General features: G+C 59.1%; 107 protein-coding genes and 1 tRNA gene (1 of these 108 only partly in view). 55 read left to right on the top strand and 53 right to left on the bottom strand.

Annotated elements, in window-relative coordinates:
• The 3 genes from hemA to ispG form a co-directional block, all read left to right on the top strand.
• Positions 1–868, top strand: the 3' portion of a protein-coding gene (gene hemA, locus BM174_RS04390; RefSeq protein ID WP_093922598.1) for a 5-aminolevulinate synthase. Its footprint begins 356 nt before the window's first position; only the last 868 of its 1,224 coding nucleotides appear in the window; the start codon falls outside the window, past its left edge; its stop codon occupies positions 866–868.
• Positions 869–989: 121 nt separating this feature from the next.
• Complete coding sequence (locus BM174_RS04385; protein ID WP_093922597.1) at positions 990–2,264, top strand: helix-turn-helix domain-containing protein; 1,275 nt, start codon at positions 990–992, stop codon at positions 2,262–2,264.
• A 70-nt stretch (positions 2,265–2,334) separates the two neighbouring features.
• On the top strand, positions 2,335–3,462 hold the full coding sequence (ispG, locus tag BM174_RS04380; protein ID WP_093922596.1) for a flavodoxin-dependent (E)-4-hydroxy-3-methylbut-2-enyl-diphosphate synthase: 1,128 nt from the start codon (positions 2,335–2,337) through the stop codon (positions 3,460–3,462).
• Between the two features lie 6 nt (positions 3,463–3,468).
• On the opposite strand, the gene BM174_RS04375 is transcribed toward ispG, so the two are convergent.
• The gene (locus BM174_RS04375; protein WP_093922595.1) at positions 3,469–3,960 is read right to left on the bottom strand and encodes a hypothetical protein; all 492 of its coding nucleotides are present in this window, start codon (positions 3,958–3,960) and stop codon (positions 3,469–3,471) included.
• 1 nt (position 3,961) lies between these two features.
• Positions 3,962–4,705 carry a DsbA family protein gene (locus tag BM174_RS04370; protein ID WP_093922594.1) on the bottom strand — a complete coding sequence of 248 codons (744 nt, stop codon included), beginning with the start codon at positions 4,703–4,705 and terminating at the stop codon, positions 3,962–3,964.
• Between the two features lie 84 nt (positions 4,706–4,789).
• Here BM174_RS04370 and BM174_RS04365 point away from each other — a divergent pair, with 84 nt between their 5' ends.
• The 5 genes from BM174_RS04365 (at position 4,790) to BM174_RS04345 (ending at position 12,603) form a co-directional block, all read left to right on the top strand.
• Positions 4,790–5,932 (top strand): pyridoxal phosphate-dependent aminotransferase, encoded by a 1,143-nt coding sequence (locus tag BM174_RS04365; protein ID WP_093922593.1) that lies wholly within the window; start codon positions 4,790–4,792, stop codon positions 5,930–5,932.
• Positions 5,933–5,976: 44 nt separating this feature from the next.
• The gene (locus BM174_RS04360) at positions 5,977–7,203 is read left to right on the top strand and encodes an N-acetylmuramoyl-L-alanine amidase (protein ID WP_093922636.1); all 1,227 of its coding nucleotides are present in this window, start codon (positions 5,977–5,979) and stop codon (positions 7,201–7,203) included.
• A 130-nt stretch (positions 7,204–7,333) separates the two neighbouring features.
• Positions 7,334–9,889, top strand: coding sequence for a penicillin-binding protein 1A (locus tag BM174_RS04355; protein ID WP_093922635.1), 2,556 nt, complete (start codon positions 7,334–7,336; stop codon positions 9,887–9,889).
• 100 nt (positions 9,890–9,989) lie between these two features.
• Positions 9,990–11,114, top strand: a complete 1,125-nt coding sequence (prfB, locus tag BM174_RS04350; RefSeq protein WP_093922592.1) for a peptide chain release factor 2 — start codon at positions 9,990–9,992, stop codon at positions 11,112–11,114.
• 79 nt (positions 11,115–11,193) lie between these two features.
• Entirely contained in the window at positions 11,194–12,603 is a 1,410-nt protein-coding gene (locus BM174_RS04345) for an amidase (protein ID WP_093922591.1), read from the top strand.
• Here BM174_RS04345 and BM174_RS04340 read toward each other — a convergent pair.
• The 3 genes from BM174_RS04340 to BM174_RS04330 all read right to left on the bottom strand — a co-directional run bounded on the left by BM174_RS04340 (position 12,596) and on the right by BM174_RS04330 (position 14,883).
• Positions 12,596–12,838 carry a hypothetical protein gene (locus BM174_RS04340; protein ID WP_177209410.1) on the bottom strand — a complete coding sequence of 81 codons (243 nt, stop codon included), beginning with the start codon at positions 12,836–12,838 and terminating at the stop codon, positions 12,596–12,598. The genes BM174_RS04345 and BM174_RS04340 overlap by 8 nt on opposite strands.
• A complete protein-coding gene (locus BM174_RS04335) occupies positions 12,835–13,995 on the bottom strand; it encodes an aromatic ring-hydroxylating oxygenase subunit alpha (protein WP_093922590.1) in 1,161 nt (386 codons plus the stop codon). The genes BM174_RS04340 and BM174_RS04335 overlap by 4 nt, the downstream gene beginning before the upstream one ends.
• Positions 13,996–14,091: 96 nt before the next feature.
• The gene (locus BM174_RS04330; protein WP_093922589.1) at positions 14,092–14,883 is read right to left on the bottom strand and encodes a helix-turn-helix domain-containing protein; all 792 of its coding nucleotides are present in this window, start codon (positions 14,881–14,883) and stop codon (positions 14,092–14,094) included.
• A 239-nt stretch (positions 14,884–15,122) separates the two neighbouring features.
• Between BM174_RS04330 and BM174_RS04325 the strand changes: the two genes are divergently transcribed.
• On the top strand, positions 15,123–15,479 hold the full coding sequence (locus BM174_RS04325) for a hypothetical protein (protein WP_093922588.1): 357 nt from the start codon (positions 15,123–15,125) through the stop codon (positions 15,477–15,479).
• 58 nt (positions 15,480–15,537) lie between these two features.
• On the opposite strand, the gene ilvN is transcribed toward BM174_RS04325, so the two are convergent.
• The 4 genes from ilvN to BM174_RS04305 form a co-directional block, all read right to left on the bottom strand.
• Positions 15,538–16,098: an acetolactate synthase small subunit gene (gene ilvN, locus BM174_RS04320; RefSeq protein ID WP_093922587.1), complete on the bottom strand. Its 561-nt coding sequence runs from the start codon at positions 16,096–16,098 to the stop codon at positions 15,538–15,540.
• A gap of 69 nt (positions 16,099–16,167) precedes the next feature.
• Positions 16,168–17,919: an acetolactate synthase 3 large subunit gene (locus BM174_RS04315; protein ID WP_093922586.1), complete on the bottom strand. Its 1,752-nt coding sequence runs from the start codon at positions 17,917–17,919 to the stop codon at positions 16,168–16,170.
• A 366-nt stretch (positions 17,920–18,285) separates the two neighbouring features.
• Positions 18,286–18,936, bottom strand: a complete 651-nt coding sequence (locus BM174_RS04310; protein ID WP_093922585.1) for a response regulator transcription factor — start codon at positions 18,934–18,936, stop codon at positions 18,286–18,288.
• Positions 18,933–20,357, bottom strand: a complete 1,425-nt coding sequence (locus BM174_RS04305; protein ID WP_093922633.1) for a cache domain-containing protein — start codon at positions 20,355–20,357, stop codon at positions 18,933–18,935. Before BM174_RS04305 ends, BM174_RS04310 begins: the two co-directional genes overlap by 4 nt.
• Positions 20,358–20,597: 240 nt before the next feature.
• On the opposite strand from BM174_RS04305, the gene BM174_RS04300 reads away from it, so the two are divergent.
• The 3 genes from BM174_RS04300 to BM174_RS04290 all read left to right on the top strand — a co-directional run bounded on the left by BM174_RS04300 (position 20,598) and on the right by BM174_RS04290 (position 25,158).
• Positions 20,598–21,686 carry a TRAP transporter substrate-binding protein gene (locus tag BM174_RS04300; RefSeq protein WP_093922584.1) on the top strand — a complete coding sequence of 363 codons (1,089 nt, stop codon included), beginning with the start codon at positions 20,598–20,600 and terminating at the stop codon, positions 21,684–21,686.
• Between the two features lie 130 nt (positions 21,687–21,816).
• Positions 21,817–22,785 carry a TRAP transporter small permease subunit gene (locus BM174_RS04295; RefSeq protein WP_093922583.1) on the top strand — a complete coding sequence of 323 codons (969 nt, stop codon included), beginning with the start codon at positions 21,817–21,819 and terminating at the stop codon, positions 22,783–22,785.
• An 18-nt stretch (positions 22,786–22,803) separates the two neighbouring features.
• On the top strand, positions 22,804–25,158 hold the full coding sequence (locus BM174_RS04290) for a TRAP transporter large permease subunit (protein ID WP_093922582.1): 2,355 nt from the start codon (positions 22,804–22,806) through the stop codon (positions 25,156–25,158).
• 172 nt (positions 25,159–25,330) lie between these two features.
• Here the strand turns inward: BM174_RS04290 and BM174_RS04285 are convergent, their stop codons facing one another.
• The 3 genes from BM174_RS04285 to BM174_RS04275 all read right to left on the bottom strand — a co-directional run bounded on the left by BM174_RS04285 (position 25,331) and on the right by BM174_RS04275 (position 27,140).
• Positions 25,331–26,152: an arginyltransferase gene (locus BM174_RS04285; protein ID WP_093922581.1), complete on the bottom strand. Its 822-nt coding sequence runs from the start codon at positions 26,150–26,152 to the stop codon at positions 25,331–25,333.
• 77 nt (positions 26,153–26,229) lie between these two features.
• A complete protein-coding gene (locus BM174_RS04280) occupies positions 26,230–26,673 on the bottom strand; it encodes an RDD family protein (protein ID WP_093922580.1) in 444 nt (147 codons plus the stop codon).
• A gap of 62 nt (positions 26,674–26,735) precedes the next feature.
• The gene (locus tag BM174_RS04275) at positions 26,736–27,140 is read right to left on the bottom strand and encodes a DUF2852 domain-containing protein (RefSeq protein ID WP_093922579.1); all 405 of its coding nucleotides are present in this window, start codon (positions 27,138–27,140) and stop codon (positions 26,736–26,738) included.
• Positions 27,141–27,534: 394 nt separating this feature from the next.
• On the opposite strand from BM174_RS04275, the gene glnE reads away from it, so the two are divergent.
• From glnE to BM174_RS04250, 5 genes are all read left to right on the top strand, one after another.
• Positions 27,535–30,351: a bifunctional [glutamate--ammonia ligase]-adenylyl-L-tyrosine phosphorylase/[glutamate--ammonia-ligase] adenylyltransferase gene (gene glnE / locus BM174_RS04270; protein WP_093922632.1), complete on the top strand. Its 2,817-nt coding sequence runs from the start codon at positions 27,535–27,537 to the stop codon at positions 30,349–30,351.
• Positions 30,348–30,620 (top strand): hypothetical protein, encoded by a 273-nt coding sequence (locus tag BM174_RS04265; protein ID WP_093922578.1) that lies wholly within the window; start codon positions 30,348–30,350, stop codon positions 30,618–30,620. The genes glnE and BM174_RS04265 overlap by 4 nt, the downstream gene beginning before the upstream one ends.
• Positions 30,621–30,813: 193 nt before the next feature.
• Positions 30,814–31,479, top strand: coding sequence for a DUF6778 family protein (locus tag BM174_RS04260; RefSeq protein ID WP_245766263.1), 666 nt, complete (start codon positions 30,814–30,816; stop codon positions 31,477–31,479).
• Between the two features lie 37 nt (positions 31,480–31,516).
• Entirely contained in the window at positions 31,517–32,728 is a 1,212-nt protein-coding gene (locus tag BM174_RS04255) for an RSP_2647 family RNA methyltransferase (RefSeq protein ID WP_093922577.1), read from the top strand.
• Between the two features lie 4 nt (positions 32,729–32,732).
• On the top strand, positions 32,733–33,287 hold the full coding sequence (locus BM174_RS04250; RefSeq protein ID WP_093922576.1) for an RSP_2648 family PIN domain-containing protein: 555 nt from the start codon (positions 32,733–32,735) through the stop codon (positions 33,285–33,287).
• Between the two features lie 10 nt (positions 33,288–33,297).
• On the opposite strand, the gene BM174_RS04245 is transcribed toward BM174_RS04250, so the two are convergent.
• The 5 genes from BM174_RS04245 to BM174_RS04225 all read right to left on the bottom strand — a co-directional run bounded on the left by BM174_RS04245 (position 33,298) and on the right by BM174_RS04225 (position 38,013).
• Complete coding sequence (locus BM174_RS04245; protein ID WP_093922575.1) at positions 33,298–33,981, bottom strand: M48 family metalloprotease; 684 nt, start codon at positions 33,979–33,981, stop codon at positions 33,298–33,300.
• Between the two features lie 81 nt (positions 33,982–34,062).
• Positions 34,063–35,250, bottom strand: a complete 1,188-nt coding sequence (locus BM174_RS04240; protein ID WP_093922574.1) for a vWA domain-containing protein — start codon at positions 35,248–35,250, stop codon at positions 34,063–34,065.
• 4 nt (positions 35,251–35,254) lie between these two features.
• Positions 35,255–35,428, bottom strand: a complete 174-nt coding sequence (locus tag BM174_RS04235) for an apolipoprotein acyltransferase (RefSeq protein ID WP_093922573.1) — start codon at positions 35,426–35,428, stop codon at positions 35,255–35,257.
• A gap of 15 nt (positions 35,429–35,443) precedes the next feature.
• Complete coding sequence (locus BM174_RS04230; protein ID WP_093922572.1) at positions 35,444–36,799, bottom strand: DUF2927 domain-containing protein; 1,356 nt, start codon at positions 36,797–36,799, stop codon at positions 35,444–35,446.
• 374 nt (positions 36,800–37,173) lie between these two features.
• On the bottom strand, positions 37,174–38,013 hold the full coding sequence (locus tag BM174_RS04225) for an AAA family ATPase (RefSeq protein WP_093922571.1): 840 nt from the start codon (positions 38,011–38,013) through the stop codon (positions 37,174–37,176).
• Between the two features lie 137 nt (positions 38,014–38,150).
• On the opposite strand from BM174_RS04225, the gene dksA reads away from it, so the two are divergent.
• On the top strand, positions 38,151–38,606 hold the full coding sequence (gene dksA / locus BM174_RS04220; protein ID WP_093922570.1) for an RNA polymerase-binding protein DksA: 456 nt from the start codon (positions 38,151–38,153) through the stop codon (positions 38,604–38,606).
• A gap of 75 nt (positions 38,607–38,681) precedes the next feature.
• Positions 38,682–39,845, top strand: a complete 1,164-nt coding sequence (locus tag BM174_RS04215) for an FAD-dependent oxidoreductase (RefSeq protein WP_093922569.1) — start codon at positions 38,682–38,684, stop codon at positions 39,843–39,845.
• Between the two features lie 30 nt (positions 39,846–39,875).
• Here BM174_RS04215 and BM174_RS04210 read toward each other — a convergent pair whose 3' ends face one another.
• Together BM174_RS04210 and rocF are read right to left on the bottom strand one after the other, a co-directional pair.
• Positions 39,876–40,946: an ornithine cyclodeaminase gene (locus tag BM174_RS04210; protein ID WP_093922568.1), complete on the bottom strand. Its 1,071-nt coding sequence runs from the start codon at positions 40,944–40,946 to the stop codon at positions 39,876–39,878.
• An 11-nt stretch (positions 40,947–40,957) separates the two neighbouring features.
• Positions 40,958–41,878, bottom strand: coding sequence for an arginase (gene rocF / locus BM174_RS04205; protein ID WP_093922567.1), 921 nt, complete (start codon positions 41,876–41,878; stop codon positions 40,958–40,960).
• Positions 41,879–41,985: 107 nt separating this feature from the next.
• On the opposite strand from rocF, the gene BM174_RS04200 reads away from it, so the two are divergent.
• Complete coding sequence (locus BM174_RS04200) at positions 41,986–42,411, top strand: Lrp/AsnC family transcriptional regulator (protein WP_093922566.1); 426 nt, start codon at positions 41,986–41,988, stop codon at positions 42,409–42,411.
• A gap of 4 nt (positions 42,412–42,415) precedes the next feature.
• Here BM174_RS04200 and BM174_RS04195 read toward each other — a convergent pair whose 3' ends face one another.
• Together BM174_RS04195 and BM174_RS04190 are read right to left on the bottom strand one after the other, a co-directional pair.
• Positions 42,416–42,880: a disulfide bond formation protein B gene (locus BM174_RS04195; RefSeq protein ID WP_093922565.1), complete on the bottom strand. Its 465-nt coding sequence runs from the start codon at positions 42,878–42,880 to the stop codon at positions 42,416–42,418.
• The gene (locus BM174_RS04190) at positions 42,877–43,455 is read right to left on the bottom strand and encodes a YqaA family protein (RefSeq protein ID WP_093922564.1); all 579 of its coding nucleotides are present in this window, start codon (positions 43,453–43,455) and stop codon (positions 42,877–42,879) included. The genes BM174_RS04195 and BM174_RS04190 overlap by 4 nt, the downstream gene beginning before the upstream one ends.
• Positions 43,456–43,585: 130 nt before the next feature.
• On the opposite strand from BM174_RS04190, the gene BM174_RS04185 reads away from it, so the two are divergent.
• From BM174_RS04185 to BM174_RS21330, 4 genes are all read left to right on the top strand, one after another.
• Positions 43,586–43,669: transfer RNA gene (locus BM174_RS04185), tRNA-Leu, on the top strand.
• A 1,018-nt stretch (positions 43,670–44,687) separates the two neighbouring features.
• On the top strand, positions 44,688–47,588 hold the full coding sequence (locus tag BM174_RS04180) for a Hint domain-containing protein (RefSeq protein WP_093922563.1): 2,901 nt from the start codon (positions 44,688–44,690) through the stop codon (positions 47,586–47,588).
• A gap of 290 nt (positions 47,589–47,878) precedes the next feature.
• Complete coding sequence (locus BM174_RS21335; RefSeq protein WP_245766262.1) at positions 47,879–48,253, top strand: calcium-binding protein; 375 nt, start codon at positions 47,879–47,881, stop codon at positions 48,251–48,253.
• Positions 48,254–48,313: 60 nt separating this feature from the next.
• Positions 48,314–48,946: a Hint domain-containing protein gene (locus BM174_RS21330; protein ID WP_245766261.1), complete on the top strand. Its 633-nt coding sequence runs from the start codon at positions 48,314–48,316 to the stop codon at positions 48,944–48,946.
• A 67-nt stretch (positions 48,947–49,013) separates the two neighbouring features.
• Here the strand turns inward: BM174_RS21330 and BM174_RS04170 are convergent, their stop codons facing one another.
• On the bottom strand, positions 49,014–49,628 hold the full coding sequence (locus BM174_RS04170) for a nucleotidyltransferase family protein (RefSeq protein WP_093922562.1): 615 nt from the start codon (positions 49,626–49,628) through the stop codon (positions 49,014–49,016).
• A gap of 47 nt (positions 49,629–49,675) precedes the next feature.
• On the bottom strand, positions 49,676–52,093 hold the full coding sequence (locus tag BM174_RS04165; protein ID WP_093922561.1) for a GcvT family protein: 2,418 nt from the start codon (positions 52,091–52,093) through the stop codon (positions 49,676–49,678).
• A gap of 177 nt (positions 52,094–52,270) precedes the next feature.
• Here BM174_RS04165 and BM174_RS04160 point away from each other — a divergent pair, with 177 nt between their 5' ends.
• Positions 52,271–53,587, top strand: a complete 1,317-nt coding sequence (locus BM174_RS04160) for a DUF2254 domain-containing protein (RefSeq protein WP_093922560.1) — start codon at positions 52,271–52,273, stop codon at positions 53,585–53,587.
• A 187-nt stretch (positions 53,588–53,774) separates the two neighbouring features.
• Positions 53,775–56,198 (top strand): GcvT family protein, encoded by a 2,424-nt coding sequence (locus BM174_RS04155; RefSeq protein WP_093922559.1) that lies wholly within the window; start codon positions 53,775–53,777, stop codon positions 56,196–56,198.
• Between the two features lie 89 nt (positions 56,199–56,287).
• Here the strand turns inward: BM174_RS04155 and BM174_RS04150 are convergent, their stop codons facing one another.
• Positions 56,288–57,595: an HlyC/CorC family transporter gene (locus BM174_RS04150; protein ID WP_093922630.1), complete on the bottom strand. Its 1,308-nt coding sequence runs from the start codon at positions 57,593–57,595 to the stop codon at positions 56,288–56,290.
• Between the two features lie 76 nt (positions 57,596–57,671).
• Between BM174_RS04150 and BM174_RS04145 the strand changes: the two genes are divergently transcribed.
• A complete protein-coding gene (locus tag BM174_RS04145) occupies positions 57,672–58,490 on the top strand; it encodes a metallophosphoesterase family protein (protein WP_093922558.1) in 819 nt (272 codons plus the stop codon).
• Here the strand turns inward: BM174_RS04145 and BM174_RS04140 are convergent.
• The 3 genes from BM174_RS04140 to BM174_RS21010 are packed head-to-tail and all read right to left on the bottom strand — an operon-like array spanning position 58,427 to position 61,133.
• Positions 58,427–59,401 (bottom strand): site-specific tyrosine recombinase XerD, encoded by a 975-nt coding sequence (locus BM174_RS04140; RefSeq protein WP_093922557.1) that lies wholly within the window; start codon positions 59,399–59,401, stop codon positions 58,427–58,429. The two genes, BM174_RS04145 and BM174_RS04140, sit on opposite strands and share 64 nt — an antisense overlap.
• Positions 59,402–59,404: 3 nt before the next feature.
• Positions 59,405–60,979, bottom strand: a complete 1,575-nt coding sequence (locus BM174_RS04135) for a hypothetical protein (RefSeq protein WP_245766260.1) — start codon at positions 60,977–60,979, stop codon at positions 59,405–59,407.
• A 4-nt stretch (positions 60,980–60,983) separates the two neighbouring features.
• Positions 60,984–61,133 carry a hypothetical protein gene (locus BM174_RS21010; RefSeq protein ID WP_177209409.1) on the bottom strand — a complete coding sequence of 50 codons (150 nt, stop codon included), beginning with the start codon at positions 61,131–61,133 and terminating at the stop codon, positions 60,984–60,986.
• Positions 61,134–61,215: 82 nt separating this feature from the next.
• On the opposite strand from BM174_RS21010, the gene BM174_RS04130 reads away from it, so the two are divergent.
• Together BM174_RS04130 and aroB are read left to right on the top strand one after the other, a co-directional pair.
• Entirely contained in the window at positions 61,216–61,812 is a 597-nt protein-coding gene (locus BM174_RS04130) for a shikimate kinase (RefSeq protein ID WP_093922556.1), read from the top strand.
• Positions 61,805–62,917: a 3-dehydroquinate synthase gene (aroB, locus tag BM174_RS04125; RefSeq protein WP_093922555.1), complete on the top strand. Its 1,113-nt coding sequence runs from the start codon at positions 61,805–61,807 to the stop codon at positions 62,915–62,917. The genes BM174_RS04130 and aroB overlap by 8 nt, the downstream gene beginning before the upstream one ends.
• Before the next feature lie 62 nt (positions 62,918–62,979).
• Here aroB and BM174_RS04120 read toward each other — a convergent pair whose 3' ends face one another.
• From BM174_RS04120 to BM174_RS04110, 3 genes are all read right to left on the bottom strand, one after another.
• Complete coding sequence (locus BM174_RS04120; RefSeq protein WP_093922554.1) at positions 62,980–63,465, bottom strand: hypothetical protein; 486 nt, start codon at positions 63,463–63,465, stop codon at positions 62,980–62,982.
• 193 nt (positions 63,466–63,658) lie between these two features.
• Positions 63,659–64,069, bottom strand: a complete 411-nt coding sequence (locus BM174_RS04115; RefSeq protein WP_093922553.1) for an ACT domain-containing protein — start codon at positions 64,067–64,069, stop codon at positions 63,659–63,661.
• 163 nt (positions 64,070–64,232) lie between these two features.
• A complete protein-coding gene (locus BM174_RS04110) occupies positions 64,233–64,574 on the bottom strand; it encodes an MDR/zinc-dependent alcohol dehydrogenase-like family protein (RefSeq protein ID WP_143092419.1) in 342 nt (113 codons plus the stop codon).
• A 242-nt stretch (positions 64,575–64,816) separates the two neighbouring features.
• Here BM174_RS04110 and BM174_RS04105 point away from each other — a divergent pair, with 242 nt between their 5' ends.
• Positions 64,817–66,016 carry a Hint domain-containing protein gene (locus BM174_RS04105; RefSeq protein ID WP_093922551.1) on the top strand — a complete coding sequence of 400 codons (1,200 nt, stop codon included), beginning with the start codon at positions 64,817–64,819 and terminating at the stop codon, positions 66,014–66,016.
• 276 nt (positions 66,017–66,292) lie between these two features.
• Here BM174_RS04105 and ssb read toward each other — a convergent pair whose 3' ends face one another.
• Positions 66,293–66,808, bottom strand: coding sequence for a single-stranded DNA-binding protein (gene ssb / locus BM174_RS04100; RefSeq protein ID WP_093922550.1), 516 nt, complete (start codon positions 66,806–66,808; stop codon positions 66,293–66,295).
• A gap of 224 nt (positions 66,809–67,032) precedes the next feature.
• On the opposite strand from ssb, the gene BM174_RS04095 reads away from it, so the two are divergent.
• A complete protein-coding gene (locus BM174_RS04095; RefSeq protein WP_093922549.1) occupies positions 67,033–67,632 on the top strand; it encodes a lytic transglycosylase domain-containing protein in 600 nt (199 codons plus the stop codon).
• Positions 67,633–67,877: 245 nt separating this feature from the next.
• Here BM174_RS04095 and BM174_RS04090 read toward each other — a convergent pair whose 3' ends face one another.
• The 5 genes from BM174_RS04090 to miaA all read right to left on the bottom strand — a co-directional run bounded on the left by BM174_RS04090 (position 67,878) and on the right by miaA (position 74,718).
• Positions 67,878–69,965, bottom strand: coding sequence for an ABC transporter ATP-binding protein (locus tag BM174_RS04090; protein WP_093922548.1), 2,088 nt, complete (start codon positions 69,963–69,965; stop codon positions 67,878–67,880).
• 114 nt (positions 69,966–70,079) lie between these two features.
• A complete protein-coding gene (locus BM174_RS04085) occupies positions 70,080–71,546 on the bottom strand; it encodes an ABC transporter permease (RefSeq protein ID WP_177209408.1) in 1,467 nt (488 codons plus the stop codon).
• A 12-nt stretch (positions 71,547–71,558) separates the two neighbouring features.
• On the bottom strand, positions 71,559–72,644 hold the full coding sequence (locus tag BM174_RS04080) for an ABC transporter permease (protein WP_093922547.1): 1,086 nt from the start codon (positions 72,642–72,644) through the stop codon (positions 71,559–71,561).
• A 324-nt stretch (positions 72,645–72,968) separates the two neighbouring features.
• Positions 72,969–73,757: a helix-turn-helix domain-containing protein gene (locus BM174_RS04075; RefSeq protein ID WP_093922546.1), complete on the bottom strand. Its 789-nt coding sequence runs from the start codon at positions 73,755–73,757 to the stop codon at positions 72,969–72,971.
• Positions 73,758–73,833: 76 nt separating this feature from the next.
• Positions 73,834–74,718 (bottom strand): tRNA (adenosine(37)-N6)-dimethylallyltransferase MiaA, encoded by an 885-nt coding sequence (gene miaA / locus BM174_RS04070; RefSeq protein WP_093922545.1) that lies wholly within the window; start codon positions 74,716–74,718, stop codon positions 73,834–73,836.
• An 85-nt stretch (positions 74,719–74,803) separates the two neighbouring features.
• Between miaA and pyrH the strand changes: the two genes are divergently transcribed.
• From pyrH to lpxB, 13 genes are all read left to right on the top strand, one after another.
• Positions 74,804–75,532 carry a UMP kinase gene (gene pyrH, locus BM174_RS04065; RefSeq protein ID WP_093922544.1) on the top strand — a complete coding sequence of 243 codons (729 nt, stop codon included), beginning with the start codon at positions 74,804–74,806 and terminating at the stop codon, positions 75,530–75,532.
• A gap of 161 nt (positions 75,533–75,693) precedes the next feature.
• Positions 75,694–76,260: a ribosome recycling factor gene (frr, locus tag BM174_RS04060; RefSeq protein ID WP_093922543.1), complete on the top strand. Its 567-nt coding sequence runs from the start codon at positions 75,694–75,696 to the stop codon at positions 76,258–76,260.
• Between the two features lie 95 nt (positions 76,261–76,355).
• Positions 76,356–77,096 carry a polyprenyl diphosphate synthase gene (uppS, locus tag BM174_RS04055; RefSeq protein WP_093922542.1) on the top strand — a complete coding sequence of 247 codons (741 nt, stop codon included), beginning with the start codon at positions 76,356–76,358 and terminating at the stop codon, positions 77,094–77,096.
• Between the two features lie 13 nt (positions 77,097–77,109).
• Entirely contained in the window at positions 77,110–77,904 is a 795-nt protein-coding gene (locus BM174_RS04050; RefSeq protein ID WP_093922541.1) for a phosphatidate cytidylyltransferase, read from the top strand.
• A gap of 4 nt (positions 77,905–77,908) precedes the next feature.
• Complete coding sequence (gene dxr, locus BM174_RS04045) at positions 77,909–79,087, top strand: 1-deoxy-D-xylulose-5-phosphate reductoisomerase (RefSeq protein WP_093922540.1); 1,179 nt, start codon at positions 77,909–77,911, stop codon at positions 79,085–79,087.
• A 4-nt stretch (positions 79,088–79,091) separates the two neighbouring features.
• A complete protein-coding gene (gene rseP / locus BM174_RS04040) occupies positions 79,092–80,444 on the top strand; it encodes an RIP metalloprotease RseP (RefSeq protein ID WP_093922539.1) in 1,353 nt (450 codons plus the stop codon).
• 154 nt (positions 80,445–80,598) lie between these two features.
• Positions 80,599–80,724 carry a hypothetical protein gene (locus BM174_RS21555; RefSeq protein WP_273456225.1) on the top strand — a complete coding sequence of 42 codons (126 nt, stop codon included), beginning with the start codon at positions 80,599–80,601 and terminating at the stop codon, positions 80,722–80,724.
• A 175-nt stretch (positions 80,725–80,899) separates the two neighbouring features.
• A complete protein-coding gene (gene bamA, locus BM174_RS04035) occupies positions 80,900–83,284 on the top strand; it encodes an outer membrane protein assembly factor BamA (RefSeq protein ID WP_093922538.1) in 2,385 nt (794 codons plus the stop codon).
• 4 nt (positions 83,285–83,288) lie between these two features.
• Positions 83,289–83,885, top strand: a complete 597-nt coding sequence (locus tag BM174_RS04030; RefSeq protein ID WP_245766259.1) for an OmpH/Skp family outer membrane protein — start codon at positions 83,289–83,291, stop codon at positions 83,883–83,885.
• A 62-nt stretch (positions 83,886–83,947) separates the two neighbouring features.
• Positions 83,948–84,409 carry a 3-hydroxyacyl-ACP dehydratase FabZ gene (gene fabZ / locus BM174_RS04025; protein ID WP_093922537.1) on the top strand — a complete coding sequence of 154 codons (462 nt, stop codon included), beginning with the start codon at positions 83,948–83,950 and terminating at the stop codon, positions 84,407–84,409.
• A complete protein-coding gene (gene lpxA, locus BM174_RS04020) occupies positions 84,406–85,188 on the top strand; it encodes an acyl-ACP--UDP-N-acetylglucosamine O-acyltransferase (protein WP_093922536.1) in 783 nt (260 codons plus the stop codon). The genes fabZ and lpxA overlap by 4 nt, the downstream gene beginning before the upstream one ends.
• Positions 85,185–85,979 carry an LpxI family protein gene (locus BM174_RS04015; protein WP_093922535.1) on the top strand — a complete coding sequence of 265 codons (795 nt, stop codon included), beginning with the start codon at positions 85,185–85,187 and terminating at the stop codon, positions 85,977–85,979. The genes lpxA and BM174_RS04015 overlap by 4 nt, the downstream gene beginning before the upstream one ends.
• Positions 85,976–87,121, top strand: a complete 1,146-nt coding sequence (lpxB, locus tag BM174_RS04010) for a lipid-A-disaccharide synthase (RefSeq protein ID WP_093922534.1) — start codon at positions 85,976–85,978, stop codon at positions 87,119–87,121. The genes BM174_RS04015 and lpxB overlap by 4 nt, the downstream gene beginning before the upstream one ends.
• Positions 87,122–87,202: 81 nt before the next feature.
• Here lpxB and mnmA read toward each other — a convergent pair whose 3' ends face one another.
• Positions 87,203–88,345 carry a tRNA 2-thiouridine(34) synthase MnmA gene (gene mnmA / locus BM174_RS04005; RefSeq protein ID WP_093922533.1) on the bottom strand — a complete coding sequence of 381 codons (1,143 nt, stop codon included), beginning with the start codon at positions 88,343–88,345 and terminating at the stop codon, positions 87,203–87,205.
• Between the two features lie 119 nt (positions 88,346–88,464).
• On the opposite strand from mnmA, the gene sciP reads away from it, so the two are divergent.
• The 5 genes from sciP to BM174_RS21550 all read left to right on the top strand — a co-directional run bounded on the left by sciP (position 88,465) and on the right by BM174_RS21550 (position 94,080).
• Entirely contained in the window at positions 88,465–88,743 is a 279-nt protein-coding gene (gene sciP, locus BM174_RS04000) for a CtrA inhibitor SciP (RefSeq protein ID WP_093922532.1), read from the top strand.
• A 92-nt stretch (positions 88,744–88,835) separates the two neighbouring features.
• Positions 88,836–89,543, top strand: a complete 708-nt coding sequence (ctrA, locus tag BM174_RS03995; RefSeq protein ID WP_093922531.1) for a response regulator transcription factor CtrA — start codon at positions 88,836–88,838, stop codon at positions 89,541–89,543.
• Positions 89,544–89,645: 102 nt separating this feature from the next.
• Positions 89,646–91,766, top strand: a complete 2,121-nt coding sequence (ligA, locus tag BM174_RS03990; RefSeq protein ID WP_093922530.1) for an NAD-dependent DNA ligase LigA — start codon at positions 89,646–89,648, stop codon at positions 91,764–91,766.
• On the top strand, positions 91,763–93,853 hold the full coding sequence (recG, locus tag BM174_RS03985; protein ID WP_093922529.1) for an ATP-dependent DNA helicase RecG: 2,091 nt from the start codon (positions 91,763–91,765) through the stop codon (positions 93,851–93,853). Before ligA ends, recG begins: the two co-directional genes overlap by 4 nt.
• A 98-nt stretch (positions 93,854–93,951) precedes the next feature.
• Complete coding sequence (locus BM174_RS21550; RefSeq protein WP_281244830.1) at positions 93,952–94,080, top strand: hypothetical protein; 129 nt, start codon at positions 93,952–93,954, stop codon at positions 94,078–94,080.
• Positions 94,081–94,287: 207 nt separating this feature from the next.
• Here BM174_RS21550 and BM174_RS03980 read toward each other — a convergent pair whose 3' ends face one another.
• A complete protein-coding gene (locus tag BM174_RS03980) occupies positions 94,288–94,749 on the bottom strand; it encodes an iron-sulfur cluster assembly scaffold protein (protein WP_093922528.1) in 462 nt (153 codons plus the stop codon).
• A 75-nt stretch (positions 94,750–94,824) separates the two neighbouring features.
• Here BM174_RS03980 and hisI point away from each other — a divergent pair, with 75 nt between their 5' ends.
• Positions 94,825–95,187 (top strand): phosphoribosyl-AMP cyclohydrolase, encoded by a 363-nt coding sequence (gene hisI / locus BM174_RS03975; RefSeq protein ID WP_093922527.1) that lies wholly within the window; start codon positions 94,825–94,827, stop codon positions 95,185–95,187.
• A 9-nt stretch (positions 95,188–95,196) separates the two neighbouring features.
• Here hisI and gluQRS read toward each other — a convergent pair whose 3' ends face one another.
• The 4 genes from gluQRS to BM174_RS03955 form a co-directional block, all read right to left on the bottom strand.
• The gene (gene gluQRS / locus BM174_RS03970; protein ID WP_093922526.1) at positions 95,197–96,042 is read right to left on the bottom strand and encodes a tRNA glutamyl-Q(34) synthetase GluQRS; all 846 of its coding nucleotides are present in this window, start codon (positions 96,040–96,042) and stop codon (positions 95,197–95,199) included.
• A complete protein-coding gene (locus BM174_RS03965; RefSeq protein ID WP_093922525.1) occupies positions 96,039–96,653 on the bottom strand; it encodes a class I SAM-dependent DNA methyltransferase in 615 nt (204 codons plus the stop codon). The genes gluQRS and BM174_RS03965 overlap by 4 nt, the downstream gene beginning before the upstream one ends.
• Positions 96,654–96,691: 38 nt before the next feature.
• A complete protein-coding gene (gene trmFO / locus BM174_RS03960; RefSeq protein ID WP_093922626.1) occupies positions 96,692–98,029 on the bottom strand; it encodes a methylenetetrahydrofolate--tRNA-(uracil(54)-C(5))-methyltransferase (FADH(2)-oxidizing) TrmFO in 1,338 nt (445 codons plus the stop codon).
• A gap of 596 nt (positions 98,030–98,625) precedes the next feature.
• Positions 98,626–99,411, bottom strand: coding sequence for an enoyl-CoA hydratase (locus BM174_RS03955; RefSeq protein WP_093922524.1), 786 nt, complete (start codon positions 99,409–99,411; stop codon positions 98,626–98,628).
• Between the two features lie 59 nt (positions 99,412–99,470).
• Here BM174_RS03955 and BM174_RS03950 point away from each other — a divergent pair, with 59 nt between their 5' ends.
• Positions 99,471–99,902: a PaaI family thioesterase gene (locus BM174_RS03950; RefSeq protein ID WP_093922523.1), complete on the top strand. Its 432-nt coding sequence runs from the start codon at positions 99,471–99,473 to the stop codon at positions 99,900–99,902.
• 84 nt (positions 99,903–99,986) lie between these two features.
• Here BM174_RS03950 and BM174_RS03945 read toward each other — a convergent pair whose 3' ends face one another.
• Entirely contained in the window at positions 99,987–100,217 is a 231-nt protein-coding gene (locus BM174_RS03945) for a DUF1127 domain-containing protein (protein ID WP_093922522.1), read from the bottom strand.
• 100 nt (positions 100,218–100,317) lie between these two features.
• Between BM174_RS03945 and BM174_RS03940 the strand changes: the two genes are divergently transcribed.
• The 4 genes from BM174_RS03940 to BM174_RS03925 all read left to right on the top strand — a co-directional run bounded on the left by BM174_RS03940 (position 100,318) and on the right by BM174_RS03925 (position 104,051).
• Positions 100,318–101,724 carry an aminotransferase-like domain-containing protein gene (locus BM174_RS03940; RefSeq protein ID WP_093922521.1) on the top strand — a complete coding sequence of 469 codons (1,407 nt, stop codon included), beginning with the start codon at positions 100,318–100,320 and terminating at the stop codon, positions 101,722–101,724.
• A gap of 178 nt (positions 101,725–101,902) precedes the next feature.
• Complete coding sequence (gene rplM / locus BM174_RS03935) at positions 101,903–102,364, top strand: 50S ribosomal protein L13 (RefSeq protein WP_093922520.1); 462 nt, start codon at positions 101,903–101,905, stop codon at positions 102,362–102,364.
• A gap of 2 nt (positions 102,365–102,366) precedes the next feature.
• The gene (gene rpsI, locus BM174_RS03930) at positions 102,367–102,867 is read left to right on the top strand and encodes a 30S ribosomal protein S9 (protein WP_093922519.1); all 501 of its coding nucleotides are present in this window, start codon (positions 102,367–102,369) and stop codon (positions 102,865–102,867) included.
• A 194-nt stretch (positions 102,868–103,061) separates the two neighbouring features.
• Positions 103,062–104,051 (top strand): LLM class flavin-dependent oxidoreductase, encoded by a 990-nt coding sequence (locus BM174_RS03925; RefSeq protein ID WP_093922625.1) that lies wholly within the window; start codon positions 103,062–103,064, stop codon positions 104,049–104,051.
• Position 104,052: 1 nt separating this feature from the next.
• Here BM174_RS03925 and BM174_RS03920 read toward each other — a convergent pair whose 3' ends face one another.
• From BM174_RS03920 to guaA, 10 genes are all read right to left on the bottom strand, one after another.
• Complete coding sequence (locus BM174_RS03920) at positions 104,053–104,670, bottom strand: TetR/AcrR family transcriptional regulator (protein WP_093922518.1); 618 nt, start codon at positions 104,668–104,670, stop codon at positions 104,053–104,055.
• Complete coding sequence (gene ppk2 / locus BM174_RS03915) at positions 104,663–105,532, bottom strand: polyphosphate kinase 2 (RefSeq protein ID WP_093922517.1); 870 nt, start codon at positions 105,530–105,532, stop codon at positions 104,663–104,665. The genes BM174_RS03920 and ppk2 overlap by 8 nt, the downstream gene beginning before the upstream one ends.
• A gap of 47 nt (positions 105,533–105,579) precedes the next feature.
• Positions 105,580–106,548: an alpha/beta fold hydrolase gene (locus tag BM174_RS03910; RefSeq protein WP_245766258.1), complete on the bottom strand. Its 969-nt coding sequence runs from the start codon at positions 106,546–106,548 to the stop codon at positions 105,580–105,582.
• Position 106,549: 1 nt separating this feature from the next.
• Positions 106,550–107,467, bottom strand: a complete 918-nt coding sequence (locus BM174_RS03905; RefSeq protein WP_093922516.1) for a homoserine O-succinyltransferase — start codon at positions 107,465–107,467, stop codon at positions 106,550–106,552.
• Positions 107,468–107,558: 91 nt separating this feature from the next.
• Positions 107,559–108,413 (bottom strand): ATPase, encoded by an 855-nt coding sequence (locus tag BM174_RS03900; protein WP_093922515.1) that lies wholly within the window; start codon positions 108,411–108,413, stop codon positions 107,559–107,561.
• A 20-nt stretch (positions 108,414–108,433) separates the two neighbouring features.
• Positions 108,434–109,360, bottom strand: coding sequence for a DMT family transporter (locus BM174_RS03895; protein ID WP_093922514.1), 927 nt, complete (start codon positions 109,358–109,360; stop codon positions 108,434–108,436).
• Between the two features lie 111 nt (positions 109,361–109,471).
• A complete protein-coding gene (locus BM174_RS03890; RefSeq protein ID WP_093922513.1) occupies positions 109,472–110,593 on the bottom strand; it encodes an OmpP1/FadL family transporter in 1,122 nt (373 codons plus the stop codon).
• 123 nt (positions 110,594–110,716) lie between these two features.
• Positions 110,717–111,607 carry a DMT family transporter gene (locus BM174_RS03885; protein WP_093922512.1) on the bottom strand — a complete coding sequence of 297 codons (891 nt, stop codon included), beginning with the start codon at positions 111,605–111,607 and terminating at the stop codon, positions 110,717–110,719.
• Complete coding sequence (locus BM174_RS03880) at positions 111,604–111,903, bottom strand: putative quinol monooxygenase (RefSeq protein WP_093922511.1); 300 nt, start codon at positions 111,901–111,903, stop codon at positions 111,604–111,606. Before BM174_RS03880 ends, BM174_RS03885 begins: the two co-directional genes overlap by 4 nt.
• On the bottom strand, positions 111,894–113,468 hold the full coding sequence (gene guaA, locus BM174_RS03875) for a glutamine-hydrolyzing GMP synthase (protein WP_093922510.1): 1,575 nt from the start codon (positions 113,466–113,468) through the stop codon (positions 111,894–111,896). The genes BM174_RS03880 and guaA overlap by 10 nt, the downstream gene beginning before the upstream one ends.
• Between the last annotated feature and the right edge of the window lie 24 nt (positions 113,469–113,492).

The raw sequence follows: 113,492 nt of genomic DNA, 5'->3' as shown, positions 1-113,492 counted from the left end.
CGATGCCACGCTTTCGACGCTGCCCAAGCTGTTTCCGGGGCTGATCATTTATTCCGACGCGCTGAACCATGCTAGCATGATCGAAGGTGTGCGCCGCAATGGCGGGGCCAAGCGCATTTTCCGTCATAATGATGTCGAGCACTTGCATGAGTTGTTGGCGGCGGACGATCCTGCTGCGCCTAAATTGATCGCATTTGAATCGATTTATTCGATGGATGGCGATTTTGGCCCGATCGAGGCGATCTGCGATCTGGCCGATGAATTCAACGCGTTGACCTATATCGACGAGGTACATGCGGTTGGTATGTATGGCCCGCGCGGCGCAGGTGTGGCCGAGCGTGACCGTCTGATGCACCGGCTTGATATCATCAATGGCACCCTCGCCAAAGCTTATGGCGTGATGGGGGGCTACATCGCAGCCTCGACCAAAATGTGCGATGCGATCCGCTCCTATGCGCCTGGGTTTATCTTCACCACCTCGTTGCCACCCGCCGTGGCAGCAGGGGCGGCAGCGTCGGTCAAGTTCCTGAAATCAGCCCGTGATTTGCGCAAGCAACACCAAGATCAGGCGGCGGCGCTCAAGCTGCGGCTTAAAGGGCTGGGCTTGCCGATCATTGATCACGGCAGCCATATCGTGCCGGTAATGGTTGGCAATCCGGTACATACCAAGCTGCTGTCGGACATGCTGCTTGAAGAGCACGGGATTTATGCCCAGCCGATCAACTATCCTACAGTGCCCCGCGGCACCGAGCGGCTGCGCTTCACCCCGTCGCCGGTGCACGGACCGCTGGAAACCGATGCTTTGGTCAAAGCGATGGACAGTCTCTGGTCGCATTGTGCGCTGAATCGCGCCGAATCCGTCGGTTGAAATTGATAATTTCGCAATACGCGTTGCCTTATGGTAGACTTACCGAAAGAAAAGGCTAAATCCGAATCGTGTGGGCGACCGGATGAAGGCATCAGGCAACTATTGATTACGGGGCATTGGTATGATCGGGCGTTGGTCCTCCAAGAGCGTTGAGGCGGCAGAAACCGAGCCCAAAGGGTTCGACGCCTTTGAATTGCGTCTGGGGGATGTGATGCGCGGCGAGCGTGCAACCCTCGGAAAATCCCTGCTCGATGTGCAGCGGGAGCTGCGGATCAAAGCCTCCTATATCGCAGCCATTGAAAATTGTGATCCGAATGCCTTTGATACGCCCGGCTTCATTGCGGGCTATGTGCGGTCCTATGCACGCTATCTCAACATGGATCCTGATAGGGCTTTTGCAGGTTTCTGCAAGGAATCTGGTTTTATCGTCGCGCACGGCATGTCTGCCGAAGCTTCTGTCATCAAGAAACCCAGCTTTGAAGAACGCCGCCAGAAACCGTCTGAGGCCGACCTTTTTGCCCGACCCAATACGCCGTTTATTCCAGTGGGCGATGGTTTTCTGTCGCGGATCGAACCCGGGGCCGTGGGGTCCATGGTGGTGCTGCTGGCGCTGATCGGCGCGATTGGCTTTGGCGGTTGGACTGTCCTGAAAGAAGTGCAGCGCGTGCAGGTCACGCCAGTTGACCAAACGCCTGTTGTGCTGTCTGACCTTGACCCGATTGATGGGGCGTTGGCGCCCGCTCCCGAAGCAAACAGCGACTCTGCGGCACCGCTTGCCACCGATACGCCCCGCGCTGAAGCGTTGGACCGTTTGTACCGCCCGCAAGCGCTGGATGTGCCCGTGATGACCCCGCGTGATGCAGCCATCGCCACGATTGATCCCCGCTCGAGCGGTAACTTCCCATCCTATATCGCCCCCGGCGCGATGGAGCGGGCGGTTTTTGACGGCACTCCAATTCAAACAGCCGAGAATGCTTTGACAGAAATAGCAGGCCCCGTGCCGCAGGTCGTCGAGGGTTCGGCACCGACGGTACTCATGGTTGCGGCCTATCCGTCATGGGTGCGCGTCAAGGCGGCGGATGGCACGGTAATCTACGAGACCATCATGAACAAAGGTGACGTCTGGGAAGTGCCCGCAACCGAAGAACCACCGACCCTGCGAACTGGCGAATCCGGTGCGATCTATTTTGCCATGGCCGACGGTTGCTTTGGCCCAGCAGGCGCACGTGGCAGCGTGACCTCGAACCTGCCGTTGCAGCGCGAAGCTTTGGCCGAGCGCTTCACGACTGTCGATCCGGACGCTGATACTTCGCTCAGCCGGATGTTTGCCGATCTGCGTGCGTCCAACGACATTGATGCCGCGATTTTGGCAGCGATGCCTTGCCAGACCCAGTAAGCCCCCATTGATGTTGCACCTGTGACTGACTAGGTTCCGGACACGTCCAGAACTTTGCAAAGGTGCGCCCATGTCGCTGAACCACATCCGCCCATGGCGCAACATTTATCGCCGCAAATCCCGCCAGATCATGGTAGGTAACGTGCCTGTGGGCGGCGATGCTCCAATCACCGTACAGACCATGACGAACACGCTGACAACCGACGTGCGCGGCACAATCGCACAGGTGCAGGCAGCGGCCGAAGCAGGCGCCGACATCGTGCGCATCTCGGTGCCCGATCAAGCCTCGTCGAAAGCGCTGAAAGAAATCGTCGCCGAAAGCCCTGTACCGATCGTTGCGGACATTCACTTTCACTACAAACGCGGTATCGAGGCGGCGGAGGCGGGTGCGGCCTGCCTGCGCATCAATCCGGGAAATATCGGGGACGAGGCGCGGGTGCGAGAAGTGATCAAGGCCGCGCGGGATCACAACTGCTCCATCCGGATTGGCGTAAACGCTGGATCGCTCGAGAAACACCTGCTGGAAAAATACGGTGAGCCTTGCCCCGATGCGATGGTCGAATCCGGTCTGGATCACATCAAGATCTTGCAGGACAACGATTTTCACGAATTTAAGATCAGTTGTAAGGCCTCTGACGTCTTCATGGCGGCAGCGGCCTATCAGCTTCTCGCCGACGCCACGGATGCGCCAATCCACCTTGGCATCACCGAAGCGGGCGGGTTGATGTCTGGCACGATCAAAAGCGCGATTGGCATGGGCAATCTGCTGTGGAACGGCATCGGCGACACCATCCGCGTCTCGCTATCTGCCGATCCGGTGGAAGAGGTGAAGGTCGGCTATGATATTCTCAAATCGCTGGGGCTGCGGCACCGTGGCGTCAATATCATCTCTTGTCCGTCTTGCGCGCGTCAGGGTTTCGACGTGATCAAAACAGTCGAGGCGTTGGAAAAAAGGCTGGAGCACATCAAGACCCCGATGAGCCTGTCGATCATCGGGTGCGTCGTGAACGGCCCCGGCGAGGCGTTGATGACGGACGTCGGCTTTACCGGCGGCGGGGCAGGGTCGGGCATGGTGTACCTCGCCGGCGCGCAGAGCCATAAGCTCGGCAATGACGGCATGATCGAACATATCGTAGAGCAGGTGGAACGCCGCGCCGAGGCAATTGAGGCGGAGGCTGCGAAGGAAGCTGCCGAGTAGGCAGCTTCAGTCTTCGCTCAAATAGCGGGTCAGCACCATCGCAGGCATCCAGCCGCGCAGGATCCTGTCCGACATGACGTAGAAGGGTAAATCGTCCATTTCCAGCGTCTCTGCGACTTTTGCAACAGCGGGGTCGCTGATGTCATGCAGGATGAACTCTTGCCCGGTAGTCTCTGAAATTACTTGCAATTCTTCGATTGCCCGGGCGCAGTCCTCGCAGCCTTCCCCGACAAACAGCGCAATCTTGGCGCCGCTCAACACCTGACTTTTAAGCGTGTCGAGCGTGTCCAGATCGGCCGCTGCGGCTTCGGCGTATACGCCGCCCTGATAGGGCGGCGGTGCCAGCGCTTTGCGCACAATCTCGGGCTCGTCGAGCAATAAAGCGCGCACCTCAGCCTGAAATGCGCGGCGCTCGGCCCCTGTCAGGGAAAAAATATCGGTATCGGCAGCGACAGGCGCAGCCAGCAGTACCAAACCAGCCAGCGCCAAAGACTTCATATCAGTCGCGCTTTTCCGCTACCAACGCCTGCATCTGATCGTAAGGCAAATAGCCGCGCAGCATTTCGTCGTGCATCACAAATGTCGGCGTGCCGGTGATCTGCAGCTTTTGCGCCAGCGCACGGGTCTCGGCAATTTCGCGGGTCACTTCATCGTCGTTCATCTTGGATTCGATCGCGTCGAAATCAAGCTGGTAGGTCTCTGCCAGACGGCGCAGGGCTGCGGTGGTGATGTCGCCGTTAAAGGCCATCAGCGCGTCTTTGATCTTGTCATAGCTGTCGTCGCCCGCAACGTTCTTGGTGGCAATGGCAAAGCGTGATGCCATCATTGACTGCTCGCCAAGGATTGGGAATTCTTTGACGATCATCTTGATATTACCGTCTGTTTCCAAAAGCTTGGCAACTTCGCCGTGGGATTTTTTGCAATAGCCACAGCGATAATCGAGGAATTCCACCAACACGATATCGCCGTCAGGGTTGCCACCTTCCCACGAATAGCCATCGTCGAAGATCGGTCCGGCGTTGTTGGTCACCAGATCGAAATCGGCACGCGCTTGAGCTTCGGCTTCACGGCCTTGCAGGCTTTCGACCGCTTCCATGATCACTTCGGGGTTTTCCAAAAGATAGGCCCGTACCTCGGCGCGGAACTGGGCGCGTTCGGCGTCTGTCAGCTCTGTCAGGTCCATGGCGCTGGCGGGTAGGGCCAAGGCGCAGGCAAGGGCAGGGGCAATCAGACGTGGGAACATGTTATAAACCTTTTGCTATAGCCCGAGGGTTGACGGGGGCTGCTGGACGCGGTGAAACCACATCGCAATCCTAGGAGCAAGCCCATGCGCATTTCAACCCGGTCTGCCGTCGATCCCTTTATTGTGATGGATGTCATGCAAGCCGCCGCCGCAGCCGAAGCGGCAGGCCGTCATATCATCCATATGGAGGTCGGCCAGCCTGGCACCGGTGCACCCTCGGGGGCATCCGAAGCGTTGAGTAAAGCCATGGCCGACGCGCCCCTCGGTTATACCGTGGCGCTGGGGTTGCCCGCATTGCGCGCACGGATCGCGCAGATGTACGGCGAGTGGTACGACGTTGATCTTGATCCTTCGCGGGTGGTTGTGACGTCGGGATCGTCGGGCGGTTTCATTCTGTCCTTCACAGCACTTTTTGACACTGGCGACCGCGTTGGCATTGGCGCGCCCGGCTATCCGAGTTATCGGCAAATTCTCAAAGCGCTGGCGCTCGATCCGGTCGATCTGCCCACTGCTGCGCAAAACCGCTATCAGCCTGTGCCGTCGGATTTCGCGGGCATGGACCTTGCAGGATTGCTGGTGGCGTCTCCCGCGAACCCGACCGGCACAATGCTTGATAAATCCGCGATGGGCGCGCTGATCGGTGCCTGCGCCGAGACGGACACCTCCTTTATCTCCGACGAGATCTATCACGGCATCGAGTATGAGAAGAAGGCCGTCACCGCGCTGGAAATCACTGACGACGCCTATGTGATCAACTCCTTTTCGAAGTATTTTTCGATGACCGGTTGGCGGGTCGGCTGGATGGTGGTGCCGCCCGATCATGTGCGCGTGGTCGAGCGGATCGCGCAAAACATGTTCATTTGCGCACCTCACGCCAGTCAGGTCGCCGCGTTGGCCGCGATGGACTGCGACGCCGAGTTGCAGACCAATATGGATGTCTACCGCACCAACCGCCAATTGATGCTCGAAGGCTTGCCGCAGGCAGGGTTCACCGAAATCGCACCGCCGGACGGGGCTTTTTACGTCTATGCCGATGTCTCCGCACTCACCGACGACAGCCGCAGCTTCGCCGCTGAAATCCTTGAAAAGGCAGGCGTTGCTGTGACGCCGGGCTTGGATTTTGACCCCTTGCGCGGCCACAAGACCCTGCGTTTTTCCTATGCCCGCAGCACCGCCGATATCGTCGAAGGTCTGGCGCGGCTCAAAGCCTTTATGGCCGCGCGCTGAGGTGCTAGGGTCGCGCAAAATAACAGGCGTCGGGCGGTGATATGATGCGCGGGATATTCAAGGTGATGGCGCTGGTATTGATCGGCGTCCAAGGGGCTGTGCCACTGGCGCAGGCGCAGGAATTGACCGCATTGGCGCGGGTTAATCCGGCCCAAAGCGAGATCGCCGACGGCTGGTTTGGCAAAACCTATATTACGGTGGCGCTCAGTCAGGGGGTGCCGTTTCGCGTCTTCTTGCTGGATGATCCAGCGCGGCTTATCGTCGATTTCCGCGAAGCTGACTGGTCTGCGGTCGCGGCGGAGAAACTTCTGCCGGAGGCGGGGCGGGTCGGGGCCGTGCGCTTTGGTGCGTTCCAGCCCGGCTGGTCGCGTCTGGTCGCCGATCTGACCGAGCCGATGCTGCCCAGCGAAATTGGCATGCCGGTGAACAGCAGTACCGGCGCGGCCACGCTTGAGATCACACTGGCCCCAGTGGATGCGGCAACCTTTGCTGCGCGGGCAGGCACGCCGGTTGATCCGGCATGGACCGCCGCATTGACCCAAGCCCCCAAGCCCGCAAATACCACAGCCGACCAGTTCGTCGTGGTCATTGATCCCGGTCATGGCGGCATTGATCCGGGCGCTGAAACCGATGGCATTCAAGAGAAAGCGCTGATGCTCAGCTTTGCCCGCGCATTGCAGGAGGCGCTCCGGCGCACCGGCGCGGAGGCAGTGCTGACCCGTGATGATGATATCTTTGTGGCGCTGGAAAATCGCGTCGCCATTGCGCATCAGATGAACGCGGATGTGTTCATCTCGCTTCACGCAGACAATCTGATTCAGGGCGGGGCCAAGGGGGCCACGGTCTATACTCTGTCAGACGAGGCCAGTGATTCTGCGACCGAGCATCTGGCGGCGCGGCACGATCGTTCGGACATCATCGCAGGCGCGGATTTGACCGGTTCGGATGATCAGGTGGCCGGTGTGCTGCTTGATCTGGCGCGCCAAGAGACTGAGCCACGCTCGAAAGCGCTGGCCACTGTGTTGGTCGCAGGGATGACCGCTGTTGGTGGCCCGATGAACCGGCATCCCCAGCGCAATGCAGGGTTTTCGGTGTTGAAATCGGCCGATATCCCTTCGGTTCTGGTCGAGCTTGGCTTTTTGAGTGCGCCGCGCGATCTGGCCAACCTGCGTGATCCGGTGTGGCGGGCGCTGATGGTGGGCGCAATGGCCGATGCGGTGATGAAATGGCGCGACGAGGACGCCGCGCGCAAGCCGCTGGTCTGGCAATAATTCCGCGCCACAACAGCACCTTTAATGGGCGATGTTTCGCCCCTTTGTCGCTGCGTCGTGTTTTGACGATCCGCCAAGCTTCCTGTATAGCCCACGGGTACGTGTTTTCCCTAAAGTGGCGGTGGCTTTTTTGTTCCGGTTTATCCTGTCTTTTCTGGGTGGTATCTTTACCACTCTGACCATGAGCATTGGCATGGTTGCGCTGACTTTCGGCGCACTTTTCTGGGTTTATGGCCGTGATCTGCCGAGCCACGAGAGCCTTGCGCAATATACCCCGCCGACCATCAGCCGGATTTATTCCGGCCAAGGTCGTCTGATCGATGAATTTGCGACCGAGCGGCGGCTCTTTGCCCCTGCCAATACGATTCCCGATCTGGTGAAGCAGGCGTTCATCTCTGCGGAAGACAAAAACTTTTACACCCACGAAGGCTATGACCTGCGCGGCATCGCCGCCGCCGCTGTTGATGCGGTGAAGTCGGGCGGGCGCGACGTGCGCGGTGCGTCGACGATCACACAACAGGTGATGAAGAACTTTCTGCTTTCGGGTGACCGGCGAGCTGAACGGAAGATCAAGGAAATCATCCTCGCCGCACGCATCGAAAAGGCGCTCGATAAGGAGAAAATTCTCGAACTCTATATGAACGAGATTTTCCTCGGGCAGAACTCTTACGGCGTCGCGGCGGCCAGCCAGACCTATTTTAACAAAACGCTGAGTGAATTGGCCCCGCATGAGGCGGCTTTCTTGGCCTCGCTGCCAAAAGCGCCGTCGGATTATCATCCGGTGCGCCGCAAGGACCGGCTGTTGTCGCGGCGCAATTTCGTGCTGCGCGAAATGAACGAAAACGGCTATATCACTGATGCGGCCTATGAAATCGAAGTGGCAGAGCCGCTGCGCTCGGTCCAGAACGGCGACTTCGAGAGCTTCAAGGAAGAGCTGCCCCCGCGGGATTACTTCACCGATGAAATCCGCCGCCAACTGTCGGAAAACTTCGGGGAGGGCGAGTTTTTCACCGGCGGTTTGACCGTTCGTGCCACCATCGACAACGAGATGCAGCCGGTCGCCGCCGAGGCGCTGCGCATCCAGCTTGAACAATATGACCGTGGCGTCGGGGTCTGGCGCGGCACAGGCAAGAAAATCCCGCTCGATCAGCTTGGTAGCGAAGAAAACTGGCGTGCAGCCTTGGATGCGCTGCGGGTGCCACGCGATATTACGCTGGAAAACAAGTGGTATCCCGCTGTGGTGCTGGAAGTCGGCAGCCAAGATGCGCGGATCGGCATCGAAGGTGTCGACGAAGTGGATGGCGGCCATTGGATCCCTGCGAAAGATGCGCAATGGGCCCGAAAACGGCTGGCCGATGGCAAGCTGGCCGACCGCGCGCAGGTCGCCGGCGATCTGGTCGAGCAGGGCGATGTTGTGCTGGTGCGCAAGATGACCACCGATGACGATGGTAGCTTCATTCGCTGGACCCTGCGGCAGGTGCCCGAGGTGCAGGGTGCCTTTGTTGCGATGGACGTGAACACCGGTCGGGTGATCTCGATGCAGGGGGGCTTTTCCTATCAGGACAGCGTGTTTAACCGCGCTACCCAGGCCAATCGCCAGCCAGGTTCCTCGTTCAAACCGTTCGTCTATGCCGCAGCACTGGATTCAGGCTATAGCCCCGCGACCATCGTCGTTGACGCCCCTATCGAGATTGATACGCCGCAAGGCGTCTGGCGGCCGCGCAACTCATCTAACAAATTCTACGGCCCGACGCCGCTGCGCACAGGCATTGAACAGTCGCGCAACCTGATGACCATTCGTCTGGCGCAAGAAGTCGGCATGGATGTCGTAGGCAGCTATGCCGAAAGGTTCGGTGTGTACGACGATCTGTCGCCGGTTCTGGCCAACGCTCTGGGCTCGCAGGAAACCACCCTTTACCAGATGGCCGCTGCCTATGCGATGTTTGCCAATGGCGGCGAGCGTGTGCAACCGACCCTCGTGGACCGCGTGCAGGACCGTTATGGCCGCACGGTTTATCAGCATGACGAGCGGATTTGTAATGACTGTAAGTTGGCTGACCTTGCGGCTGGTTTGGCGCCTCGGGTTATTTCAAACCGTGAGCGGGTGATGGACCCGATCACCGCATACCAGCTGACCTCGATGATGAAAGGCGTTGTCGACCGTGGCACCGCCGCTGGTGCCATTAACTTGCCGGTTCCGATTGCGGGCAAGACCGGTACAACCAACGACGCCAAAGATGTGTGGTTCATCGGCTTTTCATCCAACATCGTCGCGGGCTGCTACATCGGTTTTGACACCCCGCGCTCGCTGGGCCGCAGCGCCTATGGCGCGGGCATGTGCGGGCCGGTGTTCCAGCGCTTCATGAGCCAAGCGATCAAGAAATACGGTGGCGGCCCGTTCTCGGTGCCCGATGGCTGTGTGTTTATCAACATCGACCGTTTCACCGGCGCGCGGTTGAGCGATGGTGCCTCTGGCAAGAATGTGGTGTCGGAGTGCTTCCGCGAGGGCGAAGAGCCAATCTTTGGCATCACCTTCGATGGCGGCTTTGCCATGGGGGCGGATTTGCCGCTGGTTGAGGATGTTGCCCGCGCACCGGCACGTCAGGTCACGACATCGACCGGTCGCAAGGCCGTGGTTGGCCCCAAGGCGAGCTTTGGCACGCTCTCTTCGGGCGGGCTTTATTAATCAAACTTGGGCCGTCGGGGCGGGGCAACCGCAGCCGATGGCTTGTTGTTGCGGCGGCACTGGTTTATCTCGGTCCGGACCCATTCAAAGGCAGGCATAAATGCGCGCAGAAGCACAGAATTTCGCAGATCAAACCGGCAAGTCGCTGGAGCTGTTGGCGCAGCGGCTGGATGTTGAGACCGCAGCCTTCCGGCTGGAGGAATTTAATGCCCGCGTTGAGGACCCGACCCTGTGGGATGATCCTGAAGCCGCGCAAAAGCTGATGCGCGACCGGCAGATGCTGGTCGATGCCATCGCCACCTATGAGGGCATCAAGCAGGAGCTGGCCGACAACGTCGAGCTGATCGAGATGGGCGAGATGGAAGACGATGCCGAAGTCGTCGCCGAGGCCGAAGCCGCGCTGAAAGCACTGGCCGGAAAAGCCGCCCAGAAAGAGCTGGAAGCGCTGCTGGATGGCGAGGCCGATGGCAATGACACCTTCTTGGAAGTCAACGCAGGCGCGGGCGGCACCGAGTCTTGCGACTGGGCGTCGATGCTGGCGCGGATGTATGTCCGCTGGGCCGAGAAGAAAGGCTATAAGGTCGAGCTTCAGGCCGAGAGCGCGGGCGAAGAGGCGGGTATCAAGTCGGTCACCTACAAGATCAGCGGCACCAATGCTTACGGGTGGCTGAAGTCTGAATCCGGTGTGCACCGTTTGGTGCGGATTTCGCCGTTCGATTCTGCTGCCAAACGGCACACGTCCTTTACCTCGGTGAAGGTCTATCCGGTGGTTGATGACAATATCGAAATTGAGGTGAACCAGTCGGATATCCGCATTGATACCTACCGGTCGTCCGGTGCGGGCGGTCAGCACGTCAACACCACCGATTCCGCTGTGCGCATCACCCACCACCCCACGGGGATCGTGGTGACAAGCTCGGTCAAGTCCCAGCACCAGAACCGCGACATCGCGATGAAGGCGCTGAAAAGCCGTCTGTATCAGATGGAGCTGGATAAACGTTCGGTGCTGGTCAACGAGGCCCACGAAAGCGCGGGCGACGCTGGCTGGGGCAACCAGATCCGGTCCTACGTTTTGCAGCCTTACCAGATGGTCAAGGACCTGCGCACCAACTACGAGACCTCGGATACCAAAGGTGTGCTCGACGGGGATCTCGACGGGTTAATGGGCGCGACGCTGGCGCTTGCGGTGTCGGGCAAAAGCCGCGCCGAAGCTCAGGGCAGCTAAGCCGCAAAAGACTATGGCGAAGGTGCCGTCCTGTGACTACGCTGTTGTCAATTGATTTGGCAGCAGGGGTTTAGCCGGCATGGATATACTGGAGCAGGACGCGGTTGGCGTCTCGGCATTGCTTGAGGACCGCAAGCTTTCCGCCGAAGAGTTAATGACTGCAACGCTCGACCGAATCGAGGCGGTGAATGGCACCGTTAATGCCGTGGTCTCGCTGCGCGACCGCGACACTTTGATGACTGAGGCCCGCGCCGCCGATGCCGCCCCGCGCAAGGGTTGGCTGCATGGCATCCCGATGGCGATCAAGGACCTTGCCAATGCGGCGGGGTTGCCAACCTCGATGGGTTCGACCCTATTTGCAGGGCACCCGGCAGCGCATGATGATCTGATGGTGGCGCGGCTTCGTGCGGCGGGTGCGCTTATTATCGGCAAGACCAATACGCCCGAATTCGGCTTAGGTTCGCATACCTTCAACCCGGTGCATGGCGCGACGACCAACCCCTATGATGTCACCCGCTCGGCGGGCGGCTCCTCAGGCGGGGCGGCGGCAGCACTGGCGACGCGGATGGTCTGTGTCGCGGATGGCTCGGATATGATGGGATCACTGCGAAATCCGGCAGGCTGGAACAATGTTTACGGTATGCGCCCGACGTGGGGGCGGGTGCCTGGGGAGCCGGAGGGCGATATGTTCCTGCATCAACTCGCGACCTCTGGCCCGATGGCACGCAGCCCTAGCGACCTTGCAGCCTTGCTTGACACGATGAGCGGGCCTGACCCGCGCCAGCCACACAGCTTACCTGTGTCCAACACCCTGCCGCAGCTTTCCAATCCCTTGCCGCGCCAGCGCTTGGGGTGGCTTGGGGATTGGGGGGGGGCTCTGCCCTGCGACGAGGGGATTCTGGCGCTAAGCGAGTCTGCCCTGACCCAGATGCAAGGGCTTGGCCATCACGTCGCGCCGATTGCCGCGCCCTTCGATGCCGATCTGATGTGGCAAAGTTGGATCACCCTGCGTTCCTTCTCGGTCGCGGCGGGCTTGGGCGAGATTTATGCCGATGCCCGGCGTCGCCCCAAGCTGAAAGACACCGCCCTGTGGGAGATTGAGCGCGGTCTTGGCTTCAGCGCCATGGAGGTACACCGCGCCAGCGTGATCCGCTCGGACTGGTTCCGCACCGCTGCGAGCCTGTTTAACGAGGTGGATGTTCTTGTACTGCCCTCAGCGCAAATCTGGCCATTTGACGTGACGCAGGATTATCCCAAGGAGATTGCGGGCGTCGCGATGGATACCTATCACCGCTGGATGCAGGTGGTTATTCCGGCCTCACTGCTGGGCTTGCCTGTTGTCAATGTTCCTAGCGGTTTTGGAGCCAATGGCCTGCCCAACGGGCTGCAACTTATTGGCCCGCGGGGCAGCGATGCGCGGCTTTTGCAACTGGCGCAGGACTGGCATCAAGCGACCCGGTGGCCGCAACAACAACCGCCGGTTATCTGAGCGGCGGCGTGGGCGCGGGCAGGGGCGCCTCGCGGCCTTGGTCGATCAGACGTTGGCGCAATTGTGCGGCGGTGGGATGGCCAGCCTCCAGCGCAAAGACATGGGCGTGGGTGAGATAGAAGGCGCTGGCCTGCGCATCGGTCGCGGCATCGGCCGCCTCACGGTAGAGCGTTACCAGAGCCGCCAGATCGCCCCCCGCATGGGCCGCGAGCAACCGGGTATCCAGCGCGATCATTCGGCGGCGTCAGGCGGCCTGCGGTGCCGCTGCATCTGGGCGGCGACCCAATCGTGGAACATATGCGTCGGCCCGTCCATCACAGCCGAGAAGCGCCCGCCATCAAACTGGACCCCGTGACGCCCGCGCTGCATCCCTTCAACGACCGAAATATCTTCGGCAAAGACGCTCTTCCACTGTTCGGCATTGCGCGCGCGCAAGTCGGCATCGGTGTTTGGCTTGGCGTAGTAGAGATGCACATTTTCTACCGTTTTTTCAGTACCCTGAGGGAGCAGCACCAATACAAAGCTGTGATCGCGGTGCACGCCCAAAAGCACGTTAGGATAGACGGAAATATACTCTGCCGCCGTGTTCCACTTCTCATCAATATCGGCAAAATCGGGGAAGGTGCTGCCATTGTCATTCTTAAGCTGGCGGTAGACCCAAGTACCTTGGCCCGAGAATTTTCCAGCCTGTTCAATGTGGTAGTGATCTTCAAGCCGGGAGTAGCTGTTTAATCCCGGATGTACCCAAGGCAGATGATAGCTTTCGCAATAATTCTCGACGGCGAGCTTCCAGTTGCAGTTCACCTCTAGTTGAAAGCGGCTGTCTGCACCGCCGTGATAGAGCGGCTTGTCGAATTCGGCCCACCGCGCCAGCAGATCGGCATTGGCGACCTCGAAGGGCGGGGCGGCGTTGGAGACATTGACGAAGATCACGTCCATCCAGATAAAACTGCGGATTTCGATCAGCCCCAAAAGCGCGCGGTCAATGCCCGCATGGGTATTTTGACCCGGTCCGCCGACGTGGGGCGTGCTGACCAAAGCGCCTTCGGTCGAATAGCACCATGAATGGTAGGGGCAGCGGATTGCGCCCTCGATCTTGCGCGGCGCATCAATCAGGATCATGCCGCGATGGCGGCAGGTGTTCTGAAAGACCCGAACCTGATTTTGACGATCCCGCACGAAAAAGAGCGGCATGCCGGCAAAATCAATCGGCACCGCGTCGCCGACCTCGGGCACATCGGCGGCGACGGCCAATCCGGCCCAGTTGTCAAACAGCACCGCTTGGCGCTCCTCGGCATAGGTCTGCGGGTCAATGTAATGGGCGTTCGGCAAGCCGTTGGCGTTTTCTATGGGACGGCGAACGGTGCTCAGATCGGTTATCGGATGCTGCATGCTGGGCTCCTGATGATAGAGCAAGGCTAGCAGCTTTTGGCGAAAGTGGTTTTCTTACAACGACATTAAGTTTTTCAGCCGCGACATGGGCGGGCCTTACGCGAAAGGTTGATCCGGCTTGAGCAAACGGCGATGAAACGCAGGTAATTCGGCTGCATCGCAAAAGCCGCAGGTGCGCGCGACGGCCAGCGCCTTGGCTGCATTGCCCAGATACTCATACACCAGCCGCGTCGCGCGCTGGCCTTCCGGATCATCAGGAATTGTGCGCGTCGCATATCCGACCCAGAAATTATTCTGAAATGAGGCGACGGGGCTAAGGTAATTGAAGGAGCAGGTCATCGCGTTGTTGCGCGAGGCAATGACCGAAACACCATCATCTTGCTGGATGAATAGCCCGCGAAATTCGCGCGATGCCGTATCTGTCGGCAGGTTCTGGATTTTCATAGCCCCGACTGTTTCATAGCCCCGCAGATAGGTGCTGGCGTCGCGGCGGAAGACATAAACGATGCCAACTGTGAATACATCGACGTCGACAAAACTACGTCTTGAGAAACGATAAAAACCGCTGGGAAACTTATTTTCTGACACACCGACAACGCCGCTGCCGACGAAATTACGTAGATAGGGGTTATTGATCGGGTCCTGCTTTCCCGTGAGGCTTTCAATTGGTTCGAGCAATATTCGGGCATCAACATTGAAAAATGCACAAATACGCGCCAGTACATCAGGGCGCGGAAAGCTTTCGCTGGAAAGATAGCGGTTAAATTGGGTTCTGTTTATGCCGAGGTCACGAGAGAGCAGCGAAACCGATTCGTAATCGGTTGCCAACCGGCGCAAGTTTGCGCCCAGCATATTGCGCAATTCTGCTGGCGACCGTGATTGACCCATTGTTTCACCTTTTATCGAAACGATATGATCGTCAGTCACCGATTATCTCCCGAATGGTTGATCAAGTCCACAATGTTTTTAGGCGCGCAAGCAAATTCGGTTGTGACCTGACGCTAAATAGCGTCATTACGCTACGTAATGTGACACAAATTGCAAGCGTACGAAGCCGTTTCGGCTGTCGCTATATGCTAATTAGTTGGTACCATTGCATTTGACTGCATTTTTGAAGGTGTCCAAATATGATTGGTGTTGTCCTCTGGAGCGATCCTGTTGAAGGCAAAGCGGTCTTTTGGTGCGAGGACCAAGGTGATCTTGCCTATTACGAAGTGACAGGAGCCCATTCGTCCGAAAGCACAGTTTTTGATGCGGGCGATATGGTGGAGTTTACTATCAGCTCGCAAAGCCGGCAGCGTCTGGCGCATGACCCTACGCTGGTAATTGAGAAAGCTTGCGCTGATTTGCCTGAAACCTTGCGCAATTGTGCAGCGGGGCAACCGGTGAGCCGGACCGCGGATATCGTTTTATTCCGGCCGAGAGAAATCTGTGACGTTTCCAATTGCACCGCGCCGTGGTCACAAGAAGCGCTCCGACCCTAAGGAAAGGGACGGAGCCGCAGGGCTGCGCAACATACGGCCCATCTTCAGTTTCGAGAAATCAGTCGCCGCGCGACAGGGCTGCGACGCCTGTCCGGGCAACTTCACTCAACCCCAGCGGACGCATCAGATCCGCAAACGCGTCGATTTTTTCTGGTGCGCCAGTGATCTCGAACACAAAGCTTTCCAATGTGCTATCGACTACGTTCGCGCGGAAAATATCTGCGAGGCGCAGCGCTTCAACGCGGTGATCGCCTTTACCCGCAACCTTGAACATCGCCAACTCACGCTCGACGCTAGGGCCTTCGACCGTAAGATCGTTCACCTTGTGCACGGTCACAATCCGGCCAAGCTGGGCCTTGATCTGCTCGATCACCTGAGGCGTGCCGGAAGTCACGATGGTAATGCGGCTCAGGTGCCCGGTATGATCAACCTCGGCCACGGTAAGGCTGTCAATGTTATAGCCGCGACCGGAGAATAGCCCGATCACACGCGCCAGCACACCGGGTTCGTTTTCGACCAATACCGCGAGGGTATGCTTTTCGATGACGTCCGAAAAATTGGGCTTCAGGTTATAGGCAGAGTGCGAATTAGCGCCTTTTTTCAATTTCAGGGCGGACATATCTTAATTCCTTTTTAGTCTCGTATCGGAATCCAAAGATTCCTGACCGCTTTCTTTCTAGAAAGCGCGTTACACCAGCACCGAACCCTTGGCATCAATGACGCCTTGGGTTTCTGCATCGCCCAAGAGCATTTCGTTATGCGCCTTGCCCGAGGGGATCATCGGATAGCAGTTTTCGTGCTTCTCCACGAGGCAGTCGAAGATCACCGGACCGTCGTAATTCAGCATTTCCATGATCGCGTCGTCCAGATCATCGGGATCAGAGCAGCGAATGCCCTTGGCGCCGAAAGCCTCGGCCAATTTAACGAAGTCGGGCAGGGCTTCGGACCAGCTTTGCGAATAGCGCTCACCGTGCAGCAGCTCCTGCCACTGGCGCACCATGCCGAGCCGTTCGTTATTCATGATAAACTGCTTCACCGGCAGACCGTATTGCATGGCCGTGCCCATTTCCTGCATGTTCATCAACCACGACGCTTCGCCCGCCACGTTGATCACCAAGGCCTCGGGGTGTGCCATCTGCACACCGATCGAGGCGGGGAAGCCATAGCCCATGGTGCCCAGACCGCCAGAGGTCATCCAACGGTTCGGACCCTCAAAGTTCAGGTATTGCGCCGCCCACATCTGGTGCTGGCCGACTTCGGTGGTAATATAGCGGTCATGGTCCTTGGTCAGCGCTTCAAGCCGCTGCAAAGCGTATTGCGGCTTGATGATCTTGCCTTTTTGCTCGAATTTCAGGCAATCCACCGCGCGCCATTCGTCGATCTTTTTCCACCATTTCGCCAATCCGGCGCTTTCGGTTTTACGACCGCGCGATTTCCAGATCTTGAGCAGGTCTTCAAGCACATGGCCCACGTCACCGACAATCGGGATGTCGATGCGGATGACTTTGTTGATCGAGGACGGATCGATATCTATATGCGCTTTGATCGATTTCGGGCTGAATTCAGAGATCACGCCGGTGATGCGGTCATCAAAGCGTGCCCCGATGTTGATCATCAGGTCGCAGTCATGCATCGCCATATTGGCCTCGTATAGCCCGTGCATCCCCAGCATCCCGAGCCAGTTTTTGCCCGAAGCGGGATAGGCGCCCAAGCCCATCAACGTCGAGGTGATCGGGAAGCCTGTGGCCTCCACCAATTCGCAGAGCAATTGTGATGCCGCAGGGCCGGAGTTGATCACGCCGCCGCCAGTATAGAAGATCGGGCGTTTGGCTTTTTCGATTGCCGCTACCAGTTCGGTGATCTCTTGCAGATCGCCTTTGACCTGCGGCTGGTAATGCGAGGTCGAGGGCTTGCGCGGATGGTAGGTGCCAGTGGCAAATTGCACGTCCTTGGGGATATCCACCAGAACAGGGCCGGGCCGACCGGAGGTCGCTACGTGAAAAGCTTCGTGCAGCACTGCGCCGAGCTTGTCGGTCTCTTTGACCAGCCAGTTGTGCTTGGTGCAGGGGCGGGTGATGCCCACGGTATCGGCCTCCTGAAAGGCGTCCGAGCCGATCATGAAGGTCGGCACCTGTCCGGTCAGCACGATGATCGGGATGGAATCGAGTAAAGCATCGGTCAGGCCGGTCACGGCGTTGGTCGCACCCGGGCCGGAGGTCACCAGCGCCACACCGGGTTTGCCGGTCGAGCGCGCGTAACCTTCGGCAGCATGTACTGCGCCTTGTTCATGGCGCACCAACACGTGTTTGATGGAGTTTTGCTGAAAAATCTCGTCGTAAATCGGTAGCACCGCCCCACCAGGATAGCCGAATACAGTATCGACCCCTTGGTCGATCAAGGCTTGAACGATCATCTTCGCTCCGGTCATCTGGCGTGTCATCTGCGTGCTCCGTACAGCATATTTCGTTAGCGCATAAAAAAGCCCCCGGTTTTGACGGGGGCGCATGGGAAAGATTGTGGTTAACCGTTACCGGCCCATGCGCGTATATCCTAGAATGACGACGAGTACTGTCATGGTCAAAGGGCTCCGTTAAGCTGAGCGGACATTATGGGCAGGTTTTGGGGTCGTCAACCGGCAAATTTGGCTTATTCGTCAAAAAATGAGGGTTTTGAGTAATTATATTGCGTTTGGGTGCGGAGTATCGGCACTTAATTATAATAATCCGGTTGTTTTCGTTCTAAGATTGCTGCGATGGCCGGGGCTTGGACCCATTGACCCAAATATTTGTGCGAAGTCGTATAGTCATCATCGCCCCATGGCGCGGCCGGTGCCTTGCAATACCCCGTGCTCCAGCGCGTAACGCGTCAACCCTGCGGTGCTGGAAATGCCCAGCTTGCGTTTGATGTTCTTGCGGTGGGTCTCGACGGTGCGGACCGAGATATCCAGTGCTTGCGCCACATCCTTGTTGGAACGGCCCTGCGCGAGTTGCAGCAAAATGGTCTGCTCGCGGTCGGTCAGCGCCTCGCGGGTTTCATCTTGCTTGGGCGCGATCGAACCTTGGGTGCCCGTGCAAAGATAGCGCTCGCCGCCCATGACCACATCGATGGCATGTTTGATTTCGTCGGTCGGCACGTCTTTGAGCAGATAGCCCATCGCTCCGTGGCTCAACGCGGAGGCGATATATTCGGGATTGTCGTGCATGGTCAGGATCACCACCCGTGTGCCGGGGCGGCGCTCCAGCACGATCTCGGTGGCCGACAGCCCGCCCAGTTCAGGCATGTTGAGGTCCATCAGGATCACATCAGGCGCCAGTGTCTCCAACTGGTCAATCACCTCGCGGCCATTGCTAAGCACGCCCACGACCTCGATATCGTCATAGCTTTCAAGGATCGATTGTATCCCTTCAGCGACCATCGGATGGTCATCTGCAATCATAACTTTAATGCGTCGGCTCATTGGGCAGGTACTTTCGGGGTCTCGTTGAGGGGGCGTTCGGGCGGCAGCAGGTGGGTCAGCGGCACGGTGGCTTCGATCTGGGTCCCGCCATCGGGTACGTCGCTCAGCCGCAATTGTCCGCCAAGCTGGTCGATCCGTTCTTGCATGTTTCGCAGGCCCAAACCGGGGGACGTCTCTTTGCGCATCGCTTTGAGACCTTTGCCGTTGTCGCTGATCCGCAGGGTGGCACCACGGCGATGGCCGCGGAGATCGACCTGCACCTTGGTCGCGCCGGAGTGGCGTTCGACATTGGTCAACGCCTCTTGGGCGATCCGGTAGAGTGCGATCTTGGCGTCATTGTCCAACCGGTTGCGAAACACCACGGTGTTGAAGGTACACGATACTTTGGTGCGGTTCTCGAACTCTTCGGTCAGGTTTTTCAGGGCAGGGCCGAGACCAAGGTCATCGAGCACACCAGGGCGCAGGTCGCGGCTGATGCGGCGCACTTCAGATATTGCCTCGCCAAGCGACGCAATCCCCTTGCCCAAAGGCTCTGCCGCATTGGCATCGCCGCGCTCCAGCTTGCGCCGCGCGTTATCAAGCGCATAGCGCACGCCGACAAGGATCTGGCTGATCCCGTCATGCAACTCGCGGGCGACGCGGCCGCGCTCTTCTTCCTGGGCATCAAACACCCGCTGGGTCAGCCGCTTGAGTTTGGCATCGGCCAGCCGCCGTTCGCGCAGGTTGATGACCATGCCGGTCCCAAAAACCGACAGCAGCGCTGCGAGGGTGATCGCGCCGATATAAACAAAGGTCCGGCGCACACGCGCCTCGACATCGGCCCGTGCGGTCGCGACCGAGGCAAGGACATCATCGATAAATACGCCTGTCCCCACAGCCCACTGCCAGGACGGAAACGAGGTGACATAGGTGATCATCCGCGCCTCTTTGCCGGTGCTGGGCTTGGGCCACAGATAAGTGTGATAGCCTGCGCCATCGCGGGCAATCTGGATCAGGGTGTCGGTGATCGGCGTGCCTTCGCTGTCAGTCTCGCCGCTCCAGTTGTTGTTGATGCGGTCGGTCTGGCGCGGGCTGACCAAAGCGTTACCGTCATAATCATACACGAAAAACTGGCCTTCCTGCCCATAGATCATTGCCGCCAAAATCTGCGCCACATTGCGCTTGGCATCGGCATCATCCGGCGCGGCGGAGCCGTAGACATAGTAAAACCCGTTGCGCGCCTGCGTGACGTAGTTGTGCAGCTCGACCTTCTTGGCGTTGATAAGCTGGGTTTCTAATGTTGCGATTTCCCGCTCGGCCAAGGCGCGCGCCTGCACTGCGACCAGCACGGCAATTGCCGCAACCGCCACCACCAACGGCACCGAGGCCAGCAGCGTCAGCTTCTGGGCGTAACCGGGGGTAAGGAAGGACAAGCGGCGCATCCCCGAATCGATACGCGCATTTGGCGGCGAATCAAACCCCGTACCGCCAAGCCGATTCTGTTGCCAGACCACAAAATGCAGCATTATTTTCCCTATTTCTCCCAAATCTGGCCCCAAAACGTGCCCGTCTACGCAGTACTTGGTATTCCCCGAATCATTTTCACGGTTAGTCTGACCCAACTTGAAACGACCTGAGCGCCGCAGGGCAACTCGGGCATTCTCTCTGGGAGGAGTATCTATATGGACCGTCGTTCATTCCTGAAGACGTCTGCGCTGGGGGGCACCGCTGCAGCCGCCACGACGCTCGCAGCACCGCTTTACGCGCAGGGCAAACGCACACTTACAATGGTTACCGCATGGCCCCGCGGCTTTGCTGTCCTTGATGACGCCGCGACCTATTTCAACAACATGGTCGACGAGATGTCCGATGGCACGCTGACCATCGAGAAAAAGGCACCGGGCGAGCTTGTGGGCGCTTTCGAAGTATTCGATGCGGTTTCCTCTGGGCAGGCGGATATCTATCACGCCGCTGATTATTACTTCATCGGCCAGCACCCCGGTCTGGCGTATTTCACCGCTGTTCCGTTCGGTGGCACCGCGCAAGAGTTGACCAACTGGTACCTGCATGGCGGCGGTCATGAGCTGCACAACCAGGTCGGCGAAATCTTCAACATGAAGATGTTCCTCGCCGGTAACTCCGGTTCGCAGTCTGGTGGCTGGTTCCGCAAGGAAATCAAATCTGCCGCCGATTTCAACGGCCTCAAGTTCCGCATGCCGGGTCTGGGCGGCAAGGTGCTGGGCAAGCTCGGCGCGTCGGTTCAGAACATTCCGGGCGGCGAATTGTACCAAGCGCTGTCTTCGGGCGCGCTGGACGGCTTGGAGTGGGTTGGCCCGTTTGCCGATGAACGCGCCGGCTTCCAGGAAGTTGCAAAAATCTACTACACAGCGGGCTTCCACGAGCCAGGTTCCGGCCTGACCGCCTCGGTGAACCTTGATGTCTTCAACGAGCTGACACCAGCCCAGCAGAAGATCATCGAGTATGCATCCATGGCGACAACGCACACCGGTCTGGCCGAGACACTGGCCAACAACGGTGCCGCACTGTCACGTCTGCAGCAGCAGGGTGTGAAAACCATGCAGTTCCCCGATGACGTTTGGGATGCCTTCGGTGCTGCCTCCAAAGAGGTGATGGACGAAAACATGGATGACACGCTTTACGCCGACATCCGCAACAGCTTTGAAGAGTCGCTGAAATCCAGCGCCGAGTGGCTGTCCAAGTCCGACGCTTACTATGTCGAACAGCGCCAGCGCGTTCTTGGTCAGGGCTAGGCTCTTACGGTAAGCACGATCAGGGGCTGCGTTGCGACGCGGCCCCTGACGCACTTTAACAACAGGCGTGCAAAACGCTAACACGCGCAAAACGGAGGCTAACTCCGTGCGCTTCGAGAGGGGGACATCAATGGCCGAAGATGATGTGTGTTCGGGATTTTTCCGCGCGGCGGAGGGTGCTGACCTAAGCTGCCTTGATAAGTTCCAAGACAGTGGCATGGTGCAGTTCATTCTGGGGAACCTGCTGGAAGCGCCGTATAATCTGGTTGCCGCAGTGGTGCAGCCGGGATCGTGGCTGAACTGGTCTGACTCGCAGTCGCTGATGCGATTCATCTACTATGGCGGTTCGGTCGAGTTCTTCTTTGTCTGTCTCTTTGCGCTGATCGTACTGACCGTCGTGGGGCTCTGGCACCGCGGCATAATGTGGGCCTGCGTGCGCGGGCTGGAGTGGTTCGCCAATGGCGTCGGGCGGCTCTTTGCTTGGGCCGGTCTGCTGATGGTGCTGCAACAGATCATCATCGTCTTTATGCAGCGGATTTTCACGCGGCCTGATATCTCCTTCGGCTTCGGTATTCCCTTGCAGTTCGACATCTCTTGGTTTGCCGAAGAGTTGAAACTTTATAACGCCTTGGTCGTCTGTCTTTGCGTGTCCTACACGATGGTGCAGGGCGGGCATGTGCGGGTGGATCTGTTCTATGCGGGCGCGAAATTCCGCACCAAGCGGGTCGTCGATATGTTTGGCGCGCTGTTCTTCATGATCCCCTTTGCGGTGGTCACGTGGATGTACGGCTGGTTCTTCCTGTGGCGCCATCTGGTCACCCCGAACCCGTCGGCCTCGGACCGGCTTGATCTGCTGCTGCGCAAGGCGCGTTTGTTGAAATGGAACGTCGAAACCATCGGCTTCTCGCCCAACGGATTCAACGGCTATTTCTTGTTCAAGCTGCTGCTGAGTGCGTTCTGCATCATGGTCATTCTGCAAGCGATTGCAGTGTTTTACCGCGCGTTGTTGGAGTTCCGTGAAGGGCCCGAAAGCGAAAATAAATATCTCGACAAGGACACACTTGGCGAGGGCGAAGAAGCCTTTGAGGGCACGCATTAATCTAAGGGGCATCTTGCAATGCTATTTGGTCTGGACGGGGTCGAAATTGGCCTGATCATCGTGTTTGTCTGCCTGTTCGGCGGCATTCTCTCGGGCTTTCCGGTGGCGTTTGCCATCGGCGGCGCGGGTATCATTTCGTTCGGCATTATCGCGGCACTCGACAGTGCCGGATTGCTGATCCATCAGGCCATCGACCAGTCGAGCCAGATGTACCGCGATCTGGTCAATTCCGGCGTGAGAGCTGATACTATATCGTTGTTTAGGTATCCCGATTTGCCGCGCATGGGCGAATCCGTCTTTCCGCAGGGCTGGGAAGTCGCCCTCGACCGCAACGTCAGCTTTATCGTTAACCGGATGAACGAGCGTGTGCTGGCGGGCCAGTCGATCGAGACACTGCTGGCGGTTCTGATGTTCGTGCTGATGGGCATCACGCTGGAGCGCTCCAAGATCGCCAATGATTTGCTGACTACGATGGCGCGGGTGTTTGGCCCATTGCCGGGCGGTTTGGCCGTTTCGATTGTTGTGGTGGGCGCGTTTCTTGCGGCTTCGACCGGCATCGTGGGCGCGACCGTGGTGACAATGGGTTTGCTGGCGCTGCCAACGATGCTGCGCGCTGGATATTCGCCGGAGCTTTCAACCGGTGTGATTGCAGCCTCTGGTACCTTGGGGCAGATCATTCCGCCGTCAATCGTGATTGTTTTGCTCGGCACGCTGGCGGGCGATCTTTACTCTGCCGCGCAGGAAGCACGCGCCACTGAGGCGGGTTGTACCGATGCGCTGACCTTCTTGGGCGAGCCTGCGGTGGTTTCTGTCGGCACGCTGTTTCAGGCCGCCTTGCTGCCCGGTATTTTGTTGTCACTTCTCTATGCGCTTTACGCCTTCGGCTATGCGCTGCTGAACCCTGAGAAGGCGCCTGCGGTGCCGATGGGGCCGACCAATGCCGAACCAGTCACCCGTGGCGAGGCCTTCACATGGTTCCTCGGCGCGCCGATCCTTGTGATCGTCGGGACGATCCTTTTGGGCAATATGGGTGTAGTTGGCAGCCAGTCGACCGTGGTGTCGAGCTATTCAGATATTGGTGATGCCGCCAGCCTACGCACCAACGTCGGTGAGGAATGTCAGGCCAGCATGATCGCGCTGCACGGACAGGAGGCGTGGGACAAAGCACTTGTCGAACAGCAAACCATCAATGACGCGGGGGGATTGAACCAATCCGAAAAGCTCAGCGAAGAAGCCGTGGTTGAAAAGCGTGCGGCTCAGATATCTAGGGCTGCCCCGATTGGGACGGGCACGGCGATTATCTTGGTTCTGCTCACCTTGTTCCTGACCACGGGGCGCGGGGTTTCACCTTCGTCGGATACGCGGCCTTTGATCATCGGCGGTGTCGGGATCATTCTGGCGGTACTAGTAGATATTTTGCTGATCGGGCCGGTGACCTCATCGGGAATGATGGTCGTGCTGATGACCATCCCGTTCATCTTAATCCTTTATGGCGTCGTCTATGCGACCAAGCTCTGCTCGGGTAATGAGCTGATCCGTGTGGTGTTCCCGCCGCTGGTTCTGATCATTGCAGTGCTGGGATCGATCCTTGGCGGCATCACCAATCCGACGCCTGCAGCGGCGCTCGGGGCAGGTGGGGCGATCATGCTGGCGGCTTACCGCAAGCTGAAAGATCAGGACCGCTCGCCGCGGATCATCATCTGGTCAACGCTGGCGATTCTGATCTGTATCCTCGTCGGGGTGAACTTTGACCTGCGGATCAATCAAGACGGCGTGAGCTTAGAATCCTGGGTTGCGTTCTTTGTGGCCTATGCTGCCTATCTCTACGCGGTGTTCGGGCTGCTGTTTGCCTGCTGGATCTTGTACACCAGCGGTGTGCTGACGCCGGTGGTGCGCGAAACGGCCAAGGTGACCTCGATGGTCTTTACCATCCTGATCGGCTCACAGCTTTTGAACCTTGTGGTGATCAGCTTTGGTGGTGAGCACTACATCCAGCAGTTCCTCAAATCCTTCGACAACGAGCTGACCGTGTTCCTGATTGTGATGCTGGTGCTGTTCGTGCTGGGGTTTGTGCTCGATTTCCTGGAGATCATTTACATCGTGATCCCGATAGTCGGGCCGGTGATCTATGGCGGCACGTTTGACCCCAAGTGGGTGACGATCATGATTGCGGTGAACCTGCAGACCTCGTTCCTGACGCCGCCCTTCGGCTTTGCGTTGTTCTATCTGCGCGGGGTGGCTCCGGCGAGCGTGACAACGGCGCATATCTATCGCGGGATCGTGCCATTCGTAATGATCCAGGTCGCGGGGCTGGCAATCTTGTGGTTATTCCCGGCGATTGTGACCATCGTGCCGGACCTGATCCCGAACTGAGGGTTGGGGTGAAATGTCGATGCAGGAAGGCGCCTTTGGGCGCCTTTTTGCTGTCTAAGGGTACGCGAGGTTTGGCGTGGCGCGGCAAGGATGGGATGAGTTTATCTGGCCAATTGAAGCTGGGGGGAGAGCGATCAGTCAGCGGGCGACAGCGTAGGAAGCTGGTGCGGGATTATAGGTTTTTGCGCGCCATATCGGGGAGAGCGATATTGGCGACTTGTTCCGCGATCGGATCGGTCGACAGCGGATGATTGTCAGGTTCAAAACTCAGCGGGTCTGCAAGCTTTTGCCAAGCGCCGCCGATATAGACCTCCAGACCGGAGAACTTGGCTTTGTACCCCATCTTCTGGCTGCCAGGCACCCAGTATCCGAGGTAGACATAAGGCAGGCCAGCGGCGCGCGCGATTTCGATATGGTCGAGGATGATGTGGTTGCCCAACCCCGCCTGGGGGTGATCGGGGCTGTAGAACGAGTAGACCATGCTCACCCCGTCAGCCAGCACATCGGTCAGGCAAACGCCAACCAGATCGCGGGTGTCGGGCTCAATATATTCGATCACGCGGCTGCGGATCGGGGTTTCCTCGATCATCGCGGCAAATTCAAAGACATCCATATCCGCCATGCCGCCCTCCGCGTGGCGGCTGTCGAGGTAGCGGCGAAACAGGTCGTATTGATCTTCGGTGGCCCAAGGCGATGTGGCGCGGCGCAGCAGATCGCGATTGCGGCGCATCGTGCGCTTTTGGCTTTTTGAAGGTTTAAAGGCCGAAATGTCGATGCGGGCTGACAGGCAGGCGGCACAATCGGTGCATGACGGGCGATAAAGCACATTTTGCGAGCGCCGGAAGCCCTGCGCGGAGAGGCTATCGTTGAGTTGGGCCGCGTTATCGCCTTGCAGTGCGGTAAACAACTTCCGCTCCATCCGGCCCTCTAGATAGGGGCACGGCTGTGGTGCCGTCACATAGAATTGCGGCGTGAGAGGCAGAGTATGGCGCATCGGAATCCAGTATTACTTCCCTCGATGATAGCAACGGGCCTGCCGTGCGCCAAGGGGCGAATTGCGCGGTCTGCTGTTCAGACGGTTTGTTGCTGACGGCGGTTCAGCGGCACAGTGCCGAGGATCATATCGGTGAGCCCTTGGCGGCGTAGCGAGGTACACATCAACACGACCGATACAATTTGCAGCAAAGGCATCGCCAGCGAGACCGAATAGCCAAGCGTGTGCAGGAACGCGAGGGACAGATCAAAGGGGCGATCACGGCTGTCGCGCAGCTCCATCGCCATCAGGCGCATCCCCCATGTGGCCGAGCCATTGGTCAGCGTGATCACACGGTAGACAAAGCTCACCGTCAACATAAGAAATGGAAAGAAAAACAGCCCCGTGAAGGCCGTAAAGGGCAGGATCAGCACACACATCAGCACGATCACGACCATATCCACCACCCAAGCCAGCAGGCGTTTGGTGGGCAGGCCGTCATAAAACTGCGGTTGCTGGATCGGATCGGGTGTATGGGACATGGGTCACTTTCCTGAGGCGGTTTTCCCCCACGGCAGGGCCATGGGGGACGTGTTTGAGTATATCAGGCTTCGGTCGGGCCGTCTTCGCTGCGCTTGGCGCGGTCATTCATAAACTGGTCGAACTCGGCCTTGTCCTTGGCGTCGCGCAGACGTTTGAGGAAATCCTCGAAATTGGTCTGCTCTTCTTCAAGGCGGCGCAGGGTGTCGGCCTTATAGGCGTCAAAAGCGACGTTGCCAGTGCTGCGGGTTACGCTGCTGCGGCTGCTGCGGCGGGCACAGGATTTTGAAGAGAACATGCGATTGCTCCAGATCATATAAGCCAGAAGGGCCAGCCCGACGGGCCAGAAGAAGATAAAGCCGAGAACCATGGCGGCGATCCATGCGGGTTTGCCGCGATCATCAAGCCAGCCTTCAATGCGAGCGATCCAGCTAGGGCCTTTGCCGAGGTCGGATGTAAGAGTGGTCATGTATCAAGCCTTTCGTCAAAGTTGAGAGACCTGTCTGCGGCCTCGTCAGGTGAAAGGTCTGTATGTAAATGCCTTTCACATGACCAAGATTGTGATTGGCTGGCCGTTTCGCAAGAGGCTATGTAAATGTTTTTTACATTATTCGACTAACCGGTTGTGAAGGATGCAATTTCTGCGCATGAAAGTTTAAGCATTTCACTTGGCGGAAGGCCGAAAACATGGTGGGGCGTGCCGGCGGCGGCCCAGATTGTGGCAAATTCCATCAGTTTTGGATCAAACGGTGCGCGATAGGGCGGTCTCGCGGATATCTACCGCGACACCAGCGGCTTGCAATGCAGCGCGCACACGTTTCAGGCTCTTGCTCATGGGCGCACAGTCGCGCAAAGCTGGTGGCATGACAACTGTTTCACTTGCCGCGCGGATCACCCGCTGCCCCCGTATCTGGCGCACTGAGCGTGCGCAGGATGCGGCACCATTTACTCAAGGTATGGATGCCCAAGTTGCAAAACTGGTGGCCGGCGCGGTCTCGACCTCGCCCTATCTGATGGCGCTTCTGGAGAAGGAGGCCGATTGGCTGCAGGGCGCTGCGGATGATCCCGAAGCGGCATTGGCGGAGGTGATCGCGCAGGCGGGAGCCTTTGCGCCCGATGCTTTGGCCGACGGGTTGCGGCAGGGCAAGCGCCGCGTGGCGCTGTTGGCGGGGCTGGCTGATCTCGGCGGCGCTTGGGCGTTGGAGGAGGTCACAGGTGCTTTGAGCGATTTCGCCGATGCGGCCTGCGCGGCGGCGCTGCGGGCAGGGCTGCTGATCCAGATCAAACGCGGCAAACTGCCCGGAATGACCGAGGATGATCTGGCCGATGCGGCGGGCATGGTGGTGCTGGCGATGGGCAAGATGGGCGCGCGCGAGCTGAATTATTCCTCCGACATTGATCTGATCTGTCTCTTTGACGAGACACGTTTTGAGCGTGACGACTTTCACGACGCCCGCAGTGCCTTTATCCGCGCCACCCGCGCGATGAGCGGCACGCTCAGCGATCTGACCGCGCAGGGCTATGTATTCCGCACAGATCTGCGGCTGCGGCCCGATCCGGCTGTGACGCCTGTCTGCATGGCGATGGCGGCAGCGGAGGCCTATTACGAGAGCCTTGGCCGTACGTGGGAACGTGCGGCTTATATCAAGGCGCGACCTGCGGCGGGCGATCACAAAGCGGGGCAGGCCTTTCTGCAAACCCTGCGGCCATTCGTCTGGCGCAAGCATCTGGATTTCGCCGCCATTCAGGATGCCCATGACATGCGCCTCGCGATCCGCGAGCACAAAGGGCTGGGCGGGCCGATCACCTTGCCGGGACACAACATGAAACTGGGGCGCGGGGGTATTCGGGAGATCGAGTTTTTCACACAGACGCGCCAGTTGATCGCAGGCGGGCGCGATCCTGCTCTGAGGGTGCGCGGCACCTGTGAAGGGCTGCAACTGCTGGCCGAGGCGAACTGGGTGCCGCAGGAGGCCGCCGACAGTCTGACAGATCACTACCGCTTTCACCGGACCGTCGAGCATCGCCAGCAGATGGTGCAGGACGCGCAGACCCATGCGCTGCCCAAGTCCGACGATGGTTTTGCCCGGCTTGCCTGTATGATGGACCGCGACGTCGAGCCGCTGAAACAGGAGCTGCATGACCGGCTGAGTGCGGTGCACGAGATCACCGAAGGGTTCTTTGCCGCATCGCGTGCGCCCGCACCGGCCCCGCCGGAAATGACGCACCAGTTTGACACCGCCGTGTTGGATCGCTGGCTGACCTATCCTGCGTTGCGCAGCGAACGCGGCGCCGAGATTTTCGACCGGTTAAAGCCGGAGTTGCTGACACGTCTCGCCAAAGCGGCACGCCCTGATGAGGCGCTGCTGGCCTTTGACGGATTTCTTGCGGGCTTGCCTGCGGGCGTGCAGCTTTTCTCACTTCTCAAAGCCAACCCGCAGCTTGCCGATCTGCTTATCGATATTGTCAGCACCTCACCCGCGCTCGCCAGTCACCTGTCGCGGAATGCCAGCGTGTTTGACGCAGTGATTGGCGGCGATTTCTTTAGCGAATGGCCGGGGCAGGAAGGGTTGGGCGCGGCTCTCGGCGCCTTGCTGGATGCCGAGCCTGACTATGAGCGGCAGCTTGACGGCACCCGACGGTGGGCGCGGGAGTGGCACTTTCGCGTCGGCGTGCATCTGCTGCGCGGGTTGATTGATGCCGAAACCGCAGGCGCCCAATATGCCGATCTTGCCCGCGCGGTTCTTGGCGGCTTGTGGCCGGTGGTTGGCGCAGAGTTCGCGCAGCGGCACGGCGCGGCACCGGGGCGCGGCGCGGTGATCCTTGGCATGGGATCGCTCGGCGCGGGGCGGCTGACCGCGACCTCTGATCTGGACATGATCGTGATCTATGACCCTGACGGGGTTGAGGTCTCGGAGGGCAGGCGGCCGTTGCCAGCGCGGCTCTATTATGCACGGCTGACACAGGCAATGATCACCGCGATGACCGCGCCGATGGCGCAGGGCAAGCTTTATGACGTGGATATGCGGCTGCGGCCATCGGGCAATCAGGGGCCGGTTGCGACAAGCCTTGCGAGCTTTGCCAGCTATCAAAAGGACGAGGCTTGGGTCTGGGAGCATCTGGCGCTGACCCGTGCGCAGGCGATTGCAGGGCCGCAAGCGCTGCGCGGCGATGTCGAAGCGCTGCGCCAGACGGTCCTGACCCAACCCCGCGCACGTGCCAAAATTTTGGGTGATGTGGCGGAGATGCGCATTCGTATTGCGGCGGCCAAAGTGCCGGAGGGCATCTGGGACGCCAAAATCGGTCCGGGCCGGCTTCAGGACATTGAGCTTTTGGCACAGGCGGGCGCCTTGATCGGCGGCCAATCGGCGCGCGACATTCCGGCAGGGATTGAGGCCGCACGCGCAGCGGGATTGTTTGATGCTGCCCAAGCCGAGGCCCTTGATGCGGCTTATGCGCAAATCTGGGCGCTCCAATGTGCCGGACGGCTGCTCTCGGCTACGCCGGTGCAAAGCGAAAGCCTCGGGCGGGCCGGTGTCGCGTTTTTGTGCCGTACGCTGGGCTGCGACACGCTGGCGGCGTTGGAGGCGCAAATGGAACAGACATATATGACGGCGGCGGGCATCATCGGCCAGGCACTGACCCCGCCAGACAAAGCCGAACCGCAGGAGGCGACATGACCGAGCGCGACCCGCATGATCCCAAAGGGCTGATCCGCGAATCCTATCGCATCGAGGGGATCACCAAGGCCGAATGTCGCAGCATCTTCCTCGATTGGGCGCTGAGCCTGACGCTGGAGCAAGACACCGGTACCGCGATTGCGGCCTTGCTGGCCCAGTACGGGACTGTATTTGAAAGCCATCCGATGACCGAGGTGCTTAGCGAAGGTAGCCTCACCATGGCAGCCCCGCGGCGGCGCGGCGGTTGGCGCAGTCGCACGCGTAACTAGGCAGCACGCCACTTCTGTTAATACCCCGCCTTTGCCGCCGCATCGGCGCAATAGATGCTGCCTTTATTGGGCCCGGGTGGTCTCGGTATCGCCCCATTATCCCGCATTTTTCGTCTAAAACTCGCCTCAATTACCCTTCAAATTAGGGTTAACTGAACAGCAGGCCAGTACGAGGGCCGGAGTGAGGACCACAATGAATACTTTGAAAATCATCGCAGCTCTTGGCCTTGGCGCCCTTGTCTCCGCCTGTAGCACCGTTCCCGAAGTCGCGAGCCGGAATGCTTCGTTCGCGCAGATCACGCCGGGCTTCTCCCAATCCGCCGCACCTGTGCAGGACGTCCTTGCAAGCGACATGAAAGTGACCGCGATCAATGTCACCGTGCCGCGCAGCCTGTCGGTCTCTGAGGCCAACTCCTATTACCCGCGTGCCGATATCGTTTGGCGCGGCGATCCCATGGGCGACCGCCACAGCCAGATCCAGCAGATCTTTCAAACCGCTTTCGCCCAAGGCACCCAGCCGTTGCAGGGCAAGGTCAATGTGGTGCTGGACGTCGAAATCGTCCGCTTCCACTCGGTGACTGAAAAAACCCGCTATACTGTTGGCGGCATCCACAACATGGAATTCCTGCTGGTTGTGCGCCGTGCCGATACCGGTGAAGTGTTGATGGCACCGCGTCAGGTCGAGGCCAATCTGCCCGCCTTCGGGGGCAAACGCGCGGTGGAAGAAGACCGCCTTGGCCAGACCCAAAAGGTCCGCATTACCGGCTACTTGTCTCAGGTGATCCGTCAGGAACTGGAAAAGCAGACCGTCACGCCCGCCGCACCGCGTATAGCGCTCTTGGGTCGCACCAAAATCTGAGCTTTCCCATTTGATCGGGAACGACTAGGAGGGGCGCATGACAGCGCCCCTTTCCCCATCCGCCTCCTTGCCCACGATCCGCCTGATGCCAAAGGCGAACGCCCGCGCCATCCGGCACGGGTTTCCTTGGGTTTATGCAAACGAACTTGTGACCGACCGCCGCACGCGCGGATTGGCTCCGGGGTCCCTCGCGCGATTGGAGGATGACGCCCGCCAGCCGATGGGCATCGTCGCGGTGAACCCGAACTCCAAAATCATCGCCCGTATGCTGGACCAGAACGCCGATGCGGTGATCGACCAGTCGTGGATCGAAGCGCATATTGCCCGCGCTCTGAAACTGCGCAACCAGCTTTATGACGCGCCATTCTACCGTCTGATTCACGCCGAGGCCGATGGCCTGCCGGGTGTGATTATTGACCGTTTTGGCGATACCTGTGTTGTGCAGGCCAACGCCGCTTGGGCTGACGTGCTGATCGAGCCGCTGTGTGCGGCCTTGATGGCCGTGACCGGTGTGACGAACGTGCTGAAGAACGCAGCAGGGCGCACCCGCACACTTGAGGGTCTCGATGATGTCTCGCTGGTGCTGGCAGGCAGCAGCCCCGAGGCCGCGATTGCCGTGCCGATGAACGGCGCGACCTATATGGCCGATCTGATCGGCGGGCAGAAGACCGGCCTATTCTTTGACCAACGCCCCAACCACGCTTTTGCCGCCAATCTGTCGCGTGGCGCTCGGGCGCTGGATGTCTTCTCCCACGTTGGCGGTTTCTCCCTCGCGGCGCTGGCCAATGGTGCACAATCGGCGCTTGCGGTTGACGGGTCCGAACCTGCACTCGTGTTGGCACGTGAAGGTGCCGAAGCGGGTGGCATGGCCGACCGTTTCACCACACGTCAGGGCGATGCTTTTGACACGCTGGCCGCTTTGCGGGCCGAAGGTGCCGAATTTGACGTGGTGATTTGTGATCCACCCGCCTTTGCCCCCTCGCGCCAATCGGCCGAAGCTGGCTTGCGCGCCTATGAACGGATTGCCCGTTTGGCTGCCCCGCTGGTGGCCGAGAACGGTATTCTGGGACTGTGTTCATGCTCCCACGCGGTCGATCTGACCCAGTTCCGCACCGCATCCGTGCGCGGCATCGGGCGGGCAGGGCGGCGTGCAATGTTGCTGCACACCGGTTTTGCCGGACCCGACCATCCGCAGCTGCCACAGCTTGCCGAGAGCGGTTACCTGAAGTCGATGTTCTTCCGGCTTTAACCTCATGCGCGTGCTTCTCGACGCCTGTGTGCTCTATCCCACGGTGATGCGTGAGATGTTGCTGGGCGTCGCGGCAGCGGGCGGGTTCGAGCCGTGCTGGTCGGCGCGCATTCTTGAGGAATGGGCGCTGGCGGCGCGCAAGCTGGGGCCTGAGGGCGAAGCATATGCCCGCGGCGAGATCGCCATGCTAAGCGTCACTTTTGCCGAGGCCCCAGTGACGCCTGCGCCAGACTTGATCCAGCGGTTGTGGCTGCCCGATGAAAATGACATCCATGTTTTTGCTGCCGCCATCGCCTGTGGGGCTGATGTGATCGTCACGGCCAACGCCAAGGACTTCCCCCGCGAAGTGCTGGCCGAAGAGGGCCTGTCTCGGGCCGACCCAGACCTGTTCCTGCTGGGTCATTGGGAGGCCGACCCCGCGCGCGTCGAGACTGTTGCCGCTCGGGTTTTGGGCGAGGCGCGGCGGTTGTCGGGCGAAGACTGGCAAATGCGCGCCTTAATGAAAAAGGCCCGGCTGCCACGGCTGGGCAAGGCTTTGGCCCATTCAGCGACTATCTAAAGGGTCACGCTCATTTTTCCCAACGATGCTGGAGCCGTGTCAGCGCTGCAATACGCTCTTCCGTTTTGGGGTGGCTCAGCAGCCAGGCAGGGGCGGTGCCGTGGTTGCTCTGCGTTAGGGCTTCAAGCTTTTTAAACAGCGATATCTGCGGCGCGACACCGATGCCCGCTTTGGTCAGCAGCGCGGCGGCATAGGCATCGGCCTCATACTCGTCACTGCGCGACAGCCGCGCGGCTAGTAGGGTGGTCAGCATATTGGCGATCCAGACCCCGACAAAGGGAATGAACCTCCCCAGCACCATTGCGAGTGCGGTGCGTATCGCGTTCTGGCCAGAGAAGTCGATCATCCGCCGCCGTGAGTGGCCCAAGGCCACATGACCCAGTTCATGCGCGATCACGCTGGCCAGTTCTTCGGCGCTGACATGGCCGGACTTAAACCTGTTGTAAAACCCGCGCGTGATAAAGATGCGTCCATCAGGGGCGGCGAGGCCGTTCACCGGCTCGATCTCGTAGATATGTACTTTGATGCGCGGCAGATCGAGGGCGCGGGCCAAACGGTCGCTCATGTCCTTGAGCGCAGGGTCCATCAACGGGCTGGATTTCGCATCCAGCTCTTTCGCCGTGCGCCACGCGGAAAAGCGGTACATCGCCAGCGCATAGAGGATGGCGAGCAGAATGGGGATTACACGTATCATACTGCCAATATGGGCATCGGACGGTGGGTCACAAGCGGCAACCGCAGGACCGCGTGCTGTTGTGCAGGACAGGTGCCAAGATTAGCGCGTCAGCGCCCGCATACCTCGGCTCAGCCCTTCAAGTGTCATCGGTACCATTTGCTCGGTTCCGAAAACCTCCTGCACCATCCCGATCGACTGGGTGTAGGACCAGTATTTCTCCGGCACCGGATTGATCCACAGGTGGCTGTGCCACTGATCCCGCGCACGGGCGAGCCAGGTGGCACCGCTTTCGGCATTCCAGTGTTCGTTGGCGCCGCCGCGATAGGCAATTTCATAGGGCGACATCGAGGCATCTCCAACGAAAATGCATTTGTAATCAGAGCCGTAAGTGCGCAGCACTTCGTGAGTCGGTTGCTGGGCATCCCAGCGACGGCGATTGTCGCGCCAGACGCCTTCGTAAAGGCAGTTATGGAAATAGAAGTACTCCATATGTTTGAATTCGGCCTTCGCAGCGCTGAACAGCTCTTCGACGATCTTCACATGCGGATCCATCGAGCCGCCGACGTCGAGAAACAGCAAAACCTTGACCGCGTTGCGCCGCTCGGGGCGGGTTTTAACGTCGAGGTAGCCGTGTTCGGCAGTGGCGCGGATGGTGCCGCCGAGATCAAGCTCTTCCTGTGCGCCATCCCGTGCCCAGCGGCGCAAACGCTTTAGCGCCACCTTGATGTTGCGGGTGCCCAGTTCAACCGAATCGTCGAGGTTCTTGAACTCGCGCTTGTCCCAGACCTTGACCGCACGTTGGTGGCGGCTTTCCTTCTGGCCGATGCGCACGCCTTCGGGATTGTAGCCGTATGCGCCAAATGGCGAGGTGCCCGCGGTGCCAACCCATTTGTTGCCACCCTGATGGCGGCCTTTTTGTTCTTCGAGCCGTTTTTTCAGCGTTTCCATAAGCTTGTCAAAGCCACCCGCGGCTTCGATCTCGGCTTTTTCGGCATCACTGAGGTGTTTCTCGGCCATCTTCTCCAGCCATTCAGCGGGGATATCGACCGCTTCCATCACCTCTTCCGGGGTGATGGCCTCAAGACCCTTGAATGAGGCGGCAAAGGCCTGATCGAATTTGTCGATATTGCGCTCGTCCTTCACCATGGCGGTGCGGGCGAGGTAATAAAACGCCTCGGCATCATAGGTGGCGATGCCTGCGGCCATACCGTCCAGAAATGCCAGAAACTCACGCATCGAGACCGGCACCTTATGGGCGCGCAACTGCTGGAAGAACGGCAGGAACATCCGCTTAGCCTCCCGAGAGCATTCGGTCGATCAACACGGTGAGCAGCAGCCCGACGATCAGAAAAGCGATCCCGTAGCCTGCGGCATACTGGGCAATATCCTTGCGATTGCCGTCGCGCTTTTTGGCAGTCAGCGCGCCGATGATCGCGCCAACTATCGCCAGAACAATGACTATCATGAAACCTCGCTCGTGTTATCTTTTGAGCGGGTTCAGTGACGCAATCTCTCGCAGTTTGGCCCGCACAGCCCAGTCAGGGCCAAAGCCGTACCGCGCCCAGCCGATGCTGTCCAGCCTGACGCTGCGCGCTTCTTGCGAGCGGCTCTCAAGCTCGAGCGCTTCGGACTGCATGAGCAGGAGAGTGGTCAGCAAAGCGGCGTTTTCATGCTGGCGCGCGACCGTGATATGGGGGGCGACGATGGCCAGAGCCTGTGCGCCGTCGCCTTGGCTGATCGCATAGGCGGCCAGTTGTGCTGCGACATTGGCGCGGTGCAGGCGGGTCTCGGGCGCATTGGCATAAAAGCGGTCTGCCGCGATGTATTGAGCGCGCGCGCCTTCGGGATCGGTGCTTTGCATAACCTGCGCCATTGCATAGTGCGAAAATGCGCGGCGATTATCCTGCCAGTTTAGCGCGGTCGCGATGCGGATTGCTTCGTTCGCGGCCGCGACGCGCCCTGCATAGGAGGCCGAGCGCCCAGAGGCATTCTGGATCGCTTCACTCCACGCGCGCGGGCTGGGTTGAACGGGGCGTGACGCAACATCGCCCTGCGGATTAAGGCGCGACAAAATATCCGGCAAGTTTGCTGCCACTTCGGCGCGCGTCATACCCGACTTCAGGGCGGGGTCGTAATAGGCCCGCAGGATCAGCATATCAAAGCCGGTCAGAACGGTATGTACGTTGTCGTCGTTAAAGACGGAATCGGGCAGGCGATATAGATCGTTAAGCGGTCCGAGCGCTTGGGCAAGCTCTTCGTGCAGGCAATCGCGAATCTCTTGCGGGCTGACGTCATTCGGGACGAAAACGGCCAGCTTCTCGCGATGTCGCAGTTCGCTCCAACTGGTTTTGGAAGATCGCCGCGCGGCACGGAACTCCTCCAGCGTCGAGACATTCGGGGCCACAAAACACGCGGCTTCGGGGAGTATTTTGCGGATTTCGGTGCTGGCGACAGCATTAATCGTAATATTTGCGGCCTTGCGTGTCGTGAGTTGGATATCGACCCCGGACTCGTTGCGCAGGCGCGTCAACAGTCGGTGCAAATCGGGGCCAAGGGTTGCGGGTGGGGTGCCTGTGACACGCAGGGTGATCGGTGTTTCGAACCGGGTCAGCACCGGCAAGGCGCGGCCGCTCTCCATCTGGAACGCGAGGTCAAGGAAATCGGCGGCAATCTCGGAATTGGGACGCAAGGTCGCAGGTGGCCGCGCGGTCCCGAAAGTTTTCATCGGCGGCAGCGTGCTCTCGGCGATGACCGCGCGGGTCGGCATCTCGGACTGCGTTGCGGGCACGCAGGCGTGCAGTACCATCAAAAGGGGAAGGGCCAGACGCGCGCTCATGCCAAAGCTCCTTTGGCAACAAATAGACACGTGTGAATGCTGTGGGTCGCAAACCTGCGACGGCGCTCGAACTGTGGCGCGAATAGGGTGATCATAATAGCCTGCTGCACATTGGAGTGATTTCCATGCGGTTATCGTTCTCTATGCGGACGACAATGCGGAACAATTGAGGCAAATTAGAGGCAGGACAATTTAACCTTGGGCTAAGGCACCGTTAACTAAAGGGATTAAAATCAGGCGAAAATAAGAAACGGCGGCGCGCAATGAAACGCAGCCGCCGCAATTGGACATTCAGCCATAGTGAAGGGCCGCCGAGGCCAACCGATTCTTCCCCCATGGCGTGTGTCGCGCCACGGGATTGTCGCAAACGATGATCAGCGCTGGCTGCGTGCCATGAACGCCAGACGCTCGAACAGATGCACGTCCTGCTCGTTTTTCAGCAGGGCACCGTGCAATTTGGGTAGGGCACTGGCACCGTTCTTTTTCAGGTCGGCAGCGTCCATATCTTCGGCCAGCAACAGCTTCAGCCAATCCAGCACTTCAGAGGTGGAGGGCTTTTTCTTAAGCCCCTGCTGATCGCGGATTTCGTAGAACTGGGTCAGCGCTGTGGTGAGTAATGCTTCTTTAATGCCGGGGTGATGAACCTCGACGATCTTTTTCAGCGTCTCCATCTCCGGAAAGCGGATGTAATGGAAGAAACAGCGGCGCAAGAACGCGTCGGGCAGCTCTTTTTCGTTATTCGAGGTGATGATCACAATCGGGCGGTTGTCGGCCTTGATGGTCTCTCCGGTTTCGTAGACGAAGAATTCCATCTGATCGAGTTCCTGCAACAAATCGTTAGGGAATTCGATGTCGGCCTTGTCGATCTCGTCAATCAGCAACACGACCTTCTCACCGGCCTCAAAGGCCTCCCAGAGCTTGCCCTTGCGGATGTAGTTGCGCACGTCATGCACACGCTCTTCGCCCAACTGGCTATCGCGCAGGCGGCTCACGGCGTCATACTCGTAAAGGCCCTGTTGGGCGCGGGTGGTGGATTTGATGTTCCATTCGATCATCCGCAAACCCAGCGCCTGCGACACCTGCCGCGCCAGTTCGGTCTTGCCTGTGCCCGGTTCGCCCTTAACCAGCAGGGGGCGTTCAAGGGTAACAGCAGCATTTACGGCGATTGTCAGATCATCCGTAGCAACATAATCGGCGGTGCCTTCAAATTTCATAGTGGTTTCAACCTTCTCGGACGCGGCATTGATGCGCGCCCCTTTAACCGTAAATTGCGGGGATTGTGTAGTGACAATTCTCGGTTGCTGCGTTAGACGCTGCGGCAAGGGAGCTATCCCGGGGAGAAAAACCTCTGATGTCAGGACTGAAAACTGTCGAGGGAGACAAGATGAAGCAGGAAGTTTTCCTGCCGGACGATTATTCGCCGGCCGAGGACGAACCGTTCATGAACGACCGCCAGCTTGAGTATTTTCGCCGCAAGCTGTTGCATTGGAAGCATGAGCTGCTGGTTGGCAGTCGTGACACCATAGAGGCGCTTCAAGACGGGACACGCAATATTCCGGATGTGGCAGACCGTGCATCCGAAGAAACAGATCGCGCACTAGAGTTGCGCACTCGTGATCGGGCGCGCAAGCTGGTCAGCAAGATTGACGCGGCCCTGCGCCGGGTCGACGAAGGCGAATTCGGCTATTGTTCTGTGACCGGTGATCCGATCTCGCTCAAGCGTCTGGATGCACGCCCCATCGCTACCATGAGCTTTGAGGCGCAAGAACGCCACGAACGCCGCGAAAAAGTGCACCGGGACGATTGACCGCCCGCGCATAAAAGACAGGATAAACGCCGGGGCCATGTGCTCCGGCGTTTTAGTATCAAGGAACAGGACGGGATGGGCATTAACAACGCCATCGTGATTGGTGGTGGCATTGGCGGGCTGGCGACAGCCACGGCTTTGGCGCAGGCGGGTATTGCCGTCACATTGTTGGAAAGATCCGAAAGTTTTGAGCCCGTTGGCGCGGGCATCCAGATCAGCCCGAATGGGGCTGCGGTGTTGCGCGCACTCGGGCTGGAGCCTGCGTTACGCAGCCGCGGGGCGGTGGTCGGGCAGGCGGTGCGGCTGCAGGACTATCGCGGCGGCAAGGCCGTTGCACGGCTCGATTTAACACGGCTGGGCGCCAAACAGCGCTATTATTTCATGCACCGCGCCGATCTGGTGGCGGTTCTGCTGGCGGCGGCCAAGCGGGCCAATGTCAGCATTGAAATGGATGCAGCGGTTGCGGGCGTGCGGGCCGGTGCCTTGCAGCATGTGCAACTGGCCAATGGCGGCACCAGACGGGCCGAGCTGGTTGTGGCTGCCGATGGCATCCATTCGGTCGCCCGTCCTGCGCTGAACGGGGCGGATCAGGGCAAATTCGCAGGGCAAGTCGCATGGCGGGCAGTGATTCCCAATACTGTGGATCACCCTGATGAGGCCCGCGTAACAATGGGGCCGAACCGCCATCTGGTCAGTTATCCGATCCGCGACGGGCGTGAGATCAACCTTGTTGCCGTCGAAGAACGTGCCGATTGGGTCGCCGAAGGCTGGTCGCACGGCGATGACCCCCAAAACATGAAAGATGCTTTTGTCGAGTTCAACGGTCTACCCGGCAAGATGATCAGGGCTGTGCGTGAAACCACGCTCTGGGGGCTGCACCACCATCCGGTGGCAAAACGCTGGCATACGGGCGGCGTGGCGCTTTTGGGCGATGCCGCGCATCCAACACTGCCGTTTCTGGCGCAAGGCGCGAATATGGCGTTGGAGGATGCATGGGTTCTGGTGCATTGCCTGCGCCGCGACGGGATCAACGGGCTGGCACGCTACCAAGCGCTGCGGGCCCCACGGGTTGAGCGTGTGATCAAGGCTGCCGAAGGCAACGCATGGCGCTATCACCTGCGGCCCGGACCGCTGCGCATTGCTGCCCATACCGGCCTGCGGCTGGCCTCGAAACTGGCCCCCGGCCGGATGATTGGCGCTTATGACTGGCTGTACGGGCATGACGTGACGCAAGCCTGAGCGGGTTGCGTCACGTAAATTGCGCGGGGCTTAGCCCTTGGCGCGCTGTAACATGCCAAACAGGTCGCGCGGATCGTCAGGATCGGCCAGCAAGTCAAGCGGGTGGAACAGTCCCGTTTCAGCGATCTGGTCGCGGACATAGCGCAAAGCCGAAAAATCCTCGATCGCGAAGCCGACACTGTCAAACAGGGTGATCTGCTCGGCGCTTGTGCGGCCCTTGGCTTGACCGGTCAGAACCTGCCAGATTTCCGTGACGGGATGATCAGCGTCGAGCTGCTGGATTTCACCCTCTATCCGGGTCTGTTCGGGGAATTCGACAAAGATACCGGCACGGTGCAGGATCGCGGGGGCCAGTTCGGTCTTTCCCGGACAGTCGCCGCCGATGGCGTTGATATGCACACCGCTGCCGACCATATTGTCTGTCAGAATGGTGGCATATTGCTTGTCGGCGGTGCAGGTGGTGATGATCTGCGCGCCTTCGATCGCTTCCTCTGCGGACGCGCATTTCACGATTTTCAGCCCTTGGCCCGCTAGGTTCGCAGCACATTTTTCTGTGGCGGCAGGGTCGATGTCATAGAGCCGCACCTCGTCCACGCCGCAAATTGCTTTCATCGCGAGGCTTTGAAATTCTGACTGCGCCCCATTGCCGATCATCGCCATCACATGCGCGCCCTTGGGGGCCAGCAGCCGCGCCACAACGGCGGATGTCGCCGCCGTGCGCAGGGCGGTCAGAATGGTCATTTCCGTCAGCAAAACCGGATAGCCGTTGGCCACGTTGGCCAGAAGGCCAAAAGCAGTAACAGTCTGGAAGCCGCCCTTTGTATTGCCGGGGTGGCCATTGACGTACTTAAATCCGTAGACCTCACCGTCCGAGGTTGGCATCAGCTCGATCACACCCTTTTCAGAGTGGCTTGCTACGCGGGGCGTCTTGTCAAACAGCTCCCAACGGCGGAAGTCGGCTTCGATATACGCGGCCAAGCCGCGCAGCATCTCTTCGACGCCGATGTGATTGATCAGCTTCATCATGTGATCGACCGAAACGAAAGGCACCAATGCCTTGTCCGACGGGGCGAGGCCCGCGTTTGTCGCAGGGTTTGTCATGGTATCGTCCTTCAAAATGCACGTGTCGGACGGTCGAATACACGCCGTCCCATGGCGGAGGCCGCCAGATCAACCATCAGCGTCGCTGTGCGTCCGCGCTCGTCAAGAAACGGGTTCAGCTCGACCAGATCGAGCGAGGTCATCAAGCCGCTGTCGTGCAACATCTCCATGACCAAATGGCCTTCGCGTACCGTTGCACCGCCTGGCACCGTGGTGCCGACAGCAGGCGCGACCGACGGATCGAGGAAGTCCACATCCAGCGAAACATGCAGCATGCCATTGGCCGCGGTTACCTTATCGAGGAAGGTGCTGAGCGGGCGGGCAATGCCGGTCTCGTCAATCTCGCGCATGTCGACGTAGGTGATATCGGACCCTTGCATCGCCTCACGCTCTGCCGCGTCGACCGAGCGCAGGCCAATGATGGCGATATTCTCGTGGGGCAGGGGGTTTTCGACCGCCGGAAAGCCGTCAAAGCCGTCGCGTCCGGTGACATAGCCCAGCGGCGTGCCGTGCAGATTACCGCTGTCGGTGGTATGCGGTGTGTGAAAATCAGTATGGGCATCGAGCCAAAGCACAAATAGCGGACGGTCTTGGGTGGCGGCGTGGCGCATCGCACCCAACACCGTGCCGAGCGACAGCGCATGATCGCCGCCCATAAAGATCGGCAGACCGTCTTTAAGCGTTGCCTCGGCGGCATCAGCCAGCGCGGTCGTCCAGGCGATGGTCTCCTCCAGCCGCACGATCTTGGGGTGGTCTTTCGGGGTGAAGGGCGCAGGCGCCACATTGCCGCGATCGGTGACGGTATGGCCTAGCCCGCGCAGAGCCTCGGCCAGTCCGGCGGTGCGGTAGGCGTCAGGCCCCATCAAACAGCCCTGACGGCGTTTGCCGCTGTCCATCGGCGCGCCGACCAATATGCAATCTTGTTGTGACATCTTAGGTTCCTCTTACAAGTTGCCGCAGCATATGCCGCAGATATGGTCAACGACAATTGACCATCCTGATCAATTCGGAGAATGATTGATCGAAACGGAAGGTTAGTATGGACGAAACGGATCAGAGATTGCTGACGGCTTTGCGGCAGGATGCCCGCGCGGCCCTGTCTGATCTGGCGCTGACGCTGGGGTTGTCGCGCACGACTGTGCGGTCGCGCATTGCACGGCTGCGCGAACGCGGCGAAATCATCGGATTTACCGTGGTGACGCGTGCTGATGTGACCCGTGATCCGGTGCGCGGTTTGATGATGATCGAGATCGAGGGGCGGGGCACCGACCGGATCACCCGAATGTTGGGCAATATGGCCGAGCTTCGCGCGGTGCATTCCACCAACGGACGCTGGGACGTGATTGTCGAGATTGGCACCGACACGCTAGAGCGGTTTGACGCGGTGCTGCACCGTATCCGCGCAATCGACGGCGTGGTGGCCAGCGAAACCTCGCTGCTGCTGAAAACCAGAAAGTCGGTCTAGCGGCTCAGGCGCGGCGGGCGGCCATCACCCAGATCACCACCAGCCCTAATGAGATGATGAAGTTCCAGCCCGCCATCGACAGACCGAGGAATTGCCAGACAATCTCGTCACAGAGCACCAAGCCAGTGGGGGCGTCCATCGACAATAGATCGCTGCCGCCCATGGCGCCAAGGTCCAAGCCGCCACCCGTGCAGGAGGCCGGACCCGGCCACCAGCCCCATTCGACACCAGCGTGAAACGCACCAATCCCGCCGGTGATCGCGGCGGCCAGTGCGCCCAGCCATGCCAACGCGCGCGGTCCCCCCGCAAAAAGCACCAGCCCGATCAGGATCGCGGCAGCATGAGGCCAGCGCTGCCAAAGGCACATTTTGCACGGCAGCAGCCCGCCAATATGCTGGAAACCGTAGGCCCCCAGCAAAAGGGCCGCCGAGCCGGCCGTGGCAATCAGAACGAGCGTTTTACGGGTCATAGATACTTCACCAGAATAAAGCCGCCAAACAGCAGCACCACGACAAGAGTAAACATCAATGCTAACCGCCGTTCAATGAAGTCGCGGATCGGCGCGCCGAATTGCCACAGCAGGCCAGCGACAATGAAAAACCGCAAGCCGCGTGCCAGTATCGACGTCGCGACGAACACCCCCAGCGGCATCCCCGTCCAGCCTGACATGATGGTGATGACCTTGAAAGGGAAGGGCGTGATGCCCGCGCCCAGCACGGCCCAGAAGCCCATGTCATTGAAGCGGGTGGAGAATTCGGCCATTGCATCGGCTTTGCCGAGGCTTGCGAGAATGGGTTGTCCCAAGGTGTCAAAGGCCAGCGCACCGATCATATAGCCCAAGATCCCGCCTAGAACCGAAGCGACCAGCGCAATTGCGGCAATCAGCCATGCGCGGCGTGGAGTGGCGAGGATCATTGGAATCATCAAGATGTCAGGCGGTATTGGAAAGACCGAGCTTTCCAGAAAAGCGACAATGCCAAGCGCCCAAAGCGCGTGGCGGTGCTGGGCAAGGTTCAGCGTCCAGTCATAGAGGCGTTGGATCATGTGCAGGGCGCTCCGCGCAGGGTTTTGACTGCAACACCATGGCTTGCGGGCTGGGTCAAGTGTGGCAATTTGCGAAAGGCTGCAAAAGAGGCTTGCCCGACCCGCGCGGGCAGGCTACATCGGCCTCCGTGCCCAAGTGGCGGAATGGTAGACGCAGGGGATTCAAAATCCCCCGCCGCGAGGCGTGCCGGTTCGAGTCCGGCCTTGGGTACCAACGCATACGCGACAGGTGGAAGCACACAAGTAATTGTGGCTTCCACCGCCGCAGCTTCCCTATCGAGTAGAGAACACGGCAGACGGCGATGCTCATCCGCTGCATGCTGGGGCTGGTTTCGGCTGTAAACGGCGGCTCAGCGCTGGCTGAGAAGGTGACAATGGTGCGAATATTTGCTGAATGCTCTAGCGCCGCTGGACCGCTGGGCGACCCCGCTCAAGCTGCATGCCCGATTTGAATTTGATTCGTCGCAAATATGGCGGAAACGAGGCGGGCTCCGAACCAGTAGAGCGGGAATTTGGCGATTGGTTCCAGCTTGTAAACACGCAGTACCTGGTCATGACGAGAACAAGGCAGGCCCATCGGCGCTTTACCGCAGCCGGTTTGTTTCCATCTGGTTAACAGTAGCGCGTTTGGGCTGCGCTAGTCTTGGTCCGTTGTTGGGTCATAAATTCAATATTTATTGGAGATATGTAAGCTTTCAGCGCCAAGCCCTTGGAAACAATACTCAACCAGACCGCGAGTGAGAGGGCGTTTATCGTCCTGATCGGCGGAGGCCAATCAGGATTGCGAACACTTTTCGGACATTTTTCACTTTGTTGATCCTATACCTAAGGATATGAATGTACTTGCCCATCTGGGGGGCAAAGTCTGAAGGCCACGGGGGCGGCCACTTCTTTACGCATCGCTGCGATGTGGGAGACGTGTGTACGCTGCGCAAGTTGCAAACGTATTCGCGTAAAGGTGCGGGAGAGGTGCTCTTCTGGGCTGGATGCCGTTCGGCTGTCTCCTATTGGTCTTTGTGGTGTGTGTCGCTTCGGTCTGCCGTGCATGCGGCCCGAAGTTAACGAGTACGAATGGAGGAACTGATGAGCAGTGAATTAAGCCCGCGCAGGACGATCCGGTCCAAATGGCTCCGACTGCACTCTGATGCCTCCGCATCACCTGCCACACCGGCACCCGCTTTCAATACGGCCGCGTTGCGCGCCGCGTGCAACAACGTCTAGGAGAATTTACAATGATCAGAACACTTGATTTTAACGCATTTGCCGCTGGAACAGTTATCGATGACGAATACGCAGCAGAAGGCGTAGCCGTCTCTGCGACAGGCGGTTCCGGCCAAGCCATGATCTTTGACAGCAGCAATCCCACCGGCGGCGATGACGATCTCGCGTCCGACACTTTGGGTGGCTTGCTGATCATCTCCGAAGACGGAGACAGCGAAGACCCTGATGACAACGCAACTGGCGGCAGCATCTTCTTCGATTTTGACTACGAAGACGGTGTGCGGATGAAATCCATCACCTTCAAAGATATTGAAGAAACCGCTGGCGAAGGCACGCGGATGATCTTCTACGCGGCCGACGGCAGTGTCATCGACAACCAGTTTGTCGATCCGACAGGCGATGGCGGCGAGCGTACTGTTCAGTTGAACGTCAAAGGCGTGGCGCGCGTCGAGGTCGTTTTCCAAGGCTCCGGCGCTATCGACAACGTCACCTTTGACGACATGGGCAAGAACCCGATGGGGGGCAATGACGACCCGGTTGCTGTAGATGATGAGTTGATCACCGACGAGGATACCCGTTCTGAGCCGCTCAACGTGCTGGACAACGACAGTGATGCCAACGGCGACCCACTGATGCTGACAAGCGCCACCAGCACCGATGGTTCGGTCAGCTTCACGCCCGAAGGCGAAGTTGTTTTCACGCCCAACACAGATTTTAACGGTGCAACCACGATCACCTACACTGTGGACGACGGTAATGACGGCTCCACCACCGGCACAGTCAATGTCACGGTTAATCCGGTCAACGATGCGCCTGTGGCTGTGGATGACGAAGCTTCGACTGCCTTCGATACATCTGTCGTCGTGGACCTGATTGGCAACGATACCGACGTCGACGGCGATACGCTGTCACTGGCGTCCTTTAGCAGCCCGGATGGCACCTTGGACGATAATGGCGACGGTACAGTTACCTTTACTCCCAACGACGGCTTCTCCGGCACAGCGACAATCACCTATACCGTGTCTGACCCAGGCCTGTTGACCGATGAAGGCACTGCCACCGTCAACGTGGGCGCAGGTCCTGTCAGCCCGACACCTGATGGCTATGTTGACGGGGACGATGGCGACAACTTGATCGACATCGATTATACCGGTGATCCGAACGGCGACATGATCGACGACGGGGACTCGATTTTCCCGACCCCTGGCACCGATGATGACTATGTCCGCGCTGGCGGCGGCGATGATACCGTCCGCTCCGGTGAGGGCAGCGACACGGTTGAAGGTGGCGACGGTAACGACGACATCGATACCAGCAATGGCGATCTGGCACCTGATCTTGGCTACCCTTCGGCAACAACCGATCCGTTCGGCTATGAAGGAGATTCCAATCCTGAAAATGACCGCGATCTGGTTTATGGCGGCGCGGGCAACGATACCATCCGCACCGGCGACGACCGCGACACCATCTTTGGTGGCACCGGCGACGATGTGATCAACGCGGGCATCGACGATGACTATGTCGAAGGCAACGATGGCAACGACCGGATCGTCGGCGGCGAAGGTAACGACATGCTGCTGGGCGGCAACGGCAACGATACGATCTATGCTGGTAACGACCCCGAACTGATCCCTGATGTGGTTAATATTACTGACGAAGACACCGGCGGTTTCTCTCCAGACCGGAACCCCAACAACGGCATGGACACGGTCTATGGCGGCGCGGGTAACGACGTTATCTATGGTGCAGACGATGCTGACTTCCTGAATGGTGGGTCGGGTGACGACTACATCGACGGCGAGATCGACGATGACATCATCAACGGCAACACTGGCAATGACACGTTGCTGGGCGGTCAGGGCAACGACAGCATCTCTGGCGGGCAGGGCAACGATCTGCTTGAAGGCGGCACCGGCGATGACACCCTGCGCGGCAACCGTGACAACGACACCCTGATCGGTGGCGAGGGCAACGACAGCCTTGATGGTGGCGGCGAAGACGACATGCTCTATGGCGGCGACGGCGATGACTTCCTTATGGGCGGTCAGGGCGACGATCTGCTGGATGGGGGTGCCGGTATCGACACCATGACCGGCGGCGCAGGCCAAGATACCTTCGTCAACGTCAATGCCGGCGACCAGATCGATGGCGGCTCCGGTGAGATCGACAATGATACGCTGGATCTGCGCGGCTCGGCCCCTGAGGGCGGACGTCTTGAGGTGACTTATACCTCGGAAGACCGCGAAGACGGCTTTGTCACCTACTTTGACGAAGACAATAACGCATTCGGTGACACACTGAACTTTGTGGAAATCGAGAACGTGATCCCCTGTTTCACACCCGGAACACGGATTGCCACGCCCAAGGGCGAGCGCCGTGTCGAGGAACTGGCAGTGGGCGACCGCGTGATCACGCGCGATAACGGCATTCAGGAAATTCGCTGGGTGGGGGCCCGCGATATGACCGGTGCCGAGTTCGAGCGTGCCGCGCATCTGAAACCGGTGCTGATCCGCCAGGGCGCGCTAGGCAACGATCTGCCCGAGCGCGACATGATGGTCAGCCCCAACCACCGCGTTCTGGTGGCCAACGACAAAACAGCGCTCTACTTCGAAGAGCGTGAAGTTCTGGTCGCGGCCAAACACCTGACCGGACTGGCGGGCGTGGACATCGTGGATGTGTCGAGCACGACCTACATCCACATCATGTTCGACCGTCATGAGGTGATCCTGTCTGACGGGGCCTGGACCGAAAGCTTCCAGCCCGGTGACATGACCCTTGCCGGTATCGGGGAAGAACAGCGCAACGAAATTCTGGAACTGTTCCCAGAATTGGCGACGACGCGAGGCATCGAAGGCTATACCGCCGCGCGCCGCTCGCTGAAGAAACACGAAGCGAAATTGCTGACCAAGTAAAGCGAATCGCTCAAGGAATATGCAGCTGCCAGCCGGGGTTCGCCCCGAAGGCGCAGGAAAACGGAGCGGGAAACCGCTCCGTTTTTTTATTTAGTACCTATGTAGAGCGGTCTTTGTTTCCGTAGGGGAAACCTTTGCAGGTTAAGGTTGTACCGGGTGCAAAAAAAATTAACCAATTTAAGAGGTTTAGGCGAGAATTGGGCGCAAATTTGCCAAAAATGTGCTAGGTTTCTCGTCAGGGTTCAGCGCCAGCATGTGGCGCGTGTGTAAGGTGATTACGGGAGAGTAACGTGGCCAATATTATCGGAACATCAGGCAATGACACGCTGTCAGGCACCGCAGAAGATGACCTGATCGAAGCGGCAGCGGGCGATGATTTCATCGACGGCGGCGCGGGCAATGACAGCATTAACGGCGGCGACGGCGACGACGACATCTTTGGCGGTGCAGGGAATGACACCATCGACGGTGGCGCGGGCAATGACATCATCACGGGTGGCGCGGGCAATGATCTGTTGCGGGGCGGCGCGGGCAATGACCAGTTCTACGGCCTCAATGTTGGCGACACTGTTGATGGTGGCGAAGACGGCGACGAAGATTTCGACCGGCTGTTCCTGAACGGGTTGGTGCCTGACGGCGGCCGCTATGAGATCAAATCCAGCTAACAGTCAGCCGAAAACGGCACTATCGATATTTTCGGCGCCGATGATGCATATCTGGGCGCTGTGACCTTTAAAAACATTGAAAAGATCGACCCCTTCGATAATACGCCGCCCTGCTTTACGCTCGGTACGCTGATTGTCACGGCCAAGGGCGAATGCCGTGTCGAGGATCTTGCGGTCGGCGACCGTGTGATCACCCGCGATAATGGCATGCAGAAAATCCGCTGGATCGGAAAGCGGGATATGCACGCGGCGGAACTGGCGCGGGCCAGCCATCTGCGGCCCATCCTGATCCGCCAAGGTGCCTTGGGCAACGATCTGCCCGAGCGCGATCTGACCGTCAGCCCCAACCACCGTGTGCTGATCGCCAATGACAAGACCGCGCTTTATTTCGATGACCGCGAGGTCTTGGTCGCGGCCAAGCATCTGACGGGCATGGCAGGTGTCGAGGTTTCGGACGTGGCTGAGACGACCTACATCCACATCATGTTCGACCATCACGAGGTGATCCTGTCGGACGGGGCGTGGACCGAAAGCTTCCAGCCCGGTGACGAGAGCCTCGCCAGCATTGGCGATGCGCAAAAAGCCGAGATTTTCGAGCTGTTCCCCGAGTTGCAGTCACCCAGCGGTGTCGGCGCTTACGGTGCGGCGCGGCGGTCGCTGAAAAAGCACGAAGCGGCGCTGCTCACCAGCTAATGCGCTGCGGCGAAACGAGACCATGACCCTTCGCAGGTACCTGCGGAGGGTCTTTCGTTGTGCGGCTTCAGGTAGCGCCGCGTTCTGCACGCCATGCGGCCCAATCCTCCAGCGTATCAAGATCACGGCGGGCATGGGAGTCGGGCAGGGGCACCAGCACCACGTTGCCTTGTGCGGCCTGCACTATCTCACGGCCGCCGCCATCGCCTACAAGATCGGCAAACAGCGCAAAGAGATCGGCCTTAAAGACAATCGGATGCCCCGCTTTGCCCAAAGCGGTCGCCCCGCGCCAAATTTGCGCCGAAGTCGTAAGGTCCACTGCCGCTGCCACCTGACACAGATCCGCCGCCGTCAGGTCTGGTAAATCGGCCAGCAGTAACATCGCACAGGGCGCATCTGCCGGCAGGGCCGCAAAAGCGCGGCGCAGGCTGGCGTTCATCCCTTCGGCGGCGTCCGGTACGGGCAAGGCGGCAAAATCTAAGCCTGTCAAAGCCTCATAGCGCGGATGCGTGGGCGCAGGCAGGGCGACAATCACGGGCCCCGTGGTCACACTGCGCAGCATCATCGCTTGCCGCCGCAGCAGCGGCATCCCGTCGACCTTTTCCAACAATTTGTCGCGCCCCCGCATCCGCGAGGACTGTCCGGCGGCCAATAGAATAACGGGCATGGTGAAAGGGCTCATGGCGCGTAACTTACCCCACTGTGCGCCCGGACGAAACCGCCCTGCACCTAGCCGCGCATCCGGTCTCCCTCGGTATCAAACAAAGGTGTGGTGATCACCGTCGCAGGGCACATCTTGCCCAAAATCTCGATCTCGACCTGTAGGCCTTCGGTCGCACGGGCGCGCGGCACAAACCCCTGCGCGATAGATTTGCCCGCGAAATGCGAATAGCCCCCCGACGTGCAGAACCCGACGACCTCACCGTCCAGCCAGATCGGCTCATAGCCGTGCACATCGGCATCTTGCGCCTGCACCTCAAAGGCGACCAGCTTGCGTGCAGGCGGGGTGTCGCGCTCGGCCTCAGCCAGCTTGCGCCCGATGAAGGGGGTGTTTTTCTTGAAGCTGATGAACCTGTCCAGCCCTGTTTCTGCGGCGGTGTAGTCGGGCGAGAATTCCGACATCCATGAGCCAAAGAACTTATCCAGCCGCAGCGACATCATCGCCCGCATTCCGAAAGGCACCATGCCATGGGTCTGGCCTGCCTCCCAAAGGCTATGCCACAACGACCGTTGCATCATCGCATCGCAATAAATCTCATAGCCGAGATCGCCGGTATAGCTGACGCGCTGCACGATACAGTCGGCTTGCCCCACTATCATGCGCCGCACGTCGAGGAACTTCATCCCCCCCACATCGGTCCGCGTGCAAGCCTGTAGAACCTCGCGTGCTTTCGGCCCCGCGATCTGGAACCCCGTTCGCCGGTCCGAAATATTTTCTACCTGAACGCCGTCCTCCAAGTGATTGAGGAACCAACGATAATGGTAGGCTTGCGCACCGTAAGAGGCGGTCAGCTGAAACTCTTCCTCGCCCAAGCAGGACATGGTGAAATCACCGATCAACCGGCCCTTTTCCGACAGCATCGGCGTCAGTGACAGGCGGCCCGGTTGCGGCACCCGTCCGGCCATGATCCGGTCCAGCCAGTCACGTGCGCGCGGCCCTGTTACCAGATACTTGCCGAAGTTCTGCACCTCGTTGATGCCAACGCCATTGCGCACCGCCATCACCTCCCTCGCGGTGGCATCAAAGGCGTCCGAGCGGCGGAAGGACGGCGTTTCAAACGCCGGCTCACTCCCTGTGGCGAAGTAGTTCGCGACCTCTAGCCCGTATTGGGCGCCCCAAACGGCCCCCATGCTGCTGAAAATATCATACATCGGCGTGGTGCGATGTGGCCGCGCAGCGGGCAGTTCTTCGTTCGGATAGGAAACCGAAAAGCGTTTTTGATAGTTCTCTATCACTTTGGGCAGGGTATAGCCCGGTGTGGTCCAATTGCCGAAACGCGCCACATCCATCGCCATTACATCGCGCTCGGGTTCTCCCTCGATCATCCATTGCGCCAGCGTCAGGCCAACGCCGCCGCCTTGGCTAAAGCCCGCCATGACCCCGCAGGCCGACCAATAATTGCGCATCCCCGGCACCGGCCCGACCAGCGGGTTGCCATCGGGCGCAAAGGTAAACGGTCCGTGGATCACATTCTTGACGCCCGCGCGCTCCAGATCAGGGAAGCGTTTATAGGCAAAGGCAATGCTGTCCTCGATTTTGTCAAAGTCATCCTGCAACAAGTCCTGACCGAAACTCCACGGCGTGCCATCCACGGACCACGGGCGACATTTTTGCTCATAAAAGCCGATGCAAAGCCCGCGCCCTTCTTGCCGCAAATAGCTTTCGCCTGCAGGGTCCATCACATGCGGGTGCTCCTTGCCGTCTTTTGCCATCTCGACGATCAGCGGCACATCTTCGGTGACGATATACTGGTGCTCCATCGGGTGCAGCGGGAAATAGACCCCCGCCATCGCGCCGACCTCGCGCGCCCACAGCCCGCCGGCATTCACCACATGTTCGGCGTGAATGGTGCCTTTGTCTGTCACCACATCCCACGTCCCATCGGGCCGCTGATTGGTCTCGCGCACCATGCAATGCGTCTCGATCGTGGCACCGCCCATTTTGGCGGCACGGGCATAGGCATGGGTGGTGCCCGAAGGATCAAGGTGCCCGTCAAGCGGGTCATAAAGGCCGCCGATAATCCCTTGCAGATTGGTGACCGGCGCGATTTTCGCGATCTCTTCGGGGCCGACAATCTCGGTATCCAGCCCCATAAAGCGGTGTTTGGCGCGCTCTGCCAGCAGCATGTCAAAGCGGTCTTTGTTATCTGCCAAGGTCACCCCGCCTACATGGTGTAGGCCACAAGACATGCCGGTGATCTCCTCCAACTCTTTGTAAAGCCGGATCGTATAGCCCTGCAGCGCCGCCATATTCGTATCGCCGTTCAGCGTGTGAAACCCGCCCGCTGCGTGCCATGTGGAGCCCGAGGTCAATTCCGACCGCTCGACCAGCATGACATCTTTCCATCCCAGTTTGGTCAGGTGATACAAGACCGAAGCGCCGACGACGCCACCACCGATAATCAGGGCACGGGTTGAGGTTTGCATAGCGGTCATCCTTCGCGTTGTTTCACCGGACCCTGCCGCGCATCGCCGGTCCGATCATGTGCTTTTCCGACAAGATATGTCGAATTTCCCCTATGCGGCGGCCGACTAAATACACGCTTTCAGTCTTTTAAGCGTCTTCTCCATTGGCGGCCCCGCTGGCTACGCTAGGTTAGCGGCATGAATATTGATTCCCTGCTGCCCTCTACATTGCTCCGAAAAACCCGTGAATACACCAAGTTGCTGTGGGTGCGGGTGCTGATGATGGGCATGATGGCCTTTGTGGCGCTTGCCCTGACCCAGCTGATCGAACCCTTGGTGCCGGAGAAAGTCGCCACCCGGCTGACCGGCTCTGCGGCCGACCGGCTGCTCGACATCATCGCCAATGCGATGCTCGCGGTAACCACCTTTTCGATCACCATTATGGTCACGGTCTACCGCGCTTCGTCTACCCAATGGACCCCGCGGGTTCACCGTTTGATTATCCAGGACCGCACCACGCAAAACACGCTGGCGGTGTTCATTGGCGCCTATGTCTATGCGCTGGTGGCGATCATCATGCGCGAACTTGGCATCTACATCGACGAACGCGCGCTGGTGCTGTTTGTGATGACCGTTGTGGTGCTGGCCGTGATCGTCATCTACCTGATCCGCTGGGTGCTGCATCTGCAGACTTTCGGCAGCCTGATCGATACCACCCGCCAGATCGAGCGCACAACCCGCGAACAATTCAAAGAACGGCTCGAAAATCCTTGTCTGGGGGCCCATGCGCTGACCGGTCCGGTCCCTGAAAACGCCGAACCGATCCGCGCGGCGCAAAGCGGCTATGTTCAGCATATCTATCCCGAAGCCCTGAACGAAGCCGCCAAGGACCACGGCGTGGCTCTCTACCTGACCCGCAATATCGGCGAATTCGTGTTCATGAACGAACCGCTTCTAATGGTCGTAAAACGTGGCAGCCCGCAAAGCGACGCGCATGACAGTGTCTCGCTCGAAGACGCGGTACGCCGCAACATGCGCCTTGGCGATCTGCGCACCTTTGACCAAGATCCACGCTTCGGTCTCGTTGTCATGGGGGAGGTCGGCTCGAAAGCATTGTCGCCTGGTGTCAACGATCCGGGCACCGCGATTGACGTGATCACCCGCATCGGGCGCATCCTGTCAAACTACATCGACGAGGAACAACAAGAGCGCGAGACTAAACTCGACCGGCTATACGTGCCGCCGCTCGAGCCTGATGACCTGATCGAAGACGGCTTTGCCGCACTCGCCCGGGACGGTGTGCAGATCGTCGAAGTCCAGCAACGGCTTCAAACGGTGCTTTCCGGCTTGATGTGCCACCCCGACGCCGATCTTGCCCGCGCAGCGCGCGAGGCCGCGGAAATCCACCTGCGCCGCGCTGCCGAAGCCATCACATTCGCCCCCGACCGCGACCGCGTCCTTGCCTCCGCCCGCGCTGACGTCCGCGAGGCCGTTAACGCCCGCTATAAGACCTGAATTTTGTTTCTGGGCTAGAATATCTGTGGGGTGCGGGAGCAGCGCCGCTTGGCGATAAAATGAAACAACCCAAGCGCCCTCGCACCCCACATCGTCCCATGGCGACCAGATCTGTCGCATTCAGGCAACTGACGTGTGCGCCGCCACGCCAGATTACCTGTAACGCAACCATTCGCAGGACAGTCTCATGCGCGCCCACGCCCAAGCCGTCATCATCGGAGGCGGCGTTATCGGCTGCTCCATCCTCTACCACCTGACCAAACTGGGCTGGACCGACGTGGTGCTTCTGGAGCGCAACGAGCTTACCTCTGGCTCTACCTGGCACGCGGCGGCCAATATCCACGGGTTGCACGACAACAACAACATCACCCGCATCCAGAACTACACAATGGACCTCTATAACGCGCTGGAGGCCGAGACGGGGCAAAGCTGCGGCGTGTTCCAGCCCGGATCGCTCTACCTTGCCCAGACCGAAGCCCGCGAGCACCAGTTGCGCCTGCAGGCGGCCAAGGCAAAATACTACGGCCTCAAATTCCACGAAGTTTCGCGCAGCGAGGCCGAAGCCCTGCATCCGCTTGTCAACTACGACGGCATCCGCTGCATCATGTTTGAACCCTCCGGCGGCAACGTCGACCCCTCGGGGGTCACCAACGCTTATGCGGTCGGGGCGCGGCAGGCAGGGGCCGAGATCATCCGCTTTTGCCCTGTCACCGCGACCGAACCACAGCCCGATGGCAGCTGGATTGTGCGCACCGAGAAGGGCGATATCCATACGCAATGGGTGGTGAACGCGGCAGGGCTTTGGGGGCGGGAGGTTGCGGCGCTGGCGGGGCTGACGCTGCCCTTGCAACCGACCGAACACCAGTATTTCGTCACGGAGACTATTGCCGAAGTGGCAGCGCTTGATCGCCGCTTGCCATCGGTAGCGGACCGCGATGGCGAATATTATCTGCGCCAAGAAGGCAAAGGCCTGCTGATCGGTGCCTATGAGAAAGACATGCGGTTCTGGGCCGAGGACGGCACGCCGCTGGATTTCGCCCATGAGCTCTTCCCCGACGATCTTGACCGGATCGAGCCCAATATGATGCGTGCGATCGACCGTGTGCCAGCGGTCGGGACCGCAGGGATCAAGCGGGTGATCAATGGCCCGATGATTTGGTCGCCCGACAGCAACGTGTTGTTCGGGCCGGTGCCGGAACTGCGCAACTACTTCTGCTGCAACGGAATTATTCCGGGCTTTAGCCAATCGGGCGGTATGGGTTTGTTGGCGGCAGACTGGATCGTCACCGGCGAGACCCGCTATGACATGTTTGCATGGGACGTGGCGCGCTTTGGCGATTGGGCCGACGCTGCATTCACCAAAGCCCGGGTGCGCGACCAATATGCCAACCGCTTTAAAATCCACTTCCCCAATGAGGAACGCGCTGCGGGACGCGGGGTGCGCACCCGCCCGGCCTATGCGGCGCAAAAGGACCTGGGAGCCGTGTTCGGGTTGAACTATGGCTGGGAACATCCGCTCTATTATGGCTATCCGGTCGGATCAGTCGACGAGACAAACGGGTTCACGCGTCAGGACTGGTGGACCCAAGTCGGGGAAGAAGCGCGGATGCTGCGCGCGCGGGCAGGGATCATCGACATCTCTAACTTCGCCAAATACCGCGTCAAAGGGACAGGCGCCGAAAACTGGTTGAATGCCCTGTTCGCCAATACCATGCCGCGCATAGTGGGCCGCTCCTGCCTGACACCCCTAATCGGGGTGCGTGGTGGCATTGCGGGCGATTTCACCGTGACCCGCACCGCCGAGGATGAATTCTGGATCATCGGCTCGGGGATGGCAGAGCGCTATCACCAGCGGTTTTTCAATGCCGTGCCGCTGCCTGAGGGTACCAGTTTTGCAAGCTTGACCAAGCGTATCTGTGGTTTCAACGTCGCCGGTCCGGCGTCCCGCGAGATGTTGCAGAACCTAACCAATACTTCGCTGGCACCTGCGGATTTTCCCTTCATGCGCTCGGCGTGGATCACGGTCGCTGGCATCAAGGTGCTGGCACTGCGCGTCAGCTTTACCGGCGATCTGGGGTGGGAACTGCATTGCGAGGAACGGGATCAATTGGTGCTTTTCGAAGCGTTAATTACCGCAGGCGAGGCGGTGGGGGCAGGCCCGGTCGGGAGCCGTGCGCTGATGTCGCTGCGCATTGAAAAGGGTTATGGCTCATGGGGGCGGGAATACAGTCCGGAATATTGGCCGCAGGAGGTCGGGCTGGACCGGTTGTGCAAGATGGACAAGGACTTCCTGAATAAGACCGCGGTGATGCAGACCTTGGCGAAGCCTGCACGAGAGCAGTTGTGTATTCTAGAGCTCGATGCTGCACAAACCGACGCATCTAACGCCGATGCGACGGGGGGCGAGCCGGTGTTCTCTCAAGGGGAACCGATTGGGCGCGTGACTTCGGGGGCGTATGGGTACGGCGTTGGGCAATCGTTAGCGTTGGCATTCTTGCGCGGTGCAGAGCCGGGGCAGGAGGTTGAGGTGATGGTTCTGGGCGTCCCGCACAAAGCTGTGGTTTTGGCAGAGCCGCCGTTTGACCCCTCAGGGGCGCGGTTGCGCGGATGACATTCAAGAGTGCACAGGCATCGCAGACGCGACGCTAAGGGCTGGCCTTCCCCCAGCCTCACCCGGAATATTTCTAATCAAACAGTGGCCTAGAGGGGGCGAATTTTCAGTTGGGTAATCCGGTTGCCCTCACGGGCGAGGACTTCGAAGCGGAAACCGTGGAATGAAAAGACCTGTCCGGTGGTCGGGATCATCTGCGCTTCGTGAATAACCAGACCTGCAACGGTATTGGCTTCGTCATCGGGCAGGGACCAGTCGGTCGCGCGATTGAGGTCGCGGATGGTCATCGCGCCATCGACCACAAGGTTGCCATCTTCGGCAGGTTTAACAGGGTGATCGGCATGTGGGTCGAATTCATCGGTGATTTCGCCGACGATTTCCTCAAGGATATCTTCGAGGGTGATCAGACCCTGCAAGGTGCCATATTCATCGACCACCAATGCGAAGTGGGTGCGGCGGCGCAAAAACTGGCGCATCTGTTCGTCGAGTGTTGATGTCTCGGGCACGAAATAGGGTTTCATCGCGACGGTGGCGACGTCAAACTTTTTCAAAGCGGCGGCGTCGCCCTCGGGGCCGCCGATAAGCTTATACATGGCGCGCAGTAGGTCTTTGGCGTGGATCACGCCGATGATATTTTCGGGGTCGTCGCGGAATACCGGCAGGCGGGTATGATTGGAGCGCAGACATTGTTCGAGAATATCCGAAGGGTCTGTGGCGGCGTCGATCATCTCGATGCCCGAACGGTGGAGCATGATCTCTTCAACCGCGCGTTCACGCAGGTCCAGCGCGCCCAAGATCCGGTCGCGGTCTTCCTTCTCTACGACGCCTTCGGAGTGGCCGATTTGCAGGGCGCCGGCGATCTCTTCGCGGACCGCGAGGATGTTGATGTCGGGATCGGTGGTGATCCCGAAAAGGCTCAGGATACCACGTACCAGGAAGCGGACAGCGCCCACCAGCGGCGCGAAAACCAAGATGATGATGCCGATCGGGCGCGAGACCAGTGCGGCCGCGCGTTCGGCATTGGTTATGGCATAGGTTTTCGGCAGCACCTCGGCAAAGACCAGTACCAGCAGGGTCATCACCACGGTCGCCAATGCTACACCGGATTCGCCGAACAGCCGCGTAAACAGCGCCGTGGCCAATGCGGCAGCGAGGATGTTCACAAGGTTGTTGCCGAGCAGGACCGAGCCGATCAAGCGCTCGTTGTCTTCGGTGATCTGCAGAGCCCGCTGGGCGCCGCGCGAACCTTTATCGGCTTGGGTGCGCAGCTTGCCGCGTGACGCGGCGGTAAGCGCTGTCTCGGAGCCGGAGAAGAAACCTGACAGGATCAAGAGCAGCAGGATGATCCCGCAATTGATCCAGAACGCGCTATCGAGCAATGCCGTACCGGTTTCCATTTTTGAGACTGTCCAATCCATGTGAAGGTCCATAGGTTATGGCGGCGCGGGGCGGTTCATTCAAGGGGATGCGAGGATGAGACACCAAGATCTGGGCGAAAGAGACGGGCCAGTTTTGGTATTCGGCGGGCCCTATTCAAACTTGCAGGCCTTACAGGCTGTTTTGGATGTGGCTGCGGCGCGCGGGATTGGCGCGGGAAATCTGATCTGCACAGGCGACGTGGTCGCCTATTGCGGCGATCCGGTGCAGGTTGTGGAGGCGGTGCGGGCGTCAGGCATGACGGTGGTGGCGGGTAATTGCGAGCTGCAACTGGCACAAGGCGCACTGGATTGCGGCTGCGGTTTCGACGACGGATCGGCGTGTGATTTGCTGTCGGCAGGCTGGTTTGGTTTTGCATCGGCGCAGGTGACGCAGGACCAGCGCGACTGGATGGGACAACTGCCGCAGATCGTGACCTTTTCCCATCAGGGCAAGCGCTATGGGGTCATCCATGGCGGGGTCACTGATGTTGCGCGGTTTATCTGGCCGTCCTCACCCAAAGCGGTATTTGCCGAAGAATGGCAGGCCGCCGAGGATGTTGCTGGACCGCTGGATGCGATCATTGCGGGACATTGTGGCGTGCCGTTTATCCGCAACACGGCGCGGGGGCGCTGGATCAACGCCGGCGTGATCGGAATGCCGCCGCATGACGGGGCGCAATACACCCGCTTTGGCGTCATCGACGGGGCGGATGTGTTAATTCATAGCTTGAAATATGATGCGCAAGCGGCTGTAAATTCAATGGAAAATGCAGGTTTGGTTCAGGGGTATCATCGGGCGTTGATGACGGGTTACTGGCCGTCCGAAGATGTCTTGCCTGATGATTTACGTCTACCGCCTTTCGCCAAGGGGTGATGCTCTAGCACCAGCTCCGAAAGCCGTTCTTCGAGCACATGGGTGTAGATTTCCGTCGTTGCCACATCCGCATGTCCCAGCATCGTCTGAATCGCGCGCAGGTCGGCACCGTGGGCCAGGAGATGGGTGGCAAAGGCATGGCGCAGGGTATGTGGCGTGACCTTGGACGGCTCAACGCCGCCTTCGACAGCGAACTCCTTGATCAGCAGGTAAAACCGGTGCCGCGTGAGGTAGCCTGATGCGCCGCGCGATGCGAAAAGAAAACGCGACACGGGCAGATGTTTTTCGCGCGCGGCGGCATCTTGGGTGTCGCGCACGACCAGCCAGTCGGTCAGAGCGCGGCGGGCGGGTTTGGAAAGCGGCAACAGACGTTCCTTACCGCCCTTGCCCATGATCAACAGCAGGCGCGGATCGCCGCGCACCGCCGAGATCGGCAGGCTGACCAATTCGCTGACCCGCATTCCGGTCGCGTATAAAAGCTCCATCAGGCAGGTGTTGCGCAGCGTATCGGATCTGTTGCGCCCCGAGGCGCGAGCAGCGGCCAGAAGTCGGTCAACCTCCGCCTCGCTCAACACTTTGGGCAGGCGTTTGGTCTGGCCGGGGCCGGTGATCTGGATCGCCGGATTGTCGCTGCGCAGCCCTTCTTCGAAGGCAAAACGGTAGAGTTGCTTTATCGCCGACAGACGCCGTGCGCGGGTTGATTTTGCCAGCCCTTGGGCGTCGCAAAAGACCAGATAGGCTTCGACATCGGCGCGGGTCGCGGAGAGGAAATCGGTATTCTGGCGGGTTAGCCAGTTGTCAAAATCCTTCAGGTCGCGCCCATAGGCCAACTGGGTGTTGGTGGCGGCGCCAAGCTCGGCAGCCTGCGCTTCGAGGAAACTGGAGATCCAGTGAAATGTAGCTGTGGGCATGGGTTACCGGATCAGAATAAGGGTTTGGAGTGCAGCGCGGCGCGCGGTGTCTTCGAGGCCAAGCGCGCGCAGCGTGGAGAGAGCATCGCGCAGGGCGGGCGCATCGCCTTCGGTCGCGTCGTGCAGCAGGTCGAGGATCGAGAGGATACTTTCACCAAGGCGGCCTTCGCGGGCATGGACGAGAAGTTCGGGGCGGGCGGGCGCGTCGGAAAAAGCATCATAGACTGCTGCGGCGACCGGATCGTCGGGGCGGTGTGCAGGTGTCTCACCGCGAGCGATGGCCAGATGCAGCGCGGGCGCCTGCGTGTTCGGGTTGGCAGCGGCCTTTTCGTAAGCCGAGGACAGCAGGATCATGTCGGAAGCGACAGTGCCTGCCTGACCTGTCAGCGTATAGCCGACCAATTGTTCGGCAAAAAGCCCTGCAAAAGCAACCTCGAGTTCGGCCTCGTGCATCGCGGCCCATGCCAGCGGCAAGGTCTTGGCGACGGCTTCGACGCTATGGGTCGAGAGGGCGGTTTCAAACCGTTGCAGGGCGGCGACCCGGTCCCAAATCCCCCCAGACGCGGCGGCCTTTCGCGCAGAATAAAGCCCCAAAAGCTGGTTGTCCGGCAAGGCACCGGCGCGGGTCAGCCGTTCGGCGGCCTCAAGCTGGGATTTCCAGCCCGAAAGCTCGCGCAGGTCGGCCACGGCAAAGGCGCGCGGCAGGTTGCGGGTTGGCAGCGGCTCGCCGATGGCCTCGAACAGCCGGAAGCTTAGCGGGTCCAGCTTACGCGGCGGGCGGGGGCGCGGGCTGTCCTCATAGGCGTCGGGAAAGAGAAAACGGTCGAGCAGGTCCAATGTGTCAGTGGGCAACAGGTCCAGCGCCTGCGCCGAGCCGAAAGTCAGCGCAGCATTGTCCCAATGTCCCGCACGGGCGGCGCAAAAAATCCGGAAGGCATAGTTGCGCGTCAAATGGGCATTCTTGTCCAGCATGGCGCAGGCACGGTCCTCGGTGCCGGTCAGCAGCGACAGATCCATCCACAGATCGAAGTGGCCGGACGAGTTGGCGATACCGGCTTGTTCGATCAACGATAGCGCGGGGTCAAGTGCGCCCAATGTCATCAGCTTGCGGACCCGCGCTAAGGCCAGCGCATCTTCGCCGCCCTGCTGGGGTGCATGTGCCTCGGCAAGCAGCACAGTATAGAGCAGCGATTGCGCGGCTGGCAGGTGCAGGTCGGGCAGGGCGGCAATCATCGAAATGACGCGGCTTGCATCGCTGCCATGCCACAAATCAGCTGGTAACCCCGTGACGCTGGCTGGCACTAAACCGATCTGTCGCGGCGCGCCTTCGGTCAGCGGTGACACAGTGATGCCGGGGGGCAGCGCGTTGTTGGTCGTTGCAGGCTCGCTCGGGCGGGTCATCGCGACGGGCCGCACGCGGCCTTCTAGGGGGGCGGGCTGGGAGCCGAGCCATTCGATAACCGACAGAGGGGCTGCCAGCGTTTCAGACTGGGCATGGCTGGGTCCCGCAGGCAGGCAGGCCAGCCAAAGCCCTAAGCCAGCCGCAAATTTCGAGGGAGGGTGGGTCAGCGGGGTCACCGCTTCATTCCCCGTCAAGGGTAACGGATTGGCGGGTTTCTGTCTGTGCGGGAGAAAAATCTGCACCGAAAAAAGGACCGATATAAGCATAACCTACAAGCCCGATGAACCCGATTATCAAAAGGAAAATCAAAAGCTTGAATAATTTACCCATCTAAAACTGCCTGACTGTTTTCTAAGTGTTTTGTCCATTCTATATATGGCCTTTCCAGCAATATCACGTCATTCAACTAACAATGAGCGGATTTAAGCAAACCATGACCTCTGACGCCCCTGCACCCACGACTTATGTTTTGCACAAGACCGTCGTGATGGTTGGCATGATGGGCGCGGGAAAAACGGCAGTGGGCCGCGCGGTGTCGGCCAAGCTTGGCGTGCCGTTTCTCGATAGTGACGCCGAGATCGAGGCGGCAGCAAATGCCACGGTCCCCGAAATTTTCACCCGCGATGGCGAGGCGTTCTTCCGGCGCCGCGAAACCGAGGTGATTGCGCGGTTGCTGGTGGAGGAACCTTGCATCCTTTCGACCGGTGGTGGGGCATTTATGGCAGCGCAAAACCGCGATAATATTTCCAAACACGGGGTGTCTATCTGGCTTGATGCTGAACTGGATTTGCTCTGGAACAGGGTGCGCTACAAAGAAAGCCGCCCGTTGCTGCGCACTGCCAATCCGCGTGCCACTCTGGCGCAACTTTATCATGACCGCGTGCCCGTCTATGCGCTGGCCGATCTGGCGGTAAGCTGTGCGGCGAATTTTTCGATTGATGCGATGGCCAATCGGGTAATCGAAACCTTGTTGTCGCGCCCGGACGTGCTGGAGATAGCCGATGCGTGAGACTGTGAACGTCGCCCTGCCGGGGCGGGAATATGACGTCATCATAGGCTCGGGACTGCTGGCCGAAGCGGGGGCATACCTTGCGCCAATGCTGGCGCGGCCCCGTGTGGCGGTCGTAACCGACGAAAATGTCGCGGCGCTTCATCTTGATGCTCTGCGGGCCGGATTGGCGGCGTCGGGTATCGAGATGCAGGCCCTGATCCTGCCGGCGGGCGAAGGCACCAAGAGCTGGGCGATGCTACAACGCTGTTCAGATTTCCTGCTCGACCAAAAGGTCGAACGGCGTGATCTGGTCGTGGCGTTTGGCGGCGGTGTGATCGGCGATCTGGCGGGGTTTGCCTCGGCGATCTTACGCCGTGGCGTGGGGTTCGTTCAGATCCCTACGTCACTGTTGGCGCAGGTCGACAGCTCGGTCGGGGGCAAGACGGGGATCAACACCTCGCATGGCAAAAACCTGATCGGCGCGTTTCATCAGCCTGCGCTGGTGCTGGCAGATACCGACGTGTTGGGCACCCTGACCGCACGTGATTTTCTGGCGGGCTACGGCGAGGTCGTGAAATACGGTCTGCTGGGGGATTACGAGTACTTTAACTGGCTTGAGGCCAACGGCCCTGCGTTGGCTGCGGGCGATACTGCCGCAAGGCTGGAGGCTGTGCGCCGGGCGGTGCAGATGAAGGCCGATATCGTGGCGCGTGACGAGACCGAGCAGGGTGACCGCGCGCTGTTGAACCTTGGCCATACCTTCTGTCATGCACTAGAGGCCGCGACGGGGTATTCCGACCGCCTGCTGCACGGTGAAGGGGTGGCGATCGGCTGTGCGCTGGCGTTTCAGCTCTCTGCCAAGCTCGGCCTCTGCCCGCAAGAAGACCCCAGCCGCGTGCGCGCGCATCTCAAGACGATGGGGATGAAGACAGACCTAAAAGACATCGACGGCGCGTTGCCGAATGCCGAAGCGCTGCTCGATCTTATGGGGCAGGATAAGAAGGTTGTGGATGGTCAATTGCGGTTCATCCTTGCCCGCGGCATCGGCGATGCATTCGTGACATCTGACGTGCCCCGCACGGCGGTGTTGGCGGTTCTGCATGACGCACTGGCCGAAAGGTGAGGCGTTAAAACGGCGGGCGATTTCCATCGGTCCCGCCGTTTTACTGCAATGACGCCGCAGATTTACGCGGCTGCGCGCTTGGCGGGATCACTTTGCGAAGATGTCTCAGCAGTGTCCGAGCTTAGCAGAACCGACATGTAGGATTTGAAACCCTGCGGTGCGTTTGAAACCGGCATGATCTGATCGATCAATATACGGGCTTGTGCGGCTTCGATCCGGCGCTCTGCTGCGACGCGGGCCCGGGCTTCGTCGGCGACGCCCTGTGCAGGTGCAGGCTCCGCCAGAGCACGGTCTGCACGCGCGATGGTGTTTGAAGAAACCTGACTGGCATTGGCGGCCTGAGCCGCGCTGGATTGCTGGGTTGCGCCGCCTTGCGACGTATTGCCGGAGAAAGAGCTTTGCTCGCTCGTGTCGGCCGAAGCGGCTTCGGATTCCGTAGCGGTTGTCGCCTCTGGCTCCTGAACCGGTTGGGTGACGGGCTCTTCTGCTGCGGCTTTAGGGGGCGGGGCGGATGTTCTACCGCCGAAGATCGGGGAAATCAGGCTCATGATATTGCTTCCATTTTGATGCGTTTCTTAGATAAAACAGGGGTCTATCTATACATCAGGGCAACTTCATGGTGCCGGTAAGGCCATATCTGTGCCTAGATGTGGCGAGCCGGAAGGCGATGAGGGCCGGCAGTTGGCGCCCCCGGCATTTTTAAAATTTCGGCATTGCGTCCGCCCACGTGAACAGGCTTTGTTAACCCCCCGCGGATTGGAGAGCAGCCAAGACCTCCATCGCCTTCTGGCCCATATCCGACGGCACAAAAACATGGTCGTGATGAAAAGCCGCGATCATGTTGCAAGGTATATCGGCCTTTTCAAGGGCCGTTGATACAGCCGCAGTGAGCCCGACACCTTCTAAAGACGAATACACATTCAGCGTAATGCACCTCATCGGGTGGTCTATCTCGAAGTTTGACTTTTCAGCCACCTCAATAGGAACAAGCAGCGACATCCCTTCTTCTTCCTTGAACGACGATATTGCGCTGGATGAAAGTACCTCGAACATCGCGGGATCAGTGGTCGTGATAAACACGAAAACGCCCGGTTTCAGCGTTGGCGTCATGCCAGAGATCATGTCATGGGCTGAATGCGCGACTTCTGGCATCAGTGTTTCTCCTCGTAAATTCTCGCTGTATCTTAGCGTAAGGGTGTGTCAGCGAAACATTATAATGACGGTCTCCCCGCCGCACCGACCAGAAGGAGGGCGGTGCCTAATTCAGATTAAAAAACCGGTCATCAAAGGGAAGATGCATTTCGGGCTTGGCAGTTCAACTCAGGTCCAGGACGGTCTTGCCGATTTGGACCTTCTTACCGAAAACGTGTTGAGCAGCGCCGATCTCACGCATTGGAAAAGTCTCAGCGTCCAGCGGCGCAATATCACGGCGCTCAATCCTCCCTACAAGATGAACAACGACCTCCGGCTCCAGCACCGCTGCGAGTTGAACGGCGGCTGATCCGAGCCCACACGAAGCCCCCGTTTCAAGCACGGTTCCGCCAGCCTGCACAGCGGCGCGTGTCAGCAGGTTTTCAGCAGTGGTATAGGAGCGGAAGAACGAGGCCAGTTTGATATCGGTTAGAACACTTTTCACCGGATATTGTTGAAATCTCATTTTGAGCATAGCGCTACATACTTTGCTTAAATTGCTTGTGCTTGGCACATCAGTTTTTGCCGGGTAATTAAAGCTGCCTCATAAATTCCCCAAAGTCGTCACTCTCCCTGCTTACATATTTGTGCATTAAACCTCTTTGGCGCTGCGTATTCCCCGCGGATCGCATCAGTGACTGCGCGCGATTAGAGACACAAAATTTAGCACTCGAAATTGATTGGTGCAGAATAAGGGTAGCATGAGAAATGGCTTCAATTGAGATTGTCAGGCTTGACGAAAATCCGCACGAGTCTGTCAATGGCATCCGCGCTGATACCAGTTCGCGCGGGGTCGATCTGGAAGGCGCTACCATCACCGCGACATATGCTGATGGCTCGGTTGAAATTCTAACATGGCATGCATTGGACCCATACACCCGTGGCGGCGCGACTGGTAAAGACATTGAGATGTCGTTCGGCTTCGATTGGCATGACTTGACGACGACCAAACTGTTGTCATCGCTCGAGTTTGACCTGCAACCTGCCGGATCAGTTTTCGATACGACATTCCCGAATGATGATGATCCCGCTGGCGGCTCGACGCCCAGTTCAAAGAACGGCTTCCCCTTCAGATTGTCTCCCGAATATGAAGAGATACCTGGGGATATATTGGTGACATATTCAGGGATTGTGAACCTGACGGGGAGCCCTGCGGTCGGAGATCTCTATACGACAATGGTTCTGGATTTCTCGGCCCTCCCGGGAGGGGGCCTCCTCGGGGACCTGAAATGGAACTCCGACATTGATACGATGAGAGACGAAGGCGACTTGGTGCCGTCGGGCGTGACGTGTTTTGTCCGCGGCACGTTGATCACAACTGACCGTGGCGAAATACCTGTAGAATCTCTGGAAATAGGCGCAAAGGTGCTGACGCAGGACAATGGATTTCAAGATTTGGTTTTGACAATGAACCGGGTCGTTGAATCAAAAACACTACAAAGCAATGCAAAGCTTTACCCGATACGGATCACTGCGGGAGCTTTGGGAGCAGGGTTGCCAAAGAGAGACTTAGTGGTGTCTCGGCAGCACCGGATGGTCGCAAATTCCAGTATTATAAAAAATATGTTCGGGGCCAAAGCCGTGCTTGTCGCCGCAATACGACTAACCAAGCTGCCGGGAATCTTTATCGAAAATTCTGTTGAGAGCGTTGAATATTTTCACCTTATCTTCAAAAAGCACGAAATTATCTTTGCGGAAGGGACGCCAACTGAAAGTTTTCTCATCAACGCCCATACAATGAGAACACTTAGCTACGCCACGTGGGACGAGTTCGTGACGCTATTTCCATCGGCAGGCGGTCATGAATGTTTCGGACCACCGGCCTGCAAAATCCCGACACGGATACTGCAGAAAAAGCTGGTTCAACGTCATATCAAGCACGCGAAAAGGCTACTTTCAGCGGCGTAGTCCTGCGTCCCTGCTGATATACTGCGGCAGCGACGATCTCACTGTAGCAATTGAAGTTTTGACATATGGGGCAGGAGGGAAAAGCGCCTGTCGCCTCAATTAAGAGGGACAGGCGCTTATTATCAGATCCAGGTTGTTTTCGATATCAAGAATACCACCTGGCTACGGCACTGTTCGTGAGAGTGGATCTGCCGTTCAAGTGTTCCAAATCTGCGTAAGCTCTTAACCTACGTCATGCCAGCCGTTGGATTTTAAGAGTTGACTGGTATTTCTCGATTAAAATGGAATCTCGTCGTCGATATCGCGCGACGAGCCACCGCCGCCACCGCTGTTGTTATTATTCGACGGGCCGCTGTCATAGCCGCCATCATAACCGCCGCCGGAGGACTGGCCGCCGCCATAGTTGTCATTGTTGCCGCCGCCGCCACCAGAGCCGCCGCTTGGGCCGTCCAGCATGGTCAGTGTGCCGCCAAAGCCCTGCAGCACAACCTCGGTGCTGTACTGGTCCTTGCCCTCTTGGTTCTGCCACTTGCGCGTCTGCAACTGGCCTTCGATGTAAACCTTGCTGCCTTTCTTGAGGTATTGCTCGGCGATGCGAACAAGGCCCTCCTGAAAAATCGCAACCGAATGCCATTCGGTCTTTTCGCGGCGCTCGCCGGTGTTGCGGTCTTTCCAGGTTTCAGAAGTCGCGATGCGCAGGTTGCACACCTTGCCGCCATTCTGAAAGCTGCGCACTTCAGGGTCGCGCCCCAGATTGCCGATTAGGATCACTTTGTTGACTGAGCCGGCCATGTCGCCCCCTTGGTTGGTCTAAATATGTCAGCGCGAATCCGCGCAGGTTGGTTCGAGCCCTTATATCGGGGTTAATCTCAGGTTTCCACGACCTCTGTCACATCCCTAGCCAAGTTTTGCAGCACGCAGTCTGACCTGCCCGAATGCCCACCCGATCAAGGGATGGCAGGAATGGTTAATTTTGTTATAACGCTGCAAGCGAAACGGACGGAGGCGTCAGATCGATGCAGAAAACCACAGTCGCAGGAGCGATGGCCGCTGGGCTTGCTTTGCTGGTTGGCACATCGGCATCCGCTGATCTGTTCTCCTCCAAAAAACGCACAGCGATGTTTGCCTCGCAGACCAAAGTGCTCGATAGTCGCGCGTCAAAGCAGTACTCCGCGTCGGTCCGGCTGCAGCCGCCGAAGGTGGTCACCCCAACCCGCTGGGACGAGCAGACGCCTGAATATCGCGGCAAGTATCGCGGCGTCTATCTTGAGCTTGCCCGTGAAGCCGCCAATCGTCACGGCATCCCTGCCGATTTATTTTTGCGCCTGATCCAGCAGGAAAGTGGCTGGAACGCAGGCGCCAAATCCCACAGGGGTGCGATGGGGCTGACCCAGTTGATGCCTGGTACCGCGCGCGGTCTGGGTGTGGATGCCTATGACCCGACACAAAATATCGAAGGCGGGGCACGGTACCTCAAGCAACAATACCGCGCATTCGGAAGTTGGCGGCTGGCACTGGCGGCCTATAATGCTGGTCCAGGTGCGGTAAAGAAGTACGGCGGCGTGCCACCCTATGCCGAAACACGTAATTATGTGAAAGTTATTACGGGCAGCTAACTCCCTGCATTTACTATTAAATTATAGCAGATCATCTCCGCTAGGCGGCGGGTCCCTTCAAAACTGGGCCCGCAAGTCGCGTAGTATGGAACATAACGTCCTGATACGGTGTTCTATTGTGAACGCCGGCAACGACATTCACCAATATGCCGGTTCAAGTTTCAACCTGTCGTGACGTCCCGCATGCTAGGTTGAAAGCAGGCGCGAACCGCTCCCCCGGTTCGCGCCTTATTCTATTGCACAGGCTATTCTGCGGCGACGACTTCGATCACCGGCTCCATCTCGTCAAACTTCTCCTGACTGAGATGGCATTTCACCTGATGCCCCTCGGCCAGAAACCGCAGCGGCGGCACGACTGTCTCGCACAGATCACCCGGCACCTGCGACTTCCAGCGGCACCGCGTCTGGAACGGGCATCCCGGCGGTGGATTCATCGCCGAAGGTACATCGCCTTCCAATACGATATGTTTTTTCTTCACTTTGGTGTCGGCAATCGGCACCGCCGACAGCAACGCTTCGGTATAAGGGTGATAGGGCGGGGCAAAGACCTGATCGGTCGTACCAAGCTCCACCACATGGCCTAGATACATCACCATAACGCGGTCGCTGAGATAGCGCACAATCGACAGATCGTGGCTGATAAACAGCAGGGTTGTCTTCTGCTCGCGCTGGATTTCCATCAGCAGATCGGTCACTGCGGCCTGAACCGATACATCAAGCGCTGATACCGGCTCATCGGCGACCACAATCCGCGCATCCCCCGCAAAGGCACGCGCGATGCCGACCCGTTGCTTTTGCCCGCCTGACAGCTGTCTCGGCATGCGGGTTGCAAATTCGCGCGGCAGTTTCACCAGATCCAGCAGTTCCAGCATTCGCTGCCGCCGCTCGGCCTCGTTCTTGCCGATTTTGAAGATCTCCAAAGCCCGAATAATCTGCCGCCCTACAGTCATTGACGGGTTAAGCGTGTCAAAGGGGTTCTGGAACACCATCTGGATATCCGCAACGTTCTGCGTTGTCCGCCGCTCGATCGGCACATCGCCGATGTTCTTGCCATCAAGCAAGACCTGACCCTCGGTCGCAGTCTCAAGCCCCATCAACACCTTGGCAAAGGTCGATTTTCCGCAGCCGGATTCGCCGACTATCGCCAGCGTTTCACTTTCACGCGCCTCAAAGGTCAGCTCTTCGTTGGCCTTGACCACTTTGGTGTTGCCGCCGCCAAACATCGCATTGGCCGCGACCTGGTAATACTTCTTGAGCTTGTCCATCCGCAGGATCACATCCCCGACGGCACCTTTTGACTTCACATCCGCCAAAATCGGCGGGGCTTTCCAGTCGATCTCGTCATAGCGGATGCACCGCGTATGGTGCCGGTCATCACCGCGCACATGCTCCATCGGGATCGGCGCCGCGTCACAACGTCCGGCTTGGAAATAGTCGCAACGCGGCCCAAAGTTACAGCCCTTGGGCCGTTCGTGGGGCAGGGGGAAGTTCCCCGGAATGGCAATCAGCGGTCGGGTATTCTTATCCGCTCCCGGCAGCGGGATCGACCGGAACAGCGCTTGTGTATAGGGGTGCTGCATCTCGTCGAACACATCCTCGATGGAGCCGCGCTCTACCGCCTCGCCGGAATACATCACGCAAATCCGGTCACATGTCTCCAATACCAACCCGAGGTTATGGCTGATGAACAGCATCGAGGTGCCGTATTTCTTTCCCAGATCCTTGACCAGCTCGACCACGGCGGCCTCCACGGTCACATCCAGCGCCGTGGTTGGTTCGTCCAAAATCAACAGCGACGGCTCCGACATCAATGCCATCGCAATGACAATACGCTGCTGTTGCCCACCTGAAAGCTGATGCGGATAAGCTTTCAAAATCCGCTCGGGGTCGGGCAGCTTCACGTCCGTCACCACCTGCAACGCCCGTGCACGAGCGTCTTTTTCGCTCATGCCGGAGTGGATCATCGGCACTTCCATCAATTGCTGGCCAATGCGCATCGCAGGGTTCAGGCTCGCCATCGGCTCTTGATAGATCATCGCAATCTCGCTGCCGCGAATATCGCGCAACTCGGCTGGGGTCATCTCGCTCAAATCGCGGCCTTTGAACTTGATCGAACCGCCAACAACCCGCCCGTTCTTGCCCAGATCCTGCATCACCCCCAAGGCAACGGTAGACTTGCCACAGCCCGATTCCCCGACCAGCCCCAAGGCTTCACCCGGCATCACCGAGGCCGAAAAATCCATCACCGCAGGAATTTCCCGCAGGCGGGTAAAAAACGAAATCGACAACCGGTCAATCTCCAGGATCGGGCCGTCATAATCTGTCTTGACCATAGTCTTTCTCCTGTCGGAGCCGCCCGTCAGAGGGGGGGCATTCCCCCAAACCTCTTCAGTTGGCCAAATAAACCCCGGGGGTCCGGGGGCAGCGCCCCCGGCGGTCCCCAAATCTCAATCGCGCAAAGATTCTTCGCGCAACCCGTCCGCCAAAAGGTTCAGCCCCAGCACAAGGCTCAACAACGCCAGCGCCGGTGCGATGGCGGCATGTGGATAAAGCGACAACAGCCTGCGTCCCGCATTGATTGTGCTGCCCCAGTCAGGGCTCTCAGATTCCAGCCCCAAGCCGAAAAAGCCCAAGGTGCCCAGCAGGATGGTGGTATAGCCAATTCGCAAACAAAAATCGACGATTAGCGGTCCACGGGCGTTCGGCAAAATCTCCCACAGCATGATGTACCACGGACCTTCACCGCGGGTCTGCGCCGCCGCGACATAATCGCGGGTCTTGATGTCCATCGCGAGGCCCCGCACGATCCGGAACACGGTAGGCGAATTGACGAAAACCACTGACACAAAGACCACCAGAATGCCCGGATCGATGTCAAAAAGATCAATTACCGCCGGAAGCCCCGGAATACGGTAGGTCGGCGCGTCGACAATCGCACCGTTTGTCGAGACCAGCGAGAGATAGAGCCATCCCAACACTCCCAACACCACAAACAGCAGCGGCGTGCGAAACGACGGTTGCGTGTAGTAGCGCGAGTTCAGCAAGATTGTGACGAACACCAGAGGGAACACAAACAGGAAAACCGCCATATAGTTGGGTATGCCGGTTTGCACGATCTCGGGCGTAACCAGCAGATAAAACAGCAAGATCACCGGAAACGCGAGGATGAGGTTCGCCAGAAACGACAGAAATGTATCCAGACGCCCGCCATAATATCCCGCAGGCAATCCCAATGTGATCCCCACCATAAAGGCAAAGAGCGTCGCCAACGGTGCAATCTGCACCACCACCCACGAGCCTTTGATGAGCCGGCTGAAAACATCGCGCGCAAGGTTGTCACCGCCCAGCAGAAACCACTGGAATTCCTCTTCGCCCGCCCGTGCCAAAGGCGTGCCGGGCAGTTTGTTTTTCATCCCTGACATCTGGCTCAGGCTGTCATGGGTCACCAGAATATCGAACACGCCGCCGAAAATGCCGGTGAACACCCAGAACATCACAATGGCGAAACCGATCATCCCGACCGTGCTGTCAAACAGCTTGCCATATAGCCCCAGCTTGCGCTTGTAGGTGATCGACAGAATGAAGGTCACCACCAACGCCAGCCATACCGGCAGCATCTGCCGCGACACAGCGCCGATGATACCGGCATTGGTGCCCATCATGAAGCCGCCCGCAAGATAGACCAGCAGCAGCCCCAGTGTGATCCAGAAGAGCCCGTTCACGATCATCCCGACAAAGCCCGATACGCCGCTGCTCGCCGATAGGGAGCCGTCCGGATTAACCGCGCGCGCGCCCACGGTGGCAAAGAACGACACCAGAATTTGTACCACGACCATCAGCATCAGCAAAACCAGTGCCCCTTGGAAGAGGATATTGAGAAAGCTCAGAGAGCCGGTCCATGTAAGTGGTTCCATGTCCATTCTCCCTTAAGTAATTCGGATGCGCGGGTTCAGGTAGACATAGCCGATATCCGAAATCAGCTGCGTCACCAAAACCACCACGACCGAGACCACCGAAACCGCCAGCAGCAGTTCGATGTCATTGTTGGAAGCCGCTTGTACCAGCAGCCAGCCAAAGCCTTTGTAATTGAACAAGGTTTCGACAATCACTACACCGTTCAACAGCCACGGAATTTGCAGCATGATCACCGTGAACGGCGCGATCAGCGCGTTGCGCAACGCGTGCTTCAGCACAATGTCCGAGAACTTGACCCCCTTCAGCCGCGCGGTGCGGATATATTGGGCGGTCATCACCTCGGTCATGCTGGCCCGCGTCATCCGCGCGATATAGCCCATGCCATAGAGCGAGATCGTCAGCACCGGCAGGAAGAAATTCCAGAAATTCGCGTCCTCCATCGCAGAAGTCGCAGAGCCGAGAAAAAGGGTCTTGCTGTCGATCCAGCCCATATCCGCCAGCCACGGTGATATTCCGAACCGCGATGATGCCAGCACAGCAATGAAGATCACCCCCGAGACATACTCAGGCGTCGCCGTGGTCGCGATGGAGAAGGTCGAGAGCGAGCGGTCAAGCTTCGAGCCCTCTTTCATCCCCGCCAGCACCCCGACAATCAGGGCGGTCGGCACCATCAGGATCAAGACCCAAAGCATCAGCTTTCCGGTCAGGGCCAGCCGCGTCAGCAATGTGCTGCTTACATCATCCTTAAAGACTGTCGAAACACCCCAGTCGCCTTGCAGGATGCCGCAAAAGGTGGCGCGCTCCTCTTCCGGCGTGCCGTCTTGAAAACAGCGGCCAAAAACCTTGCCGTCTTCGGTTTCGGTCACCCAACCGGGCATGACGCCAAGCCATTCGCCAAACTTGTCCCAAGTCGGTTGCAGATAGCCACGGTTGCCCAGATAACTTTCCACGGCCGCGTCTGACATGCGAAAGTTGCCTTGGGTTTTGGCGAGCTTTTCAAGATTTGGATAAAGGTTGGTCAACCAGAACACGATGAAGGTCAGGCAAAGCGCCGTCAGCAACATCACGCCCAGACGACGCAGAATGAATATTCCCATGAAGTGCCCCTGTTGCGTGGCCTGTCGGGTTGGTCCCGCCAGTTCTTATTGATGAGACCTTACGGTCTTTTCCGACCGGTCGCCCCGATCCGCCCATGCCAGATAGGTCGGGCGACAGAGACGTCGAGAGATGTATTCATCTGCCCGAACCGACGCTTTCTCGCGGTGATAGAAACGCGCAAAACGTAAGGTTCGATCAGCGTTTGGTTTTCCCATCAGGCATGAAGCATCGCATCAGGTCAATGTCATGTTCCGCCGTTTGATGTAATATTTACGACATAGCACCGGTCAAAAAACGACATCGGTCTGCCGTAAACGTTGGATTCAACCACGGAGTTTACTGGGCGGTTTGCCGGTATGGTGCTGGATAAAGCGGGTGAAATAGGCCGCTGACCCGAATCCGAGGTGCCGTGCGATGTCACAGGCAGGCTCGCGGGTCTGCACCAATAGGGCGCGGGCTTCGAATAAAATCCGCTCGGTCAGCATATCCGCCGCCGTTTTTCCCGTTGCTGCTTTGACCGCGCGAGTCAGGTGGGTGGGGGTGATCCCCAAATAGGCAGCATATTCCGCCATTGTCGCACCGCTGCGATACCTTTCAGTCACCATCGCGCAGAACGCAGCAGAGAGGCGGGCGGCGGCATTGCGTTTGTCAGGGATATGTTCGTCCAAAGCGATCTGGCGGCGCAGCCAGACCGACATTAACGCCGAATAGGCCTCCAGCGCATCTTGCCGCAGCGGCCGGTTCGAGGATTGCTCGCGTTGCGCGGTTTCGATGATCGAGGAGAGCTCCGATTGCACATGCACATCCCGGATGCGGAGCTGGCGGGGGATTTCTGGCAGGCGCAGCGGGCTGTCGACGGGGATCGACACCGATTGGCCCATGCTCTGCCGCCCAAGATCCAGCGCAAAAAGCGAACCCGCGGGGATCCAGAGCGCGTTGTGTGTGCCCAAACCGCGCCGCTGCCCGTCGAGCAGAACCCGCCCTTGGCCGCGCACGACCCAGATAAGCAGATGCACGGGCCGATCATGGGCCAGTGTCAGCCGCCAGTCTTGCCCGCCGCTAAGTTGCGCCAAGGTTTGCACAGCGATGTTTGGCGACGGCGCATGCGTCATAGGATGTCGCTATTGTGAAAGATAGCGTCAGATTTACACAGAGAAGATGATACGTAAAGTCGAATTATGGTAATAGTTAATCAGGCATTACCTTATGCCAGTCGGACATTTTACTGCGCATCCACGTGCGTTGGCGCTTGGCGAATTGCCGTGTCGCGATCACGGCAGCCATGCGTGCTTCTTCAAGGCTGAGCCGGCCTTCGAGGTGGGCCATCAACTCTGGCACGCCGATGGCGCGGTGCGCGGGCAAGTCAGGGTCATAGTCTGGCCGTACGGCTGCCACCTCCGCCAGAGCACCTGCGTCGAGCATAAGATCAAAGCGCTGCGCGATGCGGTCGTTCAAATGGACTTTGTCTACATCGAACACGATCGGGAATGCGGCGCTGAGGGGCAGGGCGGGTGGCGCGGTATCATCCTGCCACGCGGCCAAGCCGCGCCCCGTTGCCTGCTGCACTTCCCATGCGCGTTGCACCCGCGCGGGGTTGCGCGTGTCGATGCGCGATTGCGTTTCCGCGTCCACGCCCGCCAGCAGCTCCTCCAGCGAGAAGGTGTTGCCCTGCACGCGTACCTCTGCAGGGGTGGCAGGAATTTCGGCTAAGCCTTTGGTCAGCGCGGTGAAGTAAAGGCCGGTGCCGCCCGTCACGATGCACCGCTGACCTTCGTCGAGCAGTTTCGTGACTTCGCGTAGCCAATGGCCGGTGGAATAAAGATCGGTCGCGGCGACATGACCATAGAGCTTGTGCGGGGCGCGGGCGCTCTCTGCCTCCGAAGGACGCGCGGTCAACAGACGCCAGCAATCATAGACCTGACTGGCATCGGCATTCACGATCACACCGCCCTGCGCTTCGGCAACTTCCAGCGCCAGCGCCGACTTCCCTGAGGCCGTCGGCCCCGCGATCAGCACGTGTTGATTGGGCGATATCATGCTGATCAGGTCGGTATGGGCTTTTTTAGCAGGCATTTCTGTCCTTGAGCGTCAGCGATGGATTGATAATTGGCCCCATTTGCGACAGTTTGCCCCAAAATGAAAACCCAAAGGTAAAAACATGTCGGACAGCGCCCCCCAAGTCACCTTCAAACGCGTCATGCTGAAAATTTCCGGCGAGGCGCTGATGGGAGATCAGGGTTTTGGCCTGCATCCACCCACGGTTGAACGGATCGCCCGCGAGGTGCAATCTGTGCATTCGTTGGGTGTCGAGATCTGTATGGTCATTGGTGGCGGCAATATTTTCCGCGGGCTGCAAGGCTCGGCCCAAGGGATGGAGCGGACCACGGCTGACTATATGGGGATGCTGGCCACGGTGATGAACGCGCTGGCGATGCAGTCTTCGCTGGAGGCGCTTGGCATCCACACCCGCGTGATCAGCGCCATCACCATGAACGAGGTGGCCGAGCCCTATATCCGCCGCCGTGCCGTGCGCCACCTTGAGAAAAAGCGCGTCTGCATTTTTGCGGCAGGCACCGGTAACCCCTATTTTACCACCGATACCGCAGCCACCCTGCGCGCCAACGAGATGTCCTGTGAGGCGATTTTCAAAGGCACGAAGGTTGATGGCGTGTACGACAAAGACCCGAATAAATTTGACGATGCCAAGCGCTATGACACCGTCAGCTATGACGATGTGCTGCAAAAGCGTCTGGGCGTGATGGATGCGAGCGCCATTGCTCTGGCGCGCGATAACAATCTGCCGATCATCGTCTTCTCGCTGGACGAGCCGGGCGGGTTCAAAGGCATTCTTGCCGGTCAGGGCACATATACGCGGGTGCAGGGCTAGGCACCCCTGCCATCGGTTGATCCCGTACCTGTCCCGCCAGCGTTCCATATCGTGCCTTGCGAAAGCGGCGGTGACGCGGGCGGGCCATGGCTATACATTGCCCCTGCCTTGGCGTTATATCGGGGCGACAAAAATCAAAATGACGAACTGCCGGAGACCCCATGTCAGAAGAATTCATGCTCGATACCGACGATCTGGAACGGCGTATGGGCGGCGCTATTGCCTCCTTGCGCACTGAATTTGCCTCGCTGCGCACAGGCCGCGCCTCGGCGTCCATGCTGGAGCCGGTGATGGTCGATGCCTACGGGCAGAAAACGCCGATCAATCAGGTCGGCACCGTGAACGTGCCCGAACCACGCATGGTTACCATCAACGTCTGGGACAAAGGTCTGGTCGGTAAGGTCGAAAAGGCTATCCGTGAAAGCGGTCTGGGCATTAACCCGCAGCTGAATGGCACGATTATCATGCTGCCGATCCCCGAGCTGAACGAAGAGCGCCGCACCCAGTTGACCAAGGTTGCGGGCCAATACGCCGAACACGCCCGCGTCAGCATCCGCAACATCCGCCGCGACGGCATGGATCAGATTAAAAAGGCCAAAAATGATGGCCAAATGTCTGAAGACGATCAGAAGATCTGGGAAGGTGAAGTGCAGGACATCACCAACCGTTTCATCGCCCAGATCGACGAAACGCTTGAGACCAAGCAAGGCGAAATCATGCATGTCTGACGGCATCAGCGCGGGGGGCTTCGGCCCTGCGCGTGCATTGCCTCGGAGGCTCGGTTGGCGTGTTGCCTTCGGGGACAAGAATTGAAAGCCAGCCGATGAAAAGCGTAGCCAGCCCCACACCACAGCCCGTTCCAAATGGGCCGCGTCATGTGGCGATTATCATGGATGGCAATGGGCGTTGGGCCACGCAACGGGGGCGGCCTCGGCTTTTTGGCCACCATGCGGGTGCCAAGCGCGTGCGCGAAGTGGTCGAGGCATGTCCGGACTTCGGCGTCGAATATCTGACGATCTTTGCGTTTTCGACCGAAAACTGGAAGCGTACGCAGGTTGAGGTCGCAGGGCTGATGAGCCTGTTCCGGCGCTACATCTCCAAAGAAACCCGCAGCCTGTCGGAATTTGGCGTCAGGGTGCGGTTTATCGGAGACCGGGTACGGCTGGATGCGAAACTGATCCGGCTGATGTCAGAGCTTGAAGAGGCGACCTCGCATAATACGCGGGTGCATCTGACCATCGCGCTCAACTACGGTGGCCGTGATGAAGTGGCCCGCGCCACACAGCGGTTGGCGCAGGATGTGGCGGACGGCAAACTTGATCCTGCAAAAGTAGATGAAGAAACCCTGCCAAAGTATTTGGATACCTGCGTTTTACCAGATCCTGATCTGGTGATCCGCACCAGTGGCGAGGCGCGGATTTCTAACTTTCTGCTGTGGCAATCGGCCTACGCCGAGTACGAATTTATCGACACGTTATGGCCCGACTTCTCGAAAGAAGAATTTGGCAGGCTATGTGCTGCCTATGGCGTGCGCGACCGGCGTTTTGGCGCGGTAACTGGCTGAGGAGGCTGAAGGTATGGCGAAATCTCCCGAACAATGGTCCGACCTTTCGGCGCGGATGGCCTCTGGTGCCGCGATGGTGGTTGTGGCGCTGCTGGGCATCTGGATCGGCGGCGTGGTTTGGCATGTTCTTGTCGCGATAATCTGTGGCTTGATGGTCTGGGAGCTGGTTGGCATTCTGGCTCCGGGCGTGCGTCATACCCAGTTGCAAATGGGGGCTTTGGCGGGTGGGGCGCTGCTGGCGAGCTTCTATCTGCCGGTCGGATTTGCACTGCCTTTGTTGCTGGCACCGGCGCTGATCGGCTTTGGCCAACTTGCGCATCACCGCACTGTTTTCATGACCTTTACCGTGATGATCATTCTCGCAGGCTTTGGCATGGTGCAGGTACGCGATGATCTGGGATTTAGCTGGCTGATGTGGCTGGTTGGTGTTGTGGTGATGACCGATGTGGTCGGATATTTCGCCGGTCGTGCGTTGGGCGGCCCCAAGTTCTGGCCCAAGGTCAGTCCTAAAAAGACGTGGTCCGGTACGGCATCCGGCTGGGTCGCAGCGGCGCTGGTTGGTCTGCTGTTCTCGATCAATTCGGGCGTTGGTTTGCAGTTGATTGGAATCTCCATCGCGGTCTCGATGGCCTCGCAGATGGGCGATATGGCTGAATCCGGCCTGAAGCGGCGGTTTGGCGTAAAGGACAGCTCGACGCTTATTCCTGGCCATGGCGGCGTGCTCGACCGGTTTGACGGGATGCTCGGCGCCTCGGTGTTCTTGTTGATCGTCGGCCCGCTGGTCGGTTTCCCGCCCGGGTTGGGCTAGGTTCTTGGCACAACGACGCGTAAGTATCCTTGGCGCCACAGGCTCCATCGGGCAAAACACACTTGATCTGATCCGCCGTGCGCCCGCTGGCTATGACGTGGTGGCGCTGACGGGGGCGGGCAATATCGCGCAGCTGGCGGCAGATGCAAAAGCCGTGGGCGCGCAGATCGCCGTGACCGCGCATGAGGACCGGCTGGAGGACTTGCGCGCCGCCCTGCAGGGGAGTGGCGTCGAAGCCGCTGCCGGCGCCAATGCGATCACCGAAGCGGCTTGCCGCCCGACCGATTGGATCATGTCCGCGATCGTAGGGGCGGCGGGGTTGGCGCCGGGATTGGCTGCCTTAAGCCATACCAAGACGCTGGCCTTGGCCAACAAGGAATCGCTGGTCTGTGCCGGAGCCTTGATGCTGGAGACAGCGCAGCGAACAGGGGCACGTATTTTGCCCGTCGATAGCGAACATTCTGCTATCTTTCAGGCGCTGGCTGGCGAAGATATCGCCACAGTCGAGCGGATCATCATCACCGCCAGCGGCGGCGCGTTTCGCGATTGGCCACTTGAGGCACTAAAAGATGCAACGCTGGCGCAGGCCTCGGCCCATCCCAATTGGGATATGGGCCAGCGTATCACCATCGATTCAGCTTCGCTGTTTAACAAGGCGATGGAAGTCATTGAAACTCGTGAGTTTTTTCGTGTCGATCCCGAACAGATCGAAGTTTTAATTCATCCGCAATCTTTGGTGCACGCGTTGGTGGGTTTTGTTGACGGCGGGCTGATGGCCCATGTCGGCCCACCGGACATGCGCCATGCCATCGGCTATGCGCTGCACCATCCGGTACGCGCCCCGCTGCCGGTTGAGCGGCTTGATCTGGCAGCCATTGGCCAGCTTGAATTTAGCGCCCCTGATGTCGCACGCTTGCCTGCATTGCGGCTGGCGCGCGAAGTCATGGCGACGGGCGGATTATCGGGTGCGGTGTTCAATGCCGCAAAGGAAACCGCGCTCGACGGGTTCATCGCCGGCACCATCGGCTTTACCCGAATGGCCGATGTGGTCGAGGATACGCTCACTGAAATGTCACGCAGAAGTGGCCTTATTGATGCCACCATGTCCCTTGATAACGTCGCGCAAGTCGATCATCAGGCACGGCAGGCGGCAAAAGCCGCAATAGAAAAAAGGGCAGGATAACGTTTTGGATATTATGGCACTACTTCCGCAATTCGGCGGGCTGATCTGGACAGTACTGGCCTTTGTCATCGCTCTGTCGGTGATTGTCGCGATCCACGAATACGGCCATTACATCGTCGGGCGCTGGACGGGAATTAAGGCCGATGTCTTTTCGCTGGGGTTCGGGCCGGTGTTGTGGAGCGGTGTGGACAAACGCGGCACCCGCTGGCAGATCGCGGCCTTGCCCTTTGGCGGCTACGTCAAGTTTGCGGGTGATGCCAATGCGGCCTCCGGCAAGGACGAAGCGGCCATTGAAGCCTTGGCACATGACCCGCAAAAGCTGCGCCACACCATGCATGGCGCGCCGCTTTGGGCCCGTGCATTGACCGTGGCCGCAGGGCCTGCATTCAATTTCGCGCTGTCGATGATCGTGTTTTTCAGCCTCGCGTTGTTTATCGGCGTGCCACGTGCCCCTTTGACCGTGGGCAGTATTGTACCGCTTCCCACTGCCGAATATGAACTGCGCCAAGGTGACGTGGTGCTGGAAATCAGCGGCGTTGATGTCTCGGATGCGGCGAGCTCCGAAACCGCAACCAGTCTGGTCGCCAATCTGCCCGACACCGCCTTGATCGACTATAAGATCGAGCGGGATGGCACGCAGATGGTCGTGACAGGTCCTAATTATGCACCTCCTTTGATCGGGCGGGTCATGCCGACTTCGGCAGCTGATGAGGCTGGTCTGAAACGCGGCGATGTGATCACCGCTGTCGAAGGCACGCCGATCAACAGCTTTAACCAGCTGAAGACGGTGGTCGAAGCCTCGGAAGGGGAGCCCTTGGTGCTGGACGTCTGGCGCGATGGCGAGACAGAGAAATTCACCTTTGCCGCTAAAGTCACTGACGAACAGCAGGCCGACGGCACTTTCATCAAGACCCTGCGCATCGGCATCGCCAGCGGCGTGGCCTTTGAGCCGGTGACGGAATCCCGCGGTGTTGTTGAGGCACTCAATTCCGGCGTTCGCGGCGTTTGGCAGATCATTACCAACTCGCTGTCCGGCTTGATGCATATGATTTCGGGCGCAATCAGTACCTGTAATATGTCTGGTCCGATCGGAATTGCCCAGGTTTCAGGAGCGGTGGCCAGTCAGGGTGCGCTGCCGTTCATCGAGTTTATTGCCGTGCTTTCAACGGCTGTTGGCTTGCTCAACCTCTTTCCCATTCCCGCGCTGGATGGCGGGCATCTGGTGTTTTACGCCTATGAGGCAGTGGTTCGCAGGCCGCCAAATGATTGGGCAGCGCGGATGTTGATGGCGATCGGCATGGGGCTGATACTGACGCTGATGATGTTCGCCCTGTGGAACGATATTTTCTGCCCGTAATCTGCTCAGCAGTAGGCGACCACGACACAGTTATACCGCCCCGATCAACCTCGGGGCGGTATTATTTTAGCAAAGTCATAATTTGGCCTTAATCTGTCCAAATAACGCCCCAATCGTTTGATAGCTTGTTCAGATCAACGCCAGGAGCGATCAAATGCAAACGATTCAAAGTTCATACCGTGGTCTTAGCCTGTTGATGCAGCTGAACTGGGATCGTGCGCTTTATGTGGCGACGATTGCATTCGCATTGGCCGCTGGCGCTTTTGTCGGCTCCCTTTGATTGCACGATCGCGTAGGCGGCTTTCCGGCGATTTTCGCTGTGCCGTCCACACCATGATGTTTCATTGGTGAAACACCCAGCATAATATAGTGTTTTTTGTGCCCGTTGCTTTTGACAAAGCTCGATAACCTGCGTAGTCAGGTTTTCAATGATGTCTTAAGATTGGGTTTGAACCATGGGACTGAGGACCACAGGCGCAACGCGCCGAAATCGGGCAACAAGCAAAACACTCGTGAAGCTGCTGCAGGGCAGTGCGGTTTGCGCTCTTGTGTCGGTCGCATGGGTGGCGCCCGCCACGCAGGTCGCGGCGCAAGATTACCGTTTCAGCACCGTCGTCATCAATGGCAACGAGCGCGTCGGCGATAGCGCGATTTTGGCAAGAGCCAAAATCAGGGGCGGCCAGACCGTCACCGGCGGCCAGCTAAATGACGCCTATCAGAACTTGCAAGGTTCGGGCCTGTTCGAGACCGTTTCGATTACCCCGCAAGGCGATACCTTGGTTATTGACGTGGTCGAACTCCCGACCCTGAACCGTGTCCGCTTTGAGGGCAATAAGCGGATCAAGGACGAGGTTCTCGCTCAGGTCATCGGGTCGACAGAGCGTAAGGTCTTTAATCCTGCGCAAGCCGAGAAAGATGCCGCGGGCATTGCCGAGGCCTATAGTAATGATGGTCGTCTGTCCGCACGGGTCCAGCCCCGCATTATCCGGCGTGACCAAAACCGTGTCGATCTGGTGTTCGAAATCTTTGAAGGCGACAACATCGAGATCGAGCGCATCAGCCTTGTGGGCAACCGCGTCTATTCCGACCGTCGTCTGCGCCGCGTGCTGGGGACCAAGCAGGCGGGTCTGTTCCGCCGTCTGGTCAAGCGCGATACTTTTGTCGAGGGCCGCGTTGAGGCTGACAAGCAGATGTTGCGCGATTTCTATCTGTCCCGCGGCTATGTCGATATGCGCACCGAAGCGGTGAACGCAGAGCTGACCCGCGAGCGGGACGGGTATTTCGTGGCCTATAACATCACCGAAGGTCAGCAGTTCAAGTTCGGCAAGGTAAGTGTTGTCTCGGAGATGCCCGAGGTCAGCGCGGATGCCTACCGCGAGATCATCAAAATTCGCCCCGGTGTCGTCTATTCACCAACAGTTGTGGAAAACGATATCGCGCGTTTGGAACGTCAGGCGATCCGCGATGGCGTTGATTTCATGCGCGTCGAACCACGGGTGGAGCGCAACGAGCGCGACCTGACCCTTGACGTGACCTATGTGATCAGCCGTGGCGAGCGTATTTTCGTCGAACGCATTGATATCGAAGGCAATACCACAACGCTTGATCAGGTGATCCGACGCCAGTTCGACAGCGTTGAGGGTGATCCCTTCAATCCGCGCGAAATCCGCGCTGCTGCTGAACGTATTCGCGCGCTCAACTATTTCGAGACCGCAGAAGTAAATGCCCGCGAAGGCTCCAGCGGTGAGCAGGTGGTGATTGACGTTGATGTTGAGGAAAAACCGACCGGTTCGTTGAACTTCGGGGGGTCTTTTTCCAACAATGACGGGATCGGGGTTGCGATCAGCTTTGCGGAGGAGAATTTCCTCGGGCGAGGCCAGAAGCTGCAGTTGACTGTTTCCACGGCCTCTGAAGCGAACCGCTATGGTCTTAACTTTGTCGAGCCAAGCCTATTGGGCCGCGATCTGTCCTTCGGGATTCAGCTCGATTACGCCGAGACTGACAGCTCCTACGCCTCATATGACACCAAGCGTTTGATTGCCTTGCCGAGCCTGAGCTTTCCGGTGAGCGAAAATGGTCGGGTGCAGGTGCGCTATACCTATCAAGACCTCGAAATGGTCGAGACCGATGACATTGTTGCCGATCCGGCGGCACAGACCAACGGCGGCATCATCCAGAGCGAGATTGATCAGGGCGCGGTTACCTCCTCGTCGCTGGGGTACACCTATCGCTATGATACCCGTCTGACAGGGCTCGACCCGACATCAGGCGTATTGTTCGAGTTCGGTCAGGACTTTGCCGGAGTGGGCGGCGATAGCGAGTATATAAAAACCACGGCCAAGGTTGTGGCCGAGCGGTTGATCTTCAACGAAGAGGTAACCTTGCGGGCCACTCTGGAGGGCGGGGCCCTGTCATGGGGCAATGGCAACAGCCGGACTGTCGACCGTTTTCTTCTTGGCTCCTCGGTTATGCGTGGCTTTGAATTCGGCGGCATCGGCCCGCGCGAATTGTCGGGTGACATCGATGATCCGCTCGGGGGCAACTATTACCTCGTGGCGCGGTTTGACGCGGAATTCCCACTTGGACTGCCAGAGGAATACGGGCTCACTGGCGGCGCGTTTTACGATGTCGGCAACGTCTGGGGTTTGAACAACGTCGACACAGCCAGTGCTAGCGGCAGTGTTGTGGGCGAATCCGGTTCGTTCCGCCATGTAGTTGGTCTCTCCGTGTTCTGGGAAACCCCTGTTGGTCCTTTACAGTTCAACTTCTCGCAAGCTTTGAAGAAAGAGGACTACGATCAGGACCAGAACTTCGAAGTTACCCTGCGCACGACGTTCTGATGTGATGACCTTACGGTTTGCGATGGCAGCGCTGGCGATGACCCTGACAGGGGCCGCGCCGGCGCTGGCCGAAGATCAGGGCCAGCAGGTTCTTGGGGCGTCCGAGCGTGGCGAGTTCCAGACTCCGGTCTTGACAATTAACTCCGACAGATTGTTCTCGGAAAGCGCTTACGGCCAACGGGTCCGGCAAGATGTCTCCGTTTTGGTGGGCGAGCTTGAGGCTGAAAACCGGCGGGTTGAGGCCGATCTCGAAGCCGAAGAGTTGAAGTTGACCCAGAAACGCGCGACATTGGCACCTGAAGATTTTCGCAAGCTTGCCGATGCCTTTGACGAGAAGGTGCAAAAAATCCGCACCGAACAGGATGCCAAGCTGCGGGCTTTAGACGAACAGCAATCCCGCGAGCGCGAAGGTTTTCTGGCTGCCGCCGCGCCTGTGCTGGAGCAGTTAATGCGCGAGGCCGGTGCGGTGGTTATTCTGGAGCGTCGTCAGGTCTGGGTCAGCATCACCGCGATTGAGATCACGGATGAAGCCATTTCCTTGCTGGATGAAAAGCTCGGCACGGGCAAAGAGCCACCCGCCAGCGGCACATCCAAACCGTGAGACTTGCCCCGAAGGGGCTAAATTGATAGCCACTTGCAAGACCTTGCAGCTAAGGACAACTCATGAGCCAAGACATTAAACGCGCCGACATCCAATTGATTCAGCGCATTCTGCCCCACCGCTATCCGTTTTTGTTGGTAGACAAGGTTGAGGAAATCGACGGCACGACATCGGCTGTCGGCTATAAGAACGTGACGATGAACGAACCGCATTTTCAGGGCCATTTTCCCGGTACGCCGATCATGCCGGGGGTGACCATTGTCGAGGCGATGGCGCAGACTTCCGGCGTTATGTTGGGCGTGTCACTGGATATCATCGACAAAGATCTGCTGATTTATTTCATGTCGATCGACAACTGTAAGTTCCGCCGCAAAGTGATCCCCGGCGATGTACTGCGGATGGATGTAAAAACCCTACGCGGCAAACCTGGCGGCAAGATCTGGCGCTTTAACGGGGTAGCCACGGTCGAGGGCGAAATGGCTGCCGAGGCCGACTTCATGGCCTATGTGGACCTGCCCAAATGAGCAATATCCACGCTTCGGCCGTGATCGAAGACGGCGCGCAGATTGACCCGTCCGCGCAGGTCGGCCCGTTTTGTCTGGTCGGGGCCGATGTCGTGCTTGAGGCCGATGTGGTGTTGAAAAGCCATGTGGTGGTGACGGGACAGACCCGCGTCGGGGCAGGCACGGTAATCTTTTCCTTCGCCGTGATCGGTGAAATCCCGCAGGACCTTAAGTTCAAAGGCGAGGCCAGCCGTCTGGAGATTGGCAAGCGCAACCGCATCCGCGAGCATGTCACGATGAACTGCGGCACCGAAGGTGGCGGCGGCGTGACCCGTGTGGGTGACGACGGGTTGTTCATGGCGGGGGCGCATATTGCCCATGACGCCATTATCGGGAACCGCGTTATCGTGGTGAACAGCGCCGCCGTGGCGGGCCACTGTATCATCGAGGACGATGTGATCATTGGCGGGCTTTCGGGCATCCACCAATGGGTGCGGATCGGGCAGGGTGCGATTATCGGCGCGGTCACGATGGTGACCAACGATGTAATTCCCTACGGGCTTGTGCAGGCGCCGCGCGGGGATCTTGACGGGTTGAACCTTGTCGGGCTCAAGCGTGGCGGTGTCGCGCGGGCTGATATCACGGCGCTGCGGGCAGCGTTTCAGATGCTGGCGCAGGGCGAGGGCACGTTCCATGACCGCGCAAAGCGTTTGGGCGACGAGACCACCAGCTCCTATGTGCGCCAGATTGTGGATTTCGTGCTGGCTGACACGGGCCGGCACTTTCTCACCCCAAAATGACGCTGGCGCTGATTGCCGGAAATGGTGCATTGCCTGCGGCGATTGTCGCGGCTTTGAACGTGCGGCCCTTGGTTTGCGTATTTGAAGGCTGTGCGCCGGACGGGCTACAGCCCGACCTGACCTTCCGGCTTGAGACCTTGGGATCGCTTTTGCAGGCGTTATCGGAGCAGGGCGTCACGGAGGTCTGCTTTGCGGGTGCCTTGGCACGTCCCCAGCTTGATCCATCAAAACTCGATGCCCTTACGGCGCCTTTGGTGCCGATGATGTTGGCGGCCCTGCAGAAAGGTGATGACGGTGCCCTGCGGGTGATCCTTGATCTGTTCGAAACGCGGGGCTTCGCGCTACGCGCTGCCCATGATCTGGCGCCGGACTTATTGATCCGTGACGGCATTTTAACGGTCGTACAGCCCGACGCGCAGATGCGGGCCGATGCGGATGTCGGTGCGGCGCATATTGCGCTGATGGGCCCGCGCGATATCGGTCAGGCCTGTGTGGTGGCGGGCGGTGAAGTGCGCGGCATGGAAGACAGTACTGGCACCGATGCGCTGATGTCGCGTGAAGCTGCGGCGCTGGCAGGCACACGGGCGATCTTGTTCAAAGGTCCCAAGCCCGATCAAAGTCGCCTCGTCGATTTGCCCACCATTGGCCCCGATACTGTGCGCAATGCAATCAACGCCGGATTGGTCGGGATTGTGGTGGATGCGGGCGAGGTCTTGATGCTCGAGCCGCAGAAATGCCGTGCGATTGCCGATGCGGCGGGCTTGGTGATCTGGGCGCGGACCAGCGCATGACGCGGGTGTTTATCCTCGCAGGCGAGCCCTCGGGTGACCGCTTGGGCGGGGCATTGATGGCGGGCCTCAAGGCGCTGGACCCCGATGTGAGTTTTGAAGGGATTGGCGGCCCCGATATGGCGGCGCAGGGGCTGGTCAGCCGGTTTGACATGTCAGAACTGAGCGTCATGGGCATTGCAGAGGTTTTGCCGAAATATCGCCAGTTGAAAGCGCGGATTGCGCAGACGGCACAGGCGGTGGTGGAGTTAGCACCAGATGTGCTCATCACCATCGACAGCCCCGATTTTTCACTGCGGGTGGCGCGGTTGGTGAAAGAACGCTCCGCCATCCGCACGGTGCATTACGTCGCGCCGACAGTATGGGCTTGGCGCCCCGGGCGCGCGCAAAAGATGGCCCGCTGGATTGATCAGGTGCTGGCGTTGTTTCCTTTTGAGCCACCTTTGATGGAGGCCGCAGGCATGGACTGCGACTTCGTCGGGCATCCGGTTGTGGCTGAGTCGATTGCAACGCAGGAGGAGGTGCAGGCATTCCGGACGCGGTTTGATCTGGGCGACAGCCCGATCGCCTTGGTCTTGCCCGGCTCGCGGCGCGGCGAGGTGAGCAAGCTTGCTGGGGTTTTTGGTGAAGCTTTGAAAAAGTTTTGCGCACAACGCCCCGATGTTCGGGTTGTGGTGCCTGTTGCCGCCGCGGTGGCGCCGCTGGTGCGCGACATGACGCGCGATTGGTCCGGAGCACCGCTGCTGTTGGACCCAAGCGCGCCGGATGCCGCAGCGATGAAACGGGCGGCCTTTCGGGCGGCAGATGTGGCTTTGGCGGCGTCGGGAACAGTGTCGCTGGAGCTCGCGGCCAATGGAACGCCGATGGTGATTGCCTATCGGATGCATTGGCTAAGCTTCCGGCTGATCCGGATGATGGCGCTGATTGATACGGTCACGTTGGTTAATATTGTGTCTAACAGTCGCGTTGTGCCGGAGTTTTTGGGGCCGGAATGTACACCCGACCGGATTGCGGCAGGGCTGACGCAGGTTCTGGCAAAACCCGAAGAGCAGCAGGCCGCAATGGCCTTGACCATGCAGCGCCTGGGTCAGGGCGGCGAGGCGCCAGGTATGCGGGCGGCACGGGCGGTTATGGCGCGGCTTTGATGCGCTGAGCTCGGTTTGAAGTGCAGATGAGGGGGCTTTTCCCCCTCACACTCCCGCAGGACATTTTTGGCTCCAAAAAGCTTAGCCTTTGTGAATCCAGCCGCCGCCGAAAATCCGGCTGCTGTCGGGGTCGTAGAACACGCAAGCCTGTCCGGGGGAGATGCCTTCCTCGGCGGTGAGGAGTTCGACCTCGGCCTCGGTGTCCGAAATCGGTCGCAGGATGGCGTCGCGCGGAGGGCGGGTCGAGCGGACGCGCACGGCGACAGGCCATTCCTTTTGCGACATCATCGGGGCGTCGCCCAGCCAATTGATCTCACGCACGGGGATGCGGCGGGTGGCCAACATGGTCTTCGGGCCGACAATGACCTGACGTTTGTCGGCGTCGAGTTTCACCACATAAAGCGGGTCGGCCAAGCCACCGATCCCGAGACCGCGGCGCTGGCCAATGGTATAGTGGATGATGCCTTCGTGTCGGGCCAGTACAGTGCCATCAACATCGACGATATCACCGGGATCAGCGGCCTCGGGTCGCAGCTTGCGGATCACACTGGCGTAGTCGCCGTTCGGCACAAAGCATATATCTTGACTGTCGGGCTTCATTGCAACGCTGAGATTGTATTTGGCAGCCAGTGCGCGGGTGGCGTCCTTGGAGGGCAAATGCCCCAGCGGGAAGCGCAAATAGGCCAGTTGATCGGGCGTGGTCGAGAACAGGAAATAGCTTTGATCGCGGTTGGCATCGGCGGCGGCGTGAAGCTCGGGACCGTTGTCGCCCATCTTGCGCTGGATGTAGTGGCCAGTGGCCATGCAGTCGGCCTCAAGATCGCGCGCGGTCTCGAGCAGGTCCTTGAATTTGACCCTTTCGTTGCAGCGGATGCAGGGCACAGGTGTGGCACCAGCGAGGTAACTGTCGGCGAATTCATCGATGACCGCGTCTTTGAAAACGTTTTCGTAATCAAGAACATAGTGCGGAAATCCCATCGATTCCGCGACGCGCCGTGCATCGTGGATATCGATCCCTGCGCAACAGGCGCCCTTCTTGGCGAGCGCCGCGCCATGATCGTAGAGCTGCAGCGTGACACCGATCACATCATAGCCTTCTTCGGCCAGCATCGCGGCGACCACGGAACTGTCGACGCCACCTGACATCGCCACCACGACGCGGGTGTCGGCGGGGGCTTTGGCAAAGCCGAGGGAATTGAGCGGGTGGGTATCGTCGAGCGGCATGGCTGTCTCCGGAGCGCTAGGAAGAAATATAGGAAAATCCTAATTACTCACAAGGGTAGGGTTCACGTTGCGTTAAAGACCATCGGCCACATTCAAAGGGCATAAATGCGGAAAAGATCATGTATCTGAAAAAAGTCGACGGACCACGATCCGTAACCTTGGCGGATGGCACTATCATGACCCGTGCGGATTTGCCAGACGTGCGAACCCGCAGATGGGTCGCGTCGCGCAAAGCCGCCGTTGTGCGCGCTGTGGTCTATGGGTTGATAACCCAGCGCGAGGCGTTGGAGAGGTATCAAATCAGCGAAGAGGAGTTCATGGAATGGGTTAGGGCTGTGAGCGATCACGGCGAGCAGGCATTAAAGGCGACTTTACTACAAAAGTATAGACAACCCTAAGTTGTTTTGTTAAGTTTTTCACATCGGTAACGAGTGATTAACCTTTATTGTTCACGATCCTGATTAATGAAAACAGTGATGCGGAGAACCGAATGCGAGTGCTGCTTGTAGAAGATGACCCTACTACCTCTCGAAGCATAGAATTAATGCTGACCCATGCGAACCTAAACGTCTATGCGACGGATTTAGGCGAGGAAGGTATCGATCTGGCTAAATTATACGATTACGATTTGATCCTTCTCGACCTTGATCTGCCCGATATGAATGGTCACGAGGTCTTGCGCCAACTACGGCTCGCGCGGATTTCAACGCCGATCCTGATCCTGTCCGGGGCAGATGATACCGAGAACAAGATCAAGGGCTTTGGCTTTGGTGCAGACGATTATCTCACCAAGCCGTTTCATCGCGAGGAATTGGTGGCGCGTATTCACGCGATCATCCGCCGCTCCAAGGGGCATTCACAGTCTGTGATCGATACCGGCCAGATTTCGGTGAACCTTGACGCCAAGACAGTCAGCGTTGACAGCCAGGCCGTGCATCTGACTGGCAAAGAGTACCAGATGCTGGAGCTTTTGAGCCTGCGTAAAGGGACGACCCTGACCAAAGAGATGTTCCTGAACCACCTGTACGGCGGCATGGACGAACCGGAACTGAAAATTATTGATGTTTTTATCTGTAAATTACGCAAGAAACTGAGCGAGGCCACCGGTGGCAACAATCATATCGAAACGGTTTGGGGACGCGGCTATGTGCTGCGCGATCCCGATCCTGTTGCCATTCCGATAGCTGAAATCGCCTGAGCCTCCGCCGGTATCCGGCTAGAACACTGGTTTCATTCTGGACCTGCCCTGCGTCGCCACCTATCTAGTCAGCCTAGGTGACACCAATCGGGGGCAGGTCCTTTGACGTCCGACATCGCAATTAAAGCGCTTACTACCGCGCAGGCCGCCGAAGAGCTTTCGCGGTTGGCTGAAATTCTGAATGCGGCAAATACCGCTTATCACGGTGAGGATGCGCCGGAGATTGATGACGCAACCTATGATGCAGCCAAACGCAGAAACGCTGCGATCGAAGTCCGGTTTCCATCCCTTAAACGTCCCGACAGCCCTTCTGATCAAGTAGGTGCCGCCCCTGCGGAAGGGTTCTCCAAAGTTGCCCATGCAGTGCCGATGCTATCGCTCTCAAATGCCTTTGCCGACGAAGATGTGGTGGAATTTGACGGCAGGGTGCGGCGGTACCTTGGGTTAGCAGCAGATGCCGCGCTCCACTATACGGCTGAGCCGAAGATTGACGGGCTGTCGCTGTCGCTGCGATACGAGCAGGGGCAACTGGTTCAGGCCGCGACCCGTGGTGACGGGGCTGTTGGCGAGAACGTCACTGAAAATGCACGGACCATAGGGGATATCCCTACCCGTATCACAGATGCCCCCGACATTCTTGAGGTGCGCGGCGAGGTCTACATGAGCCACGCCGACTTTCAGGCGCTGAACGAGCGGCAGGCAGCGGCGGCAGGCAAGGCATTCGCCAATCCGCGCAACGCTGCTGCCGGATCACTTCGCCAGCTTGATCCCGCAATCACCCGCGCCAGACCGTTAAAGTTTTTTGCCTATGCTTGGGGGGCATTATCAACGCCATTGGCGCCGACACAGAGGGCGGCGATCAACCGATTGGCCGCAATGGGATTTCAGACCAATCCGCTTACCGAGCTTTGCGATGGGCCAGAGCAAATGCTGGCCCAATATACCAAGATTGAACAGAAACGCGCCACTTTGGGCTATGATATCGACGGCGTGGTTTACAAGGTGGACGATCTGGCTTTGCAAGAACGGCTCGGGTTCCGCTCGACCACACCCCGCTGGGCCATGGCGCATAAATTTGCGGCGGAACTGGCGTGGACCCGTCTGGAAACGATTGATATCCAAGTGGGCCGGACCGGTGCGCTGTCGCCTGTTGCGCGCTTGCAGCCGGTGACGGTGGGCGGGGTGGTCGTGTCCAATGCGACCCTGCACAACGAGGATTACATCAAGGGGCTCGATAGCAAGGGCAACACGCTGCGCGACGGCAAAGATATACGCATCGGCGATTGGGTGCAGGTCTACCGCGCGGGCGATGTGATTCCCAAAGTCGCGGATGTCGATCTCGATCAGCGCCCTCCTTCGGCAGAACCCTATGAATTCCCCGATAAATGTCCCGAATGTGGCAGCGATGCCGTGCGCGAACCGGGCGATGCAGTGCGGCGGTGTACAGGCGGGCTGATCTGTCCAGCGCAAGCGGTTGAAAAGCTCAGACACTTCGTCAGCCGGGCGGCGTTTGACATTGAAGGTTTGGGCGCCAAGCAGGTGGAACAATTTTTCTCGAACGGGTGGATCGCAGAGCCTGCGGATATATTCACCCTACGGGAACGGTACGGCCAAGGCATGCAGCAGCTGAAAAACCGCGAAGGCTGGGGTGAGAAATCGGCCACCAAGCTGTTCGAAGCTATTGAGGAGAAACGCGAAATTCCGCTCGGGCGGCTCATATTTTCGCTCGGTATCCGCCATGTCGGTGAGGCGGCTTCGAACCTGCTCGCCCTTCATTATAGCACTTGGGAGGAATTCGAGGCTGCGATGACAGCAGCAGGCCCGCAAGAAGGTCCCGCGTGGGAAGGGCTGATCGGGGTCGACGGCGTCGGCACGGTTATGGCCGGATCGCTGGCCACGACCTTTGCGCAGCCGCGTGAGCGCGCCTCGATTGATCGCCTCGCGGCGCAGCTGAGCGTGGTTGCGGCAGAGCGGGCCGATACCTCCGGCAGCCCAGTGGCGGGCAAAACGGTCGTCTTTACCGGAGCGCTCGAAAAAATGACCCGCGCCGAGGCAAAGGCCCGCGCCGAACGGTTGGGCGCCAAGGTCGCAGGCTCGGTCAGCGCGAAGACCGATATTTTGGTCGCGGGGCCTAGGGCCGGGTCAAAGGCCAAGAAGGCCACTGATCTTGGCATCATGACGTTGGACGAGGATGGCTGGCTTAGCCTCATCGGCGACGCATGAGCGGCAGGCCAGAGAAGCTTTTTCCGCTGTTTGCCGGATTGGAGACGCTTGAGGGCGTTGGCCCCAAGACGGCGCAGCTATTGCCGCATCTCGGGGTCCAAGCGCCACGCGATCTGTTGTTTACCTTGCCCTATTCAGGCATCGACCGGACCCGCCGCGAAAGCCTTGAGGGCGTTCCTTTACCTGCGACCGTGACCGTTGCGGTGACCATCGGGGCGCACCGGCCTGCGCAATCGAAGGGGGGCGCCTACCGCATCCACGTCGAAGACGCGGTGAGCAGCTTCCAACTGGTGTATTTCCATGCCCGTGGCGATTACCTGCTGCGCCTTTTGCCGCCCGGGTCGCGCTGTGTGGTCTCGGGGCGAGTGGAGGTGTTTGACGGGCTGGCGCAGATGGTGCACCCGGATTTCGCCGTTGATGAAGGCGATGTCGACGATATTCCGCTGTTCGAGCCGGTTTATCCACTGACGTCCGGCATCACCCAAAAGTTGATGTTTAAAGCCACCCGTGCAGCGCTCAAGCGCACCCCGCCGTTGGAGGAGTGGATTGACCCCGCGCAAAAGGCGCAGTCTGGCTGGCCCGATTTCAACGCCGCAACGGAGGCTGCGCACGCGCCGACCTCGCCAACCGATCTGGCCGCCGTCGCCCCTGCGCGGGAGAGATTGGCCTATGACGAGTTTTTTGCACATCAGATGACGCTGGCCTTGGCGCGGGCCAAGCGCCGCACCAAGAAAGGCCGCCCGAGCATTGGAGACGGCCACAAGCGCAAGGCGGTACTCGATGCTTTGCCCTATGACCCAACCGCCGCGCAAACCCGCACTATCGCCGAAATCACTCAGGATATGGCCAGCCCACGCCGGATGAACCGTCTTTTGCAGGGCGATGTGGGCGCAGGCAAGACGCTGGTCGCCTTTATGGCGCTGCTTTGCGCGGTGGAGGCGGGCGGTCAGGGGGTGCTGATGGCGCCCACGGAAATTCTGGCGCGTCAACATCTGGCTGGACTGAAACCGCTGGCAGAGCAAGCAGGCGTGGTGCTGGAGGTGCTAACCGGGCGCGACAAGGGGGCCGAGCGGCGGGCCAAGCTTGCGGCACTGGAACGCGGAGATATTCAGGTTCTGGTTGGCACGCACGCGGTGTTTCAGGCCGATGTCGCCTTTGCCGATCTGCGCTTGGCAGTGGTGGACGAGCAGCACCGCTTTGGCGTACGCCAACGCCTTGAGCTGGGCCGCAAGGGCCAGCAGGCCGACGTGTTGGTGATGACCGCGACCCCGATTCCGCGCAGTCTGGCGCTGGCGCAATATGGCGATATGGACGTATCAATTTTAGATGAGAAACCACCCGGTCGCCAGCCAATCAAGACCGCATTGGTCAGCACGGAACGGCTGGAAGAGGTCATCGAACGGCTGCGCGCCGCGATCGCGGCGGGGCAGCAGTGCTATTGGGTCTGCCCTTTGGTCGAGGAAAGCGAAACCAGTGATCTGATCGCCGCCGAGGACCGATTCAAACGTCTGCGGGCGATCTTGGGCGAGAAGGCGGTCGGGCTGGTCCATGGGCAGTTGCCGCCCGCCGAGAAAGACGCCGCAATGCAGGCTTTTCAAGTGGGCGAGACGCAAGTGTTGGTGGCGACAACAGTCATCGAAGTTGGCGTGGATGTGCCAAATGCGACGATCATGGTGGTCGAACGGGCCGAAACTTTCGGTCTGGCACAGCTCCATCAGTTGCGCGGGCGGGTCGGGCGCGGTCAGGGTGCCTCGACCTGTCTGTTGATGTACCAGTCACCGATGAGCGAGACCGGACGCCAGCGGCTTGAGGTGCTGCGCGAGAGCGAGGACGGATTTGTGATCGCCGAGATGGATCTGAAAATGCGCGGCACCGGTGATTTGATCGGCACGGCGCAATCAGGGATGCCGGTTTTTCGCGTGGCCGATCTGGAGAGGCAGGCCGCGCTGATGGCTGTGGCACAAACAGATGCGCGTAAATTACTGAGCGATGACCCCGATTTAACCTCCAAGCGGGGGCAGGCGGCAAGGGTACTGCTTTGGCTTATGCGTCAAGATGAGGCAATCCGTTTAATTTCAGTAGGTTAGCGACTTTCTGACCTTTTTGTTCGCAAGTGTTCTCATAAAGTTCTTTACATGTGGTCCGCCACGTGAGAACAAAGAGGCAACAAGAACGGAGGAACGACATGACAACGCTCAAAATGATCAAGTCCATCGCATCTCGGTCTCAGCATACTTTGCTGCAAGATGCGGCAGGTGCGGCGGCTCTCGTTATGATGCTCGTTATCGGTCTACATCTTCCTGGACTTGTTTGAATTCTGCCTGCGGCTCTCATGCCGGTTTTCCTGAAGCATCCGTCCCAACTTGATGCAGCCGATAGGCACTGCCTGTCCCACGTCGGCTTCGGGGTTCGCCCCGCAGGTTAAACCGCGTCCCACATGAGTAACGCTCTCTTGCGCCGCGCGTCCGTTTCGGGCGTGCGGCGTTTTTTTGTTAAAAATCTCGAGTGTGAGCCCTGCCGGTCAGGCGTTGTCGATGCTTTCCGGGGCCATTGCGTGCTGCATCGCCTCAACGGTGGCTTCAATGCTTAGCATGATCGAGGCATGACGGTTTTTGTAGGCGACAGCGGGCTGAAGAACTTCAAATCCGTCAAAGGGCGCATCCGGCACCGGACCGTCGCTCTTTAACATCTGCAGCAACTGGTCACGCGCAGTTTTGACCTGATCAAAACTGGCATCATGCGCCGCGTGGCCGACGATCGCTGCTGCCGCTTGTCCCAATGCGCAGGCTTTAACATCCTGGCCAAAGGCGGCTAGGCGTCCGTCCTCGACAATCACATCTACGGTGACAGTCGAACCGCAAAGCGGTGAGCGCCGTTTGACAGTGGCTTGCGGATGCTCCAGCCGGGTCAGGTGCGGAATGTCTGCGGCGAGCGCCAGTATCCGCGCCGAGTAGAGCTTGATGAGATCGTTATCGCCGGACATCGCTGTTTCCTTTACGCTTCAACGCCTACATAAAGCGGCTGACGTGAGATGCAAAACTTTTGAGGACGTGTTTCAATGACTTTTGACCCGACAACCTTGCTTTTTAATGACGCAGGCCTGATCCCCGCCATCGCGCAGGACGCTGAAACTGGCGAGGTTCTGATGCTGGCGTGGATGAATGCCGCCAGCATCACCAAGACATTAGAGACTGGCAATGTGACCTATTGGAGCCGCTCGCGTCAGGCATTCTGGATCAAAGGCGCAACCAGCGGGCACGTTCAGGAGTTGGTGGATTTTCGTCTGGATTGTGACCGAGACTGCTTGCTGGTGAAAGTCCGCCAGACCGGGCCCGCCTGTCACACAGGTCGACAAAGCTGCTTTTACACGGCAGTGCGTGATGGCCAAGAGCACGAGTTGATGCAGCCGGTTGCTGATTGAACCTCTGGGCTACAGTCCTGTTAAAGCGCGAATATCTTGGGGTGAGCGGCCTTCGCTTCGATAGGTAGAAATCGCGCGTGCGTCATCGCGTTTGGCCAATCGCTTGCCCGCCTCGTCGCGGATCAGGCGGTGGTGGTGGTATAGCGGTGTCGGCAGGCTAAGGAGACGCTGGAGCAAGACCTGCAGGGCGGTCGTCTCGAACAGATCAGCGCCGCGAACCACATGGGTGATCTGCTGCGCGGCGTCGTCAACCACGGCTGCCAGCACGTATGATACGGTCTCGATCTCTTTGCGGCCCAGCACCGCATCCCCGACGGTGGTCAGAAGCAGTCTGGCGTCTATTGATTGGTGTCCGCAATGTTCGGGGCCGGTCTCCTCGAATCCGAGGTTCGCATTGTTCTCTAGGCTGGCAAGTGCTGTCGCTAGGTTCAGGCGCAGGGCATCGCCCGGCTGGCGGCTGGCCATATCGCGGTGACGACAGGTGCCTGGATAGACCGCGAGTGCTTGCACACCCTCTTGCGGCGCAGAAAGAGCTGCGCGGATGTCGCTGCGCCGGCAGGAGCACGGGTAGACCAGACCGCGGTCAGCCAATGTCATCAGAACCTCGTTATAGCGGCCCAGATGGTCAGATTGGCGCAGCACGGGCCGGGGCCAGTCCAGCCCCAGCCAAGCCAGATCATCATAGATCTGCGCCTCCCATTCGGGGCGGGCGCGGCTCGTATCCGTGTCTTCGATCCGGAGCAGAAATGTCCCGCCAGCAGCTTTCGCCATGTCATGCGCCAAAAGCGCACTATAGGCATGGCCCAGGTGCAGCGGCCCTGTGGGGGACGGCGCAAACCTAGTTGTGAAGGTCACTTCTTTTCAATCACATAGACAGTAGACTTAATATCGAGGCCCGGCATATGTTCGCCATATTCGCGAAACAGCAAGCTGGCCGCTCCGCTGTCGACCCACTCGTTGATGCGCCCCTCATTAGACTTTTCGGCCAAGGCCGCGTCGTTGAAGGAAAAGACAACGAGGCCGCCAGCATGGAGGCTGTGCATCAGGGTGTCAAAAAGCGAAACTGGCGCGGCACCGGGGCCTAGCACGCCAATCGCTGCAATCGCGATATAGCCACCTGTGGTGGTGGGCAAATCGCCATCGGGCTCGATATGATGCAGGGTCCGGTAAATGCCGTGATCATTGGCCTGCGCCAGCATTTCAGCCGAGATATCGGCACCGTCAATGGCCTCGAACCCCGCGCCGTGGAGCGCGTGGCCAGACAGCCCCGTGCCACAGCCAAAATCGAGGATCGGGGCAGATTTGTCTGTGAGAAATTCGGCAAGTGCTGCGGCACATCTGTCTGGCGTGGCATAACCTTGCTCACCGACTTCGGCCTCGTAAGTCTGTGCCCAGTCGTCATAAAGCTCGCGCGTCGCGGCGGCGTCACGGGCGGTATAAACCTTGTCTAGAAATGTCTCGCTCATGTGGGAAAGGTACGAACGATTACCCGTACCGTCCAGCGTTAACTTTGCAACCACCCCTGCCAATCGGACTTGGCCCGGTCGGTATAAGCCTTGTAGCGGTCCTTGCGTCCGCGTCGCCCTGCCTTCAGCCCGTCAACCGGCGGGAACAGCCCGAAGTTCACGTTCATCGGCTGGAAGGTCTTGGCGTCTGCACCGCCGGAGATATGGGTGATCAGCGCGCCGGTCGCGGTGGTATCGGGAGGCGTTTCAAGGCTTTCACCTTTAAGTTCGGCGGCAGCCAGACGGCCTGCAAGCAGTCCCATCGCCGCAGATTCGACATACCCTTCGACGCCAGTGATCTGTCCGGCAAAGCGGATATGCGGGGCCGTGCGCAGACGCATCTGGCCATCCAGCAAGGTGGGAGAGTTGATAAAACTGTTGCGATGGATGCCGCCCAAACGGGCAAAGCTGGCGTCCTGCAAGCCGGGAATCATTTTGAATACATCGGTTTGCGCGCCGTACTTCATCTTGGTCTGGAAGCCGACGATGTTGTAAAGCGTGGCAAGTTTATTATCGCGCCGCAACTGCACCACGGCATAGGCCTTGATGTCAGGCTGGTGGGTATTGGTCAGGCCAACCGGCTTCATCGGGCCAAAGCGCAGTGTTTCGCGGCCGCGTTCGGCCATCACTTCAATCGGCAGGCAGCCGTCGAAATAGCCCGCCGTCTCGCCTTCGCGAAACTCGGTCTTATCGGCGGCGAGCAGCGCGTCGATGAAGGCTTCGTACTCGTCTTTGGTCATCGGGCAGTTCAGGTAGGCGGTGCGCTCTTCTTCGGTCTCGCCCTTGTCATAGCGTGACTGCATCCACGCGACATTCATATCGACACTGTCGGCATAGACGATTGGCGCAATAGCATCGAAGAACGCCAAAGCGTCGGCACCCGTGCTTTCGGCAATGGATTGAGCCAGTGTGCCCGAGGTCAGCGGGCCTGTTGCGACGATCCATGTACCATCGGTGGGCAGGGCGGTGATCTCGCCGTATTCGACGGTGATGTTGGGGTGCGCCAGCAGCGTCTCAGTCACCGCTTGGGCAAAGTGGTCGCGGTCGACGGCCAAAGCGCCCCCCGCAGGCAGGCGGTGTTTGTCCGCCGTGGCCATAATCAACCCGTTCGCTTCGCGCATTTCCCAATGCAACAGACCAACAGCGTTTTGTTCACTGTCGTCAGAGCGGAACGAGTTGGAGCAAACCATCTCGGCCAGATTGCCGGTCTGGTGGGCAAAGGTGCCGACCTCGGGGCGCATTTCGTGGAGCACGACAGGGATGCCCGCATTTGCGGCCTGCCATGCGGCTTCGGAACCGGCCATGCCGCCGCCGATGATATGGAGTGTGTCAGTCATGGCTGCGATGTAGGGCAGGGCGTGGGCCAGCGCAACAGGAACGCGCAAGCGCAGGCACGCGGTGGCCCATGAAAGGGGATGTCTTTGAGATGCGGGAGTGGTTTTGGGGTCGCCGTTGCGGAAACGGTCGGTCAGTGAGAGGCTGACCTGGAGGGACCTTCGCGTTCGGCGACCCAAAATCATCAAGGCTTTGTATGCCCTTGCCGTAAAGATGCCCCAATTGAGCCAGATTTGCCAGAAGTATTGCGTCAACAATGCGTGAAGTACTGGGAAACAATGCGCAGAATCGCTGCCAATCGCGCGTATCCCCTTTGTTTTAAGGGCGAATTGGATCGGGGGCGGCGGATGATCGGGTCAACACAAAGGCCTATGCGCACAGTTTGCGGCACCTTCAGACCACGATTGCTCGTCTTTTAAACCGGGCCAACCTGTCTTTGATGCGGGCCAATGTGCCCAAGGCCGCCAGAATATGCGGTAAATCTCAGGAGGGGGCGTTACGTTGCACGCGTGGCAATTAATTGGAGCCGAATCGCATAGACCGTGCCAGCAAGCGGGAGTCCGTTAGTACCTTCGTCGGGAGGGTTGTGAAGCTGGCGTTACTGTATCCAGTTGGGGTCACGCTTTTCCAGAAATGCCTCGATGCCTTCGGTGGTATCGCTGTGCAGCATGTTTTCGACCATGGCCTGACCGGTGAAATCATAGGCGGCGTCGATCGGCATTTCGAGTTGCTGGTAAAAGGCGCGTTTGCCGATCTTGACGGCGACCCCAAGCTTGGCTGCGATCTGCGTCGCAAGTGCTTGGGTGGTGGCGGAAAGCTTGGAGTGCGGCACCACGCGGTTGACCAGCCCCAAATCCTGCGCGCGGTTGGCGGAGATGAAGTCACCGGTGGTGAGCATCTCAAACGCCTGTTTGCGCGGGATATTACGGCTCAGCGCCACCATCGGTGTTGAGCAGAACAGGCCAATATTCACACCGTTCACGCCAAATCGGGTGTCTTCGGCGGCAACGGCCAGATCACAAGTCGCGACCAATTGGCATCCGGCCGCGGTGGCAATGCCGTGTACCTGCGCGATCACCGGTTGCGGCATCGACCGGATGCGCGCCATCACACGGGCACAACGCTCGAACAAGTCTTTGAACGCCGCTGCCCCGCCATCGCTGGCTTGGCGCATCGCCGTCATTTGGCGCAGATCGTGGCCAGCACAAAATGCCTTGCCCGTGCCCGCGAGAATGATCACCCGAATGTTGGGGTCGTCTGCGAGCCTGTCGAGGGTGGTTTGCAGCGCCTCCAGCATCTCGTCGCTGATCGCATTCAGCCGCTCGGGCGCGTTCATCGTGAGATGGGCAACCGCGCCGCGCGTCTCGATATCCAGAATTGCCATCTTGCACCTCCCGCCAGAACCGGGACAAGTCTAGGCCGGACCGAACAGGGAGAACAAGTATGGCCGTGGTAATGGATGCGCAGGCACTGACAGATTTCATGCGCGAAGTGTTTCAGCAGGTGGCGGATGACTTTGCCGTGGATCATGTGGGTGAGAGCGGCATTACCATGCGGTTGTTGACCGCCGACAAGCATTTGCGCCCCGGTGGCACAGTGTCTGGCCCGTCAATGTTTGCGTTGGCCGATGTGGCGGCCTACCTCGCAACGCTCAGCCAGATCGGGCCGCAAGCTCTGGCCGTGACGACGAATTGCTCGATTGATTTTATGCGCAAGCCCTTGGCTGATGTGCCGCTGGTTGCGACGGCGCGGCTGTTAAAGCTCGGGCGGACGCTATCGGTAACGGATGTATTGATACATTCCGAAGGCTCGGATCTGCCCGTGGCGCGGGCCAGCCTGACCTACGCCATCCCGCCAAAACAGATGGCCGTTTAGGCCAGCCGGAAAATTATGGGCTGACGAAAAATGGGCCGGGAAATCCCGGCCCAGTGAAGAGGTCTGTAAAGCGCCACAGGGATGCTACGCTCTCCAGAACACGCGGGTGGCTTCTTGCGAGGCCAAATCCGGTGTGAGGCCCACATCCGCGAGTTGCCAGGCGTCTAGTTGTTGCAGCGCAAGGCGGGTGCGGCGGCGGGTTGTCCATGTCGTCAGGCAGACCGCAAATTTGAGCGCCAGAACTGCAAGCACGGGCAGGCCGCGCTGGTTCAGCACACCAAATGCATCGGGGGTATTGGTCATCACCTGTGTCATGGAAAAACTCCTTGTCCTAATATTGTATTGACACAATGAGCAGGATTGCTACAAGAAATTGATACAATATAGTTTACATGGAAACCAGAGAAACATTGTAATGGATACAATTTGGGAGCCGAAACTCGCCGAGGCGGCGGGGCCGAAATATCGCGCGGTTGCGCAGGACATTCGTGCGGCCATCGCACAGGGATTGTTGGCGCAAGGCGCGCGCCTGCCGCCGGTGCGCGAACTGGCGTGGAAATTGGGTATTACCCCCGGCACGGTCGCGCGGGCCTATACTGTTTTGACGGATGAAGGCGCGCTGACCGCCGGCGTCGGGCGCGGAACATTTGTGTCAGCGCCGGAGCCGGACGAGCCCTATGTGCCGCTTGAGCTTAACACAGTGCCACACAACAGCCCGCGGGAGAGCTTTCGCGTTAACTTGTTCTCGCCCGTTCTGCCGGAGGTCGGGCAGGCGGGTTTGATCCGCGAATTGTTGGGCAAGGTCGCGCAGGAGCCAGCCTCGGGTGTTATGCATTATCCGTCACGTCCAGCGGCAGCAGCGGCGCGTCGCGCGGCTTTGGGATGGATGGCGGATTGCCCCTTGGGGCAGATCGATGCCGATGACGTCGTTCTTACCGGCGGCGGGCAGCATGCGATATTGCTGGTGCTTCAGGCCGTGCTGACCGGACGCCGCCCGACCGTGTTAGTGGAAGAGCTGGCCTATCCGGGGTTTCGCCGTGCGGCGGAGTTGATGCGGGCTGATGTCGTCCCTGTCGAGATGGACGCGCATGGCATTATCCCCGAAGCGCTGGCGCGGGCCGCGCGGGGCTGTGATGCGCAAATCCTATGCACCTCGCCCGAGGTGCATAACCCGACCGTAGTGAAAACGCCGCTGTCGCGGCGGATGGAGCTGGTCGAAGTCGCCCGCGCCAACGGCATCCAGATTCTGGAGGATGACTGCTACCGGATGGGGGTGGCGCGCGAGGCAAGCTATCGTTTACTGGCGCCTGATCTGGGATGGTATATTTCGTCGATCGCCAAGACGCTGACGCCAGCGCTGCGATTGGGGTTTGCGGTGGCGCCCCCCGGTAAGGTGGGGCTGCTGCGCCGCGCCAAGGAGCATGGCATGTTTGGCCTGCCGACTCCGATGATTGATCTCGCAGCGTTGCTGCTGGCGGACCCGCGCCTTGAAGGGCTGACCAATGCGGCCCGCGAGACCTATGCGCGCTATATTGAGGTGGCCGCCGGCATTTTGCGCGGTCATGACATGCGCTATTCGCCCGATGTGCCGTTCTTGTGGCTGACATTGCCGCAAGGCTGGCGGGCCAGTGCGTTCTGTCAGGCCGCGGAGGCGGCAGATGTGCCGGTGCGCCCCGCGGAGGAATTTTCACCCCGCGACGCCCGCACCCCGCATGCGGTACGTATGGCCATCAATGCAGGCGTAGGGATCGACAGCTTTAGTGCCGCCATCGGACGTTTGCGCAGGCTGCTCGACAATCCGCCCGAGCAAATCGGAGTTTGAGGCAGCAGATCGAGGGCAATTTTGGGGTATTATAATACCTTATTTGTAAGTATCTGATATTGCTGAAATTTATGTGATTTAACGCTCTTGACGGTGCGCGGGGCTGCTTTATACCCCGGCCATCCCCTGACGGCGTAGGGTTTTGCCTTGCGCCCGCTAACATACACAGGACACACCGATGAAAACCTTTACTGCTACACCGGCAGACATCGACAAGAAATGGATCATCATCGACGCCGAAGGCGTGGTGCTGGGCCGTCTTGCTTCGATCGTTGCCATGCGCCTGCGCGGCAAGCACAAGCCGTCGTTCACTCCTCACATGGATTGTGGTGACAATGTCATCATTATCAATGCTGAGAAGGTCCAGATGACCGGCAAGAAGCGCGAAGAGCACTTCTACTGGCACACCGGCCACCCCGGCGGGATCAAATCGCGCACCAAAGCGCAGATCCTTGAGGGTGCACACCCCGAGCGTATCGTGACACAGGCCGTCAAGCGCATGCTGCCCGGCAACCGTCTGAGCCGCCAGATCATGACAAACCTGCGAGTCTATGCAGGTGGCGAACACCCACACGAGGCCCAGAGCCCCGAAGTTCTGGATGTGAAGTCCATGAACTCTAAAAACACGCGGAGTGCATGAGCATGGCTGAAGAAATCAAAACACTCGAAGGTCTCGAAGCGGCCGTGACTGAAAACATCGGCGCCGTTCAGGGCACCGAAGTTGACATGACCCCGCGCGAGCCTGTGCGCGACTCTTTGGGCCGCGCCTATGCGACCGGCAAGCGTAAAGATGCGGTCGCCCGCGTCTGGATCAAGCCAGGTTCCGGCAAGGTAACTGTAAACGGCAAGCCGCAGAACGAATATTTTGCGCGCCCTGTTTTGCAGATGATCCTGGCCCAGCCGTTCGGGATCACCAACACCGTTGACCAGTTCGACGTTGTGGCGACCGTTAAGGGTGGCGGTCTGTCTGGTCAGGCCGGTGCGGTAAAGCACGGTGTCTCCAAGGCGCTGCAGCTTTATGATCCCTCGCTGCGTGGCGCGTTGAAAGCCGCAGGCTTCCTCACACGCGACAGCCGCGTTGTGGAACGTAAGAAATACGGTAAGGCCAAAGCGCGTAAGAGCTTCCAGTTCTCCAAGCGTTAATCTCTGCTTTATCAGAATTGGAAAAGGCCGTCCCTCGGGGCGGCCTTTTTCGTTTGTACGGGTTTTGTGAGGGGGGCCGGGGTGGCTTTGCCTCCCCGGCCCCCCTCTATGATATTTTCGGTCAAAAAGAGCGGCAAGGTGTTCTTGTTGCGGGGCGGGTGCCTATATGGGGTGCAACGAAGGAGAAATATCTCGTGAAATTTTCTGTACTTGATCTGGCGCCAGTGCCTGAGGGCGCTGATGCGGCGACGGCAATTTCCAATACTGTTGAACTGGCGCAGCATGCGGAAAAGCTGGGCTATCATCGGTACTGGATGGCCGAGCATCACAACATGCCGGGGATCGCCTCGGCGGCGACCTCGGTGTTGATCGGGCATGTGGCGGATCATACGAAAACTATTCGGGTTGGTGCAGGCGGGGTGATGTTGCCCAACCATGCGCCATTGGCGATAGCCGAGCAGTTTGGCACGCTGGCGACGATTCATGGCGACCGGATTGATCTGGGGCTGGGGCGTGCGCCGGGTGGCGACGGGGCGGTGTATCACGCGTTGCGGCGTGCGGGGGGTGATCGTTTTCCCGAAGATGTGGCCGAGTTGATTGGCTATCTGGGTGAAGCCAAGCCACAAGCACAGGTGCGGGCTTTGCCGGGTGAAGGGACGCAGGTGCCGGTCTGGATTCTCGGATCGTCGCTGTTCGGGGCGCAATTGGCTGCGCAGTTCGGATTGCCCTATGCCTTTGCTTCGCATTTCGCCCCTGACGCATTGGAAGATGCGATTGCGATTTACCGGCGTGACTTCCGACCCTCGGCGCAATGGAAAAAGCCGCATTTCATGTTGGCGGCCAATGTTTTTGCGGCAGAGAGCGATGCGGAGGGGGCTTATTTGCGGACCTCGATGCAACAGGCTTTTGCGCGGATGCGGACCGGACAGCGGGGCAAGTTGCCGCGACCTGTAAAGGATATCGACGCGGAGATCGGGCAAGCTGTGCGGAGGGGCGTCGATCAGGCGTTGCGGGTCTCGGCTGTGGGCTCTGCCGCTACGGTGCGGGCGCAGTTGCAAGAGATGATCACGCGGTATCAGCCGGACGAGATGATCCTGACAGGGCAAATCCATGATCACGCCGCGCGGCTTCGGTCGTTCGAGATTGCGGCGGGGATCATGGGGGATTTGGCGCAAGCCGCGTGATCTAGTCGTCGGGGCCGATCAGACCAAGGCCACGCAGATAGATGCCGATGCCGCTTTCCAGCAGTTCGTCTGCTGGAAACGGCGAGGCCCGTCCCGGGGAGTTACGCGCGAAAAGCTCGACCACGCCGTGGCTCATCGCCCAGATATGGGCAGAAAACATCGCGGCGGGCGGGCGTTTTTCGGCAGGGATGTGTTGGCTGAGGTCGGCGGCGGCTTTTTCAAGTACGCCGTTGGCGCGGTTCGCAAGGCTGGCAAGTTCCGGGCTGCGATTGACTGAAATACCGGATTCAAACATCGCAATGTAGTGGCCGGGAAATTCGCGGGCAAAGGCAAGATAGGCGCGGCCCGTCGCTTCAAAAGCCTTCAGCGCCGAAGGCTGGCCGGACTGGTAGGCGGCCTCCATACGTTCGCCGAATATTTCATAACCTTGCATGGCGGCTTCGGCGATCAGGTCTTCGCGCCCCTCAAAGTGGCGATAGACCGCTGCAGGGGTGACGCCAGCCTGTTTGGCAGCCTCGGAGAGGGTGAAGCCCGTCGGGCCGCGCAATTCGATCAATTGCAACGCTGCATTGGTCAGGGCCGTGCGTAGATTGCCGTGATGATAGCCGCGTTTAGGCATCCCAGATGTCCGGTGTGCCGACGATTTCAAGGTCAACTGTGCCAATCGCCTTACGGTCTTTTTGCGGATAATCGAACGCGCTGAGCACCACGCGGATGGCATTGAGGCGGGCGCGGCGTTTGTCGTCCGAACGGATCACCGTCCAAGGGGCGGCGTCGGTGTGGCTGCGGGTCAGGGTGTCGCGGATCGCGGCGGAGTATGCGTCCCATTTGCCAAGGCCTTTGACGTCGATCATGCTGAGCTTCCACTGTTTAAGCGGGTCGCTTTCGCGGGCCAGCATCCGGCGCAGTTGTTCAGCGCGCCCGACGTTGAGCCAGAATTTAAACAGGTGGATGCCGTCTTCGACCAACATCGCCTCAAAGGGGTTCACCTGTTGGAAGAAATGCGCGCGCTGCTCGTCGGTGCAAAAGCCAAAGACGGGTTCGACCACGCCGCGATTGTACCACGAGCGGTCATAGAACACCATTTCGCCTGCGGTGGGCAGGTGCTTGATATAGCGTTGAAAATACCATTGGCCCGCTTCGGTTTCAGTGGGTTTGGGCAAGGCGACGATATGGGCTGAACGCGGATTTAGATTGTCGCGCATCCGCCCGATGGTGCCGCCTTTGCCCGCGGCGTCGCGGCCCTCAAAGACCATCGCGATACGGGTGCCGCTGTCGCGCACCCAAGCCTGCAGTTTCACCAATTCGATCTGCAGCTTTTCGTAGTCTTTCTCATAGACCTTGCGGGCCAGCCGTTCGGAATGGGGATAGCTATTGCCGAGGACATCGTCCTTTTCGGCACGGCGAATTTCATTGCGCAACTCAGAAGGCGCATCGTTTTCGAAAAACGCGCTGATTGCGCCGTCAAAGGGCAGTGTCATAGTGCCTCCGGAATGAGTGTTGGGTTCAATATGGGCCGTTGGCTGCGTTAACGCAAACCCGCCCTTTGCGCAGCGCGGTGGATCGCATCAACCGTGGCTTGCGGGTCGACGAGATGCGGCATGTGACCGATGTCAGGCATCAGGGTCAGCACGGCAGAAGGTACCTCGCGGGCGAAAACTTCGGCATGGATATGTGCGGGCACGATGGTATCGGCGGTGCCGTGGATCAGCTCAATCGGTAGAGAAAGCGTGTCATAGCGCTGTTGCATCGCCACGATGTGCGGCAGCAGCGAATTGACCTGTTGGGCATTTGCACGCATCGAGGTGCGGCGCAGGGTGAGGTCAGTGCCGAGGTGTTCGGCATAGCCGTCAGGCGCCTGTTGTGGGGCGAAGATGCTCTCGATACTGGCTGCGACGAAACGCTCGGGCAGGAAGGCCGTGACGAGCGGGATCGCGAGCGCGCCGCCTGCTGCCGATCCGGTCATGCGGTAGGTCCAGCCCAGACTGCCGGGCCAAGGCTCTGACACAGCCGCCACCAGCACCAAGGCTGCGGCGGGATGATCAAGCGCCCAAGCGAGCGCCACGGCACCGCCGTAAGAATGGCCGAGCACGATGGGGCGGTCAGCGCCGACTTGCTGCGCGGCACGGTAGAGCAGTTCTGCCTGTTCGCTTGGTGTCTCCGACGACGCGTTCCACGCACCGATATGCTGCGGCAGCCGTGCCGTCCAGCCAAGGCCGGGGCGGTCCATCAAAATCACGCGGTAGTCTTCTGCGAGCCGCGCCGCGAGGTCGAGAGTAAAGTCGCGCAGGTTGCCGCTGGCGCCGTGGAGCATGACAAGATCGGGCGCGGCACCTTTGGGCTGGCCCAGAATTTGCACGTGGACCTGCGTGCCATCCACATCGACGATCTGCCCGACGGGCAGAAAATCACGGATGGCACGGGCCTCGCGCTGGCCGGCACGCCATTGGGTCAGCGCGATCATGACCGCGAGAAGGACCAGCAGGGACAGGAGCACCTTAGTGGCCAATGGCGTTCAGATCGAACGGCGTCGACTGGTACATCTCGTTGATCCAGTTGCCATAGAGCAGATGCGCATGGCTGCGCCAACGGTTGACTGGCGGCAGTGCGGGATTGTCTTGGGGGTAATAGTTGCAGGGCACGTTGATCGGCACGCCGACGGCGGCGTCGCGGTCGTATTCCTGCTTGAGCGTTTCACGGTCGTATTCAAAGTGGTTGAACACATAGAGCGCGCGGTGGGAGGCGTCCTCGACCAGACAAGGCCCGACTTCGTCGCTGCTGAGCAGGGTGGTGAGGCCTGGTTGGGCGTCGACCTCGGCTTGCTTCATCTCGGTCCAGCGCGACACAGGCACCACACATTCGTCCGAAAACCCGCGTAGGTAGGGTGAGGCGGGGGCGCGGTTGGCGTGGCGGAAGCACCCAAAAGCCTTATCGCTCAGGATATGTTTGTCGACGCCGTGAAAATGGTGGATCATCGCCATGCCGCCCCAGCAGACGCCAAAGGTGGAGTGCACATTGGTCTGGGTCCAGTCCATGACGCGGCGCAGCTCGTCCCAATAGGTGACATCCTCGAACGGCATATGCTCAATCGGCGCGCCGGTAATGATCAGCCCGTCAAACTTCTGATCCCAGATTTTGCTCACGGGGCGGTAGAAGCTTTTCATATGTTCGGCGGCGGTATTGCGGGTACGGTGGTCGGTCATCCGCCACAGGCTGAGCTCGATCTGCAAGGGCGTCGCGCCGATCAGACGGGCGAACTGGTTCTCGGTCTGGATTTTCTTGGGCATCAGGTTCAGCAGCGCAATGCGCAGCGGGCGGATGTCCTGACTGGCGGCAAGCTCCTCATCCACCACCATCACGCCTTCGCGCGTCAGCACGTCAAAGGCAGGCAGGGTGGAGGGGATCTTGATGGGCATGAGAGAAACCTTTGGTCGGTGAGGCGTTTAGATAGGCCGCAAGGCGGCGCGTGCCAAGAGGCAGGGCAGGGCTGGGGTGATCACTGTTCGGTCATGTCGGCAGGCAACTGGCGATCAAATCGGTGAAATCATCTTGATTTTTCAGCGCGCCGACCTGATCGGCGGAAATGGTGACGCCCCATTTCGCCATTGCCTCATAGCGCGGCTGACGGTGGTTGAGCGCCTTGGCATAGGTCCAGCGGATGAAGGCATCGGGATTGACGACTTCGGGCACACACTCTTTCTCCGCAAGGTATTCCTCCCAGACGCGGGCAAGGAAGGCGGGCTGGTAGGCCATCGGTTTGGGGTTTTTGTCAAAGCGGCGGATCAACTCTTGGGTATGGGCCGCGTCGCCCTTTATCCAGACCAGCAGACATTCCTCTGAGAGCGCACTTAGCAGCGGGTCGGCGGGATCGGCGGCATCAACCCATTCGCAGATTGATCCCCCAGTGTCGCAGATAAAGTGGTCATAGCCATAAAGGCTTTGGGCGCGGGTCGCGAAATGTGCGGTGTCGTTAAGGGCGGCGATTTCGGCCTGACGGAAGGCCTCTTGGCGCTTGGCGTAGTCCGCCATTGGCAACCCGCCTTTGGCCGGATTGCCGGGTTTCCCGAGCCATGTGGCAACGGGGGAGAGGTTCTCGAAAGTGATGTTGGAGCCAATGTAGATCGAATCGCTGAGCAGCAGTTCGCGCAGGAACGGCACCTTCATCGCCTCGGCCTTGGCGTTATCGGCGATGATCTCGCCCAGGTAGCGCGTGCCGATACGGTAATCGATGGAATAGTGAAACCAGTCACCGGTGCCGCGCAGCAAGCCCGACAGATGGGTTTTGCCCAGACCGGACATTCCAAAGACAAGCACCTTGCGTTGCGGTGCTGCGCGCCAATCTTGGGCAGTGGGGTAAAGCATTGTTGTGGCGTCCGTATCTGTCAGGGTTTGCCCTGAGTACCCCATGCCCGCAGCAGACGCCAGACACGGCCATCCAGCACCAAAAGCCCCAGCGCCAGCAGGGCAAATCCGCCGTAAGCCGCAGGGCGCATGGTCTCGTCCCGCAAGAGCGCGCCAAGGGTGATTGCCACGGGCGGGATCAGCAGCGTGACGAGCATCAGATTGCCGCTGCCCGCCATCGCCAGCACACGGTAATAGAGCAGATAGGCCAGCGCGGTGCCCGGAAGCGCGAAATAGGCGATTGCCAGCAGGGTGGGGGTTTGCAGCGCGAGGGTCATTGGGCCCTCAAAGACCCATGCCAAAGGCACCATGACCAGCGCCGAACCTGTGAGCATCCCCGCAGCGGCGACCTGAGGCGACTGTCCACCGAGCTTTTTGCGCGCCCAGACCGAGGCCAGCGCGTAGGAAACCGTGCCGCCGATTACCGCCAGCTGCGCCAGCGAGCGGATATCGAAGTTGCGCAAGTTCTCAAAGCCGATGGCGCAGACCACGCCGGCAAAGCCCAAAGTGACACCCAGTGCTTTGCGCGGCGAAATCCGTTCGTCCGCGAAAAAGACGGCGGTGGCGAGCACGCCAAACACTGCCGTAGCGGCATTGAGGATCGAGGTCAGCCCGCTGGTGATAAACTGCTGACCCCATGCCATCAGCACGAAAGGCACCACATTGTTGAGCAGCCCCATCATCAAGAACGCCCCCCAAATGGGCAATCCGCGCGGCAGTGGCAGGCGCATGGCAAAGACCACACTCCAAAGCATCAGCATCGCCCAAAGCACCCGATGCGCGACGATGGTCAGCGGACCGATTTCATCCAGGGCAACGCGGATCGACAGGAACGACGCGCCCCAGATCAGCGCCAGAAGCAAAAGTTCGATCCAGGCACGCGGGGAGATGGTTTTTTGTGGGCTCATGGGACAGCTTTATGTTGGGACACCTGTTGGGGCGACCCGAAACATGCGCAAGCCACGAAAAAGGCCCGCCACAGCGATGCGACGAGCCTAGAAAGTGTTCTGAAAGAGAGATCAGAAAGTGAAGCCGACCTTCATGCCGAAGGCGACGGCGTCGTTATCTTCGAAATTCGCGGCAGGTGCGAAATTGGGGATCGCGGTTTGCGCGTCACCGATGTTTACATAGCGCACACCCGTGGTGATCTTCATGTTGTCGCGGGTATAGACCGCGGCCAGCGCGAGGCTTTTGTTGCCGTCAGTCGGGCCAAGGTTGGAGGCAAAGCCGCCATTGGATTTTTCATAGCCAACCGAGGCGGAAACCGACCATGTGTCGTTGATCTTGCGACCGACACCCAAGGAATAGGTGTAAACGTCGTCCGCGTAGCTCAGCAGTGATGAACCGGTGAGGGCTGCATAGCTCGCCGGAGGAATTTTGAATTCAGAATAATCGGTCCAGCGGACGCCACCAAAAAGCAGTGTGTCTGCGGCGATGCCTGTCTGGAACTCGAGGTTGACCGACTGTGGTGTCTCGACTTCGGTGGTGGAGCGGTTTGGCCCCAGAACCGAGCTTTCAGTGGTGTCGACGTCATAGCTGATCGCGGAGTTATAGGTCAGCGAAACGCGCAATGCGATCTCGGGCTTTTCATAGGCGGCACCCAGAACATAGCCGACGCCAGTCTCGCGCTCGCCCTTTACGGTGTAAGGGGCGCCTGCGAAGGGACCAGCAGCACCGGTCACGAAGGGCACTGTTGCCGAGGCTTCGATAGTCTGAACGCGCACACCACCGTGGACGCTGACGTTATTGGCCATCTTGTAGCGCAACAGGCCAGTGATGGCGTGGCTCTCAAACTCGGCTTTGGAACCTTGGGCAAAATAACCTGTGCCACCGGGGTAGGCGACATCGGCGCCAAAGGGTTGGTCATAGATCAGCGCATAGGAAAGCTGCTCGTTGATGTCGGCCTTGTAGGCGGCACCAAACTGGAAATAGCTGGGCGTCAGATCGCCCGAATTGCGGCTGCCGAGACCCGCGACAGATGTGCCGGACGTGCTGGGCGAAACGCTGGCAAAGCTAAGCTCGCCGTAGCGGCCGTTTTCAAACAAAGCCGTGATAGACTGACCCGAACGGTCGATGCCACCGGCAGAGGCGGCACAGGTGCTGCCCAAAAGTGCGGCGACGGCTGCAAACTTGATATTCATCGTTACTCCTCCCCAGAAGTTACACGCTCACTGACCTCAGCAGGTGTTGGATGCATAAGCGGACGTAGGAGGGATTTGGTCAACGCATGACGCTGGGGAAGGGTTTTGCGACGCTACGTGTCGTTACATTTTTACGACAGCGGGCTTTCGGGTTTCGTACCAGATGTTGAGGTAATTGCCCGCAAAGATCACCGCAGCGCCAACCAGCACCCAGACATCAAAGCCCTCGTCATAGGCCAGTTTGCCAACAATCGCGATCACCGGCAGGCGCACGAAATCAATCGGCACCACGACGGTTGCAGGGGCAATGGCCAGCGCGTTGGTGAGACAAAAGTGCGCCAGCAAACCGCAGACCCCGATAGTGGCCAGCAGGGGCACGCTGCTCGCATCGGGCAGGGTGATCTGGCCATCGTAGCCCGCCGCGATCAGGCCGAACCCCAGTTGCAAGGTGGTAAGATAGAAAAGGATCGTGGTGATGCCTTGGCTGCGGGTCAGCCGCTTGGTGAACATCATGGTAAGCGCAAAGAACACCGCAGAGCTGGCGGCGGTGATCATGCCAGTGTTGATGCCTGCCATGTCGGGGCGTGCGACGATCAAAATGCCGATAAACCCGAGTATCGCCGCCAACGCCCGCGGCCCTGTCAAACGTTCGCCCAAGATCAGCGGCGACAGCACGATAACCCAGAGCGGGGTGGTGAACTCCAGCGCAAAAACTTGCGCCAACGGCAGCACGGTCACGGCATAGAACCACAGGTTTTGACCCGTAAAATGCGCTAGGTTACGTGCGGCTTGCAGCCCGAAGTTACGGGAATTGATTTGCCGCCAAGCGCCTGTGACCCATGCGAAACCAACGACAACCAGCACGCCAAAGGCGCTGCGATACATCATGATTTCGAAGGTATCGAATTGCGGTCCGGTGTCGCGAATCCCCAGCTCGCGGCCGACAACGGCCATCGTAGTGAACGAGGCGATTGATCCGATCATCCAGATCGCGGCGCGCAGGGTGGTGTTCATGACATGCCAGTGATGACGTAGTCCCGTGTGATGCCCGCCGTTTGGCGGCCCCAGTCAGAGGCGGCGGCGCGGGCCTGATGGGCCTTGAAGGCATCGGTGTCGCGGAAGCGCTCCTCGACCTGCCAGACCAGCGGATCGCCCGTAGGATATACGTCGAACGAAAGGCACCCGGCCTCGGCCCGCGTTAGCGCGATATGCTCGGCCAATGCGGCCTGTACGCGCGTCGCTTGATCTGCATCCGTGCAGATCAAGCGACCGGTCAGGGTAACCGCACCAATTTCCGGATTTATTCCCATTCGATGGTGCCAGGAGGTTTGGAGGTGATGTCGTAGGTCACGCGGTTGATGCCGGGCACCTCGTTAATGATGCGCGTGGCGGTTTCGCCCAAGAATTCATGGGTAAAAGGGTAGTAATCCGCTGTCATCCCGTCGACCGAAGTCACGGCGCGCAGGGCGCAGGCGAAGTCATAGGTACGGCCGTCGCCCATTACGCCAACAGTGCGCACCGGCAGGATCGCGACAAATGCCTGCCAGATTTCGTCATAAAGACCATGGCGGCGTATCTGGTCGATATAAACCGCATCGGCCTCGCGCAGAATCGCCAGCTTTTCGCGGGTGATTTCGCCGGGGCAGCGGATTGCCAAACCGGGGCCGGGGAAAGGATGGCGACCGATGAAAGATGCGGGCAGACCCAGTTCGCGGCCCAAAGCGCGAACCTCGTCTTTGAAGAGTTCGCGCAGCGGCTCGACCAGCTTGAGGCCCATCTTTTCGGGCAAGCCACCCACGTTGTGATGCGACTTGATTGTGACCGAAGGACCGCCCGAAAAACTGACGCTTTCGATCACGTCAGGATAGAGCGTCCCTTGAGCCAGAAACTTGGCATCGCCGACGGCAGTGGCGTGTTTCTGGAACACGTCAATAAAGAGCTTGCCGATAATTCTTCTTTTGGTCTCGGGGTCACTTACGCCATCAAGCTCACCTAGAAACAGCGCCTGCTCGTCGGCATGGATCAGCGGCATATTGTAGTTGTCGCGGAACATGGTGACGACCTCTTCGGCCTCACCTTTGCGCAGCAATCCGTGGTCCACGAAAACGCAAGTCAGCTGGTCTCCGATTGCCTCGTGGATCAGCACAGCCGCGACCGACGAATCGACCCCGCCGGAAAGGCCGCAGATCACCTTTTGATCGCCAACCTGTTCGCGGATCGCGGCAATCGCCTCCTCACGGTAGGCGCGCATCGTCCAGTCGCCTTTGAAGCCCGCCAGACGCACGAAGTTTTCATAAAGCCGTGCGCCGTTGGGCGTGTGGTGCACTTCGGGGTGGAACTGCACCGCGTAGAAGTTGCGCGCGGGGTCACCGGTGATGGCGAAAGGCGCGTTGGGCGAGGTGCCGTAGACCTGAAAGCCGGGGGCGATTTTGCTGACGTGGTCGCCGTGGCTCATCCAGACCTGTTCGCGATCGGTGGTAAACCAGCCTTCGAGCAGATCGAGCGACTGGCCTGTCGGAGTGACGAAGGCCCGCCCGAATTCGGCGGTGCCGTGGCCGCGCTCTACATGGCCGCCAAGGCAATGCATCATCACCTGTTGGCCGTAGCAAATGCCAAGGATCGGCACGCCGAGATCAAAAACCGACGCGGGCGGCATGGGCGCGCCTTCGGCGAAGACCGACGACGGACCGCCGGAGAAGATCACAGCCTTGGGCGAGAAGTCCTTCAGGAATTCATCTGTCACCGCATTAAAGGGGTGAATCTCGCAAAACACGTTCAATTCGCGCAGGCGGCGGGCGATGAGCTGGGTAACCTGACTGCCAAAATCGATGATCAGCAGACGGTCGTGGTCGGAGGGGGATGCAATATGGGTCATGACAGAGTGATTATGCGCGGTCTG

Source organism: Sulfitobacter brevis (genome assembly GCF_900112755.1).
In the GTDB taxonomy this organism is placed as follows: Bacteria; Pseudomonadota; Alphaproteobacteria; order Rhodobacterales; family Rhodobacteraceae; genus Sulfitobacter; species Sulfitobacter brevis.
This window is presented reverse-complemented; position numbering and strand designations above follow the sequence as displayed.

What these genes read in the sequence shown, in the direction of transcription:
- BM174_RS04385 (WP_093922597.1), top strand. Translation starts at nt 990, where the DNA reads ATGATCGGGCGTTGGTCCTCCAAGAGCGTTGAGGCGGCAGAAACCGAG.
- ispG (WP_093922596.1), top strand. Translation starts at nt 2,335, where the DNA reads ATGTCGCTGAACCACATCCGCCCATGGCGCAACATTTATCGCCGCAAA.
- BM174_RS04375 (WP_093922595.1), bottom strand. Translation starts at nt 3,960, where the DNA reads ATGAAGTCTTTGGCGCTGGCTGGTTTGGTACTGCTGGCTGCGCCTGTC.
- BM174_RS04370 (WP_093922594.1), bottom strand. Translation starts at nt 4,705, where the DNA reads ATGTTCCCACGTCTGATTGCCCCTGCCCTTGCCTGCGCCTTGGCCCTA.
- BM174_RS04365 (WP_093922593.1), top strand. Translation starts at nt 4,790, where the DNA reads ATGCGCATTTCAACCCGGTCTGCCGTCGATCCCTTTATTGTGATGGAT.
- BM174_RS04360 (WP_093922636.1), top strand. Translation starts at nt 5,977, where the DNA reads ATGCGCGGGATATTCAAGGTGATGGCGCTGGTATTGATCGGCGTCCAA.
- prfB (WP_093922592.1), top strand. Translation starts at nt 9,990, where the DNA reads ATGCGCGCAGAAGCACAGAATTTCGCAGATCAAACCGGCAAGTCGCTG.
- BM174_RS04345 (WP_093922591.1), top strand. Translation starts at nt 11,194, where the DNA reads ATGGATATACTGGAGCAGGACGCGGTTGGCGTCTCGGCATTGCTTGAG.
- BM174_RS04340 (WP_177209410.1), bottom strand. Translation starts at nt 12,838, where the DNA reads ATGATCGCGCTGGATACCCGGTTGCTCGCGGCCCATGCGGGGGGCGAT.
- BM174_RS04335 (WP_093922590.1), bottom strand. Translation starts at nt 13,995, where the DNA reads ATGCAGCATCCGATAACCGATCTGAGCACCGTTCGCCGTCCCATAGAA.
- BM174_RS04330 (WP_093922589.1), bottom strand. Translation starts at nt 14,883, where the DNA reads ATGGGTCAATCACGGTCGCCAGCAGAATTGCGCAATATGCTGGGCGCA.
- BM174_RS04325 (WP_093922588.1), top strand. Translation starts at nt 15,123, where the DNA reads ATGATTGGTGTTGTCCTCTGGAGCGATCCTGTTGAAGGCAAAGCGGTC.
- ilvN (WP_093922587.1), bottom strand. Translation starts at nt 16,098, where the DNA reads ATGTCCGCCCTGAAATTGAAAAAAGGCGCTAATTCGCACTCTGCCTAT.
- BM174_RS04315 (WP_093922586.1), bottom strand. Translation starts at nt 17,919, where the DNA reads ATGACACGCCAGATGACCGGAGCGAAGATGATCGTTCAAGCCTTGATC.
- BM174_RS04310 (WP_093922585.1), bottom strand. Translation starts at nt 18,936, where the DNA reads ATGAGCCGACGCATTAAAGTTATGATTGCAGATGACCATCCGATGGTC.
- BM174_RS04305 (WP_093922633.1), bottom strand. Translation starts at nt 20,357, where the DNA reads ATGCGCCGCTTGTCCTTCCTTACCCCCGGTTACGCCCAGAAGCTGACG.
- BM174_RS04300 (WP_093922584.1), top strand. Translation starts at nt 20,598, where the DNA reads ATGGACCGTCGTTCATTCCTGAAGACGTCTGCGCTGGGGGGCACCGCT.
- BM174_RS04295 (WP_093922583.1), top strand. Translation starts at nt 21,817, where the DNA reads ATGGCCGAAGATGATGTGTGTTCGGGATTTTTCCGCGCGGCGGAGGGT.
- BM174_RS04290 (WP_093922582.1), top strand. Translation starts at nt 22,804, where the DNA reads ATGCTATTTGGTCTGGACGGGGTCGAAATTGGCCTGATCATCGTGTTT.
- BM174_RS04285 (WP_093922581.1), bottom strand. Translation starts at nt 26,152, where the DNA reads ATGCGCCATACTCTGCCTCTCACGCCGCAATTCTATGTGACGGCACCA.
- BM174_RS04280 (WP_093922580.1), bottom strand. Translation starts at nt 26,673, where the DNA reads ATGTCCCATACACCCGATCCGATCCAGCAACCGCAGTTTTATGACGGC.
- BM174_RS04275 (WP_093922579.1), bottom strand. Translation starts at nt 27,140, where the DNA reads ATGACCACTCTTACATCCGACCTCGGCAAAGGCCCTAGCTGGATCGCT.
- glnE (WP_093922632.1), top strand. Translation starts at nt 27,535, where the DNA reads ATGACAACTGTTTCACTTGCCGCGCGGATCACCCGCTGCCCCCGTATC.
- BM174_RS04265 (WP_093922578.1), top strand. Translation starts at nt 30,348, where the DNA reads ATGACCGAGCGCGACCCGCATGATCCCAAAGGGCTGATCCGCGAATCC.
- BM174_RS04260 (WP_245766263.1), top strand. Translation starts at nt 30,814, where the DNA reads ATGAATACTTTGAAAATCATCGCAGCTCTTGGCCTTGGCGCCCTTGTC.
- BM174_RS04255 (WP_093922577.1), top strand. Translation starts at nt 31,517, where the DNA reads ATGACAGCGCCCCTTTCCCCATCCGCCTCCTTGCCCACGATCCGCCTG.
- BM174_RS04250 (WP_093922576.1), top strand. Translation starts at nt 32,733, where the DNA reads ATGCGCGTGCTTCTCGACGCCTGTGTGCTCTATCCCACGGTGATGCGT.
- BM174_RS04245 (WP_093922575.1), bottom strand. Translation starts at nt 33,981, where the DNA reads ATGATACGTGTAATCCCCATTCTGCTCGCCATCCTCTATGCGCTGGCG.
- BM174_RS04240 (WP_093922574.1), bottom strand. Translation starts at nt 35,250, where the DNA reads ATGTTCCTGCCGTTCTTCCAGCAGTTGCGCGCCCATAAGGTGCCGGTC.
- BM174_RS04235 (WP_093922573.1), bottom strand. Translation starts at nt 35,428, where the DNA reads ATGATAGTCATTGTTCTGGCGATAGTTGGCGCGATCATCGGCGCGCTG.
- BM174_RS04230 (WP_093922572.1), bottom strand. Translation starts at nt 36,799, where the DNA reads ATGAGCGCGCGTCTGGCCCTTCCCCTTTTGATGGTACTGCACGCCTGC.
- BM174_RS04225 (WP_093922571.1), bottom strand. Translation starts at nt 38,013, where the DNA reads ATGAAATTTGAAGGCACCGCCGATTATGTTGCTACGGATGATCTGACA.
- dksA (WP_093922570.1), top strand. Translation starts at nt 38,151, where the DNA reads ATGTCAGGACTGAAAACTGTCGAGGGAGACAAGATGAAGCAGGAAGTT.
- BM174_RS04215 (WP_093922569.1), top strand. Translation starts at nt 38,682, where the DNA reads ATGGGCATTAACAACGCCATCGTGATTGGTGGTGGCATTGGCGGGCTG.
- BM174_RS04210 (WP_093922568.1), bottom strand. Translation starts at nt 40,946, where the DNA reads ATGACAAACCCTGCGACAAACGCGGGCCTCGCCCCGTCGGACAAGGCA.
- rocF (WP_093922567.1), bottom strand. Translation starts at nt 41,878, where the DNA reads ATGTCACAACAAGATTGCATATTGGTCGGCGCGCCGATGGACAGCGGC.
- BM174_RS04200 (WP_093922566.1), top strand. Translation starts at nt 41,986, where the DNA reads ATGGACGAAACGGATCAGAGATTGCTGACGGCTTTGCGGCAGGATGCC.
- BM174_RS04195 (WP_093922565.1), bottom strand. Translation starts at nt 42,880, where the DNA reads ATGACCCGTAAAACGCTCGTTCTGATTGCCACGGCCGGCTCGGCGGCC.
- BM174_RS04190 (WP_093922564.1), bottom strand. Translation starts at nt 43,455, where the DNA reads ATGATCCAACGCCTCTATGACTGGACGCTGAACCTTGCCCAGCACCGC.
- BM174_RS04180 (WP_093922563.1), top strand. Translation starts at nt 44,688, where the DNA reads ATGATCAGAACACTTGATTTTAACGCATTTGCCGCTGGAACAGTTATC.
- BM174_RS04170 (WP_093922562.1), bottom strand. Translation starts at nt 49,628, where the DNA reads ATGAGCCCTTTCACCATGCCCGTTATTCTATTGGCCGCCGGACAGTCC.
- BM174_RS04165 (WP_093922561.1), bottom strand. Translation starts at nt 52,093, where the DNA reads ATGCAAACCTCAACCCGTGCCCTGATTATCGGTGGTGGCGTCGTCGGC.
- BM174_RS04160 (WP_093922560.1), top strand. Translation starts at nt 52,271, where the DNA reads ATGAATATTGATTCCCTGCTGCCCTCTACATTGCTCCGAAAAACCCGT.
- BM174_RS04155 (WP_093922559.1), top strand. Translation starts at nt 53,775, where the DNA reads ATGCGCGCCCACGCCCAAGCCGTCATCATCGGAGGCGGCGTTATCGGC.
- BM174_RS04150 (WP_093922630.1), bottom strand. Translation starts at nt 57,595, where the DNA reads ATGGAAACCGGTACGGCATTGCTCGATAGCGCGTTCTGGATCAATTGC.
- BM174_RS04145 (WP_093922558.1), top strand. Translation starts at nt 57,672, where the DNA reads ATGAGACACCAAGATCTGGGCGAAAGAGACGGGCCAGTTTTGGTATTC.
- BM174_RS04140 (WP_093922557.1), bottom strand. Translation starts at nt 59,401, where the DNA reads ATGCCCACAGCTACATTTCACTGGATCTCCAGTTTCCTCGAAGCGCAG.
- BM174_RS21010 (WP_177209409.1), bottom strand. Translation starts at nt 61,133, where the DNA reads ATGGGTAAATTATTCAAGCTTTTGATTTTCCTTTTGATAATCGGGTTC.
- BM174_RS04130 (WP_093922556.1), top strand. Translation starts at nt 61,216, where the DNA reads ATGAGCGGATTTAAGCAAACCATGACCTCTGACGCCCCTGCACCCACG.
- aroB (WP_093922555.1), top strand. Translation starts at nt 61,805, where the DNA reads ATGCGTGAGACTGTGAACGTCGCCCTGCCGGGGCGGGAATATGACGTC.
- BM174_RS04120 (WP_093922554.1), bottom strand. Translation starts at nt 63,465, where the DNA reads ATGAGCCTGATTTCCCCGATCTTCGGCGGTAGAACATCCGCCCCGCCC.
- BM174_RS04115 (WP_093922553.1), bottom strand. Translation starts at nt 64,069, where the DNA reads ATGCCAGAAGTCGCGCATTCAGCCCATGACATGATCTCTGGCATGACG.
- BM174_RS04110 (WP_143092419.1), bottom strand. Translation starts at nt 64,574, where the DNA reads ATGAGATTTCAACAATATCCGGTGAAAAGTGTTCTAACCGATATCAAA.
- BM174_RS04105 (WP_093922551.1), top strand. Translation starts at nt 64,817, where the DNA reads ATGGCTTCAATTGAGATTGTCAGGCTTGACGAAAATCCGCACGAGTCT.
- ssb (WP_093922550.1), bottom strand. Translation starts at nt 66,808, where the DNA reads ATGGCCGGCTCAGTCAACAAAGTGATCCTAATCGGCAATCTGGGGCGC.
- BM174_RS04095 (WP_093922549.1), top strand. Translation starts at nt 67,033, where the DNA reads ATGCAGAAAACCACAGTCGCAGGAGCGATGGCCGCTGGGCTTGCTTTG.
- BM174_RS04090 (WP_093922548.1), bottom strand. Translation starts at nt 69,965, where the DNA reads ATGGTCAAGACAGATTATGACGGCCCGATCCTGGAGATTGACCGGTTG.
- BM174_RS04085 (WP_177209408.1), bottom strand. Translation starts at nt 71,546, where the DNA reads ATGGAACCACTTACATGGACCGGCTCTCTGAGCTTTCTCAATATCCTC.
- BM174_RS04080 (WP_093922547.1), bottom strand. Translation starts at nt 72,644, where the DNA reads ATGGGAATATTCATTCTGCGTCGTCTGGGCGTGATGTTGCTGACGGCG.
- BM174_RS04075 (WP_093922546.1), bottom strand. Translation starts at nt 73,757, where the DNA reads ATGACGCATGCGCCGTCGCCAAACATCGCTGTGCAAACCTTGGCGCAA.
- miaA (WP_093922545.1), bottom strand. Translation starts at nt 74,718, where the DNA reads ATGCCTGCTAAAAAAGCCCATACCGACCTGATCAGCATGATATCGCCC.
- pyrH (WP_093922544.1), top strand. Translation starts at nt 74,804, where the DNA reads ATGTCGGACAGCGCCCCCCAAGTCACCTTCAAACGCGTCATGCTGAAA.
- frr (WP_093922543.1), top strand. Translation starts at nt 75,694, where the DNA reads ATGTCAGAAGAATTCATGCTCGATACCGACGATCTGGAACGGCGTATG.
- uppS (WP_093922542.1), top strand. Translation starts at nt 76,356, where the DNA reads ATGAAAAGCGTAGCCAGCCCCACACCACAGCCCGTTCCAAATGGGCCG.
- BM174_RS04050 (WP_093922541.1), top strand. Translation starts at nt 77,110, where the DNA reads ATGGCGAAATCTCCCGAACAATGGTCCGACCTTTCGGCGCGGATGGCC.
- BM174_RS21555 (WP_273456225.1), top strand. Translation starts at nt 80,599, where the DNA reads ATGCAAACGATTCAAAGTTCATACCGTGGTCTTAGCCTGTTGATGCAG.
- bamA (WP_093922538.1), top strand. Translation starts at nt 80,900, where the DNA reads ATGGGACTGAGGACCACAGGCGCAACGCGCCGAAATCGGGCAACAAGC.
- BM174_RS04030 (WP_245766259.1), top strand. Translation starts at nt 83,289, where the DNA reads ATGACCTTACGGTTTGCGATGGCAGCGCTGGCGATGACCCTGACAGGG.
- fabZ (WP_093922537.1), top strand. Translation starts at nt 83,948, where the DNA reads ATGAGCCAAGACATTAAACGCGCCGACATCCAATTGATTCAGCGCATT.
- lpxA (WP_093922536.1), top strand. Translation starts at nt 84,406, where the DNA reads ATGAGCAATATCCACGCTTCGGCCGTGATCGAAGACGGCGCGCAGATT.
- BM174_RS04015 (WP_093922535.1), top strand. Translation starts at nt 85,185, where the DNA reads ATGACGCTGGCGCTGATTGCCGGAAATGGTGCATTGCCTGCGGCGATT.
- lpxB (WP_093922534.1), top strand. Translation starts at nt 85,976, where the DNA reads ATGACGCGGGTGTTTATCCTCGCAGGCGAGCCCTCGGGTGACCGCTTG.
- mnmA (WP_093922533.1), bottom strand. Translation starts at nt 88,345, where the DNA reads ATGCCGCTCGACGATACCCACCCGCTCAATTCCCTCGGCTTTGCCAAA.
- sciP (WP_093922532.1), top strand. Translation starts at nt 88,465, where the DNA reads ATGTATCTGAAAAAAGTCGACGGACCACGATCCGTAACCTTGGCGGAT.
- ctrA (WP_093922531.1), top strand. Translation starts at nt 88,836, where the DNA reads ATGCGAGTGCTGCTTGTAGAAGATGACCCTACTACCTCTCGAAGCATA.
- recG (WP_093922529.1), top strand. Translation starts at nt 91,763, where the DNA reads ATGAGCGGCAGGCCAGAGAAGCTTTTTCCGCTGTTTGCCGGATTGGAG.
- BM174_RS21550 (WP_281244830.1), top strand. Translation starts at nt 93,952, where the DNA reads ATGACAACGCTCAAAATGATCAAGTCCATCGCATCTCGGTCTCAGCAT.
- BM174_RS03980 (WP_093922528.1), bottom strand. Translation starts at nt 94,749, where the DNA reads ATGTCCGGCGATAACGATCTCATCAAGCTCTACTCGGCGCGGATACTG.
- hisI (WP_093922527.1), top strand. Translation starts at nt 94,825, where the DNA reads ATGACTTTTGACCCGACAACCTTGCTTTTTAATGACGCAGGCCTGATC.
- BM174_RS03965 (WP_093922525.1), bottom strand. Translation starts at nt 96,653, where the DNA reads ATGAGCGAGACATTTCTAGACAAGGTTTATACCGCCCGTGACGCCGCC.
- trmFO (WP_093922626.1), bottom strand. Translation starts at nt 98,029, where the DNA reads ATGACTGACACACTCCATATCATCGGCGGCGGCATGGCCGGTTCCGAA.
- BM174_RS03955 (WP_093922524.1), bottom strand. Translation starts at nt 99,411, where the DNA reads ATGGCAATTCTGGATATCGAGACGCGCGGCGCGGTTGCCCATCTCACG.
- BM174_RS03950 (WP_093922523.1), top strand. Translation starts at nt 99,471, where the DNA reads ATGGCCGTGGTAATGGATGCGCAGGCACTGACAGATTTCATGCGCGAA.
- BM174_RS03945 (WP_093922522.1), bottom strand. Translation starts at nt 100,217, where the DNA reads ATGACACAGGTGATGACCAATACCCCCGATGCATTTGGTGTGCTGAAC.
- BM174_RS03940 (WP_093922521.1), top strand. Translation starts at nt 100,318, where the DNA reads ATGGATACAATTTGGGAGCCGAAACTCGCCGAGGCGGCGGGGCCGAAA.
- rplM (WP_093922520.1), top strand. Translation starts at nt 101,903, where the DNA reads ATGAAAACCTTTACTGCTACACCGGCAGACATCGACAAGAAATGGATC.
- rpsI (WP_093922519.1), top strand. Translation starts at nt 102,367, where the DNA reads ATGGCTGAAGAAATCAAAACACTCGAAGGTCTCGAAGCGGCCGTGACT.
- BM174_RS03920 (WP_093922518.1), bottom strand. Translation starts at nt 104,670, where the DNA reads ATGCCTAAACGCGGCTATCATCACGGCAATCTACGCACGGCCCTGACC.
- ppk2 (WP_093922517.1), bottom strand. Translation starts at nt 105,532, where the DNA reads ATGACACTGCCCTTTGACGGCGCAATCAGCGCGTTTTTCGAAAACGAT.
- BM174_RS03905 (WP_093922516.1), bottom strand. Translation starts at nt 107,467, where the DNA reads ATGCCCATCAAGATCCCCTCCACCCTGCCTGCCTTTGACGTGCTGACG.
- BM174_RS03900 (WP_093922515.1), bottom strand. Translation starts at nt 108,413, where the DNA reads ATGCTTTACCCCACTGCCCAAGATTGGCGCGCAGCACCGCAACGCAAG.
- BM174_RS03895 (WP_093922514.1), bottom strand. Translation starts at nt 109,360, where the DNA reads ATGAGCCCACAAAAAACCATCTCCCCGCGTGCCTGGATCGAACTTTTG.
- BM174_RS03890 (WP_093922513.1), bottom strand. Translation starts at nt 110,593, where the DNA reads ATGAATATCAAGTTTGCAGCCGTCGCCGCACTTTTGGGCAGCACCTGT.
- BM174_RS03885 (WP_093922512.1), bottom strand. Translation starts at nt 111,607, where the DNA reads ATGAACACCACCCTGCGCGCCGCGATCTGGATGATCGGATCAATCGCC.
- BM174_RS03880 (WP_093922511.1), bottom strand. Translation starts at nt 111,903, where the DNA reads ATGGGAATAAATCCGGAAATTGGTGCGGTTACCCTGACCGGTCGCTTG.
- guaA (WP_093922510.1), bottom strand. Translation starts at nt 113,468, where the DNA reads ATGACCCATATTGCATCCCCCTCCGACCACGACCGTCTGCTGATCATC.